The sequence below is a fragment of the Actinomadura pelletieri DSM 43383 genome (genome assembly GCF_003634705.1).
GTDB classification, from domain to species: Bacteria; Actinomycetota; Actinomycetes; order Streptosporangiales; family Streptosporangiaceae; genus Spirillospora; species Spirillospora pelletieri.
In genome coordinates this window covers 113202-226144 of sequence record NZ_RBWU01000004.1, presented here as the reverse complement: position 1 = coordinate 226144, position 112943 = coordinate 113202, and the positions used below count along the sequence as shown (strand labels likewise).

At 72.2% G+C, this 112943-nt stretch carries 100 protein-coding genes and 4 tRNA genes (2 of these 104 cut by a window edge); 28 read left to right on the top strand and 76 right to left on the bottom strand.

Annotated elements, in window-relative coordinates; all coding sequences use genetic code 11:
* Positions 1-276, top strand: the 3' end of a protein-coding gene (locus BZB76_RS18965) for an outer membrane protein assembly factor BamB family protein (protein WP_121435737.1). The gene continues 948 nt to the left of window position 1, outside the view; only the last 276 of its 1224 coding nucleotides appear in the window; its start codon lies off the left edge, out of view; the stop codon is at positions 274-276.
* A 298-nt stretch (positions 277-574) separates the two neighbouring features.
* Here BZB76_RS18965 and BZB76_RS18960 read toward each other — a convergent pair.
* Together BZB76_RS18960 and BZB76_RS18955 are read right to left on the bottom strand one after the other, a co-directional pair.
* Positions 575-646, bottom strand: a tRNA-Val gene (locus BZB76_RS18960).
* A 59-nt stretch (positions 647-705) separates the two neighbouring features.
* Positions 706-1131: a TIGR02611 family protein gene (locus BZB76_RS18955; protein WP_246007044.1), complete on the bottom strand. Its 426-nt coding sequence runs from the start codon at positions 1129-1131 to the stop codon at positions 706-708.
* 239 nt (positions 1132-1370) lie between these two features.
* Between BZB76_RS18955 and BZB76_RS18950 the strand changes: the two genes are divergently transcribed.
* The gene (locus tag BZB76_RS18950; RefSeq protein WP_121435736.1) at positions 1371-1778 is read left to right on the top strand and encodes an SsgA family sporulation/cell division regulator; all 408 of its coding nucleotides are present in this window, start codon (positions 1371-1373) and stop codon (positions 1776-1778) included.
* Here BZB76_RS18950 and sthA read toward each other — a convergent pair.
* Both sthA and BZB76_RS18940 read right to left on the bottom strand, forming a co-directional pair.
* Positions 1775-3178 carry a Si-specific NAD(P)(+) transhydrogenase gene (gene sthA, locus BZB76_RS18945; RefSeq protein WP_121435735.1) on the bottom strand — a complete coding sequence of 468 codons (1404 nt, stop codon included), beginning with the start codon at positions 3176-3178 and terminating at the stop codon, positions 1775-1777. The two genes, BZB76_RS18950 and sthA, sit on opposite strands and share 4 nt — an antisense overlap.
* A gap of 31 nt (positions 3179-3209) precedes the next feature.
* Positions 3210-3815, bottom strand: coding sequence for a TetR/AcrR family transcriptional regulator (locus BZB76_RS18940; RefSeq protein WP_246007043.1), 606 nt, complete (start codon positions 3813-3815; stop codon positions 3210-3212).
* 85 nt (positions 3816-3900) lie between these two features.
* Between BZB76_RS18940 and BZB76_RS18935 the strand changes: the two genes are divergently transcribed.
* The 3 genes from BZB76_RS18935 to ppgK are packed head-to-tail and all read left to right on the top strand — an operon-like array spanning position 3901 to position 5785.
* On the top strand, positions 3901-4644 hold the full coding sequence (locus BZB76_RS18935; protein WP_121435733.1) for an SDR family oxidoreductase: 744 nt from the start codon (positions 3901-3903) through the stop codon (positions 4642-4644).
* Positions 4644-4964, top strand: a complete 321-nt coding sequence (locus BZB76_RS18930; protein ID WP_121435732.1) for a DMT family transporter — start codon at positions 4644-4646, stop codon at positions 4962-4964. Before BZB76_RS18935 ends, BZB76_RS18930 begins: the two co-directional genes overlap by 1 nt.
* Before the next feature lie 29 nt (positions 4965-4993).
* A complete protein-coding gene (gene ppgK, locus BZB76_RS18925; RefSeq protein WP_211343076.1) occupies positions 4994-5785 on the top strand; it encodes a polyphosphate--glucose phosphotransferase in 792 nt (263 codons plus the stop codon).
* Here the strand turns inward: ppgK and BZB76_RS18920 are convergent.
* The 5 genes from BZB76_RS18920 to BZB76_RS18900 are packed head-to-tail and all read right to left on the bottom strand — an operon-like array spanning position 5772 to position 12329.
* A complete protein-coding gene (locus BZB76_RS18920) occupies positions 5772-8567 on the bottom strand; it encodes a glycoside hydrolase family 38 N-terminal domain-containing protein (RefSeq protein ID WP_211343075.1) in 2796 nt (931 codons plus the stop codon). The two genes, ppgK and BZB76_RS18920, sit on opposite strands and share 14 nt — an antisense overlap.
* A complete protein-coding gene (locus BZB76_RS18915) occupies positions 8558-9766 on the bottom strand; it encodes a CehA/McbA family metallohydrolase (RefSeq protein WP_121435730.1) in 1209 nt (402 codons plus the stop codon). The genes BZB76_RS18920 and BZB76_RS18915 overlap by 10 nt, the downstream gene beginning before the upstream one ends.
* Before the next feature lie 55 nt (positions 9767-9821).
* A complete protein-coding gene (locus BZB76_RS18910) occupies positions 9822-10658 on the bottom strand; it encodes an aminotransferase class IV (RefSeq protein WP_246007042.1) in 837 nt (278 codons plus the stop codon).
* The gene (locus BZB76_RS18905) at positions 10609-11580 is read right to left on the bottom strand and encodes a chorismate-binding protein (protein ID WP_121435729.1); all 972 of its coding nucleotides are present in this window, start codon (positions 11578-11580) and stop codon (positions 10609-10611) included. The genes BZB76_RS18910 and BZB76_RS18905 overlap by 50 nt, the downstream gene beginning before the upstream one ends.
* 44 nt (positions 11581-11624) lie before the next feature.
* Positions 11625-12329, bottom strand: a complete 705-nt coding sequence (locus tag BZB76_RS18900) for an ArsR/SmtB family transcription factor (protein WP_121435728.1) — start codon at positions 12327-12329, stop codon at positions 11625-11627.
* A 113-nt stretch (positions 12330-12442) separates the two neighbouring features.
* Here BZB76_RS18900 and BZB76_RS18895 point away from each other — a divergent pair.
* The 4 genes from BZB76_RS18895 (at position 12443) to BZB76_RS18880 (ending at position 14925) form a co-directional block, all read left to right on the top strand.
* A tRNA-Gly gene (locus BZB76_RS18895) sits at positions 12443-12514 on the top strand.
* 40 nt (positions 12515-12554) lie between these two features.
* A tRNA-Cys gene (locus BZB76_RS18890) sits at positions 12555-12625 on the top strand.
* A gap of 5 nt (positions 12626-12630) precedes the next feature.
* Positions 12631-12705: transfer RNA gene (locus tag BZB76_RS18885), tRNA-Val, on the top strand.
* Between the two features lie 330 nt (positions 12706-13035).
* Positions 13036-14925: an ATP-binding protein gene (locus BZB76_RS18880; protein WP_121435727.1), complete on the top strand. Its 1890-nt coding sequence runs from the start codon at positions 13036-13038 to the stop codon at positions 14923-14925.
* Here the strand turns inward: BZB76_RS18880 and BZB76_RS18875 are convergent.
* Complete coding sequence (locus tag BZB76_RS18875; RefSeq protein WP_121435726.1) at positions 14912-15397, bottom strand: hypothetical protein; 486 nt, start codon at positions 15395-15397, stop codon at positions 14912-14914. The two genes, BZB76_RS18880 and BZB76_RS18875, sit on opposite strands and share 14 nt — an antisense overlap.
* A 153-nt stretch (positions 15398-15550) precedes the next feature.
* Here BZB76_RS18875 and BZB76_RS18870 point away from each other — a divergent pair, with 153 nt between their 5' ends.
* Together BZB76_RS18870 and BZB76_RS35925 are read left to right on the top strand one after the other, a co-directional pair.
* Positions 15551-17014: an ATP-binding protein gene (locus BZB76_RS18870; protein WP_121435725.1), complete on the top strand. Its 1464-nt coding sequence runs from the start codon at positions 15551-15553 to the stop codon at positions 17012-17014.
* Positions 17015-17188: 174 nt separating this feature from the next.
* Entirely contained in the window at positions 17189-19771 is a 2583-nt protein-coding gene (locus BZB76_RS35925) for an FxsB family cyclophane-forming radical SAM/SPASM peptide maturase (protein ID WP_121435724.1), read from the top strand.
* Between the two features lie 96 nt (positions 19772-19867).
* On the opposite strand, the gene fxsT is transcribed toward BZB76_RS35925, so the two are convergent.
* The 15 genes from fxsT to BZB76_RS18790 all read right to left on the bottom strand — a co-directional run bounded on the left by fxsT (position 19868) and on the right by BZB76_RS18790 (position 33564).
* Entirely contained in the window at positions 19868-22384 is a 2517-nt protein-coding gene (fxsT, locus tag BZB76_RS18860; protein WP_246007041.1) for an FxSxx-COOH system tetratricopeptide repeat protein, read from the bottom strand.
* A 113-nt stretch (positions 22385-22497) separates the two neighbouring features.
* Entirely contained in the window at positions 22498-22683 is a 186-nt protein-coding gene (fxsA, locus tag BZB76_RS18855; RefSeq protein WP_121435722.1) for an FxSxx-COOH cyclophane-containing RiPP peptide, read from the bottom strand.
* A gap of 286 nt (positions 22684-22969) precedes the next feature.
* Entirely contained in the window at positions 22970-23812 is an 843-nt protein-coding gene (locus tag BZB76_RS18850) for a 3-hydroxyacyl-CoA dehydrogenase family protein (RefSeq protein ID WP_121435721.1), read from the bottom strand.
* Positions 23809-24552, bottom strand: a complete 744-nt coding sequence (locus tag BZB76_RS18845; protein WP_121435720.1) for an enoyl-CoA hydratase/isomerase family protein — start codon at positions 24550-24552, stop codon at positions 23809-23811. The genes BZB76_RS18850 and BZB76_RS18845 overlap by 4 nt, the downstream gene beginning before the upstream one ends.
* Positions 24549-25727, bottom strand: a complete 1179-nt coding sequence (locus tag BZB76_RS18840) for a thiolase family protein (RefSeq protein ID WP_121435719.1) — start codon at positions 25725-25727, stop codon at positions 24549-24551. Before BZB76_RS18840 ends, BZB76_RS18845 begins: the two co-directional genes overlap by 4 nt.
* Positions 25728-25742: 15 nt before the next feature.
* Positions 25743-26825, bottom strand: a complete 1083-nt coding sequence (gene paaE, locus BZB76_RS18835; protein WP_121435718.1) for a 1,2-phenylacetyl-CoA epoxidase subunit PaaE — start codon at positions 26823-26825, stop codon at positions 25743-25745.
* A gap of 1 nt (position 26826) precedes the next feature.
* The gene (gene paaD / locus BZB76_RS18830; RefSeq protein ID WP_121436200.1) at positions 26827-27327 is read right to left on the bottom strand and encodes a 1,2-phenylacetyl-CoA epoxidase subunit PaaD; all 501 of its coding nucleotides are present in this window, start codon (positions 27325-27327) and stop codon (positions 26827-26829) included.
* Positions 27324-28238: a 1,2-phenylacetyl-CoA epoxidase subunit PaaC gene (paaC, locus tag BZB76_RS18825; RefSeq protein WP_121435717.1), complete on the bottom strand. Its 915-nt coding sequence runs from the start codon at positions 28236-28238 to the stop codon at positions 27324-27326. The genes paaD and paaC (BZB76_RS18825) overlap by 4 nt, the downstream gene beginning before the upstream one ends.
* Positions 28239-28248: 10 nt before the next feature.
* Entirely contained in the window at positions 28249-28533 is a 285-nt protein-coding gene (gene paaB / locus BZB76_RS18820) for a 1,2-phenylacetyl-CoA epoxidase subunit PaaB (protein ID WP_121435716.1), read from the bottom strand.
* An 8-nt stretch (positions 28534-28541) separates the two neighbouring features.
* Positions 28542-29486 carry a 1,2-phenylacetyl-CoA epoxidase subunit PaaA gene (paaA, locus tag BZB76_RS18815; RefSeq protein WP_121435715.1) on the bottom strand — a complete coding sequence of 315 codons (945 nt, stop codon included), beginning with the start codon at positions 29484-29486 and terminating at the stop codon, positions 28542-28544.
* A 173-nt stretch (positions 29487-29659) separates the two neighbouring features.
* Positions 29660-30418: an ABC transporter permease gene (locus tag BZB76_RS18810; RefSeq protein WP_121435714.1), complete on the bottom strand. Its 759-nt coding sequence runs from the start codon at positions 30416-30418 to the stop codon at positions 29660-29662.
* Positions 30415-31191 carry an ABC transporter permease gene (locus BZB76_RS18805; protein WP_121435713.1) on the bottom strand — a complete coding sequence of 259 codons (777 nt, stop codon included), beginning with the start codon at positions 31189-31191 and terminating at the stop codon, positions 30415-30417. Before BZB76_RS18805 ends, BZB76_RS18810 begins: the two co-directional genes overlap by 4 nt.
* Positions 31188-32207 (bottom strand): ABC transporter substrate-binding protein, encoded by a 1020-nt coding sequence (locus BZB76_RS18800; RefSeq protein ID WP_121435712.1) that lies wholly within the window; start codon positions 32205-32207, stop codon positions 31188-31190. The genes BZB76_RS18805 and BZB76_RS18800 overlap by 4 nt, the downstream gene beginning before the upstream one ends.
* Entirely contained in the window at positions 32204-33067 is an 864-nt protein-coding gene (locus tag BZB76_RS18795; protein WP_121435711.1) for an ABC transporter ATP-binding protein, read from the bottom strand. Before BZB76_RS18795 ends, BZB76_RS18800 begins: the two co-directional genes overlap by 4 nt.
* A complete protein-coding gene (locus tag BZB76_RS18790) occupies positions 33067-33564 on the bottom strand; it encodes a nuclear transport factor 2 family protein (RefSeq protein ID WP_121435710.1) in 498 nt (165 codons plus the stop codon). Before BZB76_RS18790 ends, BZB76_RS18795 begins: the two co-directional genes overlap by 1 nt.
* Before the next feature lie 130 nt (positions 33565-33694).
* Here BZB76_RS18790 and BZB76_RS18785 point away from each other — a divergent pair, with 130 nt between their 5' ends.
* On the top strand, positions 33695-34372 hold the full coding sequence (locus BZB76_RS18785) for a GntR family transcriptional regulator (protein WP_121435709.1): 678 nt from the start codon (positions 33695-33697) through the stop codon (positions 34370-34372).
* Positions 34373-34412: 40 nt separating this feature from the next.
* On the opposite strand, the gene BZB76_RS18780 is transcribed toward BZB76_RS18785, so the two are convergent.
* The 11 genes from BZB76_RS18780 to pdhA all read right to left on the bottom strand — a co-directional run bounded on the left by BZB76_RS18780 (position 34413) and on the right by pdhA (position 47052).
* Positions 34413-35297 carry an isocitrate lyase/PEP mutase family protein gene (locus tag BZB76_RS18780; RefSeq protein WP_121435708.1) on the bottom strand — a complete coding sequence of 295 codons (885 nt, stop codon included), beginning with the start codon at positions 35295-35297 and terminating at the stop codon, positions 34413-34415.
* Entirely contained in the window at positions 35294-35794 is a 501-nt protein-coding gene (locus tag BZB76_RS18775) for a LeuD/DmdB family oxidoreductase small subunit (protein ID WP_121435707.1), read from the bottom strand. The genes BZB76_RS18780 and BZB76_RS18775 overlap by 4 nt, the downstream gene beginning before the upstream one ends.
* On the bottom strand, positions 35791-37056 hold the full coding sequence (locus tag BZB76_RS18770) for a 3-isopropylmalate dehydratase large subunit (protein ID WP_246007101.1): 1266 nt from the start codon (positions 37054-37056) through the stop codon (positions 35791-35793). Before BZB76_RS18770 ends, BZB76_RS18775 begins: the two co-directional genes overlap by 4 nt.
* Before the next feature lie 11 nt (positions 37057-37067).
* Positions 37068-38744, bottom strand: a complete 1677-nt coding sequence (locus BZB76_RS18765) for a hydantoinase B/oxoprolinase family protein (protein WP_121435706.1) — start codon at positions 38742-38744, stop codon at positions 37068-37070.
* Positions 38741-40795 (bottom strand): hydantoinase/oxoprolinase family protein, encoded by a 2055-nt coding sequence (locus tag BZB76_RS18760; RefSeq protein ID WP_121435705.1) that lies wholly within the window; start codon positions 40793-40795, stop codon positions 38741-38743. Before BZB76_RS18760 ends, BZB76_RS18765 begins: the two co-directional genes overlap by 4 nt.
* Positions 40792-41457, bottom strand: coding sequence for an isochorismatase family protein (locus BZB76_RS18755; RefSeq protein ID WP_121435704.1), 666 nt, complete (start codon positions 41455-41457; stop codon positions 40792-40794). The genes BZB76_RS18760 and BZB76_RS18755 overlap by 4 nt, the downstream gene beginning before the upstream one ends.
* Before the next feature lie 99 nt (positions 41458-41556).
* Complete coding sequence (paaK, locus tag BZB76_RS18750) at positions 41557-42849, bottom strand: phenylacetate--CoA ligase PaaK (protein ID WP_121436198.1); 1293 nt, start codon at positions 42847-42849, stop codon at positions 41557-41559.
* A gap of 29 nt (positions 42850-42878) precedes the next feature.
* A complete protein-coding gene (locus tag BZB76_RS18745) occupies positions 42879-43685 on the bottom strand; it encodes an enoyl-CoA hydratase/isomerase family protein (protein WP_121435703.1) in 807 nt (268 codons plus the stop codon).
* Between the two features lie 9 nt (positions 43686-43694).
* On the bottom strand, positions 43695-44981 hold the full coding sequence (locus tag BZB76_RS18740) for a dihydrolipoamide acetyltransferase family protein (RefSeq protein WP_121435702.1): 1287 nt from the start codon (positions 44979-44981) through the stop codon (positions 43695-43697).
* Entirely contained in the window at positions 44978-45967 is a 990-nt protein-coding gene (locus BZB76_RS18735; protein ID WP_121435701.1) for an alpha-ketoacid dehydrogenase subunit beta, read from the bottom strand. The genes BZB76_RS18740 and BZB76_RS18735 overlap by 4 nt, the downstream gene beginning before the upstream one ends.
* The gene (gene pdhA, locus BZB76_RS18730; protein ID WP_121435700.1) at positions 45967-47052 is read right to left on the bottom strand and encodes a pyruvate dehydrogenase (acetyl-transferring) E1 component subunit alpha; all 1086 of its coding nucleotides are present in this window, start codon (positions 47050-47052) and stop codon (positions 45967-45969) included. Before pdhA ends, BZB76_RS18735 begins: the two co-directional genes overlap by 1 nt.
* A gap of 344 nt (positions 47053-47396) precedes the next feature.
* On the opposite strand from pdhA, the gene BZB76_RS18725 reads away from it, so the two are divergent.
* The 6 genes from BZB76_RS18725 to BZB76_RS18700 all read left to right on the top strand — a co-directional run bounded on the left by BZB76_RS18725 (position 47397) and on the right by BZB76_RS18700 (position 53631).
* Positions 47397-48626, top strand: coding sequence for a Rieske 2Fe-2S domain-containing protein (locus tag BZB76_RS18725; protein ID WP_121435699.1), 1230 nt, complete (start codon positions 47397-47399; stop codon positions 48624-48626).
* Positions 48626-49573 (top strand): DODA-type extradiol aromatic ring-opening family dioxygenase, encoded by a 948-nt coding sequence (locus tag BZB76_RS18720; RefSeq protein WP_121435698.1) that lies wholly within the window; start codon positions 48626-48628, stop codon positions 49571-49573. The genes BZB76_RS18725 and BZB76_RS18720 overlap by 1 nt, the downstream gene beginning before the upstream one ends.
* On the top strand, positions 49566-50888 hold the full coding sequence (locus BZB76_RS18715) for a M20 family metallopeptidase (RefSeq protein ID WP_121435697.1): 1323 nt from the start codon (positions 49566-49568) through the stop codon (positions 50886-50888). The genes BZB76_RS18720 and BZB76_RS18715 overlap by 8 nt, the downstream gene beginning before the upstream one ends.
* A complete protein-coding gene (locus BZB76_RS18710; protein WP_121435696.1) occupies positions 50885-51754 on the top strand; it encodes an alpha/beta fold hydrolase in 870 nt (289 codons plus the stop codon). The genes BZB76_RS18715 and BZB76_RS18710 overlap by 4 nt, the downstream gene beginning before the upstream one ends.
* A gap of 148 nt (positions 51755-51902) precedes the next feature.
* The gene (locus tag BZB76_RS18705; RefSeq protein ID WP_121435695.1) at positions 51903-52754 is read left to right on the top strand and encodes an alpha/beta fold hydrolase; all 852 of its coding nucleotides are present in this window, start codon (positions 51903-51905) and stop codon (positions 52752-52754) included.
* A 100-nt stretch (positions 52755-52854) separates the two neighbouring features.
* A complete protein-coding gene (locus BZB76_RS18700; protein WP_121435694.1) occupies positions 52855-53631 on the top strand; it encodes an IclR family transcriptional regulator in 777 nt (258 codons plus the stop codon).
* Between the two features lie 79 nt (positions 53632-53710).
* On the opposite strand, the gene BZB76_RS18695 is transcribed toward BZB76_RS18700, so the two are convergent.
* The 5 genes from BZB76_RS18695 to BZB76_RS18675 form a co-directional block, all read right to left on the bottom strand.
* Entirely contained in the window at positions 53711-54199 is a 489-nt protein-coding gene (locus BZB76_RS18695) for a flavin reductase family protein (RefSeq protein ID WP_121436197.1), read from the bottom strand.
* A 17-nt stretch (positions 54200-54216) separates the two neighbouring features.
* Positions 54217-55455: an acyl-CoA dehydrogenase family protein gene (locus BZB76_RS18690; protein ID WP_121435693.1), complete on the bottom strand. Its 1239-nt coding sequence runs from the start codon at positions 55453-55455 to the stop codon at positions 54217-54219.
* Positions 55456-55480: 25 nt separating this feature from the next.
* Positions 55481-56977, bottom strand: a complete 1497-nt coding sequence (locus BZB76_RS18685; RefSeq protein WP_121435692.1) for an aldehyde dehydrogenase family protein — start codon at positions 56975-56977, stop codon at positions 55481-55483.
* Complete coding sequence (locus BZB76_RS18680) at positions 56974-57372, bottom strand: YybH family protein (RefSeq protein WP_121435691.1); 399 nt, start codon at positions 57370-57372, stop codon at positions 56974-56976. The genes BZB76_RS18685 and BZB76_RS18680 overlap by 4 nt, the downstream gene beginning before the upstream one ends.
* A 77-nt stretch (positions 57373-57449) precedes the next feature.
* Positions 57450-58517, bottom strand: coding sequence for a LuxR C-terminal-related transcriptional regulator (locus BZB76_RS18675; protein WP_121435690.1), 1068 nt, complete (start codon positions 58515-58517; stop codon positions 57450-57452).
* A 275-nt stretch (positions 58518-58792) separates the two neighbouring features.
* Here BZB76_RS18675 and BZB76_RS18670 point away from each other — a divergent pair, with 275 nt between their 5' ends.
* Positions 58793-60028 carry a 3-deoxy-7-phosphoheptulonate synthase gene (locus tag BZB76_RS18670; RefSeq protein ID WP_121435689.1) on the top strand — a complete coding sequence of 412 codons (1236 nt, stop codon included), beginning with the start codon at positions 58793-58795 and terminating at the stop codon, positions 60026-60028.
* Between the two features lie 37 nt (positions 60029-60065).
* Here the strand turns inward: BZB76_RS18670 and BZB76_RS18665 are convergent, their stop codons facing one another.
* From BZB76_RS18665 to BZB76_RS18630, 8 genes are all read right to left on the bottom strand, one after another.
* On the bottom strand, positions 60066-60728 hold the full coding sequence (locus BZB76_RS18665) for a response regulator (RefSeq protein WP_121435688.1): 663 nt from the start codon (positions 60726-60728) through the stop codon (positions 60066-60068).
* A complete protein-coding gene (locus tag BZB76_RS18660) occupies positions 60725-61855 on the bottom strand; it encodes a sensor histidine kinase (RefSeq protein ID WP_121435687.1) in 1131 nt (376 codons plus the stop codon). Before BZB76_RS18660 ends, BZB76_RS18665 begins: the two co-directional genes overlap by 4 nt.
* Positions 61856-61947: 92 nt before the next feature.
* Positions 61948-62556 carry a response regulator transcription factor gene (locus BZB76_RS18655; RefSeq protein WP_121435686.1) on the bottom strand — a complete coding sequence of 203 codons (609 nt, stop codon included), beginning with the start codon at positions 62554-62556 and terminating at the stop codon, positions 61948-61950.
* A gap of 18 nt (positions 62557-62574) precedes the next feature.
* Positions 62575-63579, bottom strand: coding sequence for a histidine kinase (locus BZB76_RS18650; RefSeq protein ID WP_170180676.1), 1005 nt, complete (start codon positions 63577-63579; stop codon positions 62575-62577).
* 756 nt (positions 63580-64335) lie between these two features.
* Positions 64336-65826: a DUF6851 domain-containing protein gene (locus tag BZB76_RS18645; RefSeq protein ID WP_211343072.1), complete on the bottom strand. Its 1491-nt coding sequence runs from the start codon at positions 65824-65826 to the stop codon at positions 64336-64338.
* A gap of 78 nt (positions 65827-65904) precedes the next feature.
* Complete coding sequence (locus BZB76_RS18640) at positions 65905-67509, bottom strand: FAD-dependent monooxygenase (RefSeq protein WP_211343071.1); 1605 nt, start codon at positions 67507-67509, stop codon at positions 65905-65907.
* A 20-nt stretch (positions 67510-67529) separates the two neighbouring features.
* Positions 67530-69200 (bottom strand): solute symporter family protein, encoded by a 1671-nt coding sequence (locus BZB76_RS18635; RefSeq protein ID WP_121435684.1) that lies wholly within the window; start codon positions 69198-69200, stop codon positions 67530-67532.
* On the bottom strand, positions 69197-69556 hold the full coding sequence (locus BZB76_RS18630) for a DUF485 domain-containing protein (protein WP_121435683.1): 360 nt from the start codon (positions 69554-69556) through the stop codon (positions 69197-69199). The genes BZB76_RS18635 and BZB76_RS18630 overlap by 4 nt, the downstream gene beginning before the upstream one ends.
* Before the next feature lie 210 nt (positions 69557-69766).
* Between BZB76_RS18630 and BZB76_RS18625 the strand changes: the two genes are divergently transcribed.
* Positions 69767-70522 carry a DUF6081 family protein gene (locus tag BZB76_RS18625; protein WP_121436194.1) on the top strand — a complete coding sequence of 252 codons (756 nt, stop codon included), beginning with the start codon at positions 69767-69769 and terminating at the stop codon, positions 70520-70522.
* Positions 70523-70553: 31 nt separating this feature from the next.
* On the opposite strand, the gene BZB76_RS18620 is transcribed toward BZB76_RS18625, so the two are convergent.
* The 10 genes from BZB76_RS18620 to BZB76_RS18575 are packed head-to-tail and all read right to left on the bottom strand — an operon-like array spanning position 70554 to position 80550.
* Positions 70554-71255 (bottom strand): SDR family NAD(P)-dependent oxidoreductase, encoded by a 702-nt coding sequence (locus tag BZB76_RS18620; protein WP_121435682.1) that lies wholly within the window; start codon positions 71253-71255, stop codon positions 70554-70556.
* Positions 71242-72474 (bottom strand): MFS transporter, encoded by a 1233-nt coding sequence (locus BZB76_RS18615; RefSeq protein WP_211343070.1) that lies wholly within the window; start codon positions 72472-72474, stop codon positions 71242-71244. Before BZB76_RS18615 ends, BZB76_RS18620 begins: the two co-directional genes overlap by 14 nt.
* Positions 72464-73114 (bottom strand): isochorismatase family protein, encoded by a 651-nt coding sequence (locus tag BZB76_RS18610; RefSeq protein ID WP_121435681.1) that lies wholly within the window; start codon positions 73112-73114, stop codon positions 72464-72466. Before BZB76_RS18610 ends, BZB76_RS18615 begins: the two co-directional genes overlap by 11 nt.
* Before the next feature lie 29 nt (positions 73115-73143).
* Positions 73144-73929 carry a 2,3-dihydro-2,3-dihydroxybenzoate dehydrogenase gene (locus BZB76_RS18605; RefSeq protein ID WP_121435680.1) on the bottom strand — a complete coding sequence of 262 codons (786 nt, stop codon included), beginning with the start codon at positions 73927-73929 and terminating at the stop codon, positions 73144-73146.
* A gap of 2 nt (positions 73930-73931) precedes the next feature.
* Positions 73932-75128 carry an FAD-dependent monooxygenase gene (locus BZB76_RS18600; protein WP_121435679.1) on the bottom strand — a complete coding sequence of 399 codons (1197 nt, stop codon included), beginning with the start codon at positions 75126-75128 and terminating at the stop codon, positions 73932-73934.
* A gap of 31 nt (positions 75129-75159) precedes the next feature.
* Positions 75160-76476: a phenylacetate--CoA ligase family protein gene (locus BZB76_RS18595; RefSeq protein WP_121435678.1), complete on the bottom strand. Its 1317-nt coding sequence runs from the start codon at positions 76474-76476 to the stop codon at positions 75160-75162.
* A complete protein-coding gene (locus BZB76_RS18590) occupies positions 76473-77279 on the bottom strand; it encodes an amidohydrolase family protein (RefSeq protein ID WP_246007040.1) in 807 nt (268 codons plus the stop codon). Before BZB76_RS18590 ends, BZB76_RS18595 begins: the two co-directional genes overlap by 4 nt.
* Before the next feature lie 10 nt (positions 77280-77289).
* Positions 77290-78393, bottom strand: coding sequence for a 3-dehydroquinate synthase II (locus BZB76_RS18585; protein WP_121435677.1), 1104 nt, complete (start codon positions 78391-78393; stop codon positions 77290-77292).
* Positions 78394-78432: 39 nt separating this feature from the next.
* On the bottom strand, positions 78433-79257 hold the full coding sequence (locus BZB76_RS18580; RefSeq protein ID WP_121435676.1) for a 2-amino-3,7-dideoxy-D-threo-hept-6-ulosonate synthase: 825 nt from the start codon (positions 79255-79257) through the stop codon (positions 78433-78435).
* A 15-nt stretch (positions 79258-79272) separates the two neighbouring features.
* On the bottom strand, positions 79273-80550 hold the full coding sequence (locus BZB76_RS18575; protein WP_211343069.1) for an aspartate kinase: 1278 nt from the start codon (positions 80548-80550) through the stop codon (positions 79273-79275).
* 230 nt (positions 80551-80780) lie between these two features.
* On the opposite strand from BZB76_RS18575, the gene BZB76_RS18570 reads away from it, so the two are divergent.
* The gene (locus BZB76_RS18570; protein WP_121436190.1) at positions 80781-82736 is read left to right on the top strand and encodes an anthranilate synthase family protein; all 1956 of its coding nucleotides are present in this window, start codon (positions 80781-80783) and stop codon (positions 82734-82736) included.
* On the opposite strand, the gene BZB76_RS18565 is transcribed toward BZB76_RS18570, so the two are convergent.
* From BZB76_RS18565 to BZB76_RS18535, 7 genes are read right to left on the bottom strand one after another with little or no spacing between them, the layout of a single operon-like run.
* Entirely contained in the window at positions 82700-83590 is an 891-nt protein-coding gene (locus BZB76_RS18565) for an aromatic prenyltransferase (RefSeq protein ID WP_121435675.1), read from the bottom strand. The genes BZB76_RS18570 and BZB76_RS18565 overlap by 37 nt on opposite strands.
* Before the next feature lie 6 nt (positions 83591-83596).
* Positions 83597-84658 (bottom strand): hydroxymethylglutaryl-CoA reductase, encoded by a 1062-nt coding sequence (locus tag BZB76_RS18560; RefSeq protein WP_121435674.1) that lies wholly within the window; start codon positions 84656-84658, stop codon positions 83597-83599.
* A complete protein-coding gene (gene fni / locus BZB76_RS18555; RefSeq protein ID WP_121435673.1) occupies positions 84655-85785 on the bottom strand; it encodes a type 2 isopentenyl-diphosphate Delta-isomerase in 1131 nt (376 codons plus the stop codon). The genes BZB76_RS18560 and fni overlap by 4 nt, the downstream gene beginning before the upstream one ends.
* Complete coding sequence (locus BZB76_RS18550) at positions 85782-86900, bottom strand: phosphomevalonate kinase (protein ID WP_211343067.1); 1119 nt, start codon at positions 86898-86900, stop codon at positions 85782-85784. Before BZB76_RS18550 ends, fni begins: the two co-directional genes overlap by 4 nt.
* Positions 86897-87916 carry a diphosphomevalonate decarboxylase gene (gene mvaD / locus BZB76_RS18545; protein WP_121435671.1) on the bottom strand — a complete coding sequence of 340 codons (1020 nt, stop codon included), beginning with the start codon at positions 87914-87916 and terminating at the stop codon, positions 86897-86899. The genes BZB76_RS18550 and mvaD overlap by 4 nt, the downstream gene beginning before the upstream one ends.
* Positions 87906-88895, bottom strand: coding sequence for a mevalonate kinase (mvk, locus tag BZB76_RS18540; protein ID WP_121435670.1), 990 nt, complete (start codon positions 88893-88895; stop codon positions 87906-87908). Before mvk ends, mvaD begins: the two co-directional genes overlap by 11 nt.
* Entirely contained in the window at positions 88895-89983 is a 1089-nt protein-coding gene (locus tag BZB76_RS18535; protein ID WP_121435669.1) for a polyprenyl synthetase family protein, read from the bottom strand. The genes mvk and BZB76_RS18535 overlap by 1 nt, the downstream gene beginning before the upstream one ends.
* A gap of 294 nt (positions 89984-90277) precedes the next feature.
* Between BZB76_RS18535 and BZB76_RS18530 the strand changes: the two genes are divergently transcribed.
* Positions 90278-92956 (top strand): helix-turn-helix transcriptional regulator, encoded by a 2679-nt coding sequence (locus tag BZB76_RS18530; RefSeq protein WP_121435668.1) that lies wholly within the window; start codon positions 90278-90280, stop codon positions 92954-92956.
* On the opposite strand, the gene BZB76_RS18525 is transcribed toward BZB76_RS18530, so the two are convergent.
* From BZB76_RS18525 to BZB76_RS18515, 3 genes are all read right to left on the bottom strand, one after another.
* Positions 92932-95124, bottom strand: a complete 2193-nt coding sequence (locus BZB76_RS18525) for a helix-turn-helix transcriptional regulator (protein ID WP_170180675.1) — start codon at positions 95122-95124, stop codon at positions 92932-92934. The genes BZB76_RS18530 and BZB76_RS18525 overlap by 25 nt on opposite strands.
* Before the next feature lie 618 nt (positions 95125-95742).
* Complete coding sequence (locus tag BZB76_RS18520; RefSeq protein WP_121436189.1) at positions 95743-97920, bottom strand: MMPL family transporter; 2178 nt, start codon at positions 97918-97920, stop codon at positions 95743-95745.
* Positions 97921-98072: 152 nt separating this feature from the next.
* Positions 98073-98468, bottom strand: coding sequence for a DUF6223 family protein (locus tag BZB76_RS18515; RefSeq protein WP_121435666.1), 396 nt, complete (start codon positions 98466-98468; stop codon positions 98073-98075).
* Between the two features lie 199 nt (positions 98469-98667).
* Between BZB76_RS18515 and paaZ the strand changes: the two genes are divergently transcribed.
* Genes paaZ through paaC (BZB76_RS18495) form a run of 4 tightly spaced genes read left to right on the top strand, consistent with a single transcriptional unit; the run spans position 98668 to position 102816 of the window.
* Positions 98668-100704: a phenylacetic acid degradation bifunctional protein PaaZ gene (gene paaZ / locus BZB76_RS18510; protein ID WP_121435665.1), complete on the top strand. Its 2037-nt coding sequence runs from the start codon at positions 98668-98670 to the stop codon at positions 100702-100704.
* Between the two features lies 1 nt (position 100705).
* Positions 100706-101671, top strand: coding sequence for a 1,2-phenylacetyl-CoA epoxidase subunit PaaA (gene paaA / locus BZB76_RS18505; RefSeq protein ID WP_121435664.1), 966 nt, complete (start codon positions 100706-100708; stop codon positions 101669-101671).
* A complete protein-coding gene (gene paaB / locus BZB76_RS18500) occupies positions 101646-101930 on the top strand; it encodes a 1,2-phenylacetyl-CoA epoxidase subunit PaaB (protein WP_117400913.1) in 285 nt (94 codons plus the stop codon). The genes paaA (BZB76_RS18505) and paaB (BZB76_RS18500) overlap by 26 nt, the downstream gene beginning before the upstream one ends.
* Positions 101931-101937: 7 nt before the next feature.
* On the top strand, positions 101938-102816 hold the full coding sequence (gene paaC, locus BZB76_RS18495) for a 1,2-phenylacetyl-CoA epoxidase subunit PaaC (RefSeq protein ID WP_121435663.1): 879 nt from the start codon (positions 101938-101940) through the stop codon (positions 102814-102816).
* 34 nt (positions 102817-102850) lie between these two features.
* Here the strand turns inward: paaC (BZB76_RS18495) and BZB76_RS18490 are convergent, their stop codons facing one another.
* Entirely contained in the window at positions 102851-103564 is a 714-nt protein-coding gene (locus BZB76_RS18490; protein WP_121435662.1) for a polysaccharide deacetylase family protein, read from the bottom strand.
* A gap of 35 nt (positions 103565-103599) precedes the next feature.
* Between BZB76_RS18490 and BZB76_RS18485 the strand changes: the two genes are divergently transcribed.
* Positions 103600-104721: a UDP-N-acetylglucosamine 2-epimerase gene (locus BZB76_RS18485; RefSeq protein ID WP_121435661.1), complete on the top strand. Its 1122-nt coding sequence runs from the start codon at positions 103600-103602 to the stop codon at positions 104719-104721.
* On the opposite strand, the gene BZB76_RS18480 is transcribed toward BZB76_RS18485, so the two are convergent.
* From BZB76_RS18480 to BZB76_RS18455, 6 genes are read right to left on the bottom strand one after another with little or no spacing between them, the layout of a single operon-like run.
* Complete coding sequence (locus BZB76_RS18480; protein WP_121435660.1) at positions 104698-107634, bottom strand: SUMF1/EgtB/PvdO family nonheme iron enzyme; 2937 nt, start codon at positions 107632-107634, stop codon at positions 104698-104700. The two genes, BZB76_RS18485 and BZB76_RS18480, sit on opposite strands and share 24 nt — an antisense overlap.
* Before the next feature lie 12 nt (positions 107635-107646).
* Complete coding sequence (locus BZB76_RS18475; RefSeq protein ID WP_147449466.1) at positions 107647-108591, bottom strand: ATP-grasp domain-containing protein; 945 nt, start codon at positions 108589-108591, stop codon at positions 107647-107649.
* Positions 108592-108607: 16 nt separating this feature from the next.
* Positions 108608-109606: a trypsin-like peptidase domain-containing protein gene (locus BZB76_RS18470; protein WP_121435658.1), complete on the bottom strand. Its 999-nt coding sequence runs from the start codon at positions 109604-109606 to the stop codon at positions 108608-108610.
* A gap of 14 nt (positions 109607-109620) precedes the next feature.
* Positions 109621-110526 (bottom strand): polysaccharide deacetylase family protein, encoded by a 906-nt coding sequence (locus BZB76_RS18465; protein ID WP_147449465.1) that lies wholly within the window; start codon positions 110524-110526, stop codon positions 109621-109623.
* Complete coding sequence (locus tag BZB76_RS18460; protein WP_121435656.1) at positions 110523-111491, bottom strand: class I SAM-dependent methyltransferase; 969 nt, start codon at positions 111489-111491, stop codon at positions 110523-110525. The genes BZB76_RS18465 and BZB76_RS18460 overlap by 4 nt, the downstream gene beginning before the upstream one ends.
* A gap of 43 nt (positions 111492-111534) precedes the next feature.
* Entirely contained in the window at positions 111535-111945 is a 411-nt protein-coding gene (locus tag BZB76_RS18455; RefSeq protein WP_147449464.1) for a peptidylprolyl isomerase, read from the bottom strand.
* Positions 111946-112454: 509 nt separating this feature from the next.
* Between BZB76_RS18455 and BZB76_RS18450 the strand changes: the two genes are divergently transcribed.
* Positions 112455-112943, top strand: the 5' portion of a protein-coding gene (locus BZB76_RS18450) for an aldo/keto reductase (RefSeq protein WP_170180674.1). It continues 471 nt past the right edge of the window; the window shows 489 of its 960 coding nt (coding positions 1-489); the start codon lies at positions 112455-112457; its stop codon lies off the right edge, out of view.

Below are 112943 nucleotides of genomic sequence, written 5' to 3'. Positions count from 1 at the left end.
CGGGTGACCGCCTACCGGATGGCCGACGGAACGGTGGACTGGACCGAACCGACCCCGAACCCGCCCATTCTCTCAGCCTCGGCCGCCTCCGGTGGACTGCTCTTCGCCCCGATCTCCCAGCGGCCCGGGCTGGCCGTGATCGACCTGCGCCGTGGCCGCACCGCCGCGACGCTCACCGGCGCTGTCAGCGACTCCTGGGGCCGTGACGTGACCATCGGTGACGGCGTCCTGGTGGTCCAGGATCGCAACCGGACCATGGCCTTCGACCTTCGTTGAGGCCACGCGCGTTCCGCCTGCGTTGGCCAGGCCGGTTCCGAGCCCCAGCCACCGCCGCCGGAACGTCCGGAGCCTCCACCTCGGGGTCCAGGGGTCGCCCCTCGGAGGACGGGGAAAGCGACCAAACCGCCGTACCCAAGCCCCAAGGCGGGCACCACAGCTGATCAACCACCCGCACCCGCAGGGGCGTGGGGCGGAGCCCCCCACTTCGGGAGTCCGGGTCGTCTCCGGGGGAAATGACGAAGGACCGGCGGGGAAAGCGACGGAGTCGCTGACCATGCCGGTCCCAGGTCCAGAGTGGGCGATACTGGGTTCGAACCAGTGACCTCTTCGGTGTGAACGAAGCGCTCTCCCACTGAGCTAATCGCCCTGGACGTCGCAAACTCTAGCGCATTTCCGGGGTGGGGCGTGCATCGTTATCCGGGGGGGTCAGGTCCAGAAGGTGGGGTCGTCGATGGCCCAGGGGACGACGAAGCCGTAGATGGACAGGTAGGCGGTGATGGCGCCGGCGGCGAGGGCGGTGGCCAGGGCGCCGAGGATGAGGTTGCGGCGGCGGGTGCGGGGGTCGAGGGCCTTTTCCTTGGCGCGGTCGGCGGCGGCTCGGGCGCGGTGGAGGGCGCGTTGGGCCCAGGCGAACTCGGTGGCGAGGATGGCGAGGCCGACGATGATGCCGAGGAGGCCGGGGCCGGGGGTGACCATCATGACGAGGCCGCCGAGCATGACGGTGGTGCCGACGACGAAGACGCCGAGGCGCCAGACGGTGTTGAGGAGCCTGTTGCGGCGGATGCGTGCGCGGAACCGGTGGACGCGGCGCGGCGCGGGTGGCGGGGCCGCCTCTTCGTTCTTGATTGCCACGGCTTTACTGTACGGCAGGACGGTGGTCAGGAGGCGCGTGCCACGGGTGGGGACGGAGGGTGGAAGATCCGTCTTTGCGCAGGTCAGGGCGGTGATATGGGTCACAGAAGACCGGGTCGGTGGAATGTTCGGAGGAGATCAGGCAGTTAGGCGTCATAGTTCGCGGGGATGTCGGTGAGAAGGGGAAGCACTCACCGGGGAGCCCCGAACGCGGGACCGACGTCAGAGGGATTGGGCCTATGAACACCACCGTCTCAGCGCAGCTGGGCCTTCGACTCGTCGTCCCCGACCGCACGACCGTTCCCCTGCTCGCCGGGTTGGAGTACGCGGCCGACGACCCGTACGCGATCCGGATGGCCTTCTATGTGGGTGATGACGAGCCGGTGGAGTGGATCTTCGCGAGGGAGCTGCTCACGGTCGGCATCGTGCGGAGGGTCGGGGACGGGGACGTCGAGGTCTGGCCGGGATCCGATGACGGCACGCTTCACATCGCGCTGTCGTCCCCGTTCGGGGACGCGTTGTTCGACGTGCCGCTGTCGCCGCTGGCCGACTTTCTGCACCGGACGTACCAGGCCGTTCCGGCGGGCGAGGAGAGCGAGTTCATCGACATCGACGCGGAGCTGGAGAACCTGCTCTGGCCGTCCTAGGACGACAGGCGTGCGATGTGGCGCATCTTGTTCATGGCGTCCAAGGCGGCGACTTTGTAGGACTCGGCGAGTGTCGGGTAGTTGAAGACCGCGTTGACCAGGTAGTCGACGGTTCCTCCGCAGCCCATGACGGTTTGGCCGATGTGGACGAGTTCGGTGGCTCCGGTGCCGAAGACGTGGACGCCGAGCAGGCGCCGGTCGTCGGGTGAGACGAGGAGTTTCAGCATCCCGTAGGAGTCGCCGATGATCTGGCCGCGGGCCAGTTCGCGGTAGCGGGACACGCCTACTTCGAAGGGGGTCTTCGCCTCGGTGAGGGCGTCCTCGGTGCGGCCGACGAAGCTGATCTCGGGGATGGTGTAGATGCCGATGGGCTGGGTCTCGTGGATCTCCGAGACGGGCTCGCCGCAGGCGTGGTGGGCGGCGAGACGGCCCTGTTCCATGGACGTGGCGGCGAGGGACGGGAAGCCGATCACATCGCCGACGGCGTAGATGTGCGGGACGTCGGTGCGGTAGTTCTCGTCGACCTTGATCCGGCCGCGGTGGTCGGCGGTGAGGCCGGCGGCGTCCAGGGCGAGTTCGTCGGTCATGCCGTGCCGTCCGGCGGAGTACATGACGGTGTCGGCGGGGATGCGCTTGCCGCTTTCCAGGACGGTGATCGCCCCCTGCGGCATCCGTTCGACGGACGCGACGCTCTCCCGGAACCGGAACGTGACGGCCAGATCGCGCAGGTGGTACTTGAGCGCCTCGACGATCTCCAGGTCGCAGAAGTCGAGCATCCGCTCGCGGCGCTCGACGACGGTGACCTTGGTGCCGAGGGCGGCGAACATCGAGGCGTACTCGATGCCGATCACGCCGGCGCCGACGACGACCATGGTCTCGGGGATGCGCTCCATGTTGATGATGCCGTCGGAGTCGATGATCGTCCGGTCGTCGAAGGCGACGGTGTCGGGGCGGGCGGGACGGGTGCCGGTGGCGATGACGACGCGGTCGGCGGTGACCTTGTGCTCGCGGTCGCCGGGGCTGCTGATCCCGATGGTGTTCGGTTCGAGGAACCGGCCGTGGCCGGGCAGGACGGTGACGCGGTTGCGGGCGAGCTGGTTGCGGACGACGTCGGTCTCCTTGCCGATGACGTGCTGGGTCCGCATGCCGAGGTCGGCGACCGTGATGTCGTCCTTGACCCGGTAGCTCTGTCCGTAGAGTTCGCGCTGGTTGAGGCCGGTGAGGTACAGGACGGCCTCGCGGAGGGTCTTGGACGGGATCGTTCCGGTGTTGATGCAGACACCGCCGATCATTTCGCGGCGGTCGACGATGCCGACCTTGCGGCCCAGTTTCGCGGCGGCGATGGCGGCGCGCTGCCCGCCGGGGCCCGAGCCGAGGACGAGGAGATCGTAGTCGTTCACGTTCCCAGTCTGGCGGGCGGTGGGCGTCCCGTTAAAGGCCCCGGGTGAGGATGAGGCCTTCGATCAGTGCGTCCAGACCTGCCTTGATGCGGTCGAGGGACAGGCCGCGGGTGCGGCGCTGGTGGAGGAACAGGTTCGCGGCGAACGGGGCCAGGAGCGCGTCGGCGAGGTACACGGTGTCGTCGCCGGGGCCGAGGAGCATCGCGACGTGCCGGTGGTAGAGCGCGTAGGAGCCGTCCCGGAAACGGGCGTCGGCGGGGCCGGATTCGGCCATGAAGAGGAGGTCGGCCTGGGCGTCGGTGCGGTCGGCGAGGCCGTGCAGGAAGGCGCGCAGGCGGTCGGCCGGGGGCGCCCCGGGGCCGAGTGGTGGCGGGCCGGTGATGAAAGCGGACTGGAAGTCGCGCTCCAGGTCGTCGATCAGGGCGTGGACGAGGCGGGCGCGGTCGCCGAAGCGGCGGTAGACGGTGCCGACGCCGACCCCGGCGGCGCGGGCGACCTCGTCCATGGTGACGGCCTCGGGGCCGCCGGTGGCGAGCAGGTCGGCGGCCGCGCGCAGGATGCGGCGCCGGTTGGCCGCCGCGTCGGCGCGTTCGGCGGGCGGGTTGCCCACGACGTGCATCTCGGTTCCTCTCGGCACGGTACGGCAGCGTATCGGAGTTGTATCCGGAGACTTCTCCGGTTAACCTCTCTAACCGGAGAAACTTCCAGTTAAGGGGGATGCGATGACCGAGGACCTCGCCGGGAAGGCGGCCCTGGTCACCGGCGGCGGGCGCGGCATCGGCGCCGCGATCGCGCTGCGGCTGGCCCGGGGCGGCGCCGACGTCGCGGTGACCTACGTTCGTGCCGGGGAGCGGGCCGCCGAGGTCGTGCGCGAGATCGAGGCGGTCGGACGGCGCGGCCTGGCGATCGCGGCGGACGCGGCCGACCCGGTGGCAGTCGCCGGGGCCGTCGACCGGGCCGCGGCGGAGTTCGGGCGGCTCGACATCCTGGTCAACAACGCCGGGATCGCGCCGTACGGGCCGCTGGCGGACGTCACGACGGAGGAACTCGACCTGACCCTCGCCGTCCATGTGCGGGCGGCGTTCGTGGCGGCGCAGGCGGCGGCCCGGCACCTCGGTCCGGGCGGGCGGATCATCAACATCGGCAGCAGCCTCGCCGAACGCGTCCCCTACCCGGACTGGACGCTGTACGCGATGAGCAAGTCGGCGCTGACCGGCCTGACCCGGGGCCTCGCCCGCGACCTCGGCCCGCGCGGGATCACGGCGAACGTGGTCCAACCGGGATCGACCGACACCGAGATGAATCCGGCCGACTCGCCGGACGCCGAGTTCGAACGCGGCTTCACGGCGCTCGGCCGTTACGGTCGCCCGGAGGAGATCGCCGCGACGGTCGCGCACCTGGCCGGTCCCGGCGGCGACTTCGTGACGGGAGCGGCGATCGCCGTGGACGGGGGGTACGCGGCCTGATGGCCTGGGTGTTTCTGATCGTCGCCTCGCTCATGGAGTTGGTGTGGGCGACGGCGCTGAAGGAGTCGGACGGGCTGACCAGGCTCTGGCCGACGGTCATCGGCCTCTCGGTCGCCGTGCTCAGCGTGGTGGTGCTGTCCCTGTCGCTGCGGACGCTGCCGGTCGGCACGGCGTACGCGATCTTCGTCGGGCTCGGCGCGGTCGGCGTCGCGCTGGCCGGGATGATCGCGCTCGGCGAGAGCACGTCGCCCGCGCGGGTGCTGTTCCTCTCGGTCATCCTCGTCGGCGTCATCGGTCTGCAACTCGTGGAGGACTCGTAGGCCCGGCGCGGAACGGGCACAGTGATGTCATGGCGAGGATGATGCTGGGAATCGACATCGGCGGGTCGGGGATCAAGGGCGCGCCGGTCCACCTTTCGGACGGTTCGTTCGCTCGGGAACGGTTCCGGGTCCCCACACCACAACCGTCGAAGCCGAAGGCGGTGGTGAAGGTCCTCGCCGAGATCGTGGAGCATTTCGGGTGGGACGGGCCGGTCGGCGTCACCTATCCGGGCGTGGTGATCGACGGTGTGGCGCTGTCGGCGGCGAACGTGTCCAAGCGCTGGATCGGGCTGGACGCCGCGTCCATGATCGCGGAGGCGACCGGGCGGCAGGTGACGGTGCTCAACGACGCGGACGCCGCCGGAATCGCGGAGATGCGGCTCGGCGCCGGGCGCGGACGACGCGGGACGGTCGTGGTGCTCACGCTGGGAACGGGCATCGGCAGCGCCCTGTTCACGGACGGCGTCCTCGTGCCCAACACCGAGTTCGGGCATCTGGAGCTGAACGGGCGGGATGCGGAGGAGCGGGCGTCCGCCAAGGCCCGCGACGAAGAGGGGCTCGGCTGGACGAAGTGGGCCAAACGGCTGAGCGAGTACCTGCGGCATCTGGAGGCGCTGGTCTCCCCATCACTGATCATTCTGGGCGGCGGGGTGAGCAAGCGGTCCGCGCACTTCGTCCCGCTGATCGAGGGCGTCCGCGCGGAGATCGTCCCGGCGCGGTTGGTGAACAACGCGGGGATCGTGGGCGCCGCCATGGCCGCGGCCGCCGCGCATGAGGGCGCCGCTCGCCCGGGTGCCGGCGCCCGGATCAGGTCCGCCTGAGGCGCACGGTCGCAATCTCCCACGGGCGCAGCGCCAGCGTGGCCGTGCCGTCGTGGACGTCGACCGGCGGCCCCGGCCGTCCGCGCAGGCCGACACGGACGGCGGCGGTGAACGGGCCCCGCAGCACGGCCGTGACCGGCTCGGCGGTCTGGGCGACCAGCCGCGTCTCGATCCAGCCGTCGCGGTTGCGGAGCGAGGTCAGCACGACGCCGTCGCCGGAGATCTCGACCCCGGTCCGGGGCGGCGGGGGCGTCGCGGTCACGGGCCCGTATCCGGCGGCGGTGAGCAGGTCGTTGCGGTACGACTCGGCGGCCCGCAGGACGTCGGCGCCGGGCCGTTCCCCGTCGTAGGGCAGGACCGCGAAGGCGGCCGTCCGCTCGCCGGGGCACTGGGCGCCCGGGGTCGGGAGCTGCGGGCCGGCGGGCTGGTCGCGGTAGGCGTTGCGGTTCCGCGACAGGTGGCCGACCGAGCGCAGGAGGGTCAGCGCCAGCTCCCGTCCGGCGCCGGTGACCTCGTACTCGGTGGCGTGCTCCAGCAGGACGGCCAGGCCCCCGGCGGCGACGAACCCGGACGCGGGGAACGTCGGCACGGGACGCTCCCCGAAACCGCCCTCGGCCGTCAGCCCCCGCTCGGTGATCGCGAACTGGCCCTCGGCGAACGACGCGCGGGCCGTGCGCGGCAGCGACAGATGGAACCTGACCCGGTGGTCCTCGCAGCGGTTGTCGAACGTGACCCGCAACCGCAGGAACGGTTCGCCCGCGCGGAGTTCGGCCCGGGTCGTGACGGTCACGTCCTCCTCGGCCTCCGATCTCGCGTCACCGTCGACGTCCCCGGACGCGGGCCACCGGTAGGTCCTGACGATGTCGTACGCGGCGAGCAAAAGGCCCTTCCGGGGGGCGTGGGGGGTCGTCCCCCCACAGGAGGGCGGTCCGCTCCCCACGAGTTCGACGTGGACGCTCGACGGGTCACCGACGAGCCGGTCGTGAGCGGGTGGCGCGTGGTTGTAGGTGTCGCCGAGGTCGCCGCCGTCGACGACGCGTCCGACGCCCTCCACGACACGGCCGGACGGCGTGCGCAGCCCGAGCGTCCCGTCGGCGTGGATCTCGGCGCGCAGCAGGCCGTTGTCCAGGACGCTCTCCCGGGCCGTGACGGGCCCGCCCGCGTCGCCACCCGGTTCCCTGGACGACGGAACCGGGTTCAAGGTGGTCAGGCCCAGCGGCGGCACGTCGACGAGCGCGGCGACGGTGCGGCGCGGGTCGGCCAGGATCCGGACGCGCCACTCCCCCTCCGCCCCGCTCAGGGCCGCCCGGACGTCGCCGATGTCGAACGGCGTGCCGGCGCGGGCGGTGACGTGGAAGGTGAGCGTGCGGTCGTCCCGTGACACCGACCAGTCGCGGATCTCCTGCCCGAACAGCACCCGCCCGTACACGCGCTCCAGCACGATCGGCAGTTCGGACGCGGGATGGACGGCGTCGTCCAGGACGGTCGGCGCGATCTCCAGGGTCTGCACGGGCACGGCACGGCCGTCGCCGCCCGTGACCAGGCCGGGCTCCTCCCCGCCGGACGGGACGTCCACCGTGACCAGCCCGGTCCGCGGCGCGGGCGTCGGGTTGAACACCAGGTGCGAGCCGAGCGGCACGGACGCGGCGCGCTCGGCGGTGACGATGTCGCAGACGGCCCGGCCGAGCTGCTCGGCCTCCGCCATCCGCGCCGCGACCTGCTCGGCGGTCTCGTCGGAGCCGCAGCCGGTCACCGAGTCGTGGCAGCTCACCTCGATCAGCCTGCGCCACGCCAGGTCGAGGAACCTTTGCGCGTCGCCCGCGTGCCACAGCGCCGCCAGCGGCTCGGCGTACCGTTCGACGAGGCGTTCGGCGCGTCCCATCAGCTCCTTGAGCCGGACGCGCGCCGAGATCACGCCGGGCAGGATGTTGGCGCGGGCGTGCGACCGCAGCTCGCCCCGCACGCGCTGCAGCCCGTCCACGGACGGGTCCTGCGCCGCGAAGTAGCCCGCGAGGGTGTCGAGCCGCATGCCGGGACCGGCGTCGCGGACCCGGTCGGCGAGGTCGGCGGCGGGCGCGGTGTGGTCGGCGCCGTACATGGCCAGCAGCGGGCCGCCGTCCGGATACCAGCGGCGCATGGCGTCGACGAACCCGGCGGCGCGGTCGGACACCAGGGACGCTCCGTCCCCGAACTCCTCGAACATCGAGGCGGCGTTGCCGTAGCCGCCCTCGGGGAGGTACTGGGTGCGGACGGTCGTGCCGTCCGGCGCCTCCCACGCGAACGCCCGCGTCCTGACCGCGTCGGGGACGCCGCGCCACACGCAGGCGTGCTCGATTCCCGCGAGCCGCAGGATCTGCGGCATCTGCGCGCAGTGTCCGAACTGGTCGGGCAGGTAGCCGACCATCATCGCCGCGCCCAGTTCCTCCGCGCGCTCGATCCCGAGTTCGAGGTTCCGGACGATGTTCTCCCCCGAGCACAGGAACTCGTCGTGCAGGATCTGCCAGGGCCCGACGGCGAGGCGGCCGTCCGCGACCAGCGCCGCCACCCGGTCGCGCCGCTCGGGACGGATCTCCAGGTAGTCGTCGACCGCCGCCATCTGGCCGTCCAGCGTGAACCGCCAGCGCGGGTCGGCCTCCATCCGATCGACGACGGCGTCGAGCAGCGACACGAGCCGGAGCCGGAACCGCTGGAACGGCAGGTACCACTCGCGGTCCCAGTGGGTGTGGGGGACGACGACGATCTCCGGCGCCGCGGTCCGTCCCGGCGCGGTCTCTACCCGCACAGCGCGATCACCTCGTTCTCGTGGCTCTCCAGGCGGTGCATGCCCGGTTCGTCCGCCGGTATCCGGACATGGTCGCCGCGGATCGCGGTGCGGCGCCCGTCCGGCCGGATCAGCACGGTCCCGTCGGCGTCGACCGCGACCAGCTCGCCGTCGACGCGGAGCAGGACGGGCGCGTCCGGCCCGGCGGAGACCGAGGTACGGCCCGCCGCGAGCGCCGCCAGCACGCCGTCCGTTCCGCCGTCCTCGGCGAGGACCCAGGTGGTCGGCTCGCCGAGGTTCTTGAACTGCTCCGGGTCGTGGAAGTCGCTGCCGCCGAGGGGGACGATCCCGGCGGGCCGCCACAGGTCCGCCCAGGCCAGCGGGGCGCCCCAGCGCCGGTCCCACCAGGTCGGATGCCAGATCTCGACGAACGGCGGCCGGGACGCCTCCGGCAGCGGGTGCCGCCACGCGCAGTCGCCGCTCAGCGGATGGTTGACCGACATGAACCCGCCGCGGGCGTCCGCGAACGCGGCCCAGTCGGCGCTCGGCCGCCGGAAGTCGACCCAGCCGGTGGCGCCGAACACGTTCGCGTGGCCGCGGTCGGTGGTGACCTCCTGGCCGGGCAGCAGCGTGATCCCGGCGTGGGCCCCGGCGGCGGGCAGCTCGGGATGGTGGCTGACGGTGTTGTGGTCGGTGACGGCGAGGAAGTTCAGCCCACGGGACGCGGCCAGGCACGCCAGTTCGTGGACGGTGAGCGTCCCGTCGCTGTGGACGGTGTGGGAGTGCAGGTCACCGGCGAACCACCGCGTCCCGTCCGGCGCGGGGAGGTTCCGGCGCGGCGGACGGTCCGGCCGGGGCGGCGGCGCCGGGACCTCCGGCCGGGGCGGTCGGGAACCGGACGTGGTGATCGTGACCTCGTACGGGACGCCCTCGGGCGGAATCCGGTGCAGGCCGAGCCAGACGTGCCAGGTGCCCGGTTCGAGGTCGCCCGGCAGATATCCGGGCGTGGCCCGGTCGGCACCCACCGTGTACCGGGTGCGCGCCCCACCGGACCAGCCGCGGAACCCGCCCGGCCCGTGGCAACCCAGGTCGAGGACGCCGCCCTCGTGGGACAGCTCCACCGTGATCGACGCCGTGCCGGGCGGAACGTCGAAGGGCAGTTCCCGCAGGCCCCGCTCCAAGCGGTCCTCCAGGGTCCAACGGCCTCGATGCACGGTCATGCGCGTCCCCCGTCCTCGGCTCTCGCTTCGGGTTTAGGACGTGGAACGGCTCCGGTCAAGGGTCCAGGTGCTCGGCGGCGCGGGCCGCGAACGCCGCCATCACCTTCGCGGTGATCGGGCCCGGCGCGTTCGGCAGGACGGTCCCGTCGACGGCCCGGATCGGCTGGACGTCCCGGGTCGTGGACGTCAGGAACGCCTCGTCCGCGCGGTACAGGTCGTCCAGCGCGATGTCCTGCTCCTCGCCGCCGCACCACTCCAGCGTCAGCGCGCGCGTCACCCCGGCGAGGCAGCCCGACGACAGCGGCGGCGTGACGAGCCGCCCGCCGAGGACCACGAAGATGTTGCTGCCCGTCCCCTCGCAGAGGTTCCCCGCCGTGTTGCCGAAGATCGCCTCGCCGCCGCCGCGTTCCTTCGCGTAGGCGAGGGCCAGGACGTTCTCCGCGTACGACGTCGTCTTGAGGCCGGACAGGGCGCCGCGTTCGTTGCGCGGCCACGGCACGACGGTCACGTCCGCCGTCGCCGGGAACGGGTCCTGCGGCGCCACGACGATCGACACCGTGGGGCCCGCGTCGCCGCGCGCCGAACCGAGCGGGCCGGGGCCGCTGCTGTAGGTGATGCGGACGCGGGCCAGCGGCCGGCGCGGCGCCGCCGCCAGTGTCTCGAAGGTGCCGCGGGCGACGGCCTCCTCGTCGGGCGCGGGCAGGCCGAGCCCCATCGCCGACCGGGTCAGCCGCCGCAGGTGCCGGGTCAGCGCGAACGGCTCGCCGTCCACCGCCTTCACCGTCTCGAAGATCCCGTCGCCGACGAGCACACCGTGATCGAAGACCGACACCATCGCCCGCTCAGGGGCGACGAGCTCCCCGTTCAGCCAGACCCTGGCCTGCTCCGTCACCGGACGCCACCTCCAAAAGCCGAGCCGCCTTCAGCTCGGTCTCACGCCATTCCAGAAGCGGATCGGACCCCCAGGTGATGCCCGCGCCGGTGCCGAACCGGAGCAGGCCCTCCTCGGCCCAGAAACTCCGGATGCCCACCGCGAGCCCACCGCGCCGGGAGTCCGCGTCCACCCAGCCGACGGCCCCACAGTACGGGCCCCGCGGGACGGGTTCGAGCATTCCGAGCAGCTTCAGCGCGCTCGACTTCGGGGCGCCCGTGACCGACCCGGGCGGGAACGTCGCGGCGATCAGCTCCGGCCAGCCGTGGCCCCCGGCCAGCCGCGCCCGGACGGTCGACACCAGATGGACGAGCCCGGGATGTTCCTCCACCTCGCACAGGCCCGGCACCTCCACCGACCCGACCTCGGCGATCCGGCCCAGATCGTTCCGGACGAGATCGACGATCATGACATTCTCGGCGTGGTCCTTCGGGAGGAAACCGTCCGGGGTCCGGGCCGTCCCCTTGATCGGACGGGATTCGACCACGTCGCCGTCCCGCGCCAGATACAGCTCGGGCGATGCGCACGCGACCTCCAGCCCGGGTACCTTCACCGTCATCGCGTGCGGCGCCGGATTCCCCCGGGCGAGCCGCGCGCCGAGCCCCTCGATCGTCGACCCGGCGGGCAGCTCCGCCGACAGCACCCGGCACAGGTTGGCCTGGTAGACGACGCCGTCCGCGATCGCGTCGCGGATCTTCTCGACGCCCGCCACGTACGCGGCCTCGTCGAGCGAACTGCGCCACTCCCCCGGCCGGGCCCACGCGCCGTCCGGATGCGGGGCGCGGCGCACCCTCTCGAACCGGGCGCACGTGACCTTCCCCTCATAGGTCACCACCACGGCCCACCAGCCCCGCGAGTCCAGGGCGCCCAGGTCGCTCGTCACATCAGCGAGGTCCGTCGCGAACAGACCCCCCGCAAAAGCGAAATTCACATCAGTACACAACCAAACGAATCGGCGAGCCCTTCCAGCCCCACCTCCGTCACGACCAACGCCCGACGCGTCGTGCCCCGTTCGAACCAACCGAGGTCGATCATCCGCGCCGTCAGCGCCGCCCCCAGCGCCCCGTTCAGATGCGGCCGTCGCTCCGTCCAGTCGAGGCACTGCCACGCGAACGTCCGCCGCGCCCGCCGCAACGCCGCCACGTCCAGGCCCACCGCCGACAGCCGCTCCTCGCCCTTCACCGTCACGGCGAAACCGTCGTCACCGTCGGCCTCGATCAGCCCGCCGTCCACGAGCGCGGTGAACAGCGCCACCCCCGCCCTCCCTGCCAGATGGTCGTAGCACGTCCGCGCCTCACGCAGCCGCCGCGCGTCCCGCGACTGCCGCAGGCTCCGCGGCTCCACCGGCGCGCCGATCCGCGACAGCGCCTCGATCACCTGCGCGACCTCGCTCCCCCGCAACGTGTAGTAGCGATGCCGCCCCTGCTTCACCACGGTGACGAGGCCGCCGTCCAGCAACCGGGCCAGATGCGCGCTCGCGGTCGGCGCGCCGACCCCCGCGACCCGTGCCAGCTCCCCCGCCGCGAGCGGCCGTCCGTCCAGCAACGCCGTCAACATCGCCGCGCGTCCCCGGTCCGCCAGCAGCGCCGCGACCGGCGCGAAGTCCGCGCTCAGCACCAGATCCGAGCCCATGCCCCGACCCTAGGCGGCCCGTCCTTCGACCAGCGGCGAAGCGTCCCCGGACAAACCGGTTTGGGGAACGGCCTGGGACACGCTAAGGTTTTCCACGTCGCCGCAAGGCGCAAGCGGAAGTGGCTCAGGGGTAGAGCATCACCTTGCCAAGGTGAGGGTCGCGGGTTCAAATCCCGTCTTCCGCTCTGTGGGGCCTTTCAGGCTGAACCCCAGAAGGCTCTTTCTGGTGGAGTGGCCGAGAGGCGAGGCAGCGGCCTGCAAAGCCGCGCACACGGGTTCGAATCCCGTCTCCACCTCGCAGGGGCGATTAGCTCAGTGGGAGAGCGCTACCTTGACACGGTAGAGGCCACTGGTTCAATCCCAGTATCGCCCACCACTCGCGCGTACAGGGCAGAGGCCTTGTACGCGCTTTTTTTCGCGCGAAGTGTCCGGGGACCACGACGGGGCGTCCATGCCGGTTCCCTCATGACCGATCGTGGCAAGGCTCCGCGACGGGCGCTAAGGGTCGGCCATAATCGCTACGGGTCGTCTGCCCGGGGCCTTGATGCCGGGGTGTCGCGAGGGGAACGTGCTTGTTACCGGATGCGTCCCGGGGTGGTGGGTCACCGACGCAGCGTGGTAAGCAACTCCCGGTCGAGTCGGCCGTCGACCGCTCTCCGCTCGGCATCGGGGTGGTTCCGCCGGCCTGCCATGAGAGGGAGTGGCCATGAACCGGGTCAGCCCGTGGGTGGGGGTCAGGGCGTTCGAGGAAGAGGACCGGGGACGCTTCCACGGGCGACAGGCGGAGATCCGCCAGGTCGCGGACCTCTGGCGGCTGGGCCGTCTCACGATCGTCGCCGGGGACCCCGGAATCGGGAAGACGTCTCTGTTACGGGCCGGAGTGGTCCGACGGTTGAAGGACGACGGCGCTCGGGTCCTCCCGATCGGCGACGTGGGATGCGCCGGAGTGACCGGGCCTCCGGCGCCCGCGGCGGCGGTACGCAACCCCTACGTCATGGCCCTGCTGTCGTCCTGGCAGGGAGGCGAGGCCCCACACGATTCGAGGTTGGTCGAGTTCTTACGCGGCCGGCAACGGTACGGCCAGGGCGGCCTGCCCCAGACCACGCTGGTGGCGGTCGATCATCTGCATCATGTCCTGCCCGAAGCGGAGCGCCGTGGATTTCTCGAGGAGCTCGCGCAGGCCATGGCGGTGGTGCAGAACGTCCATCTGCTCATGTCGGTGCGGACCTCGGAACTCGATGAGCTCGGTCCGCTGCGGGACGTTCTCGGAGACACCGACCCTTTCGTGCTCGGACCGCTCGACCGGGACGGCGCGCTCGACGCCGTGGTCAGGCCGACCGACGGGTCCGGTCTGGACTTGGGCCTCGGGGTGGCGGGGCGGCTGGTCGACATCCTGGGCGGATCCGCGGTGGAGCCCCTGTTGTTGCAGATCACCCTCGGGGCGGTGTGGGACGAGTTGTCCCCCGAAGAGGTGACGGTTTCCGCCCGGCATGTCCCGGAGCCGGAGCTGGCCCTGGCGGCGTACTGCGTTCCGGTCCTGGACCGCATCACCGGCGAACACGGCATGCAGACCTGCGAGGTCGGTACGTGGATACGCCGAATCCTGGTCGACCCGGAAGGGAGACCGCGCACGGTCACGGAGACGGTCGCGCGCAGGGAGATGCCCGGGTCGGTGCTCCAGGGGCTGGAGAACCAGTACCTGATCCGTAGAAGCCGGGCAGGGGTCGATCTGCGTTTCCCGCAGATCGCCGAAGCGCTGCGCCGGATCCCGGCCGTCCGTGTCCCCACGGAGACGACCGACCCGCAGCACAGCCTGATCGCCGCCCGGCTGGCGATGTCCGCGAACGACCTTCCCAGCGCGACCTGGCACGCCCAGGCGGCGCTGCGGAACGCCGGTCCGGACCGGCGGATCGTGGCCGAGACACGGTCGCTGCTGGGCGACACCGCCTTCCACCGGCGGCGGCTGGAAGACGCCGAGGAACACTACCGGGTGGCGGCCGAGGAGTACGTGTACGTCGGTGACCTGCCCCAGGCCGGACGGTTGCTCGCCACCATCGGGCAGTTGCGGCTGGAGCAAGGCGACCACCAGGGGGCGATGGAGAAGTTGAGCACCGCGGCCTACAGGGCACCCGGCGATCCGCTGGTGCAGATGGGGCTGGCCAGGGCGTTCTGGGTGACCGGCTCCACACACTCGGCGCTCACGGCCCTGGACAACGTGCTGAGAGAGAGCGGTCTGGGCAACGTCGAGGCGCGTCGGCTGCGCGGAGAGTTCCGGGCGGACCTCGGCCAGGCCCAGCAGGCTCTGATGGACCTGGCGCACGTCGACCGGCACGCGCCGGCCTCACAGCGGGCCGCGCGGCTGCTCGCTCTGGCCACGCACATGGAGGGGGCAGACCATCTGCTGGACGAACTCGACGAGATCATCGACATGGCGCCCCGGAGTGGTCCGGTGCTGCTCCGCGCGGCCCGGACCTGTGCGCTCTCGGGTGACGCCACCCGCGCGGCCCACCTGGCCGCCAGGGCCCGGACGGCGGCGGATCCCCCACTGCCCGGGCACCAGTACGGGCTCGTCCAACAGTTGCTCACCGCTTCTTGAGGGCGCGGCGGTCGCGGGCCTCACGGACCTCCCGGAGCGTGGTGAGCGTGGCGATGTACACGGTCGCGAGCGCGGCCACCGCCCCGGCGACCGGGGGACGCTGGCTGAGCAGAATCAGGCCCGTGGGGGCGAGACCGCCCGCCGCTCCGGCGCCGAGCAACCAGAGTCGCCCCGCGCGGAACCGGTGCCGGGTGGTGTCCCGTCTCGAAGATCGCGGCCGTTGCTCGGCACGGACGTCCGCCGCCGGCTCGGCGCGGACGTCCGCCGCGGGCTCGGCGGACGCCGGACGAGCGTCGACGTGGTCGACACGGCCGGGTCGGGAGCGTTCCGCGCGGCCCGCGGTGGGCTCGGTGGGACGCACCGAACGGATGCCCCGGGCCATGTCGTCGGCGTGCGACAACGGGCCGGCCTCCGGGCGGGGGGCGGGGGTGGAACCGGTCGGCCGCTGCGGATCGGGGGTTTGTCGCGCCATGTGTGTCTCCTGACATGGTGATCTGGCTCGGTTTCACCCTTGATCTGGAGAAAAGGTGTCCTGCGCGGTCGGGCACACCGATCCCAGGTCAGCGCGCCTGCACATCAGGACGAACGGCGGACGTCCGGTGTCCGGGTCTTGGACGGAGGCGGGATGGCGAGATGGGCCGATCTCCGGGGGGAGCATGTCGAGCCCCGGGAGCTCGCGCGGTTTCTGCGAAAGGTCGTCGACGACCATCGGTTGTCGATGCGCCTGCTCGAGGAACGGATGCCGTATTCGAAGTCCGTCATCTCCGAGCGGCTGTCCGGAAAGACGCGTCCCGAATGGGTCTTCGTCGAGGCCCTGATCGACGCCTGCGCCAGGACCGACATGCAGGCCAGGGCCCGGTTGAAGGTCGAGGCGCAGAGGAAGTGGAACGCGGCCGACCCGACCCGGCTGACCCCCGTGGACGACCAGGCCGGAACGCTCGGGCCCCTGGACCTGCTGGTGGATCGAATCGTCGAACGACTCCAGGAACCGTCGCCTCGCGCGGAACCGACCGAGCCACGGACGTCCTTCGGTGGAGCCGATCCCTTCCAGGGACCGGTCCCGGAAAGGAATCGGTACTTCACCGGCAGGACCGGGCTGTCGGAGCGCCTCGCCGCAGGCTTCTCCAGAGGCCGTGTCCAGGTGCTGCACGGGTTGCTCGGCGTCGGCAAGACCCAGTTGGCGGTGGAGTACGCGCGACGGCCCGACTCCGGCCGCGAACTGGTGGTCTGGATCCCGGCCGGCGAACCGTCCCATGCGGGCTCGGCGCTGGCCGCGCTGGCGCCCCGGCTCGGCCTGGACTTCACCGGTCCGATCCCCATCATGGACGCGGCGCGGGCGGTGATGGCCGCGCTGCGGGACGGTGCGTTCGGCGACCGCTGGCTGCTGGTCTTCGACAACGCCGGCCATGTCACCGACGATCTCCTCGAACTGATCCCGGGCGGCGGCGGCCAGGTGCTCATCACCTCACGCGACCCCGCGTGGGCGTCCGTCGACCAGGTCGGCGAGGCCATCGAGGTCGACGGCTTCAGCCGCGCCGAGAGCGTCGAGTTCTTCGCCCGCAGGCTGCGCCGGGGGCTGGAGCGGGAGCGGTACGACCTCGCCGACGCGGAGCGCTTCGCCGAGGCGCTGGGAGACCTGCCGCTCGGCATGGAACAGGCGGCCACGCTCCTCGACCGGTTCCCCCGGCTGAGCGTCGTCGGCTGCCTGGCGCGGCTGGCGCGCGAACCCGGCGGCGCGCTGAACGTGGCCGCTCCGACCGCGTATCCGGTGACCCTGAAGATCGCGTGGAGCCTGGCGGCGAACAAGCTCGGCACCCGCTCACCGGAGGCGCTGACCCTGTTGAGGCACTGCGCACGACGCTCGTCCGCCCCGATTCCGCTTCCGGCGCCGGAACCGGGCGAGCCGTCCGCGCCCGTCGTGACGGGGCTGGACGGGGAGTTCGCCGCCCTGCTGGCCGACCGGTTCGGGGCCGTCGAGGAGCTGCGGCGGTCCGGGCTCGCCCACGTCGACGACCACGAGATCCGGGTGCACCGGTTGATCCGCGCGCTCGTATTGGAGGAAATGTCAGGCCCTGAGACCGGCGCGTGAAGCGGCCCACAAGACATGCCGCAAGCACACCCAAATTGGGGGTGCGGGCGTGCCGCCCGAAAATCGTGTCATCATCTGCGCTGACTGGACCACGGGGGAGAATCCCGCTGCCCAGCGCCGCATGCGGATTCCACCGTGGAGGTTGGTGTGGCTCTGGAGCCTGGAGCTGAGACTGTGCCGAAGGGGCCCGACTGGCCGGCCCGCCTGGATGTGCGCGCGCTGCTGAAGGACGGCTGGCGGCCGACGCCTTTCCGGGAGTTCGTCGTCAAGATCCACAGCAGATGCAATTTGGCATGTTCGTACTGCTACATGTACGAAATGGCCGACCAAAGCTGGCGTACCCAGCCACGGCGCATGGCGGACGCCACCATCGACGCGGTCGCGCGACGCATCGCCGAACATGTCGAGTCGAACGGCCTGTCCCGCATCGAGTTGATCCTCCACGGCGGCGAACCACTGCTCGCCGGGCCTGCGAGTCTGCGACACGCCGTGACCGCCGTCCGGAAGGCGGTGGGTGGCGGCGTGACCGTCGGCGCCAGCCTCCAGACGAACGGGATTCTGCTCGACTCGGAGTTCCTCGAGCTGTTCGCCGAACTCGGCGTGCGCGTGAGCGTCAGCCTGGACGGTGACGAGGAAGGCCACGACCGCCACCGCAGGGCACCCAACGGGAGTGGCAGTCACCGGCGGGTGGTGACAGGTCTGGAACGGCTCCTCGAACCGCGGTACCGGCATCTGTTCGCCGGGTTTCTGAGCACGATCGACCTGCGCAACGATCCGGTGACCACCTACGAGGCGCTGCTGGACTTCGGGCCGCCGTCACTGGACTTCCTCCTCCCCCACGGCACGTGGGACAGCCCTCCCCCGAGAGCCGTCGCCGCCGCCTCGACTGCCTCGTCCGACGCGCCGTACGGCGACTGGCTCGTCCGCGTCTTCGACCGGTGGTACAAGGCTCCGGAGAGCGAGACCCGTGTCCGGCTCTTCAACGAGATCATCCGGATGGTGTTCGGCCGCCCGTCCCGGATGGAGTCGGTCGGGCTCTCCCCTTTCGCCGCCGCCGTCATCGAGACCAACGGGGCCATCGAGCAGGTGGACACGCTCAAGGCCGCCTACGAAGGCGCGCCCCGGACGCCGCTGCACGTCTCCCGCGACAGCCTGGACGAGGCCCTCATGCTGCCGTCGTTCGCGGCCCGCCAGATCGGCCTGCGCGCGCTCTCGGACGAATGCCTGGACTGCGACCTGGTCCGGATCTGCGGCGGCGGGCTCTATCCGCATCGATACCGCGCCGGCAGCGGGTTCGCCAATCCGAGCGTCTACTGCCGGGACCTGTTCCGGCTCATCTCGCATATCGCCACGACCGTGCGCCGGGACTTTTCCGATCTGCGGAAGAGCGGGCGGCAACGAATCGAAATCAAAGGATCGGACGAGAGGAACCGAGTGATTAATCCGTCCCGCCACACCGTCCCCGAAAAGGTCTTCCTCGAAATGGCCGTGGGCGGTGGTGGCGCCGAAGCCGTCGGTGCGCTCCAGGCGGCCCAGCGGAGCAAGCGACTGCTGCTGTTGCGCGGCGCGCGGGATCACGCCATGCGGATCGATCCGGATCGCGCCGGACCGGTGCGCGAGGCGTACCGGCTGATCGCGGCGGTGCAGCGCGCCGATCCGGGGGCCGCCCGGGCCGTTCTCGACTATCCGACGGTCGCGGCCTCGGCCTTGCGGGCCTTGCAGAACCTCTCCGGCGAGTCACCTGACCTCCGGGCCTGCGCCGACCGGCTGGGGGCGATCGCCGCCGCCGCGGCGATCCGGGCCGGGTTCCCGGCCGCCGTCGAACTCCCGGCGACCGCGGGACGCGTCGTGCTGCCGTCTCTGGGCGCGGCGACCGTGGCGGGCGGCGACCGCGTCGTCGTCCGTTCGGGACCGGACGGCGCCGCGGTGGGCCCGGTGGAACTACCTGCGACTCTGGACGAGGACGGGCCGGGCTGGACCGCCCTGTACCGTCTCACCGCCGAACATGAGGGCGTACCGGTCGGCTTCGCGTTGGACGAACTGGACCCCGACCGGATGCCCGGCGCCGACCTCGCGTCCCGGCCGCTGACGGACGAGGAACTCGCGCGATGGCGGACCAGGCTGGACGCGGCATGGGCCCTGCTGGTCGACGGGCACCGCGCGGTCGCCGACGAGGTCCGGTCCCTCATCACGGTGCTGACGCCGCTGACCGCGCCGCCCGCGGGTGAGAGCAGCGCGACGTCGAAACAGGCCCTCGGGAACGTCGGGGTGTCGACTCCGCGCGACGTCCAAGGGCTGGCCGTGACGCTGGCCCATGAGGTCCAGCACGTCAAGCTCACGGCACTGATCGACCTCGTTCCCCTGACGCTGCCGGATGACGGCGGCCGGTACTACGCGCCCTGGCGGGAGGACCCGCGTCCACTCGCCGGATTGCTGCAGGGCGCCTACGCGCACCTCGGCGTCGTCGCCTTCTGGAGACGCGAGCGCGCCACCGGGAACGCCGGCGCCGCGGGGCGCGCGGACGTCGAGTTCGCCCGGTGGCGGACGGCCACGGCACAGGCGATCTCGACGCTGCTGGAAAGCGGGCGGCTCACCGACGCCGGCGAGGCGTTCGTCACCGTGATGGGCCGGACGCTCGAGGCCTGGTGCGCCGAGCCCGTCCCCGCGGACGCCGAGGAGCGGGCCGCCGCGGCGGCCGACCGGCACCTCGCACGCTGGCGGGAGCGGCCGGACGGCGAGACCGTCACCGTACGATGACCGGGATCGCCGTGCGCTGACCAGGCGAGGCGCATGACGGCGAACGCCGTGGTTCCGTGGACGTCCAGGCGGAACCTCGAACGGCGTCGAACGGCGTCAGATCGGTGGCGGGTCGAAGTCGAGGTCCAGGTGCCGATGCTCCTTGAAGGCGCGGACGTCCGGGTGGTCGTGCGGAAGCGTCCGGCCGTAGGCGGCCTCGGTCTCGGCGGCCAGTCGCTCCGCGTCCTCGGAGCGGCCGAGCATGCGAAGATCCGCGGACAGGTTGCCGGCGCAGGCCAGCGTCATCGGATGGTCGCCGCGGAGCAGGCGACGCAGCCGAGGCACCGTACTCTCGCCGATCGCGACGGCCCGCTCGAAGTCACGAAGCTCGGCGTGGTCGCTCGCGAGGTTGGTCGCCACGGTCAGGTAGTAGTGGTGGTCCTTGCCCACCACCGTCTCCAGGGCCGCGAGCGTGCACTCGTTGAGGTCACGTGCCTCCTGCGGAGAGGTGATCAGCCGCAGCAACAGCGCGTGGTTACCGGCACAGGCGAGCGTGTAGGGATGCTCGCGACCATAGATCCTCCGGTAACGCTGCACGGTGTCGGCCGCGAGCTCCAGCCCTTCCTGCGCACGTTTAGCGTTGCGTCGCACATTGGCCAGCGACATCGCCGACGCCAGCGTGTCCGGCTGGTCGAGTCCGAACAGGTCGACGCATCGGTTGTGGACGTCGTACGCCAGCTCCTCGGCGCGCTCCAGCTCACCGAACCGCCGCAACGCGATGGCGAGGTCCCGCTGGGTCCGCAGCGTCCAGGGGTGGTCGTGGCCCAGGTAGTCGATGCCATAGGCGAACGCCTCCTCACCGACGTCGCAGGCCTGGCCGTACTCGCCGTTGAGGCGGGTGGCCCGCGCGAGCCCGTTCCAGGTGGCCAGGAGGAACGCGGCTCCCATCGTCCGTCCCGCCTGGTCGGCCAGGCTGAACGCCTGCTCGTGCAGGCGGATCGAATCGGGGAAGCGGCTGTTGAGGCTGTTGTCCACGGCCAGGTTGTTGGTCGCGCGCAGGGTCCGTGGATCTTCGAGGCCGAAAGCCTCGACATGCGCCGTCCATGACTCCTCGTCGTGGGCGAGCGCCTCGCGGAACCGTCCGCTGGCCCGCAGGTCGGCGCCGATACTGTTGATCAGCGGGAAGGTGTCGTCCTTGGCCAGCCCGGCGGCGCGCATCTGCTCCAGAGTGCTCTGGTTGAGCGCGTACGCCTCACCGTAGTCGCCCAGCTCACGGAGGATGTTGCCCTTCTCCCGCAGGCAGCGCAGGGCGTAGGCGCCGGGCGCCTCGGGGCTCTCCGACCAGTGCTCGATGAAACGGTCGACGTAGCGGAGGGCCGATGAGAAGTCACCGGAGAGGAACAGATACCGGATCATGTCCAGGGCCATGGACCGCACGGTGTCGTTGGAGCTGGTCTCCAGCCTGGTCGGCTCGAGATGCGGGACCAGGTTGCGGAACGCCTCCCAGTAGGAGGCCTCGTCGGGGTTCTGCGGTAGCGCTCCGACCAGTAGCTGGTGCACGTCCGCCCGGATCTCCTCCTGCTCGGACGGTGGGAGCGCCTCCCGCACCAGCGCCTGGATCAGCCGATGGACCTGCACGGTGCGGCTGCCCAGGTCGACCTTGACCAGCGCGTACCTGCCCAGCTCGCCGATCGCCTGGCTGAGCTGGATCGGCCTCGACAACAACTCGGCAAGCTGCGGACGCCGCACCCCACCCGCCCGGAACACGTCGCGGGGAATCGGCTCCGGTCCGAAGAGCGCGCAACAGCGCAACAACTCGACCGCCTCGGGCATCCGCTGGTCGAGGTTGGTGACCGAGATGCTCCACGCGGCGGTCATCGACATCGGGTACTCGTTCGGCTTGCCGACCGAGAGGAGATTGGCGGTCTCGCGGGTCAGGGCCTCCAGGTAGTCGGACGGCGCCATGCCGGTCTGGGCCAGCAGCGCCCCGGCCTGCTCCAGCGCGAGCGGAAGGTCGCCCAGTTGCTCGGCGAGCCTGTCGGCGTGTTCCGGGCCGACCGAGGGCGAGACCCGCTTGTGCAGGAACTCGATGCTCTCCTCGCGGGTGAACACGTCGACGGAGAGCGTCTCGACGATGTCCGCCCAACGGTTGTTGCGCGAGGTGAGGAGCACGTGCCCCGGCCCGCGAGGCATCAGCTCGTTGATGTCCTCGGGCTGGTCGGCATTGTCGAAGATCAACAGCCAGCGGTCGTACGGCTCACCGCGACGCAGCGCCTCGAGCACGGCGGCGGCGGCGTCGCCGACACTGGTCGCGGCCGCCTGGGGAAGGTCGAGGAAGGGAGCGAGCTGCGCGAGGGCCGAACGGATCATCATGGGCTGGTCGGCCGGCACCCACCAGATCAGGTCGTACCAGTCCTGGTAGCGCCAGGCGTACTCGATCGCCATCTGGGTCTTGCCGACGCCGCCCATGCCGTGCAGGGCGTGCAACGCGACCGTGGTCGACGACTCCTCGATCTTCGAGCGTAATGACTCGAGCAGTTCCCCGCGTCCCGTGAAGTTCTTGTTGCGCAGCGGCACCTTGCCCCACACCGCCGGACCCCGTCGCTGGCCTTCCCCGGTCTGTAAACGGTCCACGAGTCGCCTCCGCGGGTCGGCTTCGCCTCACACAATAGCGGAGGAGCGACCGGCCCCACAGTATACTTTTACACTTTTAGTAGAAATCGGCTAATCCGTCGCCAATGTTCATGTCAGTCCACCGCATCGGTGTACGAAGTGAACCCTGCGACGGGTGGGCCGTCATGCCGGTCGGGGTCGAGAAGCTCCTGGACCGCCAGTCCGAGCACGGACCGATCCAGTTCCTCAAGATCGTCCAACGACAGCCCCGACACGTCGATCAAACCGCTCCGCACGTCTTTGTGCTGATGGGGCCGCATGGACCTCTCCTCGCGCCGATGCCTCCGGTGTCAACGGGACGAGCCTAACCTACGGTACCGTAAATGTGCTTCTCGGCACGTGGCCGACAGGGGCCTTCTCCTGCCCCCGGCCCGCACTCGGACGGCAACGCCGGTTGAACATCGGGCGTCCATTCGACCAATTCAGGATTACAGTCGCCGATTCTCGCCCGCGGACCACCACTTCTATTCTGTCCATCAATACATACTTGGCCACATTAGAGACATCCACCGACTTTCTTTCTGCGCCGGGCATCGCCGCGGTCTGTCACCAGGTGAAGAAACCCCTGCCGGTTTTTCGGCCCAGGTGGCCCGCCTCGACCTTTTCGCGGAGGATCGCGGGGGGTGCGAAGCGCGGGCCCAGTTCTCGTTCGAGGTGCTCGGCGATCGCGAGGCGGACGTCGAGTCCGACGAGGTCCGTGGTGCGCAGCGGGCCGGTGGGATGCCGGTAGCCGAGGGTCATCGCCGTGTCGATGTCCTCGGCGGAGGCGACGCCCTCCTCCAGCATGCGCATCGCCTCCAGGGCGAGCGCCACGCCGAGACGGCTGCTGGCGAAGCCCGGCGAGTCGGTCACGGTGATCGCGGTCTTGCCGAGCGCGGCGGCCCAGTCCCGGGCCTCGGTGACGAGCGCGGGCGAGGTCGCGGCGCCGACCACGATCTCGATCAGGTCGCTGGCAGGCACCGGGTTGAAGAAGTGCAGGCCGATCAGCCGGGACGGGTCGGGCAGGTCACGGGCCAGGTGGTCGATCGACAGTGAACTGGTGTTGGTCGCCAGGGCGGCCTTCGGCGCATGGGACGCCGCGACGCCGAGCACCGTGCCCTTCAGGGCGACGTCCTCGGGGACGGCCTCGATGACGAGGTCGGATTCGGCGAGGGCGGTCGGGTCGGTCGTTGTCGTGAGGCGGGCGAGAGCGGAGGGCGGGTCTTCGTGGAGCAGGCCGCGTTCCGCGGCGCGGTCCAGGCTCGTCGCGACACGGTCGCGGGCCGACTGCGAGGCGGCCTCGTCGGACTCGACGACGGTCACGGTGGATCCGGCCGTCAGGAACGCGTGTGCGATACCGGCCCCCATGCGTCCGCCGCCGTACACGCCGACGCGATCCGGAACATTCATGAGCGCCCCTTCTTCTTGCGTTCGAGGAACGCGGTCATGCGGCGGTGTTTTTCTTCGGTCTCGAACAGGACGGCCTGCGCGACGTCGTCGATGAACGGATGGGCGGCGCGGGGCGCGTGGAAGAGCTTCTTGGTCAGTCGGATCGCCAGCGGGGCCTGGGCGAGGATGCGGTCCGCCCAGCGGTGTCCGGCCGCCTCCAGTTCGTCGGCGGGGACGACCTCGTTGAGGAGGTGCAGCGCGAGGGCCTCGGCGGCGTCGAGGACGCGGCCCGCGAGCAGGATCTCCTTGGCGACGGGCTCGCCGACCAGTTCCGCCAGCCGCCAGCAGGCGCCCGCGGCGGCCAGGATGCCGAGACCCGGTTCGGGGTTGCCGATGCGCGTCGTGGGAGCGCCGACACGGAAGTCGCAGGCGTAGGCGAGTTCGGCGCCGCCGCCGAGCGCGTACCCGTCGACCAGGGCGATCGTGGGCATCGGCAGCCGGTGGATCCGGTCGAAGATTGCGGAGTTGACGCCGCGCAGGGCGTCGTCGCGGCGGCGCTCCCGCAGTTGGGCGATGTCGGCTCCGGCGGCGAAGGTGCCGCCCGTCCCGATGATCAGCGCGACGCGCGGGTCGGCTTCGAGGAGGGCGCACGCCGCGTGGAGTTCGTCCACCATCTGCTGGTCGATGGCGTTGCGGACGTGGGGACGGTCGAGGCGGAGCACGACCCGGTCGTCCGACTGCTCGACCCGGACCGCGGTCACGGGCGCTCCAGAAGAAGCGCGGAGCCCTGCCCGACACCCACGCACATGGTGGCGAGGCCGCGCCGGGCGCCCGCGCGTTCGAGGCGGCCGAGGAGCGTCACGACCAGGCGGGTGCCGGAGCAGCCGAGCGGGTGGCCGAGGGCGATGGCGCCGCCGTCGGCGTTGACGATGTCGAGGTCGAGTCCGAGGTCGCGCACGCAGGCGATGGACTGGGAGGCGAACGCCTCGTTGAGTTCGACCGCCTCGACGTCGTCCAGGGTCCAGCCCGCGCGGTCGAGGACCTTGCGTGTGGCGGGCACCGGGCCGATGCCCATGATCTCGGGTGGGACGCCCGCGTTCGCCGCCGCGACGACGCGGGCGCGGGGCCGCAGCCCGCGCCGTTCGGCGTATCTCTCGCTCACCACGACGACCGCCGCGGCGCCGTCGTTGAGGGAGCTGGCGTTGCCCGCGGTCACGAGCCCGCCGGGGCCGTTGACGGGACGCAGCCGGGCCAGCACCTCAGGCGTCGTCCCGGGTCGGGGACCCTCGTCGGTGTCGACGAGGTCGTCCCGGACGGGCACCGGGACGATCTCGTCCGCGAACCGGCCGTCCTTGATCGCGTCGAGGGCGCGTTCGTGCGAGCGCACCGCGAACGCGTCCAGCTCCTCGCGGGTCAGCCCCCACCGCTCGGCGACCCGCTCGGCGGTCTGCGGCATGGACAGCGTGGTGTCCGCGCCATGTCGCGGGTTGGTGAAGCGCCAGCCGATGGAGGTGTCGAACGCGGCGCCCGGCTTGGCGAACGCCTTGGCGGGCTTCTCCTGGACCCAGGGCGCGCGGGTCATCGACTCCACGCCGCCCGCGACGACCACGTCCGCGTCCCCGGCGGCGATCATCTGCCGGGCCGTGGCCACGGCGGTCAGGCCGGAGGCGCACAGCCGGTTGACGGTGAAGCCGGGAACGGCGTCCGGGAAACCGGCGAGCAGCGCGGCCATCCGGGCGACGTTGCGGTTGTCCTCCCCCGCCTGGTTGGCGGCTCCGAGCACGACCTCGTCCACCTCGGCGGGGTCGACGCCCGCGCGGCGGACGGCCTCGCCGACGACGAGGGCCGCGAGGTCGTCGGGCCGCGCGTGGGCGAGGGCCCCGCCGTACCGGCCGATGGGCGTGCGGGCGCCATCGACGATGAAGGCTTCCATCAAGGATCTCCCGGAGGGTCAGGCGTCGTAGTCGACGGTCACGGCGTCGCTGACGGCGAAGGACTGGCAGGTGAGGACGAAACCGGCGGCGACCTCGTCCGGTTCGAGGGCGTAGTTGCGGCGCATGTCGACCTCGCCGGCGCGGACCTTCGCGCGGCAGGTTCCGCACACGCCGCCCTTGCAGGCGAACGGCAGGTCGTTGCGGCCGGCGGTGGCGCCGTCGAGGAGGGTGCGGTCGCGGGGCAGGGCCGAGGTCGTGGCACGGCCGTCGAGCACGATGGTGACGTCGCTCGTCTCGCCGCTCACGGTCTCGTCCGCGCGCCGGACCTCGGGGGGCGGCTCGTCCACGTAGAACAGCTCGACATGGACGCGGGACGCGTCCACCCCGGCCTCGGCGAGCACCTCCCGGGCGCCCTCGATCATGCCGAGCGGGCCGCACAGCCAGACGTGGTCCAGGGCGGTGACGGGCACGAACGCGGCAAGGAGGCGGCGCAGCCGGTCGGCCTCCAGGCGGCCGGAGAGCAGGTCGACGGCGCGCGGCTCGCGCGACAGGACGTGCACGAGCTGGAACCGGGGGCCGTGCCGGTCCTTGAGGTCGGCGAGTTCCTCGGCGAACATGACGGTTCCGCTGGTCCGGTTGCCGTAGAGGAGCGTGACCTCCGCGTCGGGGTCGGCGAGGACGGTCGCCGCGATCGACAGCATCGGCGTGATCCCCGACCCCGCGGCCACGCACAGGTGGCGTCCGCCGGTGCCCGGGTCGGCGCGGAACCCGCCGCTCGGGCGCTGCACCTCGACGCCGTCGCCGGGCCGCACCTCCCGGACGAGCCACGAGGAGAACAGCCCGCCGGGGATCTCGCGGACGCCGATCCGCGGCCGTGCCCCGGTGGGCGCGCAGATCGAGTACGAGCGGCGGTGTTCCGCCCCGTCGATCGTCCGGCGCAGGGTGAGCGACTGGCCGGCGGCGAAGTCGAACGCGCCGCGCAGGTCGGACGGGACGTCGAAGGTGATGGCCGCGGAGTCGTCGGTGAGCCGTTCGACGTCCGCGACCGTCAGCCGGTGGAAGGCCGCGCGGGTGGTGGCCGCGGCGTGGTCGACCGTCATGTCAGATCTCCTTCACGTGCTCGAACGGCTCCAGGCACGCCGTGCACCGGTACAGGGCCTTGCAGGCGGTGGGCCCGAACTCCGAGGTCAGCTCGGTGTCGGACGAGCCGCAGCGGGGGCAGGTGAGCGCGCGGCGGCGCGGCAGCAGCGTCAGCGGAACCGGCCCGTTCCGCGCGGGCGCCGGGCCGGGGGGCGACAGTCCGTGCTCGGCCAGCGCGGCCCGGCCCCGGTCGGTGATCCAATCGCTGGACCAGGCCGGGTGCAGGCTGACGCGGACCTCGGCGTCCGCGAAACCGGCGCCGGCGAGGCGGTGCAGGAGGTCGTCGCGCATGGTGGCCATCGCGGGGCAGCCCGAGTAGGTCGGGGTGATCGTGACGATCACGCGTCCGTCCACGACCGCCACGTCCCGCAGGACGCCGAGGTCGTGGAGCGTGAGCATCGGCATCTCCGGGTCGGTGACCGAGGCCGCGACCCGCCAGGCGTCACGCGTCGCCGTGCTCACCACGCCCCCCTCGGGTGCTCCCTGGCCACCACCTGCATCTCGGCGAGCATGCGGCTCAGGGCCTCGGTGTGGAGACCGTCGCGTCCGGTCCGGCCGTTCACCCCGGCGAGCGGGCGCACGTCGGGACGGGCGACCCCGCCGACCGACAGCACCTGGTCGAGCAGGACGCCGACCTCGGCGGCCACGGTGTCGGGGGCGACGCCGACGCCCGCGCGGGCGGCCCGCAGTTCGACCGGATGGGTCGTGAGCAGCTCCGCGTGCAGCGGCCACACCGCCTCCAGCCCCGCGACGACGCGGCGGCGCGACTCCCCGGTGCCGCGGGCGAGCGTCAGGAACCAGCGTCCGGCGTAGTCGCGGTGATACGCCAGCTCCTTGACGCCCTTGGCCGCGATCGCGGCGAGGACCCGGTCCCGGCTCGACACGAGCCGCTGGAAGATCTCCAGCCGCCAGGTGGCGAACAGCAGGAGCCGGGCGATCGTGCGGCCGAAGTCGCCGTTCTCGGCCTCCACCAGCCGGACGTTGCGGAACTCGGCGGCCGCGCGGAAGTAGGCGAGGGCGTCCTCCGGCGGGACGGGCGACCCCGCGGGCAGCGCGGGGACGACCCCAGGGTCGGCCGCGGCGGCGCGCGCCAGCAGCAGCCGGGCCTGGCCGAGCAGGTCCAGCGCGATGTTGGCCAGGGCGATGTCGTCTTCGAGGTCGGGGGCGTTGCTGCACCACTCCGCGAGCCGGTGCGACAGCACCAGGGCGTCGTCGGCGAGCATCAGGCAGTACGTCGCCAGGTCGGTCCCGTCGACGCCGTCGGGCAGCGTGGTGTCGACGCCCGCGAGCGGGTCCTCGAAGTCGGTGCCGAAGGCCCACTGGGAGTCGTCCCCGCCGAGGAGCCCCGCGTAGGCGTTCGCATGGTCGGTCATCGGGGTCGCCTCACATGTGGGGGACGTCGTCGGACATGGCGGCGAAGGTGGGGTGCCGGTAGACCTTGTCGCCGCCCGGCGCGAACAGCGGGTCCTTCTCGTCGGGGCTGGACGCCACGACCGCGTCCGACCGCATGACCCAGATGCTCACGCCCTCGTTGCGCCGGGTGTACACGTCGCGGGCGTGCCGGACGGCCATCCGGTCGTCGGCGGCGTGCAGCGACCCGACGTGCACATGGTTCAGCCCGTGCCTGCCGCGCACGAACACCTCGTACAGCGGCCATTGGCGTCTCATCTCTCGACTCACTCGGCCCCCTCCGCGGCGGCGAAGGCCAGGGCGGCCTCGCGGACCCAGGCGCCTTCCTCCCAGGCCCTGCGGCGGTGGGCGAGGCGCTGGGCGTTGCACGGGCCGTCGCCCTTCACCACGGACCAGAACTCGTCCCAGTCCGGGCCGCCGAAGTCATAGGACCGCCGCTCCTCGTTCCACTTCAGCTCCGGGTCGGGCAGCGTCACGCCCAGCGCCTCCGCCTGCGGGACGGTCATGTCCACCATCCGCTGGCGCAGTTCGTCGTTGGTGTGCCGCTTGATGCCCCACGCCATCGACCGCGCCGTGTTCGGGGAGTCGTCGTCGGGCGGGCCGAACATCATCAGGGCGGGCCACCAGAACCGGTCGACCGACTCCTGCACCATCGCCCGCTGCTCGTCGGTGCCCCGCATCATCGCGGCGAGCAGTTCGTAGCCCTGCCGCTGGTGGAACGACTCCTCCTTGCAGATGCGGATCATCGCCCGGCCGTAGGGGCCGTAGGACGTCCGGCACAGCGGGACCTGGTTGCAGATCGCGGCGCCGTCCACGAGCCATCCGATGGCGCCCACGTCGGCGTAGGTCAGCGTCGGATAGTTGAAGATCGACGAGTACTTCTGGGCTCCGGAGAGCAGGCGCTCGGTCAGCTCCTCGCGGGTGACGCCGAGCGTCTCGCACGCGGAGTAGAGGTAGAGGCCGTGCCCGGCCTCGTCCTGCACCTTGGCGAGCAGAATCGCCTTGCGGCGCAGCGACGGGGCCCGGGTGATCCAGTTGCCCTCGGGCTGCATGCCGATGATCTCCGAGTGGGCGTGCTGGGCGATCTGGCGCACCAGCGTCGCGCGGTAGCCCGCCGGCATCCAGTCGCGCGGCTCGACGCGATCGTGGCCGGCGATCGTCGCCTCGAAGCGCGCCGCGAGCTCGCGCTCGGCGACGTCCTGGCCCGTCATGGTTCCTCCACCGAAGTTCCGGCCGATCGATTTACTGACCGATCGGTCTGTAAATAGGGTGACACGCGAACCCGCCCCGGCGCAACATGTGGGCACGTCAGGGGCCCATGTATTTACCGACCATTCGGTCTACACGGGCACCGATAAGAGGGCTCGTGACACGGTTCGTGCGCTCAGGCGGCCTGCCAGTGCTCGGTTCTGCGCTCGACGAGGGCGAGCGCGGCGTCCAAGGTCACCGCCACGACGACCATCACCACGATCGACGCCCAGACGACGTCGATGTCGAACAGGCTCTGCCCCTCGGCGGCGAGATGGCCGAGCCCGGCGGCCGTGCCGATCAGCTCGGCGACGATGACGCCCTGGAGCGCCAGCCCGACGCTGGTGCGGCTCGTCGCGAGCAGCCAGACCAGCAGCGAGGGGCCGTACAGGTGGACGGCGAGCTGGCGCCCGTCGGCGCCCAGCATCCGGACGTGGTCGGCGAGACCGCCGTCGAGCGCGGCGAGACCGGCCGCCGTGTTCGCCGCGACCAGGAACACCACGACGAACGCCACGTAGATGACCTTCGCCGACAGGCCGAAGCCGAGGACGATCGCGAACATCGGGTAGAAGACCAGGCGCGGGACGGCGTTGAAGAACGCGAAGTACGGCTCGAACGCGGCGCGCAGCGTCGGCCGCAGAGCCATGGCGGCGCCGACCGCGACGCCCGTGACGGTTCCGGCGAGGCAGCCGAGGAGGAGGACGAGGACCGTGGCGGTCGTGTCGCGCAGCAGCGTCCCGTCCTCCGCCCAGCCGCCGATGACGCGGGCGACCCGGCCCGGACTGCCGAAGTAGAACGGGTCGAGCAGGCCGGTCGACGTCGTCCACCACCAGGCCGCGACCAGCAGCCCGACCGCGGAGAGGGTCCCGAGCAGGTTCGCCGCGCGCGCCCTCACGCGGCCCTCCAGCGCAGCAGCCGGCGTTCCAGCCCCAGGATCGCCCGGTCGATGCCCAGGCCTAGGACGCCGACGAGGATCGACATCGCCATCACCGCCGACGCCGACTGCGCGGCCTGCGCCTGGCTGATCTGGTACCCGATGCCGGTCTCCGACCCGAGGTACTCCACGACGACGGCGGCCAGCAGCGCGAACGCGGCGCTCACCCGCAGGGACGCGATGAGCCAGCCCATGACCGCCGGGACGGTCACCTCGCCGAGGATCCAGCGCCGTCCCCCGCCCCAGGCCGTGACCTGGCGGCGCAGCAGCGGGTCGATGCTCCGCACCCCGGCGTTGAGGTTGTAGAAGACGATGAAGCCGACGAGCGTCGCCACGAACGCGACGGTGGTGACGCGGCCGATGCCGAACCACATGATGAACAGCGGGGCCAGCACGATCTTCGGCACGGCGTTCGCCGCCGCGACCAGCGGCATCGACAGCCGCGTCGTGTAGCGGTTCGTGGTCAGCAGCAACAGCGCGAGCGCGCCCGCGACACCGACGGCGAGTCCGGCGGCGGCCGACCACAGCGTGGACCCCACCGCCTCGGCCATCGCCGGGCCGTCGAACCAGCCGCGCACGACGTCCGTCAACTCGGAGGGACGCCCGGTGCCGAGCACCAGCACGTCGGAGTAGGACGCCGCCTGCCAGCACGCGACCAGCGCGGCCCCGGCGGCGACCCGCAGCAGCAGCACGCGCGTACCGGGGCCGCGCCATCGGACGGCGCCGCCGCTCATCGGCCGTCCCCGACGGCGACCGCCTTCGGGTCGGGGTTCGGCACCCCTTGGATCCGCGCGTACTCGACGGCGGCCTTGACCTGCGCGTCCACCGGGTTGGTGTCGGCGGCGCGGACGGCGGGCGCGAACAGCTCCCAGGCGCGGGGGAAGCCCTCGGCCGCGGACCTGCGGAAGTCGGGCGTCATGAGCTGGAGCAGCGCGCCGGATTCGGTGTTCAGCAGCTTGCGCCGCGCCTCCTCCTGCGCGCGGACGACGGCGTCGACGACCTTCGGGTGCTTCTTGGCGAACGCCGCCGTGGTCGCCACGCCGTTGCACGCCGCCGACTGCGCGAAGTACCTGCCGGATCCGTTGGTGTTGTGCACCACGTACCCGGCCTTCTGCTCCAGCGCGAGCGCCGCACCGGTCGCGTCGGTCATGATCATGTCGACCCGGCCGGTCTTCAGCGCGGGGACGTACGCGGTGACGGGGCCGAGCGCGATGCCCTTCTGGTTCTTCCAGCCGATCCCGACCTTGTCGGCGACGAGCCGTCCCAGGATCTCCGACTGCGAGCCGACCTTGGAGTAGCCCCAGTTGCCGCCGTCGTAGGCGGTGATGTCGTCGCCGCGCGACCTCTCGTACTTGGCGGCGCCGACGAACACGATCGCGGCGCCGTCGAAGGTGCACGACACCATCTTCAGGACGGGCGCGCCCCGCTTGGCGTTGACGGCCATGACCGTCGCGGCGGGCAGCACGCCGAAGTCGACGGCGCCGCTCATCATGCCCGCGACGAGGTCGGTGCCGTTGCCGACCGTCTTGCGCTGGGCGCTGAAGCCGCCGTCGCGGGCCGCCTTGTCCATCAGTCCCGTGCCGAACGCCGCGTAGGTGGGCGCGTCGAACAGCGAGAACCCGGCGTACTGCCCGATGCGGACGTCAGGGCCCGACTTACCGTCCCCGCCGCCCGAGCCGCACCCGGCGAGGCCGACGGCCACGACGGCGGCCACGGACGCGGTGAAGGCCGCGCGCATTGTTCTTTTCATGGTCGGTCCTCTCCCTGGGTGGGGTCGTTCTCGGCGCGGGCGACCTCGCGGCGCAGGTCGTGCCAGATGGTCTCGCTGGTTTCCCGGAAGGACGGCTCGAAGCGCAGCTCCAGCAGGTCGCGGGGACGTTCGATGGGGACGTCGTAGGTCGCCACGATCCGGCCCGGGGACGCCGACAGCAGCGCGACCCGGTCGGACAGCCCGACCGCCTCCTCCAGGTCGTGCGTCACGAAGACGACCGTGGAGCGCTGCTCGGCCCACAGGGTCAGCAGGTCGTTCTCCATCGCGAGGCGGGTCTGGACGTCCAGGGCGCTGAACGGCTCGTCCATGAGCAGCAGTTCGGGCCGGTAGGCGAGGGTGGCCGCGATCGCGACGCGTTTGCGCATACCGCCGGAGAGTTGCCGGGGGTACCTGGCACCGGCCCGGGGCAGACCGACCCGTTCGAGCCACTCGGCGGCCGTCGCGCGGGCCTCCCGTCGCGGTGTGCCGCGCAACCGCAGCGGCAGCGCCACGTTGTCGAGCGCGGTGCGCCACGGGAGGAGCGCGTCGCGCTGGAACACGAAGCCGATGCGGGGACGCGTCTGCTCGGGCGTCCCGCCCAGGGTGGTGACCGTTCCGGCGCTCGGCCGCGCGAGCCCGGCGATGAACGACAGCAGCGTCGACTTGCCACAGCCGGACGGTCCGACGATCGAGAGGAACTCGCCACGCCGCACGTCCAGGTCGACGCCGTCCAGCGCCCGGTGGCCGCCGGAGAAGTCGTGCAGCAGCCCGGTCACCGACACCGCAGCCTCGTCGCCGGGGGCGGCGGCCGGGGTAGAGGTCGTCGTGTCCGGCGCCTTCGCCGTGTCGGAGGCCGTCATCACGATCCCCCCGCGGCCGCCGGTTCCGGGGCCGTCATCCGCTCGCCGCGTGGCGGGAAGGAACGCAGGTCGTCCCGGTACGGGTCGACGAAAACGGGGTCGTAGACGAGCCGGGAGAACCTCCAGCCGTCCGCCGCCCGGACCAGGTCGCCGTACCAGCGGCCGCCGATCGTGACGACGCGGCGCGGCCCGTCGCCGTCCTCCGGCATCACGACGTAGCCGATGTGGTTCGTCATGGCCGTCGCGGTGTCGCCGTCGACGTCCACGAGCAGGTTGGCGCAGACGTGCTGCGCGGCGACCACGGCGCCGACCACGGCGAAGCAGCGGGCCAGCATCTCCGACCGGCCGTAGATCCAGGTCAGCTCCGAGCCGTCCTCCTGGGTGATCCCGTAGGTGAAGTCCTCGGTCAGGAGGTCGGCGAGTTCGTCGGGGCGGTTGCGGTCGATGGCGTAGATCACGCGGGCCAGTTGGTCGCGGATCTCGTCGCGATCGTTCATCGGCCTGCCCTCCAAGCACAGTCGATGATATTCTTGTAGGACAAGAGTGTCATCGAAATCATGTTTGTCAACAGTTCTTGTCGGACACTTTTGTCCCTATCTACTGCCGGTCCTGTGGGATGATGGCGGCATGGCGACATCACGAAAGCCCCGGGGGACGACGGTCGAACGCGTCGTCGACGAACTGCGCGAGCGCATCCAGCGCGGCGAGTTCGCGGCCGGTCAGCGGCTCATCGAGACGGACCTGACCACGGAGCTGAACGTCAGCCGGGGACCGCTCCGCGAGGCGTTCGGACGGCTCGCGGCCGAGGGGCTCGTCACGATGGAGCCGAACCGGGGCGCGCTGGTGCGGCGGCTGACCCGGCGTGACATCGAAGAGCTGTACGACGTGCGCCGGGTCCTGGAGGGCGAGGCGGCGGCGGTCGCCGCGCGGCGCATCGACGAGGGCGACCACCGGGCGCGCCTGGAGGCCGCCCTGGAGGAGAACGCCCGCTTCCGCGAGACGGTGGACCTCACCTCGTACCTGGAGCACAACGAGGAGTTCCACAACCTGATCATGCGGATCGCGGGGAACGAGCTGCTCACCGACCTGGTCGGGCGGTTCCGCCGCCAGGCGCTGGGCATCCAGCTCCGCAACCTCGTCACCGCCGCCTCGTCCAAGGCCCGGGTCTCGGTCAGCGACTCCGTGGACGAGCACGAACAGGTCGCGAAGGCGATCCTGGCGGGCGACGCCGAGCTGGCCGAGCGGCTGATGCGCGAGCACGTCCGGCACACCGGCGCGTCCCTCGCCGAGACGCAGAAGCCGTGAGGTCCCGGCCGGAGAACCCGGCCGGGACCCCTGCGGGGCCTCAGCCCGCGAAGCGGGCGTCGAGGTCGAGCCAGCGTTCGAGGCCGACCGCGCCGTAGAAGTCCGTCACCGTCAGGCCCAGGTCCGCGACGGGGGTGTCGTCCCCCGCCGCCAGCACGGCCCCCGCGACCCGCCGCATCGACTCCAGGGCGGCGAACATCGCGACCGCCGGAAGGACGACCAGGTCGAAGCCGCGTTCGCCGAGTTCCCTGACCGTGAGCGACGGGCTGCGCCCGCCGGTCGCGAGGTTGTACAGCTTCGGCCCTGGCACCCGTTCGGCGATCGCGTCGAGGTCGGCGAGGGTGCGGGGCGCCTCCACGAACGTCACGTCGGCGCCCGCGTCCAGGCAGCGGTTCGCGCGATCCACCGCGCTGTCGAGGCCCTCGACGGCGAGCGCGTCCGTGCGCGCGATCAGCAGGGTGTCGCGGCCGGCTCGGGCGTGGTCGGCGGCGGCGATCTTCGCGACGAACTCCTCGGCGCCGACCACCGCCTTGCCGTCGAGATGCCCGCATCTCTTCGGCGACACCTGGTCCTCGAGCTGGATCGCGGCCACGCCCACGGCCGTCAGCTCCTCGACGGTGCGGGCCACGTTGAGCTGGTTGCCGAAACCCGTGTCGGCGTCCACCACGACGGGCACCGCAGAGCGCGCGGCGATGTGCCGGACGGCCCCGACGAGTTCGGTGAGCGTGAGCAGCCCGAGGTCGGGGACGCCGAGCAGGCTCGCCGAGACGCCCGCGCCCGAGACGGCCAGGGCGCGGAACCCCGCCTCCTGAAGCGCCGCCGCGGAGAGGCCGTCGTAGCAGCCGGCGAGCATCACCGGGCCCTGGCGCGCCAGGTCGAGCAACGCCGCTCCCCCGGTTCGGGAGGGGGACGTGGCGGGCGTCATGGGGACTCCATCAGCAGGCCCTCGGCCTCCAACTGGCGGATGAGGCCGCCCGCGTCGAGGATCTCGATCAGTTCGGGCGCCCAGGGCCGGCCGCGCAACGTCGCGCCCGTCGTGTCGTTGCGGACCGAGCCGTCCGCCGGGTCGAAGGTGACGACGTCGCCCTCCGTCACGGCGCCGGTGATGCCGGGGCACGACAGCGCCGGGACGGCGAAGTTCACGCAGTTGCGGAAGAACAGGCCGTTCACCGACTCCGCGATGATCCCGGCGATGCCCGCCGCGCGCAGGGTGAGGGCCGCCGGGCGGCTGGACCCGGTCCCGAAGTTGCGGCCCGCGACCACGAGGTCGCCCGGTTCGACCAGGTCGACCCAGCCCGGCCGGTTCGCCTCGAAGCAGTGCCGGGCCTTCTCCGCCGTCGACAGCAGCACCACCGACGACGGCTCGATCAGGTCGGTGTTGATGTCGTCGCCGAAGCACCACACCCGTCCGGTGGTCCTCATGCCGGCGTCACCTCCGCGTCCTCCGGTCGCCGCGTCCCGGCGGTGATGTGGCCCGCCAGCGCGGACAGGGCGACGGTCCGGGACGAGGCGAGATGGATCCGCGCGTCGGGATGGCCCATGCGCCCCTTGAAGTTGCGGGTGCTCGACGCGATGCACACGTCCTTGGCCGACAGCGCGTTGACGAACCCGGCGCACATGCCGCAGGACGACGTCGTGACGAGCGCGCCCGCGTCGATGAGCGTGGCGAGGGTGCCCTCTTCGAGCGCCCGCCGGTGGATCTCCTGCGAGCCCGGCGTGACGAGGAGCTGGACGCCGGGGTGGACGCGGTTTCCCGCCAGGACGGCGGCGACCTGGCGCAGGTCCTCCAGCGTCCCGTTGGAGCAGGAGCCGACGAACGCCCGGGTGATCGGCACCCCCTCGACCGACGCGACCGGCGCGGTGTTGCCCACGACCGAGTCCGGCAGGCCGACCATCGGTTCGATGGCGCCGAGGTCGATCGCGCGCCGGTCCTGGTAGACGGCGTCGGCGTCTGGCCACACCGCGTCGTCCATGCCGACGCCGCGCTCGGCCATGTAGGCGGCGAGGACGTCGTCAGGCTCCATGATGGCGAACTCGGCGCTGATCTCGGCGCACATCGTGCACAGCGTCCGGCGCTGGTCGATGGTGAGCGCGGCGAGCCCGGGGCCGCCGAACTCGACGTTGCAGCCGACGTGGTCGCCGTAGACGCCGGCGATGTGCAGGAAGAGGTCCTTGGTGGTGACCCCGTCCCGCAGCCCGCCCAGCAGGTCGTACCGGATGGTGGGCCCGACCTGGAACCACGTCCTGCCCTTGGCGAGCACGTAGATCAGTTCCGGGGTGCCGATGCCGCGGGCGGCGCAGTTGAACGCGCCGCTGGAGCAGGTGTGGCTGTCGCAGCAGACGAGAATCTCCCCCGGCCGCGCGTACGGCACGTCCGCGATCACCTGGTGGCAGATGCCCTGCCGGGCGCCGACGTCGTGGAAGCGCGTGATGCCGAGCCGCTCCACGAAGGCGCGGCCCCGCTCCAACGACTGGGCGACCCGGTGGTTAGGCGCGGGCACAATGTGGTCGAAGATCACGACGACCTTGTCGGGGTCGAACACCGACACCGGCTCGGACCACGCCTCCGGGTAGAAGTTCAGGTCGAGCGGCACGGCGGTGTCGACCTCGACGACGGCGAGGTCGCCGGGGGCGAGCGTGTCGTGGGCGCTGTGCCGGGCGAGGATCTTCTCCGCGATGGTCATCCCCACGCCGGTCACGCTCCCCGGGGCGCGCCGTACAGGTCGGCCGCCTCCCGCTCGGAGACGAACCCGTCGCGCACGTCGGCGGCGAGGTCGCCGGCGGCGCGCGACGCGGGGTCGCCCCAGCCGCCGCCGGTGCCGGTCACGATCCGCGCGAGGTCGCCGCGGTGCAGGTGGACCTTCGTGCTCTCGAAGTGGGTCTCGACGGTGCCGTCGAGCCGCAGCACCTCGCAGCGGGAGCGGGTTCCGTCCGCGCCGCCGCGCAGGCCCCACGGAGCGCCGTCCCGGTTGTTGCCCAGGGACGCGATCATGGCCCAGTCGGTGAGCACCTCGTACTCCCGGACGACGCCCTCGCCGCCGCGCCACTGCCCGGCGCCCGCCTCGCACGTGTCGAGCGCGTACCGTCCGATGCGCACCGGATACCGCTGCTCGACCACCTCCACGGGGATGTTCAGCGAGTCGCCGCCGTGGATGGCGACGAGGCCGCGCTGCCCGTCGGCGCCCTGGCCCGCGCCCCAGCCGCCGGGGTTCGGCTCGTTCATGATGAACATGCCGCCGGGGCCGTCGGCGGGGCCGGCGATGATGACGATGCCCGCGTCGAGGTAGTGCCCGGCGGGCAGCCGCTCCGGGACGACCGGCGCCAGCGCCCGCCAGATCAGGTCGGCGGCGAGGGCGACGCCCTGGAAGTAGATCGACAGGGCGTGCGGCGGTGTCGTGGTGAACACGGTCCCGGACGGGCACCGCACGTCGAGCCGCTGGAAGATGCCCTCGTTGACCTTCGCGTCCGCGCCGGCCAGCGCCTTGAACACGACGCTCGCGGCGGCCAGCAGCCCGGCGGGCCCGCAGTTCACCGGGGTGCCGTCGATCTGCGGGTCGGTGCCCGCGAAGTCGCACACCAGCCGTTCGCCGTCGAGCGTGACGGCGACCTTGACGACCGCCTCCCGGCCGGCGAACACGAGCTTGTCCTCCGCCCGGTAGGTTCCGGCGGGAATCGCGGCCAGCGCCGCCCCGACCTGCGCGTCGGTGGTCTCGATCCCCCGCGCGACGGCCGCCCGGAAGGCCTCGACGCCGTGCCGCGCGCAGATCTCCTTGATCCGCTGTGCGCCGACCTTCACCGAGGCGGCCTGCGCGTGCAGGTCGCCGAGCGCCACCTGGGGAAGCCGGGAGTTGCTCTGCAGGATGCGGGCCAGCTCGTCGTCCAGCACCCCCGCCTTGAAGATCTTCACCCGGGGCAGTTGCAGGCCCTCCTGGAAGATGTCGGTGGCGTCGACGCTCACGCTGCCGGGGTCCTTGCCGCCGACGTCGGCCCAGTGCGCCTGGTTACAGGTGAAGGCGACGATCTCACCGTCCACGAACACCGGCATCACCAGCGTCATGTCGTTGAGGTGGCTGCCGCCGGGGCCGTAGGGGTCGTTGGTCATCACGATGTCGCCGTCGGTGAGCCCGTCCGCCCCGTACATCCGCAGCGTGTCCCTGACCTGCTCGCCGAAGATGCGCAGCAGGATCGTCAGGCCGTTGCCCTGGGTGACGAGCCGCCCGGTCGCGTCGGTGACGCCGACCGAGAAGTCGAGCACCTCGTAGATCATGGCGCTCTGCGCGGTGCGGGTCGTGGTGATGAACATCTCGTCGGCGGTCGCCGACACATGCTCGGAGATGATCTCCAGTTCGAACGGGTCGATGGAGGTGCTCATGCGCCGCTCCGCTCGTCGGGACGGGCGGACAGTGCGACGACGAGGTTGCCCTGGTCGTCGACGACCGCCGTCTGGCCGGGATGGACGACCGTCGAGGTGCCGGACTCCTCGATGATGGACGGCCCGCTCAGCGCGGCGCCGACCGGCAGCAGTTCACGGTCGTAGTAGGGGCAGTCCAGCGCGCCGCCGTCCTCGAACAGGACCCGCCGGACGCCCTTGCGGGCGGCGTCGACGCTCGCGTCCGGGTCGGGGCTCCAGGCCACGGCGGACGCGGGTTCGGCGGCGGCCGCGGCCAGGCGGAAGTTCACCACCTGGACCGGGACGTCCAGCCGGAACGTGTAGAGGCGCTCGTGCGCGTCGTGGAAGCCGCCGAGGATGGTCTCGATCGGCGCGGCCGTGTCGACGGGGATGGTGACGGTGTGCTCCTGGCCCAGGTAGCGGGCGTCGACCGAGCCGGTGAAGGTCAGCGCGCCCGCGTCGACCGACTCGGCGGCGAAGTAGCCGGCGGCCTGCCGTTTCAGCGACTCCCACACCGACGTCCACTCCGGGTCGGACGGCGCCGCGACCGGCAGCACGCGCGTGCGCACCCAGTCGGACTTGAGCCGGGTCATGAGCATTCCGACCGCCGAGAAGTTGGCCGGCATCCGCGGGATCACGACGTTCTTCGCCTTGAGTTCCGCGCCGAGCGCCAGCGCGTGGACGGCGCCGCCGCCCCCGAACGCCATAAGGGAGAAGTCGCGGGGGTCATGGCCCCGGCGCACCGACACCAGCTTGATCGCGTTCAGCATCTTGGCGTTCGCGAGCCGGATCACGCCGAGGGCCGTCGCCTCGGCGTCCAGCCCGAGCGCCGCGCCGACCTCGGCCAGCGCGGCACGGGCACGTTCGACCGACACCCGCATCTGGCCGCCGAGGAAGTTGTCGGGGTTGAGCCGCCCGGCGACGAGGTTCGCGTCGGTCAGCGTCGGCTCCGCGCCACCGTTGGGGTAACAGGCGGGGCCGGGTTCCGCGCCCGCGCTCCGCGGCCCGAGCCCGAGGCGTCCGCGCTCGTCGACCCAGGCTATGGAGCCACCGCCCGCGCCGATCTCGACGATGTCCACGACCGGCGCCTTGATCGGGTAGCCGGGCGAGCCGGGCGTCCAGTCGACGCGGTAGTCGGTGGTGACCCTGACCTCGCCGCCCTCGATGAGGGACGTCTTCGCGGTCGTGCCGCCGATGTCGAGCGTGATCACGTCGGTGGCGCCCATCGCCGTGCCGACCGCCGCCGCCGCGATCACCCCGGCGGCCGGTCCGGACTCCACCAGCGTGATCGGCAGGTGCTGCGCCCGCGCGAACGTCATCGCGCCGCCGTTGGACCGCATCACCCGGGAGTTGCCGGTGATGCCGTGCTTGCCGAGCCGCGCTTCGAGCCGGTCCAGGTAGGTCGAGGCGGTCTCCTGGACGTAGGCGTTGAACACGGCGGTGTTGGACCGCTCGTACTCGCGCCACTCGCGGGTGACCTCGTGGGACAGCGTCACGAACGCCTCCGGCCACAGTTCCGCGATCAGCTCCCCGCACCGCACCTCGTGCGCCGGGTCGGCGTAGGAGTGCAGGAACGCCACGGCCAGGGCGGTGGCGCCCGCCGCGCGAGCCGCCTCGACCGCCGCGCGGACGTCGTTCTCGGCCAGCGGCCTGACCTCGGCTCCGGTGGCGTCCCGCCGCTCGTCGATCTCGAAGCGCAGGTGCCGGGGCACGAACGGCTCCGGCGCCCGGTAGCGGAAGTTGTAGAGGTCGGGACGGCTGGCGCGGCCGATGTCGAGGACGTCCCGGAAACCCTTCGTGGTCAGCAGCGCGACCGTGGCGCCCCGGCGCTCCAGGAGCGCGTTGATCACGACGGTGGTGCCGTGGACGAACGTCTCGACGCCGCCGTCGATGCCCGCCAGGGTCAGCACGTCGCCGACGCCGCGGTCGAACCCGCCGGGCGTGCTGGGCGACTTGGCGACCCGCAGCCGTCCCCCGTCGTCGAGATAGGCGAGGTCGGTGAACGTCCCGCCGATGTCGGTTGCGACCCTCATGCTCGTTCCTTCAGGTAACGGATCACGACGTCGAGCGACTCGACATCGGCGTACTTGGCGTCCATCTCCGCGAGGCTCACCTCGTGCGCGACGGCCAGCCGGTCGCCCACGCACTCGGCCACCACGATCGGGCGGAACCCGTGCTGGATCGCGTCGACGGCGGTGGCGCGCACGCAGCCGCTCGTCGCCGAGCCGACGAGGACGACGGTGTCGACGCCGAGCCCGGCCAGCACCGCCGGGAGGGTCGTCTGGAAGAACGCGCTGGCGCCCGTCTTGACCAGCACGACGTCCCGGTCGTCGACGCCGAGGCGGGGGTCGAGCCGGGCCGGTTCGCCGCCCGGCCGCAGCCCGGCGAGGACCGGGTTCTTGCGCAGCATCACCGGCGCGGACCGCTCGTCGGCGAACTCGACCCGGAAGGCGATCACGGGGACCCCCGCGTCATGGGCGACCGCGATCAGCTCGGCACTGTGGCGAACGACGTCCTCAAGCGGCAGGGCCAGGTCCGAGGACGGGTCGGTGAAGGCGTTCACCAGGTCGATGACGAGCACGGCGGGCCTCGCGCCGAACCCCACACGGTGGGTGAACCCGGCCTTCTCGTAATGGGCGATCAGGTGCCGGACGCCGTCGTCGCGTGCGACGTCGCCGGATCGCGGAGTCTTCATAAGAAGACATTATTGTAGGACGATATTGCAAGTCAATACTTCGAATGGCCTATCGTCCCAGCTCCCCGCCGGGTTCGCGGCCCCGGCGGGGACCCCGCGTCAGCGCCGCGGGCGGTTGTCGACGATGCGGCGCATCTTCCCCACCGACCGCTCGATCGTGTCCGGCTCGACGACCTCGACGCCGACCGACACCCCGATCGTGCTCTTCACCAGGTGCCGTACCCGCTCACCGGCGGCCCGCGCCGCCGCCGCGTCCCCGCCTCCGCGCCGCTCGACGCGGACCGTCATGGTGTCGAGATGGCCGTCGCGGTCGAGCACGCACTGGAAGTGCGGGGTCAGCTCCGGGTCGGCGACGACCAGTTCCTCGATCTGCGTCGGGAACAGATTCACCCCGCGCAGGATGATCATGTCGTCGCTGCGGCCCGTGATCTTCTCGATGCGCCGCATCGGGCGCATCGTGCCCGGCAGCAGGCGGGTCAGGTCCCGCGTCCGGTACCGGATGACGGGCATCGCCTGTTTCGTCAGCGAGGTGAACACCAGCTCGCCGGGCTCCCCGTCCGGCAGCACCTCCCCGGTGACCGGATCGATCACCTCGGGGTAGAAGTGGTCCTCCCACACGTGCAGGCCGTCCTTGGTCTCCGCGAACTCCTGCGCGACCCCCGGCCCGATCACCTCCGACAGGCCGTAGATGTCGACCGCGTCGATGTCCAGGCGGGCCTCCACCTCCGTCCGCGTCCGGTCGGTCCACGGCTCGGCGCCGAAGATGCCCACCTTCAGCGACGTCGCCCGCGGGTCGATGCCCTGGCGTTCCATCTCGTCGACCAGCGCGAGCATGTACGACGGCGTCACCATGATGATCTCGGGGGCGAAGTCCCGGATGAGCGTCACCTGCCGCTCGGTCATGCCGCCCGAGACGGGAACGACCGTGCAGCCGAGCCGCTCCGCGCCCGCGTGCGCGCCGAGACCGCCGGTGAACAGCCCGTAGCCGTAGGCGTTGTGCAGCACCTGACCGGGCCGCCCGCCCGCGGCGCGGATGCTGCGGGCCATGACGGTGGCCCACATGTCGAGGTCGTCGCGGGTGTAGCCGACCACCGTCGGGCGGCCCGTGGTGCCGGACGAGGCGTGCACGCGCACCACCTGCTCGCGCGGCACGGCGAACATCCCGAACGGGTAGTTGTCGCGCAGGTCCGCCTTCGAGGTCAGCGGCAGCCGCGCCAGGTCGGCGAGTTCGCGGACGTCGTCGGGGTGGACGCCGGCGGCGTCGAACGAGCGCCGGTAGTGCGGGACGTTCTCGTACGCGTGCCGCACGCTCCACCGCAGCCGTTCCAGCTGCACCGCCCGCAGCTCGTCGACCGACGCCCGCTCGATCGGTTCCTCAAGGTCAGTGGTCATGTCGGTCTCCTCGGGCCGATGGGTCATGGTCAGTGCCCGGTGAACTCGGGCGAGCGCTTGGCGAGAAAGGCCTCCACGGCCCCCGCGTGGTCGTCGGTGGCCCCGGCCCGCCGCTGGGCGGCGGCCTCGGCGGCCAGCACCTCGGGAAGCGGCCTCGACCAGGCGTCGGCCAAGGCTCGCTTCGCCTCCGCGTACGCCGTCGTCGGCCCGGCGGCCAGTTCCCGGGCCAGCTTCGTCGCGTCCGGCACCACCCGGTCGGCCTCGACGACGTCACCGGCGATCCCCCACCGGACCGCCTCCGCCGAGGTGAACGGGCGGCCGAGCAGGACGAGTTCGCGGGCGCGCGACTCGCCCACCGACCGGGCGAGGCTCGCCGACAGTCCCGTGTCGCAGCTCAGCCCGATGCCGGTGAACGCGGCCGACCAGCGCGCCGTCGACGCCATCACCCGCAGGTCGCAGGCCAGGGCGAGCCCGACGCCGGCGCCCGCGCAGGTTCCGTTGACCGCGGCGACGACCGGTTTGGGCATCGTCATCAGGGCCAGCACGATCGGGTTGTAGTGCTCCTCGACCGTCGCGAAGGCGGACTCCGGATCTGAGCGGAGCGCCCGTGCGTGCTCGGCGAGGTCCTGCCCGACGCAGAACGAGCGGCCCGCGCCGGTCAGCACGAGCGCCCGCACGGACGGGTCGGCGCCGAGGTCGTCCAGCGCGTCGCGCAGAGCGTTCTTGACCTCGCCGGTAAGGGCGTTGTGGCGGTCCGGACGGTTGATCGTGACGATGGCGACGGCGCCGGAGCGCTCGGCAAGTACAGGAACGGGGACAGGGTCGGGGGAAGTCACCGGGGCCTCCTACAGATCGGTGAGCGCCGCGCCGGGGCACTCGATGGAATCGGCGACCATCCGCAGGAACGCGGCGGCGGTCCCGCCGTCGCACACCCGGTGGTCGAACACGAACGAGAGCTGGCCGATCTTGCGCACCGCCAGGTCGCCGCCGACCGCCCAGGGACGGTCGATGACGCGGCCGAGGCCGAGGATCGCCACCTGCGGGTGGTTGATGATGGCCGCGCTGCCGTCGACGTCGAACGAGCCATAGTTGTTGAGCGTGAACGTCCCGGCGGTCAGTTCCTCCCGCGTCGTCCGGCCCTCGCGCGCCGCCGTGGTCAACCGACGGATCTCGGTGTCCAGGTGCGCCGTCGTCATCTCCCGCGCACCCATCACGGCCGGGACGACCAGCCCCCGGTCGGTCTGCATCGCGAGGCCGAGGTTGACGTCCCGGTACTGGACCAACTCCTGACGTTCGTCATCGACGGCGCCGTTGAGTTCGGGATGGGCGCGCAGCGCGGCCACGGTGAACCGCGCGACGTACGCGAGCAGGCCCGGGACGGGTCGTCCCGCCGACTTCAACCGCGCACGCAGCGCGAACAGCTCCGTGAAGTCGACATCGACCCACACGGTCGCCTCGGGGATCAGGGCGCGGCTGCGGGTGAGGGTCTCCGCGACCGCCTTGCGGAATCCGGTCATCGGCGTCCGGGTCTCCGCCGGGCCCACGGGCAGGGCGGCGCGCGGCGCGGCGGCCGGAGCCGAGTGCCGCGCGGCGATCGCCGCCTCGACGTCGCGGCGGGTGATGAGACCGTCGTGGCCGGTGCCCACCAGGTCGCCGATGACCAGCCCGGCGTCCCTGGCGAGGCGCCGGACGAGCGGGGACGTCACACGCCGGACGTGACGCGCCCCCGATTCCGCGGGGCCGTCGACCGCACCGCCGTTCACTGCGACCGGCCGACGACGGCGGCGTCCGGAAGCGGGCTCGGCGGACGTGCCGTAGCCGATCAGGACGTTGCCGGAACCGGCGCGTTCCTCCTCGCGGTAGCGTTCGGCGTCCGCGTCGGCCGGGGCGGCGTTCCCCGCGATCGAGATGAGCGGCGCGCCCACGGCGACGACCTCCCCCGCCTCGCCGTGCAACCTGCTGACGGTCCCGGCGTACGGAGAGGGCACCTCGACCATCGCCTTCGCGGTCTCGACCTCGACGACCGGCTGGTCGACGGTGACGGTGTCGCCCGTCCCGACGAGCCAGCGGACGATCTCCGCCTCGGTCAGGCCCTCGCCCAGGTCGGGCAGCTCGAACGTCCGCGCGGTCACCGGTCCTCCCACTGCAAGGTGTCGACGGCGTCGAGGATTCGGTCCACGCTCGGCAGGTGGTAGCGCTCCAGCTTCGGCGGCGGGTAGGGGATGTCGAAGCCGGTCACGCGGCGGACGGGCGCGGCGAGGTGGTGGAAGCAGCGTTCGGTGACCCGCGCGGCGATCTCGGACGCCACCGACGCGAAGCCCGGCGCCTCGGCCACCACGACGGCGCGGCCGGTGGAGCGGACGGCGGCGCAGACCGTCTCGTCGTCGAACGGCACGAGTGAGCGCAGGTCGACCACACCGAGGCTGCGGCCCTCGGCCGCCGCCGCGTCCGCGGCCTCCAGCGCGACCGGCACGGTGGTGCCGTAGGCGATCAGGGTGGCGTCGGTCCCGCTCCGGCGGACGACCGCGCGCCCGATACCGGCCCGGTTCTCGGCCAGATCGACCTTCTCCCTGCCGAAGTACAGCCTCTTCGGTTCGAGCAGGACCACCGGGTCCGGCAGGTCGATGGCCTCCCGCAGCAGGGTGTACGCGTCCGCCGCCGTCGACGGCGCGAGGACCGTCAGGCCGGGCGTGTGGGCGTAGTACGCCTCGGACGAGTCGCTGTGGTGCTCGACGCCCCCGATGCCCCCGGCGTAGGGGACGCGGATCGTGATGGGCATCGGCAGGCGACCCCGCGTGCGGTTGCGCATCTTGGCGACATGGCTCACGATCTGCTCGAACGCCGGGTAGGCGAAGGCGTCGAACTGCATCTCCACGACCGGCCGCATCCCGTTCATCGCCAGCCCGACGGCCATGCCGACGATCCCGGACTCGGCCAGCGGCGTGTCGAAGCACCGCCGTTCGCCGAACGTCTCGGTGAGGCCGTCGGTGACGCGGAAGACGCCGCCGAGCGGGCCGACGTCCTCGCCGAACATCAGGACGGACTCGTCCGCGGCCATCGCGTCGCGCAACGCGCGGTTCAGCGCCTGCGCCATGGTGAGCTCCTCGACGGCGGACATCAGGAGACCTCCTCGCGGGTCAGTTCCTCGGCCAGGAACTCCGCCTGCTCGCGCAGCTGCGGCGTGGCGGTGGCGTACACATGGGCGAACAGGTCGGCCGGATCGGGGACGGACTCGTCCGCGACCGCCTCGCGCAGCGCCGCGGCCACCTCCTCGGCCGTCTCGACCATGCGCGCCTCGCGTTCCTCGTCCAGCAGGCCCGCGGAGGTGAGATGGGCGCGGCTCCGCAGAATCGGGTCCCTGGCCCGCCACGCCTCGACCTCGTCGTCGGCGCGGTAGCGGGTCGCGTCGTCGGCGTTGGTGTGCGCCTGCATACGGTAGGTGTGGGCCTCGACGAGCTGTGGGCCCTCGCCCGCCCGCGCCGCCTCGACCGCCTCGCCGAGGACGGCCAGCAGCGCGGCGACGTCGTTGCCGTCCACGCGCGTGCCGGGAACGCCGTAGCCGACGCCCTTGTGCGCCAGCGAGGGCGCCACGCTCTGGCGCGAGAGCGGGACGGAGATGGCGTACTCGTTGTTCTGCACGAAGAACACCACCGGCGCGCGGAAGACGGCGGCGAAGTTCAGCGCCTCGTGGAAGTCGCCCTCGCTGGTCGCTCCGTCCCCGCACATCGCCATCACGACGGTGTCCTCGTCCCGCAGCGTGGCGGCGTGGGCGACGCCGACCGCGTGGAGCAACTGCGTCGCCAGCGGCGTGGCGTGCGGCGCCACTCGGGCGGCGACCGGGTCGTACCCGCCGTGCCAGTCGCCGCGCAGGAGCACGAGGGCCGCGGCGGGGTCGACCCCGCGTCCCACGATCGACACCGTGTCGCGGTAGGTGGGGAACAGCCAGTCCCGCTCGCCCAGCACGAGCGCCGCGGCGACCTGGCACGCCTCCTGCCCGTGCGACGACGGGTAGACCGCGAGCCTTCCCTGCCTGACCAGCGCATGGGCCTGGTCGTTGATACGGCGCCCGACCAGGAGCGCCTCGTGCGCGCGCACCAGGATCTCGTCCGGGGGCAACGGGGCCGACGGCTCGTCCACGAGCCGCCCGGCCGGGTCCACCAGCTGTACCGGCTCGTCACCGGGGAGCAGGGAACGGCGAGTCATCTTCTCCGCCTCTCAGAACACCAATGTCCGTCATATCGTCGGCCCTCACGCCATCCGTGGTCTATATCCGGGCAAAACTCAAGAAGATGTCCACTCGGCGACCGAATCTGAGTGCCATTCGTCCAATCTGATGGGTGCCGAGCGGGGGCGGCGGGACAAGTTGTCGCACCGCGACTGCCCAGGTCAGCCGCTCAACCCGGGCCACGGACCGGTGGGCGGAACGTGTTCCGGTAGGCGGACTGAGGCGCTGTCCGCCGCCCCGGGCCGGGTGGTCTCCTCGCCTCACGAGCGTGCGGTGGTTCCGTCCACCGCGCCGGGTCGAGAGGGATCGAGAGGAGACGCCGATGGTGGCGGACACTCCCGCGCGGCCGCCGGGCACGAGGTCCCGGCGTTCCCGACGTGGACGGCTTCCGGGACGCCAGGACTGGTCGACCTGGCCGCACTACCAGGCGGCGGACGCGGGATTCCGCGGGTACTGGTACCCGGTCGCGTTCTCGTCGAGGATCACCGGCAAGCCCACGGCCGTGACGCTCCTCGGGGAGCGCATCATGCTCATGCGCGACGGCGGCGTGGTGCGCGCGCTCAAGGACCGCTGTCCCCACCGGGGGGTGCCGCTCAGCTACGGCGCACAGCAGTTCCCGGGGACGGTGTCGTGCGTCTACCACGGGTGGACGTTCGACCTGAGCAGCGGCGAACTGGTCGCGGCGATCACCGACGGGCCGGCCTCGCCGATCTGCGGCAAGGTCACCCAGCCGACGTTCGAGACCGCCGAGCGCCTCGGCATGGTCTGGATCTTCGTCGGGGACGGTGAGGACGCGCCGCCCATCGACGGGCAACTGCCCGAGGAACTGGTGAGCAACCCCGCCGTGGTCGGCGTGCGGATCCAGCGGCGCGTGGGCAACTGGCGGTTCGCGGTAGAGAACGGCTACGACGAGGGCCACGCGAAGTACCTGCACCGCACCTCGCTCTGGCGGCTGTTCAAGGCGATGCCGGTGTACAACGACACGCGCATCGTCAGGCGCGGGCGCTGGATCTACCGCGTCCAGGACGAGCAGTACTGGGAGGCCGACTTCCCCGGTCTGGGCAGGTGGAGCGGGCAGGCCTGGTACAAGCTGAAGCCGCCGAAGAAGGACGCGGGAAACAGGAACATCGGCAACACCGGCGGCTCCCAGAAGGTCAACGAGACGATCGAGGCTCAGGACTTCCCCGGGTTCGCGTCGGTGTCGATGCCCGGCGTACTGCGCATCGCCTACCCGCACTTCATCCACTACGAGTTCTACGTGCCCGTCGACGCCGACCACCACCTGTACGTCGGTGTGATGGCCGAGTTCCGGCGCGGGCTCCGGACGCTGCCGTTCTACGCCAAGTACCTCGGCGCGGTCCGGTGGCTGTTCCACGGCCAGTTCTCCGGCCAGGACAAGTGGATGGTCGAGGTGACCGACGCCCCGCCGGAGCGCCTCTACCGGCCCGACGAGTCGCTGCTGCAGTGGCGCAGGCTCGCCGAGGACGTCACCAAGGCCCGGACGGCGCGGCTGCGCGACGAGGGCCTCGACCTCGGGGACACCGAGGCGTAATGGCCCGCATCGTGCTCGGCGTCGGCGCCTCGCATTCGACGCTCATGAACACCCACTGGGACCAGGTCCGGCACGTCGACCGGGCGGAACGGTTCCGCGCCGCGCTCGCCGAGGCCCGGGACGCCGTCGCCGCCGCCCGTCCCGATGTCGCGATCATCGTGGGCTCCAACCATTTCCGCGGGTTCTGGCTCGATCTGATCCCGTCGTTCACCCTCGGCGTGGACGAGGTGATCGCGTCCGGCGAGTCCGGCACGCCGGCGGGCCCACAGCGCACCGACCCGGAGTTCGCGCAGGCCCTCGCCGAGGACCTGGTGGACCACGGGACGGAGGTCGCCGTCTCCGCCCGGCTGCAGATCGACCACGGCCAGTCGCACGCGGTGCAGTACGTGCTGCGCGACCTGGACGTCCCGATCGTCCCGCTGGTCATCAACGCGTTCGCGGCGCCGCTGCCGCGGATGAGCCGGTGCGCCGAACTCGGCGCGGGCATCGCGCGCGCCGTCGCGGCGATGCCCCGGGCGGCCCGCGTCGTGGTCATCGCCTCCGGCGGCCTGTCCCACCGGCTGCCGTGGCCCGCCCGCTGGCAGGACCCGGCGACCGAGGACGAGGAGTTCCTGGTCGAGGCGTGGCTGAACGGCCGCGCCGACTGGCACCGGTACGACGGGCGGCGCCGGGAGATCATCACCGCGGCGCGGGCGGCGATCAGCCCCGACTTCGACGCGGAGTTCCTCGACGCCCTCGAACACGGAGAACTCGCGCGATACGCAGACTGGAGCACCCAGCGGATCGAGGAGGCCGCCGGCAACGGCGGCCAGGAACTGCGCGCCTGGGTGACGATGGCCGCCGCGCTGGGCTTCGCGCCGGGCCGGACGCTCGCCTACGCCGAGATGCCCGAGTGGCTGACCGGGATGGCCGTGGCCGTGATCCCGCCGGAGGCCGGCCGTGACTGATCTGCTCGACGCCGTGCTGCGGCGCGTCACCCCGGAGCGGCTGCGGGCCGCGGCGGTCCGTGTCACCTCGATTCCGAGCCCCACCGGCCGGGAGGGCCCGCTGGCCGCCTGGCTGGCCGAGGAGCTGCGCGCGTCCGGGATCGACGGGCGGGTGCAGTCCATCGACGCCGAGCAGGCCAACGCGGTCGGCCGGGTCCGCGGTGCCCGCACCGGCCCGGACCTGATGCTCTACGCCCCGATCGACACGCTGACGACGGGCGACCCGGCGGAGGACGTCCCGTGGATCGGCCCGCGGCTGCGTCCGGACATGCTGCCGGACGGGCAGGCCGACGGCGACCTCGTGCGCGGTCTCGGCGCGGGCAACCCGAAGGGGCACGCGGCGTGCGTGCTGGTGACCGGGCAGGCGTACGCCGAGGCGGTCGCCGAACTCGGGATCGCGCCCGCCGGGGACCTGGTGCTGGCGTTCGGCGCGGGCGGCATGCCGACCAACGCGATCGGCGCGGGCCGGGCGAACACCGGGCACGGGGTCGGCGCGTCCTTCCTCCTCGAACGCGGCTGGTACACCGACCACGCGATCATCGCCAAGCCCGGTGACTTCGTCGCCCACGACGAGGTGGGGCTGTGCTGGTTCGAGATCGTCGTGCACGGCGTGCACACCTACGCGGGCAGCCGGCACCGGCTGCCGTACTCCAATCCGATCGTCTCGGCGGCGGAGGTGGCCGTCCGGCTGGAGCGGTGGCTCGCCGGGTTCCCGGCCCGGCACCGGACGGCGACCGCCGCGCCGCAGGGCGTCATCGGCGCCGTCGCCGGTGGCTGGGAGCGGATGCCCGCCGTCACCCCGGCGGCCTGCCGGCTGCGGCTGGACGTCCGACTCGCGCCCGGGCAACGGCCGCTCGACGTCCGCCGGGAGCTTTCGGCGTTCCTGGACGACGTCGCCGCCGCGACGGGCGCCGACCTCGACTGTGAGCTGGTCGCCCACATCCCGGGATCGACCACCGACCCCGGCTCGTGGGTGATCAGGGAGACCGTCCGGGCGTGGGAGGCCGCTTCGGGCCGTCCGCACCGGCCGATCCCGGACAACAGCGGCGCCACCGACGCCAACATCCTGCGCGGCCGCGGTGTGCCGACGGCCCGCGTCGGGATGCCGAAGGTCGTGCCCGCGGACGGGACGGCCGACTTCGCCCAAGGAATGAACACGGTCTCCGTGACGGCGATGCGCCGCCTGTGCGAGGTGCTCGCCCGGGTCGCGGTCGCCAACGCGCTCGGCGCGAGGAGAACGCACGGGCCGGGCCCGGAGGAGGGGGAGGAACGATGACACGAGCGCCCGAGGGAACGTACGTCGAGGCCGGCGGCGTCCGGTACCACTACCTGGACATGGGCTCGGGGCCCGCCACCGTCCTGCTGCACGGTGGCGGTCCCGGCTGCACCGGGTGGAGCGACTTCCGGCAGGTCGCGCCGCTGTTCGCCGCCGACCGCCGGGTCCTGATCCCCGACATCCTGCAGTACGGCAGGTCGGAGAAATGCCGGATCACCGGCCCGATGTGGGACTTCCACGCGGCGAAGACCGTCGCGCTGCTCGACGCGCTCGGCGTCGAGCGCGCCGACTTCGTGTGCAACTCGTGGGGCGGGACGATCGCGCTGAACCTCGCCGCCGGACATCCCGAGCGCGTCAGATCGCTCGTGATCACCGGCAGCATGCCGGTGTTCTACGGCCCGCTGGCGCCGCTCCCCGAGGGCGGTCGGCGCGGCCGTAACGCCCGGGACGTCTACTACGGCGGCGAGGGCCCCACCCGGGAGAAGATGCGGGACCTGATCACCCGTCTGGAGTGGTACGACGGGTCGCGGCTGCCCGAGGAGACCCTCGACCTGCGATACGAGCAGAGCCTCGACGCGGGGGAACGGGCGCTCGCGGCGATGTCGGACTCCCCGCGCGGCGACTGGCAGGACCTCACCGCCGAACTCGGCCGGATCCTGGCGCCGACGCTGTTCCTGTGGGGCCGGGAGGACGCCTTCCTCACCCCCGACTACCCGATGATGCTCGCCCGGATGGTGCCCTGGGGGAACCTGCACGTGATGGACCACCTCTCCCACCACCCGCAGGAAGAACGACCCGAGCGCTACCACGCCGTCGTCGCCGCCTTCCTCGCGGACGTCGCCCGCCAGGAAGCCGAACAGGAGTGACCATGAAACCCGTCCTCTTCACGCTCGTCGCGGTCTTGAGCGCGGGCCTCGTCGTGGGCCTCGCGTGGTGGGCCGTCCGCCGCGGCGGCACCCAGGTGCACCGCATCAACCAACCCTGACAACCGTCCCGCCGAAGATTGGTCGTGCCATGTCCATCTGGACCGAACTGTCGCCGATTCCGTTCACCGTCTCCTACGTCGACGCGGCGGGTGTCCGCACCCGGTCGTTGCAGGCCGGTTCCGGGGAACCGGTGGTGTTCCTGCACGGCACCAGCGGCCACCTGGAAGCGTTCACCCGCAACATCGCCGCGCACGCCGAGCGGTACCGCGTCCACGCCATCGACATGCTCGGGCACGGTTACACCGGCAAGCCCGACCACCCGTACGAGATCCCCCGGTACGTCGAGCATCTCCTCGGCTACCTCGACGCCGTCGGCGCCGACCGCGCGCACATCGTCGGGGAGTCGCTCGGCGGCTGGGTCGGCGCCCGCACGGCCGTCGAGCACCCGGACCGCGTCGCCAGCCTCCAACTGCTCTGCGCGGGCGGCACCGTCGCGAACCCCGAGGTGATGAAGCGGATCGACGGCAGCACCCGGCAGGCCGTGGCGGTCGACGACATCGAGCTGACACGCGCCCGCCTGCGGCTGCTCATGGCGTCCGCCGAGGACGCCACCGAGGAACTCGTCGACATCCGGCACCGGATCTACCACCGGCCCGACTTCGTCGAGAACATCGACAACCTGCTGTGCCTGCAGACGATGGAGGTCCGGCGGCGCAACCTGCTCACCCCCGAGCAGCTCGCGCGGATCACGGCGCCGACGCTGATCGTCTGGGGCCGGAAGAACCCCTTCGGCGACGTCCCGGAGGCGCAGGCCATGCACAAGGCGATTCCCGGTTCGCGGCTCGAGCTGTTCGACGACACCGGCCACTGGCCGCAGCACGAGCAGGCCGCCCGCTACAACCCGCTCAGCCTCGCGTTCCTCGCCGATGTCGCGGGCTGACCACCACCCCGCAGCCCACCTGTGACCGGGCGGCCACTATCGGTCCGCTGACCGGACTCCGCCCGTTGACAGGGTGTTTCACCAGGTGAACCATCGTTCAATGGACGCCGTGTTGGAGCCCACCACCGCCGCCGCCGAGAGCGGAAGCGTGCTGGGCAAGGTTCAGCTCATCCTCGAGGCCTTCGGGCTCGACGACGAGGACCTCGGCCTGTCGGAGCTGACGCGCCGGACGGGCCTGGCGAAGGCGTCCGTGCACCGGCTCAGCCAGGAGCTGGTGCGCTGGGGTCTCCTGGAGCGACGGCACGGCAAGTACCGGCTGGGCATGCGGCTGTTCGAGATCGGCCAGCGCGTCCCGCGGCAACGGATCCTGCGGGACGTCGCCCGGCCGTTCATGGAGGACCTGCTGCGGGCCACCGGCGAGACCGTCCATCTGGCCGTCGTCGACGGCCTGGAGGTCCTGTACCTGGAGAAGGTCTCCGGGCACCGGCAGGTCGGCCGCCCGTCCCGGGTCGCCGGGCGCATGCCGCTGCACTGCACCGCCACCGGCAAGGCCCTGCTGGCCTTCGGGCCGCGCAGCCTCCTCGACGACGTCGTGGCCGCGCCCCTCACCCGCACGACCCCGCGCACGACGGTCGCGCCCGGCCTGCTGGAGCAGGAGCTGAGGCGCGCCCGCGAACTCGGGTACGCGGTCGAGTACGAGCAGGCCCGCATCGGGTACATGAGCGTCGCCATCCCGCTCGCCGGCGCCACCGGCGCGACGGTCGCGGCCCTGTCGGTCACCGGCCCGGTGGCCCCCGGCAGGGCCGAGCGCTTCGCGAACCTGCTGAACACGGCGGGACGCGGGGTGACCAGGCTGCTCAGCGTCCGGGACGTATGACCTCAGCCCGGACAAGACGATCGGACATGACGAAACGGGCACCGGAGTCATCTCCGGTGCCCGTTTCGTCGTGCGTTTCTCAGACGGGCGCCAGCCGGCGGAACCGGCTGGTGTGGAACACCAGCGGAGGGGTCTCCGGCCTGGCGAGCAGGCCGAGGACCTCCAGCAGGACGATCAGGTGATCGCCCGCCGGGATCTCGTCGTGGCGGCGGCAGTCCAGCCAGGCGGCGGCGTCGAGGACGAAAACGCCGCCGTCCGGCCTGGGCTCCCAGTCGACCCCGTCGAACCGGTCGCCCTCCTTGCGGGACAGGCGCATGCAGACCTCGTTGTGGTTCTCGGCCAGCACGCTCAGCCCGAGGCGCGGCGCACGCCGCAGCCTCGGCCACGTCTCCGAGGTGTTCTGCACGCAGAGCGACACCAGCGGCGGGTCCAGGGACACCGACGTGAACGAGCTCGCCGCCATGCCCGCCGGTTCCCCGTCGACGAGGGCGCACACCGCCGTCACACCCGACGGAAAGCACCCGAAGGTCCGGCGGAGCGCGGCGACGTCCTCCGTGACCTGCTGCATCTCGGTCACCCCCGCCGTCAGGCCCGGTCCGGGGCCGGTGCGGGGGCGGCGAGAGGGGCCAGGGAGGGGGCCTGTGCCGGGTCCAGTCCCATGGTGATGAGGCCGGCCATCTCGGCGCAGGCGTAGGCGTTCGGCGGCATGATCGCGGCGGTGGTCACGTCGCGCAGCATCCGCTCGTAGCCCCGGGGCCGCATCAGCGCGGTGAGTCCGCCCGCGGTGGTGCCGAGTTCGATGACGCGTCCGATCGCGTCCGCGAGCATCAGCTTCGCCTGCAGGTAGGCGTGGCAGGTGCCGAGCCCCGGCCCCTCCGTGTCCGCCTTCCACGCGGCCCGGTACATCATCAGCCGCGCGGCCTCGACATGCGTGGACAGGCGCCCGACCGCCGAGCTGATCGTCGGGTGGTAGCCCATCGGCTGCGCGTAGCCCTTCGCCGTGCGCGTGCCGAGGGCCTCCGTCAACCAGCTCACCATCGCCTCGGCCAGGCCGAGGTAACAGGCCGTGTAGCCGCCCCACGTGACGGCCGCCCGCGCGACGATCCAGTTGGTGACGAAGTCGTCGATCGGCCCGAGGACGAGCTCGGCCGGGACGTGCGCGTCGGTGATGGTCACCTTGTTGCTGCGCGTCGCCCGCATCCCGAGCGTGTCCCAGACGTCCTCGACCACGATGTGCTCCGGTTGCGCGACCGGGAGCAGGAACGCGACGACGAGCGTCGGATCGTCGCTCCAGTCGGGGCGGGCGAGCATGAACGCGTAGTCGCTCGCCTCCCAGATCGAGGCGTACATCTTCGTCCCGCTCACGCGCAGGCCGCCGTCCGGGGTGCGGGTGGCCGTCACCGTCGGCAGGAACGAGCCCGGCAGCAGGCTCGACGACGACGGCTCCGACAGCGGCGCCGAGATCAGCGCGCCGTCGTCGATCACCAGCGACGCGACGTGCTTGCGCGCCGCGGCGTCGAAGGACGGCAGCTCACCCACCAGCCGGGTCGCCACGTAGTGCATGTTGAATCCGAGGGCGGTCGACGCGTCGCCCTGCGCGAGCTGCTCGACGGTCGCCAGCCAGGCGGTCGACCCCACGCCGAGCCCACCGAGGTCGGTGGGAAGACCCGCCCCGTACAGGCCCGCCGAGCGCAGCTCGGCGAAGCTCTCCGCGGGGATCAGCCGCCGTTCGTCGGCGTCGGCCGCGCCCGGCGCCAGCACGCCCGCGAGCCGTTTGCCGATATCCGCCATCCGCCGGCTCTGCTCGTCCAGCTGGAAGTCCATGGTTCCTCCACGTTCGTGCTGCGCGTCAGTCCCACATCGGGGGACGCGCGGTGTCGAGACTGACGTTGACGACCTTCGACGCCTGGTACTCGCGGACCGTCTCCGCGGCGCCCTCGCGGCCGAAGCCGCTGGCCTTGATCCCGCCCTGCGGCTGACCGAGGGGGGTCGCGAACCAGGTGTTGACCCAGACCATCCCGGTCTGGAGGCGGCGGGCGATGCGGTGCGCCCGCGCGAGGTCGGTCGTCCACACGCCACCGGCGAGGCCGTACGCCACCGCGTTGGCGCGTGCGACGGCGTCGTCCTCGTCCGTCCAGCGTTCGACGGTGAGGACGGGCCCGAAGAACTCGTCGCAGGACGCGCTCGTCCTGCCGTCGGGGTCGGCGAGGACCGTCGGCCGGTAGAACGCGCCGCCGCCGAGTTCGCCGTCCAGCTCCGGGACGCGGTGTCCCGCGCACACCGTCGCGCCCTCCGCGACGGCCCGGTCGACGGCCTCGGCGACCCGGTCCCGGTGCGCGACGCTGATGAGCGGGCCGAGCTGCGTCGCCGGGTCGAGCGGGTCGCCGACCCGGATCCGGTCGGCCCGCGCGGTGATCCGCTCCAGGAGCTCGTCGTGCACGTCGGCGTGCGCGAGCAGGCGGGACGCGGCGAAGCACACCTCGCCGTTGGCCGCGAACACGCCGGTCAGCACGTCCTCGGTCAACGTGTCGAGGTCGGCGTCCGGCCCGACGACGAGCGAGCCCTTCCCGCCCAGCTCCATCAGCGCGGGGGTCAGCCGGGCGCCCGCCCTGCCGAGGATCGTCCGCGCGCTCTCCGTTCCGCCGGTGAAGCTGATCTTGGCGATACGGGGGTCGGTGACCAGCGCGTCGCCTGCGGTCGCGCCGTAGCCGGTGACCACGTTGACGACGCCCGGCGGCAGCAGGTCCGCGATGGCCTCCACGAACCGGACGGTGCTCACCGACGCCAGCTCCGAGGGCTTCACCACGACCGTGTTGCCCGCCGCGAGCGCCGGCGCCAGCTTGTGGGCGACGGAGATGAGCGGCGAGTTCCACGGCACGATCGCCGCGATGACGCCGAGCGGCTCCCGTGTGGTGTACACGTGCGACGACTCCGGCGCTCCCTGGATCGTCTCGCCGTGGACGGCCCGCGCCATCCCCGCGAAATACCGGAAGATCTCCGCCGCGGTCGGCACGTCGATCAGCGCCGCCTCGCGGATCGCCCGCCCGTTCTCGGTGGCCAGCAGCGCCGGCCAGTCCGCCGCCGTCGCGGTCAGCCGGTCGGCGACCGCCCACAGCGCGGCCTGCCGCTCCGCCAGGGACGTCGACCGCCAGGTCTCGAACGCGGTGGCCGCGGCGGTGACCGCCTCGGCCACGACCGCGCCGTCGCAGTCGGCGACCTGCGCCCAGGTCCTCCCGGTGGCGGGTTCCACCGCCGGGAGGACCGTCGGCACCGGCCGCGCTTGTCCGCCGACGATCGCGGGCAGGGGCCGGTCGATGGTCAGCCGACCGGTGCCGACGGCCGTCATTTCTCCAGTCCGATGTGGACGGAGTGGAACGGGTTGTCGATCAGGATGCGCCAGGTGCCGTCCGGGCGCCGCCGGAAGACGTTGGAGTCGATCGCGCTCATCTCGACCGACTCCCCGTCCGGGGCGGTGCCCGTCAGGTGCCAGCGCAGCGCGACCAGGACGATGTCGTCCGCCTCGACCCGGTGCAGCTCCTCGATCGTCAGATGCGGCTTCAGCGCGAGGAACTCCGAGATCGCCGTGCGGAGCCGATCCATGCCCCGCGCGGGCTCCGTGCCCGGACCCGTCTGGAACACCGTGTGCTCGTCCCAACAGGACAGCGCGGCGTCCAGATCACCGGCGTTCATCGCCTCGACGAACAGTTCGTTCAGCTCGGTGACACTGTTGTGTGATCCCATGTTTGGGACGCTACGAGCCGGGCGTTCCCCGGCATATCGCCCGTTCAAGGGGAGGTGTGGACCACCCGAAAGGGGGATCACCGCAGCAGCAGGGCCGCCAGTTCGACCCGGGAGTGCACGCCGAGCTTCTGGTAGATCGACTTGAGATGGTGCTTCACGGTGTTCGGGCTGATGTGCAGGCTGCCGGCGATCTCGTGGTCACGTTTCCCTGCGGCGACGAGTTCGGCGATGGCCGCCTCGCGCTCGGTGAGCAGACGGCGCACCGCGGGGGCCGGCGCCGGCGTGCGGGACTCCGTCGACAGGATCGACACGATCAGCGAGGGCCGCTCGGGCAGGGGCGCCGAGGTCACGGTGATGTCGGTCGCGGGAACGTCCTTCGCGGCGTCGGTGGCGGGGGGTCGCACCGCCAGGCGCCGGGTGGCCTCACCGCCGTCGATGGCCGCGTCGAGGGAGGGCCACGCGCCGTCGGCGGCGTCCAGCAGCGCCCGCGCGGCCCGGTTGGCGTGCCGTTCGGCCCGGTCCAGGTCGGTGACCACGATCGCCTGCCCGCTCGCCTCCAGCGCGCCCCACCACGCCGCCCGCTCGGCGTCGATCGCCGTGACCAGGTCCGTCGCAGCGACCGCCGCCTGGAACATCCGCGCCGCCACGGTCGCCCGGCGCCGGTCGCCGTCGTCGAAGGCGGGCTCGGCCCCGTTGCGGGCGAAGTTGATCGTCCCGACGATCTCCCCGCCGCTGATCAGCGGCGCGCACATGACGTGCGCCATGTCGTAGTGCCGGAACAGTCCCTGGACGATCGGGGCCTCCCGCCACCGGTCGGGCGGTCTCACCAGGGAGTCGTCCCAGGCCCGCCGCGCCGCCATGGCCCCGCGCAGCACCGGGTCGAGCGCCCGGCCGAACTGCTCGTAGCGGTGCGCGTAGAACCGGCTGAGGCCGCGCACCGACGACGCCCGGGGACGTCCCGTCCGCCGGTCGAACAGGTAGAGACCGTAGGCGAAGGACGGCACATGACCGGCGACCCAGTCGAAGTAGCGCTCCTGCAACTCGTCCAGCCCGCCGGCGGTGACGAGCCGCTCCAGCCCGGAACTCAGGCACTCCTCCTCGGCGGCCATCGCGTCACCGCCGAGATCGCGGATGTCGTCGCCCATTATGCGAGTATGCGCCGCCGATAAGCCATGACGCTAGCCGCCACCGCCAGCGATTTGTCGTCGCTGGTCGTACACCACCTCCATATGACTTGCGGTTCGCTGAGCAGACCGCGCACTCGGCGATCTTGCCTTCGACGGTTCGGCCTTCGTCGGCGCCGCGGCCGGGAGTTCTCCGCCCGCCCGATGGCGCGAACGCGCGATGTGCGCGTGCCCGCCGCCGGGTCACGCTGTCCGCACACGCCTCGAAACCGGTGGGACGCGCGACGGGAGCACACATGCAGCCATCCACTTCCCCGGCGCGTTCTCCGCACCCGGAACCGTGGCGCGGCAGGCCGGCGGCCCAGCAGCCGGACTGGCACGACCACCCCGGCCGTCCCGAGGCCGTCCGGTGGCTGGCGTCCGCCCCGGCGCTGGTGACGGCCGCGGAGGTCCGGCGGTTGCGGCACGCCCTGGCGGGGCTGACCGCGACCGACGCGCTGCTGCTCCAACTCGGCGACTGCGCGGAGAGCTTCTACGAGTGCGCGCCCCGGCACGTGGCCGGGAAACTGCGTCTCATCGACGGGCTGGCGGACCGGCTCCGCGAACTCACCGGCCGGACCGTCGTCCGCGTCGGGCGCATGGGCGGGCAGTTCGCCAAACCGAGGTCGCGGGAGACCGAGGAGCACGGCGGGGTGACCGTTCCGGCCTTCCGCGGGCACATGATCAATTCGGAGCTGGTCGGTCCGGTGACGCGCCGGGCCGACCCGCGGCGCATGGTGTGGGCCTACGAGGCCAGCGCCGGCGTGCAGCACGCGATGCGGGAGTACCGCCGGACGCGCGGCTCCGGCACGGGTGGCACGACCACTGCGGACGGGCCATGGTCGAGCCACGAGGCCCTCGTCCTCGACTACGAGTCGAGGCTGATCCGGCGCGACCCGGAGACGGGCGACAGGTACCTCGCCTCGACGCATCTGCCGTGGATCGGGGAACGGACCCGCGACCCGGCCGGCGCCCATGTCACCCTGCTCTCCGGCGTCGTCAACCCGGTGGGCTGCAAGATCGGGCCGACCGCGGACCCCGACGACGTCCTACGGGTCTGCGAGGCGCTCGATCCGCGGCGCGAACCCGGCCGTCTCGTCCTGATACCCCGCATGGGCCACGACCGGATCGGGGAGGCCCTGCCGCCCATCGTCCGCCGGGTGGCCGACGCCGGGCATCCGGTCATCTGGCTGAGCGACCCCATGCACGGCAACACGGTGAGATCGTCCCTCGGCCTGAAGACCCGTCATCTCACCGCCGTGATCACCGAGGCGCTGCGGTTCCGCGACATCGTCGAGGAGCACGGGCAGCGGCCCTCCGGACTCCACCTGGAGGTCGCGGTGGACGACGTGACGGAATGCGTCGGCGGGCCGGTGCGCAACGAGGACGAGCTGCAGCGCCACTACACGTCGCTGTGCGACCCGAGACTGAACGCCGACCAGGCCACCGAACTCGTCGAGGCGTGGGCCAAGGGGACCGCGACGACCCGGTGACGGGCGCGAGCACCCTGTCGCCGAACGCCGCGCCGTGTCAGCGGCCGCCGGGGACCGGCAGGCCGGACTCGTAGGCGAGCACCACGAGCTGGGCCCGGTCCCGGGCCTGGAGCTTGGTCATGGCCCGGTTGATGTGCGTCTTCGCGGTCAGCGGGCTGATCACCATGCGGTCGGCGATCTCGTCGTTGGACAGCCCCTGCGCGACCAGGGCGACGGCCTCCCGTTCACGGTTGGTCAGGCCCTTCAGGTTCGCGTCGGCGCCGGTGTGCAGTGGCCGCGCCACATACCGGTCGATCAGCTTGCGCGTGATCGACGGGGAGAGCAGCGCGTCGCCGCGGGCGGCGACCCGGACGGCGTGCAGCAGGTCCTCCGGCTCGATGTCCTTGACGAGGAACCCCGCGGCGCCGGCGCGCAGCGCGTCGAAGACGTACTCGTCGAACCCGTAGTTGGTGAGGATCACCACGTGCAGGCCGGTGAGGGCGGGATCGGCGGCGATCTGCCGGGTCGCCTCGATGCCGTCCATGACGGGCATCTGGATGTCGATGAGGACGAGGTCGGGCAGGTGCCGCCGGGCGAGCGCCAGGCCCTCCCTGCCGTCGGCCGCCTCACCGACCACCTCGATGTCCTCCTCGCCGGCGAGGAGGGAGCGGAACCCGCTGCGCAGCAGCGGCTGGTCGTCGACCAGCAGGACCCGGATCACGACGGTCCCCCCACGGGGAGTTCGGCCTGGACGGTGAAGCCGCCCTCGTCGCGCGGTTCGGCGCGCAGCCGCCCGCCGAGGGCGGTGACACGTTCGCGCATGCCGAGCAGCCCGACACCGGGCACGGGAGCGGAGCCGGGGGTGGCCGTCCCGTCGTCGTCGACGCGGATGGCGAGGGCGTCGGAACGGTAGTCGATCCAGATCGAGGCGTTCGCGGCGGCGGCGTGGCGGGCGGTGTTGGTGAGCGACTCCTGGACGATCCGGTACGCGGTCTGGTCGACCACCTCCGGCACGGCGCGTTTCTGCCCGTCGATCCGGAGCGTCGTCTTCAGCCCTATCCCCCGGGCCCGTTCCATCAGGTCGGGGACGCGGTCGAGTCCGTGCGCGGGCGAGGTGGAGACGTCGCGGAGGGTCTCCAGGGTGGCCCGCAGTTCGCGGGTCGCCTCCCGTCCGGCCTCCTGGATCGCCAGCAGCGCCTCCGGCACCTCCTCGCCCCGCTTGCGCGCCAGATGGACGGCGACCCCGGCCTGCACCTTGATGATGGAGATCTGGTGCGTCAGCGAGTCGTGCAGTTCCCGCGCGATGTGCAGGCGCTCCTCGGTGGCGCGCAGCCGGGCGGCCTCCTCGCGGGTGCGTTCGGCCTCGTCCGCGCGCCGCTCGGCCTGCCGCAGGGCCTCCCCCGCGGCGGCCGCGGCGACCAGCCACGCGATCTCCAGAACGCCGCGGGCCTGCGCGAAAGCCTCACCCGCCGGCCCGTCCCCGGGCGACAGCATGATGGCGAGGGGCAGCGCCCCGAGCAGCGCCACCGACATCAACAGCGTGACCAGACGATGCCCGGCGCGCATGGTCGCGTACACCGCGAACAGGTACGCGACCGCGGGCACCTCGAACCCCAACGCGTTGTACCCGATCACGCACAGCCAGGTGACGGCCAGCACGGCGACCGGCGCGCGCCGGCCCGCCGCCAGCGCCAGACCGCCCACCATCAGCAACCCGTAGCCGAGCGCGTCGGGGTCCGCGGCGTGGTGGTCCCCGGACAGCCCGACGATCAGCAGGACCGCGGCGACGCCGACCGCGATCGTCCAGTCCTTGGCGGCGACCGGAACCCGGGACCGTTCTGTGCTCATGGGCGCACCCTAACCGGAGGTATGCGGCGGGTCACTCCTCCTTGTGGACGAGCGACCGGCTACCGCGCGCACGGTAGTCGCCCCGGACCGGCTCACAGCCAACCGGCCCGCGACGCCGCCTGCACGGCGCCGATCCTGTTCCCCGCCTCCAACTTGTTGATCGCCGAGTGGATGTGGTTGCGGACCGTCCCCGGGCTGAGATGTAACTGCGAGGCGATGACGCTGAGGGGACGGCCGTCCTCGGCCGCCTTCAGGATCTCCACCTCGCGGGCCGTCAGCGGGTTCTCGCCGACGGCGAACATCTCGGCGACCAGGTCGGGGGTGAAGTGCCGTCCGCCCGCGTACACCTCGCGGATCACGCCGATCAGCTCGTCGATCGAGGTGTCCTTGGTGAGGACGCCGCGGACTCCGGCCTTGAGGGCCCGCTGCAGGTGTCCGGGCCGGGCGTCGCAGGTGAGGATCACCACCGGAAAACCGGAACGTTCCCGGTTCAGCTGCTCGGCGACCTCGATGCCGTTCATTCCCGGCATGTGCACGTCGAGGACGGCGAGCCCCGCGCGGTGGGCGTCCACGAGCTCCAGGACCCGGTCGCCCCGGCCGGTGTGGGCGACGACCTCGATGCCGTCCGCCAGTTGGAGAAGTTCGGTGAGGGCCTCCCTGGTGAGCGCCTCGTCCTCGGCCAGGACAACCTTGATCGCCATCTTTCCTCCACGGCCGCTCTATCCGCCGAGCGGCGCCGTCGCCTCGACGCGGTAGGTGAGATCGGGGCCCGGTCCGTGGACGAGCGCGCCGCCGACGACGCGCAGCCGCGCCGCCAGCCCGGCGAGCCCGGTCCCCGCGGCGGTCGGTCCGGGCCGGTGGACGCCGTCGTTGGTGATCCGCAGGTGCGCGGTCCGGCCGCCGGTCCAGATCTCGATCCGGCAGTGACCGGCCTCGCTGTGCCGGATGACGTTGGCGGCGGCCTCCCGCGCGACCCAGCCGAACGCCTCCTGGATCGGGCGGGGCAGCGCCGGCGGAACGCGGGCCGTCTCCACCCGGACCCCCATGACCTCCAGGTCGGCGCGGACCTGTTCGAGTTCGGTGGCCAGGTCACCGAGACGGTATCCGGCGGCCAGCGCGCGGACCTCGGCGACGGACCGGCGGGCGAGCGCGAGCACGGTCTCCAGCTCGGCCCTGGCCCGCTCCGGTTGCGCGACGAGCAGCCGCGCGACCAGCTCGCCCTTGCGGTTGATCGCGGCGAGGGTGCGGCCGAGGACGTCGTGCAGGTCCCTGCCCGCGGCGCCCTCCATCAGCTGGCCGACGACGTCGGGGGCCATGACCACGTAACCGGCCGCGACGGCGGGAATCGCGCAGGCGAGCCGCTCGGGCGGCGAGTTCCGGGGAAGCAGGCAGGACGCGCCCGCCCGGAGGGCCTCGCGGCCGCGTTCGTGGTCGTCGGGCTCGGTCAGGACGACGATCTCGGGCGGGTCGGCGGCGGCGCGCAGGCGTCTGGTCGCGGTGGCGACGCTCGTCCCGGACGTCCCGGCGCCCAGCACCACCACGTCCGGACGGATCCGCGCCGCGCGGACCACCGCCTCGTCGGCGTCGGCCGCCTCGTCCACCACGTCCAGCCGGGGAGCCGCCCCGAGCACCGCGGCGAGCATGTCACGGGTCGACCTCTCGGGTTCGGCCACGAGCACGGAGTACGTCTTCGACGCCGCGGGACACGGCAGGACTTCGGTCATGGGAGCGTCCTCCTGGGGTCGGCCTGGGCGCGAGAGCGAGAGCCCCGGCCGCTCGTGGCGGGCGAGCGACTTCTCGTGGTCTGCCGCATGTATAAGCTCACGCCGGGCGGGCTCCGCCGAATACACGAGACCATTTCGCATCAGCGGGACGGAAACTGTCGTTCGCCCCCAAAACAGGTGGACGTGACCTTACCCGGAGTACGTGAAAGATCATCACCAGAATCCCCCACCTTGCGGACGAGCCCCTGATCGACTATAACTCGCCCGGATCCCGATCGACAGAAGTGCGACGGCGTCGATGTCCCAACGCATTCACTGACAGCATTCGTATGCTACTGTCAGGAAGAGTATCCGGAGCAAGTGACGGATTGCATCACCTGCGCGACCGAAAGTGACAGACTTTCGATCGCGCGACGTCACAGGCCTGGAGATCTCCATTCTCGACACATCGGAACCGCGCGGCCCGGCGGGAACAGATCACCGCCCGGGTCCGTCGCCGTCCACGACAAGACTCGGGCGGTGATCCCCGACGGCGGCCCACACACTTCGCGACCTTGCGAGACCGGTGGTGCGTGCGTTAAATGCCGCGTCGAGAAATCTGGCCGGAACTGGTTAGGGACGCCCACGGCGTTCAGGTGACCTCGGACCGCCCGCCCGAATTTCGGACGGGCGACCAAGTCGACGGCGACCAAGGTTCCTAAGGCCGCACTTTCTGTGACCGGGCGGTCACGTTGTCGCCGGGCCGCCCGCCGCGTATCAGCGACCGTTCAGTTTGCGCTGGACGAACTCGTAGCTCGACGCGCCGATCGCCGGGGCGTACCGGGACGCCGCGTCGATCGCCGACGGGAAATTCTCCCCCGCCCAGACCCGGCTCTCGCCGCAGTCGTCGGCGAAGTCGGTCCAGTTGCTCCAGCGCAGTGTGAGGTCGGTGGCCGGGGTGACGCCGGGTTCGACCAGAGAGGAGCCCTTCGGAGTGGGCACGGAGATGTTGATGTCGTTGGTGCCGGTGAACCGGCGGACCTGCGCGGCGAAGGCCTGGCAGAGGGACGCCGTGGCCGAGGGGTACTCGGGATGGTCGGCCGACTGCGCGTGCAGGTAGCTCTGCCACTCGTTCCCCGTGATGTCGCCGACGGTCCCCTTCCCCGGCCCGCCCCAGGCCGTGACCTTCTCGTCCCCGTACAGGTGACGGATCGCGCTGAACGGCCGCACCGAGTCGAACCTGCGCTTGAAGTGCCATGTGGCGATGGTGACGTCGACGAACGCGACGTCGGACGTGACGATGTAGTGCACCATCTTCTCGGTGTCGTACTTGCCGGTGATGACGACCGGGGTCCCCGCGACGGCCCCGAACGTCAGGACCTTGTCGTTGAAGAGCTCGGCGATCATCTTCTTCCGGTCGTCCAGTTTCGCCGACGCCTCCAGGACCTTGTCGGCCTGGCGCCTGTACGCCCGGCGGTTGCGATGGTCGCTGTTCTTCGGCGGCGGGACCTCGAACCGGTCGGGGTCGTCGTAGGAGAACGGCTTCAACCGCCCGAAGTAGGGCGTCGCGAACTGCTGGGTTCGGTAGACGTTGCGCGTCGAGGTCACGTCCGGCTGCCAGCGCGACGGGTTGCGGAGCTTGTAGGGGCCGTTCACCGGCCTGTAGCCCGTGTAGTCGGCGTAGGGCCGCCTGTTGTACTTGCGTCCGCCCTCCGCGCCGTCCCGGTTGGAACCGTCGCCCCTTCTCGCGGCGATGGCGTTCTTGGCGGCGAGGATGCCGATGCCGCTCGCCGTGGTCGGGTCCTCCTTGGTGTCGTTCGGGTCGAGGCCCGCCGACTCCATCATCTCGATCCATCGGGTCCGGTACTCCGGAAGGATCGCGTTGAGGGAGGTGAAGGCGGAGTAGATGACGGCGATGTTCTTGTTGCGGGTCGTGTGCTCCTTGCTCGGGCGGCGGCCGATGTTCGAGAAGATGCCCACGGCCTTCGGGTGGTACGGGGCCAGGGCGTCGAACCACGGCATCTCGATCAGCATGGCGTGGTCCACGGTCAGTGACACGGCACGGCCCGAACTCTGCTCGCGGGACACGCGCTGGAACTTCGGATAGACCACCTCGATCAGGGCGTTCCCATGGTCGAGGTCGAAGGCCGCCGCGTCCCGGGGGGCCGCGGCCACGGCGCCGGTGAGCGATCCGGCCACGGCGGTCGCGGTCGCGATGGTCACCGCGTATCCCAGCCGCCGGCCGCGCGGTCGCCTCATGGACGTCATCGGGGACTCTCCTTTCGGCCGGCCCGCCGCGCCGGAACGCGCGGGCCGGCAAGCTTGTTGACCGGGCGTTCGTTCATGTCAGCGTCCGGCGCCTCGGACGCGCCGGACCACCGCGGCCGGGTCGGCGCCGGTTACGTTCCCGCGCCAGGCCACGTGGTGGTCGGGCCGGAGCAGGACGAGGTCGCGCTCCCATATCTCGCGGACGCGGTCGTCCCGCACCACGGTGTGCCGGACCGGCACTCCCTGGGCGGCGGCCGCCGCCAGGAGCGGGACGGCACGGCCGTCGTCCGCGAAGTCGACGAGCGTGAAGGACTCCGCGAACCGGTCGAAGATCGGTGTCCCGTCGTCCAGGAGCAGGCTGGGCGGACGGCCTCCGGGCCAGGTCGTCGGCGTGTACGCGCGGGGGCTCCACGGCGGTTCGGGCCCCTCCTCATGGCAGACGACCGGGGAGTCGCCGTAGCGGTAGCCCAGCTCGACGCCCGTGTACTCGTTCTCACCCCGCTCGGTCTGGAGCATCGACGCGATGGCGGGGAGCGGGACGCCGTCGCGCAGCAGCGCCCCCGCCCTGAGGTGGACGCCGAGGTGCCGGTGGGACGTGTGCATGTTGCGCAGGCCCACCGGGCGGCGTTCGGCGTCGTAGGCGTCGAGCAGTGCGGGCCCGCCGAACCCCCGGACGAGCGCGGCGACCTTCCAGGCGGCGGCGACCGCGTCACCGACGCCGGTGTTCATGCCGTAGGCGCCGGTCGGGAACATCCGGTGGGCGGCGTCCCCGGCGATGAGGACCCGTCCCGCGCGGTACCGGTCCGCGATCATGAAGTCGGGGCGCCAGCGGGAGGTCAACAGCACCTTGTCGATCTTCAGTTCCGTCCGCATCGTGTCGCGCAGGAACGCCGCGGGGTCGGCGGGCGGTGTGTCGAACTCGTTCGGGTCCATGCCGTTGACGTGCGCGGTCCAGGTGTCCGCCTCGTCCTGGGCGAGGACGACGTACCGGAAGGCGAAGTAGTGCCAGAACCGGCCGTGCCGGTGCAGGGTGTCCAGGTCGCGGCTCTTGAAGTGCACCATGAAGGCGCTCGGCAGCCCGGGGACGTCGAACCCCTCCAGTCTGATGCCCGCCGCCTCGCGGACGCGGCTCGACGCGCCGTCGCACCCGATCACGTAACGGGACCGCACCCGGACGCCTTCGTCGCTCATCACGTCCACGAGATGGCTGGTCACGCCGTCGGAATCCTGGGTGAGCGCGTCGAACCGCAGGCCGGGACGCAGGTCGACGAGCGGTTCGCGCCGGCAGTGCGCGCGCAGGACCGGCTCCAGCTCGATCTGGGAGATCCGCTGGCCGGGCTCGGCGGGGCGCGTACCGTCGTCCTGCTCGGCGATGCGGCGGCGTTCCTCCGCCACCGACGGAAGCTCCCATGTGGTGATCGGCTCCCCGGCGTGGCCGGTCGACCAGATCACGTTCGCCGGATGCTCGGGCCCGACGCCCGCGGCGCGGACGTCCCCGGCGACGCCGAGCCGCCGGAAGAACTCCATGCTGCGGGCGTTGACATAGTCCAGCTTCGGATGGTCGGACGTCTCGAAGCCCTGGTCGGCGAGGACGCAGGGAACACCGTGGCGGGCGAGGACCAGGGCGGCGACCATGCCGACCGGGCCCGCGCCCACCACGAGAACCGGTACCGGATGCACCATGCCTCCGAACATGCGGGCGCTCAGTGCGCTTCGCTGGTGGTCCGGTTCGCCCGGCCGTCGTCGACGGCGGCTGCGACGGTCGCCTCGCGGTGTGCCGGGACGGCGGCGCCCGTCAGCGACCGGACCTGTGTCTCGGCGAACGCGCGGTCGTCGCGTTCGCCGCTCAGGACCGTGCCGAGGAACCCGAGGAGGAAGGCGAGCGGCACCGAGATCAGCCCCGGCTCGATGTCGATGAACTTGAAGTTCGATCCGGCGAAGATCGCGTCCTCGGCACCCGACATCCCGTTGGAGAACACGACCATGAACATGGTCGAGACGAGCCCGCCGTAGACCGCCCACTTCAGACCCGCGGTGTTGAAGCGCCGCCAGAACAGCGTGTAGACGACCACCGGCAGGATCGTGGCGCCCGCCACGTCGATCGACGTCGGGATGAAGATGTGGGTCCGTACCGGCAGCATCGCGACGCCGCCGACCACCGAGACGATTCCGATGATCTTGACGTTGCGGCGCACGTCCGCCAGCTCCCGCTCCGGGGCGGGCCGCCGTCCGCGCAGCACATTGATGTCCCGGGTGACGCAGGTCACCGCGTTGATCAGCAGGGCGGCGAAGACCCCGGCCACCGTCAGCACGGCGACCGCGCCGAGCGCGCCGACCATCAGCGGCCCGCCGAGCTCGTCGGCGAGCTTGGGCAGGCTGATGTCGCGGTGCGCCTTGATCACACCGATGTTCTCCCGGCCGAGGACGGCGACCGAGCCCAGCCCGACGACGGCCATGCACGCATAGACCGCCACGACGATCATCGCGGCCCATCCGGCCGACCGGCGCGCGTCGGGTCCGTTGGTCACCGCGAAGTTGCGCATGAACAGGAACGGGATCGCGGCCACGCCGACGACGACGCAGAAGAGCTTGGACAGATGCACCCACCGGTCGGCTCCCTCGCCGAACAGGCGCCCCGGGCCGAGCAGGTCGTAGTCGCCCTGCGGCGCCGACCTGGCCTCGGCCGTGTCGAGCAGCTTGACGAGGTCGAAGTCGAACTTGACCAGCACCAGCGTGGTCAGCATCGCCACGACGCCGAGCGCCACGACCGCCTTGAACGTCAGCACCCGGGTGACCCCGGGCATCCCGCCCATGTACACGTACAGGACGGTGACCAGGCCGACGACGAGAACCGATCCGGCCAGTCCGACGAGGGAGTCCAGGCCGAACCACCGGTTGAGGATGAACGCGATCGCCGCCAGCGTGATGACCGTGAACATGGCGTAGATCGTCAGGGTGACGACCGACGCGGCGATGCGCGCGGGCCGTTCCCTCGCGCGCATGGCGAACACGTCCCCGAGCGTGGTCGCGCCCAGGTTCCGCATGTGCGAGGCGAACAGCAGCACCCCGAGCATCATCGACATCGTGAACGACGTCAGGAGGAGGACCGCGTCGTAACCGCTCAACGCGACATGACCGGTGATGATGAACAGGGTCGAGTACATGAGGGGTGCGGCGGCCAGCGCGAGGGCGTTCTGGCCGGGGCCGATCCGGTGGCCCGCGAGCAGGAAGTCGTCCTGGTCGCGGACGCCGCCGCGCACGGACCGCACGAGGAAGAACACGACCACCGCGATGGCGAGGGTCGCGGGAACGGCGACCCCGGGCGCGGCCCACGTGTTGTCGACCGGGGGCGGTGGATCGGCGAGAACGGTCATCGGGTTGCTCCCTTCGGACCCACTTCCGGACCCGCTTCCAGATCCGCCCGGACCCGTTCACCGAGCGGGTCCAGCCGGGTGCGGGCGTACCGCAGGTACAGCCCGGAGATCGTGACCACGAGGACGAACGAGAGAAGGACGAACAACAGGCCGACGTTCACGGGCCCGCCGACCTCGCGGCGGAAGAAGTCCGGCGCGAACGTGGCGAGCGCGCTTCCGGTGAACCACCACCCGAAGAACACGACGCTCGCCCAGAGGAGGAAGGCCTGTGATCGGCGGCGCAGGGTCTGGAACTCGGCGCTGGAATGGGCAGCGACATAGCGGTCACCGTCCGCCGGCGGACTCTGCGTGACCATGACACCTCCTGCGTGACGAGGACGCCGGTACGCCGACGCGCAGGCCGACGTCGTGGCGTGGCGGTCAGTAGGCAGTCTCGGCGAGCGCCGCCGCGCGGGCATGGCCCATTCACGGGATCTTCGGCGTGCCCCGCAGATTGGCGTGCCGTCCCGGCCGAACCGCGTGAACGTGTGATGGCCGCGAACGGCGGCCCGGCGGATCGTGGCGGCATGACCTCGGCACCGGAGATCAGCACCTGGACGTACGACGACTTCACCGGCGACGAGCTCGACCCCGCCCGCTGGCGGATCATGGAGATGCGGGGCGCGGACGGCGAACGGCACGAGTACCGGGACCGCAACGCGCGGGTCCGCACGGGCGACGGGCGCTTCGAACTGACCGTCGACCCGTTCAGCCGCTTCCACGACACCGACCCGAAGCAGAACAACGCCAAGCAGATGTACCGGTCCGTGCGGCGCTTCCCCGCCCCGGCGACGGGACGGCTGACGTTCGAGGTCGACATGGCGGTGCGGACCTACGGGCAGATCCCCTACGACCTGCTCGACGCGTACGGCACGGTGAACGTCTTCGACCTGGAGAGCGGTGTCGTGCTCAACGCCGCCGCGACCAACGACACGGTTTTCGCGGTGCTCGAACGCCTGGTGATCCCCGGGGTGACCCGTCCGCACGAGCACTTCGTCAACCGGGTGGACCTGGAGGTGTCGACGGAGCCGGGCCTCGGGCACCGCTACGCCATCACCTACCTGCCCGAGGAGGCGGAGGTCCGGTGGCACGTCGACGGCCGCCTGGCGCACCGGGCGCGGCTTCCGGTGCCGGTGACGGGCTTCCATGTGGGCATGGCACTGTTCTCGTCCCGCGACCTGACCCGTTACTCCCGCGCGGAGCGGGAGCACGGGCAGGGCGCGACCGGACGGTGGGGCCCGTGGCGGGTCACCGGCACCACCGACCACGAGGAGCGGAGCTAGACCGGCGTCAGAGCAGGACTCGCATCAGGACTCAGAGCAGGACGTCGCCGCCGTCGATGTTCAGGTTCACGCCGTTGATCGCGCGGTTGCGCAACAGGAACGTGATCGCGTCGGTGCAGTCCTCCATGGTCACCGCGCGCCGGGTGAGCGCGTTGGTGCGGGCGGCCTCGCGTGCGCCGGGCTTGTCGCTCCAGAACGGCGTGTCGGCGACGATGCTCGGGTGCAGCGCGTTCACCCGGATCGGGGACAGTTCCACCGCCAACGTCCGGACCAGCGCGGTGACGCCGCCGTTGGCCGTCGTCACGGTCGTGGACCCCGGATAGGGCCGGTGGCTGGCGAGCCCGCCGAGCAGGACGGCCGCGCTCTCGTCGGTCATCCGCGGCGCGAGGGCGTGGAGGACGGCGGTGTAGCCGGTGAGCTTCACCGTCAGCAGGCGCGTCGCGTCGGCCGGACGGTAGTCGCGGACCGTGTTGTGGTCGCGGTCGAGCGCCGCGAGGACCAGCCAGTCGACGCGTTCCACACCGGCGAGCGCGTCGCCGACCCGTTCGGGGGCGGCGAGGTCCAGCGCGAGACCGCGGGTGTTCCCGCCGATCTCGTCGGCGATCCCCTTCGTCCGGTCCTCGGCGCGGCCGGTGATGACCACGTCGTCACCGTGCTCGGCCCGGGTGCGGGCGAAATGGCGCCCGATCCCGGACGTTCCACCGATGACCACGACATGTCTACGCTCGGACATGGGCGTTTCCCTTCCTGCCTGTCGACGTTCGACGTTCGTCCCGGACGGGGAAGCGGCGGACGGACACGGCCAGCACCAGGTAGGCGACCGCACCGACCGCGGTGGCGGCGACGGCGACCCCCGTGCCGTCGTAGGAGGCCAGGACGGCGCCGCCCACCGCACCCGCCATCGCGATCCCCACGTACAGACCGCTGGTGTTCAGGGCGACGGCCTCGGTGCCCGCCTCCCCCGCCAGTCGCATGATCCGGGTGTTCATCGGCGGGGTGAAACTCCACGCCGCGAACCCCCAGAGGGCGAGCGTGAGGGCAACCGGCCACACCGGCGCCGCCTCCCGTCCGCCCGTCCCCAGGGCGGCCAGCACCGCCGTGGCGGTCACCACGCCCGCGACCGAGGCCAGCAGCGTGCGGTCGGGGCCCCAGCGGTCGGTGAGCAGGCCGCCGGCGACGGTGCCTACCGCGCCGGACACGCCGACCACGGCGATGAACAGGGCCAGGATCCCGCCGCCCCGCCCGGTGAGGTCCTCGGTCAGGGGGGCGATGTAGGTGTAGGTCATCAGGCCGCTCGCGGCGGCGACCACGGTGCCCGCCGCGCACAGCAGCACCGCGGGACGGCCAAGGGTCCGCACCTGCCCGCCCACTCCGAGGGGGGCGGCGCCGGGCACTCGGGGCAACAGCCTGGAGCCGGCCGCGACCACCAGGCAGGTGAACACGCCCACCGCCACGAACGTCGAGCGCCAGCCGAGGTTCTCGCCCAGCAGTGTGCCGACCGGCACGCCCACGAAGAGCGACAGGGTCAGCCCGGCGGCGACCATGCCGATGGCGCGTCCGGCCCGCTCGGGCGCCGACAGCCGCTCGGCCATGGCGAAGGCCGCCGGGGTGAGGGTGGCGCCGATCAGCGCGGTCAGCACCCGCGCTCCCATGAGCGTCGCGTAGTTCGGGGCCAGCGCGGTCACCAGGTTCGCCGCCGCGAAGGCCGCCAGGCCGCCGACGAGGAGCGCCTTGCGGGGCATCCGCGCGGTGAGCACGGCCATGGCGGGGGCGGCCACCGCGTAGGTGACGGAGAACGCGGTGACGAGCTGGCCCGCGGCCGCCTCGCTCACCCGGAGGTCCGCGGCGATGACCGGGAGGACGCCGGCGATGACGAAGTCGTCCGTCCCGATGACGAAGGTGGCCAGCAGCAGGCACGGTAACCATGCCGCGTCCCGCCGGCTAGGCGCCATCACCGGTCTCCAGTGCGGCCAGTGTGTCGGCGGTGGACAGCGGGACGCCGCAGCGTTCCGCGGCGTAGCGGAGCGCCGACAGATGGTCGTCGAGGGTGAGGTCGGCCAGCGCGTCCGCCACGAGGAACGGCTGGATGTCGCGGTTGTAGGCGTCGCAGGCGGTGAGGAGGCATCCCATGTACGCGTAGACGCCGCAGACGACCAGTTGGTCGCGGCCCGACCGCCGCATCCGTTCTTCCAGGTCGCTGCGGACGAACGCGCTGTAACGCCACTTCGTCAGCACCGTCTCCCCCGGTTCGGGGACGACGTCGTCGACGATGGCGCGGTCGGTCTCCTCCCTGCCCATGCCCGGTCCCCAGAAGTCGTGCAGGAGCCCGCGTTCCTCGCGGGTCATCCCGCCCGGCTGCGCCGTGTACATCACGGGCACTCCCGCCGCGCGCGCCGCCGCGAGCAGCTTCGCGGTGTTGGCGAGCAGCCCGGTCAGCGGCGACCGCCCGGCCGGGAAGGGACGCAGGAAGTACCGCTGCATGTCGTGCACCAGCACGACGGCCCGGTCCGGGCGCGGGCGCCAGGGCACCGCGGCGGGCGGCAGGTCGTCCTCGCCCGGCATGCGGTACGGCGCGATCGGGGGGATGGCCATGGTCAGCCTCCTGGTCTCGTCGGGGCCGGTCAGACGTGCAGCGCGGCGCCGCCGTCCACGTAGAGGTCGTGCATGGTGACGTGGCCCGCCTGGTCGGACACGAGATACGCGACCGCCTCGGCCACGTCCCGCGGGCTGGCCAGCTTCCGCAGCGGGATGCCGACCCGGTACGCGGCCGGCGAACCCTCGACGACCTGCCGCGGATCGCCCTCCTCGCCGAGCATCGAGCGCAGCATGGGCGTGTCGGTCGACCCGGGCGAGACGACGTTGCAGCGGATGCCGTAGCCGGACAGCTCCAGCCCCAGGCACCGGGTGAACTGCGCGGACGCGGCCTTCGACGCGGCGTAGGCGGCCATCTCCATGCGCGGCACCCCGGCGGCGTTGGACGCGACGGTCACGACCGCGCCCCGCCGACGGTCGATCATGCGCCGGGCCACCGCGCGGGACACGTTGAACACGCCGCCCGCGTTGACGGAGAACGTCTCGTCCCACTGCCGGTCCGGCAGCTCGACCACCCGGCCGGTGTGCAGGACGCCTGCGGCGTTGACGAGGATGCCGATGGGTCCGAGTTCGTCCTCGACCCGCCGCACGAGCGCGTCCACCGCCGCGCTGTCGCACACGTCGACGGGGTAGCCGCGGGCGGTCCCGCCCTCGGCCTCCAGTTTGGCGACGGCGATGGTGAGCCGGTCGGCGTTGCGGTCGACGGCCGCGACGTGCGCCCCGGCGCCCGCCAGGGTGGCGGCGACGGCGGCGCCGATGCCCTGCGCCGCGCCGGTGACCAGGGCGACCGTCGATTCGATTCCGGTTAACTCCATCATCAGCTCCCGCTGGTCATGGCGGCCTGCTCGGCGTCGTACTCGAACAACCACCGGTAGTCCTCCAGCACCGAGGGGTTCCGTGCGGCGGTGTCATGGTTCTGCGCGTCGTCGTGGGTTCGGTGGAAGGTCTTCACGCTGTCGCGTGACCGGCGCTGGATCCGTGTGGTCCGGGGCAGGCGGATCTCCTCGTAGCGGCGCAGGGCCGCGCTCAGCGCATCGGGGCCGTCTGCCGGGTTCACGCCGGACAGGCAGACGGCGAGCACGACGGCGTCCTCGACGGCCTGGTTCGCGCCCTGCGCCTGGAACGGCAGCATCGGGTGAGCGGCGTCGCCGATGACGGCGATCCGTCCCGCGGCCAGCCGGTCGATGCCCTCGCGGTCGTGCAGCGCCCACCTGCCGACCGTCTCCGCCGCGCCGACCAGCTCGGCGACGTCGGCGTGCCAGCCCCGGTACGCGGCCGCGAGGTCGGCGACGTCGCCGCGCGCCGACCAGGACTCCTCCCGCCAGTCCGGCGCGGGGACGGTCGCCCCGAAGCTCACCTGCCGACCGGACGACACCGGGTAGCACACGCAGTGCTGCTCCGGCCCGAACCACAACCGGACGCGCGGTTCGTCGAGCAGGTGGGGCACCTTCTCGGCGGGGACCAGACCCCGGTAGATCGTGTGCCCGGAGTAGTGGGGCCGGTCGGTGACGAGGTGTTCCCGCACGACCGAGTGGATGCCGTCGGCGCCCACGACGAGGTCCGCCGTGATCGCCGTCCCGTCGGCCAGGCGCAGCCGCGCGGCCCCGGCGTCCCGGGTCACGGCGACGCACCGGGCGCCGAGGTGCACCCGGTCGGGCGGGACGAGCGAGAGCAGCGCGTCGTGCAGGTCCGCGCGGTGCAGGGTGTAGTAGGGCGCTCCGAACCGGCGGCGGCACAGGTCGCCGAGCGGGGTGCGCCGCAGCAGCGCGCCGTCGTCCCAGCGCCGCGCCTCGATCGCCTCCGGCGCGACCGCGACGGCGCTCAGGCGGTCGCCCAGGCCGAGGCGGCGCAGCAGCCGGGTGGCGTTGGGCGCCACCTGCACTCCCGCCCCCACCTCGGCGAGCCGCTCGGCCTGCTCGTAGACGTGGCAGTCGATTCCGTGCCGGTCGAGGGCGGCGGCGAGCGTGAGTCCCGCGATTCCGGCTCCGGCCACCGCCACCGTCAACTGCGCCATGTCGTTCCCCCCGGGGGTAGTCGTCGGCTCCTCAGTAGTAGAGGAGCGCTTTGCCCCAATCCTCGTCGGGTCCGAAGAGGCTTCGCGGTTTCACCACGTCGGGCATGGTGGTCAGCGCCTTGTGCGGCACGAGGCTTCCCGGAGCCAGCCCGGTGACCTCGCAGCCGACGCCGAACGCGGACCGCACCGAGGCGGCGAGCTGCGCGCGGGCGGCCTCCCGGTGTTCTTCCGGCACCTCGATCTCGACGCGCAGCGCGTCCGGTTCCGCCCGTGCCCGCCAGAAGACGACCTGGTAGGCGTCCGGAAGGGAGAAGACGAGTTCCTCCAGCCGGTGCTGGGTGACCGTCGCGTTCCCGACCCGGTGGCCGAACGCCGCCCGGCCGAGGACCTGGACGGTCGGCAGGTCCCAGCCGCAGTCGCAGCCGTCGAACGAGACCGAGACGTCGTCCTCCAGGTTGTAGCGCAGCAGCGGCATCGCCTCGCGGAACAGCGGCGTGACCACGAGCTGGCCCTCGCCGTCCGCGGAGACGGCGCCGGTCCGCGGGTCGTACACCTCGAACAGCGCGCGGTCGGCCCACAGGTGCATCCGGCCGTGCTCGCACTCCCCGGCGAGGCTGCCGGTCTCGGTGGAGCCGTACTCCTCGATCACCGGCACGCCCCACATCCGGCTGATGCGGGCGCGGCGGGCGGACGTGAGCGGCTCACCGCCGACGAACAGCGCGCGCAGCGCCGGGAAGTCGTCGCCCGGACGGTGTCCGGCCGCGGTCGCCGCGGCGCCCCAGATGAGGCACTCGGTCGGCACCGACCAGGTCAGCGTGACACTCAGGTCGTGCATGACGCGGACCACGCGGGCGTACGGCATCGCCAGGGACCGGTTGTCGCCGGGCACCACGGTCGCCCCGCGGAGCCGACCGGCGGCCTGCGCGAGATGCCCGGTCAGCAGCAGCGCGTACGGCGTGCGGACGAGGAAGACGTCCGCGCCGGAGATCCCGATCCACTTGCGGGCGAAGCGTTCGGCCAGGTCGGTCCAGTCCTCCGCCGTGTAGTAGGACGGTGTGGGCCGTCCGGCGGTACCGCTCGACTCGTGGTAGGTGGCGAGCCGTTCACGCGGGACCGCGAGCATCCCGAAGGGGTAGTTGTCCCGCAGGTCCTGCTTGGTGGTCAGCGGGAGGTCGGCGAGGTCGGCGGCCGTCGTGGGGAGGGCCGCCGCGTCCAGCCGGTCGCGGTAGAACGGCGACCGGGACGCCCACACGACGGTCTGCGCGAGCTGTTTCTCCTGCAGGCGCTGCAGATCCTCCGGCCCGTTCCACTGGCCGAGCTGGGGCAGGCCCGAGCTGCTCTCGGTCACGGCTTCTCCTCTCCTAACAGACGATGCGCGTTGTCCCAGGCGACTTGGCGCCACCGCTCCGGCGGCAGGTCGAGCACCCGGAACTTGGCCAGCTCCACGGCGGGGTGCTGGAGCGGGTACTCGGAGCCGAACAGCACCCGGTCGGCGCCGAGACGGCTCAGCGCCGCCTCGGCCACGCACGTGTAGCCGCCGGAGGTCTCCAGTAGAATGTTGGGCTCGTCCCGGATCAGGGTGAGGGCGTGGAGGTCGATGTTGCCGACGCCGCCGTGCCCGAGCACGAAGGCCACGTCCGGGAACCGGCGGGCCAGGACGACCAGGTCGGCGACGCCCGCGCCGGGCCGCGCCAGGCACACCGTGTACACCGGGTGGCCGACCTCGGCGGCCACGCCGACGAGCGCCTGGACGCGCGGATCGGTGAGGGCGACGCCGTGCACGGCGGGCGAGACCTCCAACCCTCGGAACTCGGCGGCCCTTTCCCGGTAGTCCGCGGCCGGACGGTACGGGTTGGCGAAGAAGAACGGCACCAGACGCCCGTCGGTGCCCGCGCACGCCGCCAGCACCGCGTCGTTGCCCGCGTCGGTCTCGACATGCCCGCCCTCGACGAGCTGGCGGGACAGCCGGTCGAGGTCGATGGTGCCGCCCGCGCACACCACCGCCCGGTCGATGCCGCACCCGTCCAGCGTCGCCAGGAGCCGCTCGGCGGCCCCCGGGCGGGGAGCCAGGCGCACATGGAAGTCCAGGACGGGACCCGCCGGCGTCCCGGTCATGTCGGCGGTCATGTCGGCGGTCATGTCGTCCGTCATGTCGGCGCCGTCACTTCTCGATGCAGAACTCGTCGATCGGGTAGCCGACGTGCCGCTGTTCGACCGGGAGGTGACCGAGCACCTTCGTGCCCGCGGTCAGGTCCGTGACGTTCAGCACCGTGCCACCCGGCCCGAGCACCCGCACATGCCAGTCGTCCTGGACGATGAGGTTGACGTTCACCCCGGACGCCGCGACCGCGTCGATCGCCAGCAACGGCCGGGTCTCCATCTTGACCCGGCCCACCGTGACGACGCGGGCCCGGCCCGAGGCGTCCACGGCGAGGACCTTGCCTCCGGACGACAGCTCGCTGAGGTAGTTGGTGCGGCCGTTGTCCGACAGCGTGTACGAGTGCAGCGCGCCCGCGTTGACACGGAACGGCCGGGTCGGCATGTACGGCAGCGGGTGGGTCTCGCTACAGCACAGGATCATGCCGGTGGAGTGGGAGCCGACGAGGATGCCCTCGTCCAGCCGGAAGTTCGTGCAGGTGTCGACGCAGACCCGTTCGCCCATCCCCACCCGCCGGATCCCGGTGACCTCCAGCTCCACGAGCGACAGGTCGGCGGCCCCGCCGACCGCGGCGGACCGCAGGGCGGTGGCCTCGCCCGGCGCGTGCGGGGCGAGCAGCACGCCGTCGGAGCCGTGTTCGAGCACCCCGAAGACGATCTTCGCCTCCTGGACGTCGGCGACCTCGGTGATGATGCTGCCGTCCGCTCCGGCCGCGGCGGCCAGCACGATCTCCAGCGGGATCTTGGTGGGGTCGCGGAACCGCAGCAGGCTCCACTGTTCGTGGCGCGCCGAGCGGCAGGCGTCGTCGAGGCTGTCGGCGTCGGTGATCTCCACGAACCGGCCGAACTCGACGCCGGGATGCCGGTGCGCCAGCTCGGCGGGCTCCCCGTGCCGGGCCGGGTCGACGATGACCAGGTCGGCGGGTTCCAGTTTCTCCGGCAGCGCCCGGTCGTGCGGGAAGAGCACCCTTCGCACCGTCGGGGGCAGCGGTTCCAGGTCGGCCGGGTCGGCGGCCACGATGGCGTCCACCCGCTGATGGACGGCCTCCTCGACGATCGCCTCCTTGGCCCCGTCGGCGTTGCGGATGTCCAGCCAGCACAGTTTCACAGGTGTCTCCTCAGCGGAACGTCGAGGTCTCGGCGGGCGTCAGGGCGTCAGGGCGAGGCGGTCGTCGACCGTGTCGTGGCCCGGGGGACGCGGCGACTCGTGCACCAGCCGCGCGATTTTGGCCGCCATCCGGCCGGGCCGCTCGGCCTGGAACACGTTGCGGCCGACAGCCACCCCGGCGGCGCCGCCGTCCAGCGCGTCGGACACGTTGGCCAGCACCGCGTCGGGTTCGGTCAGCCGTGGACCGCCCGCCACGACGACCGGGATCGGGCAGGCGCGCACCACGTCGGTCATCCGTTCGGGCGTGCCGGCGTAATCGGTCTTGACGATGTCCGCGCCGAGGTCGGCGGCCAGCGACGCGGCGTGCGCGACCAGCTCCGGCGCCCGCGGGTCGCTGATCCGCGGGCCGCGGGCGTACATCATGGCGAGCAGCGGGACGTTCCACCGCTCGCACTCCCCCGCCACGGTCGCCAGGTCGCGGACCTGCCGGGCCTCCTCCCGCGACCCGAGGTTGACGTGCACGCTGACCGCGTCGGCGCCCAGCCGCAGCGCCTCCTCGACATGGGTGACCAGGTACTTGGCGTCCGGGTCCGGGGCGAGGCGGGTGCTGGCGTTCAGATGCACGATCAGCGACATGTCACCGAACCAGGCGTGGTCGACGTGCCGGAGCCTGCCCTTGTGCAGGACGACGGCGTCCACGCCCGTCCCGGCGAGTTCGCCGAGCAGGACGTCCAGATCGCCGCGGCGGAGCGGCCCGTCGGAGACGGAGTGGTCGAGCGGCACGACGAGCAGGCGCCCGTCACCGTGCCGGAACAGGCGGCGCAGCCGGAGACCGCGAGCGAACGAAGCGTTGTGCACAGCCACTGGGCCCTGCCTCTCTCAGACGGTGACGGAACGGCCGGTGTCCGCGGGCGCGACGTCCGGCGGCTCGTTCCGGTCAAGGCGGAACTCCCGGTGCAGGGTCTCGACGGCCTCGACGGTGCGCTCCCGCGGCACGATCACCGACAGCCGAAGCTGGGAGGTGGAGATCCAGCTCGTCGGGATCCCGGCGGCGGCCAGCGCCGACATGAGCGTGGCCGTGTACTCGGGGCGGCTGAGCAGCCCCATCCCGACGACGGAGACCTTGCCGACGTTCTCGTCGACGTGGACGCCGCCGCCGAACGCGACCGCGACCTCGTGCAGCGCTGCCCGGACCGTGTCGGCCTCGGTGCGGCGGATCGTGAAGCCCATGCGGAACTCGTGCTCGTGGGGCCCGGACCTCGCCACCAGGTCCACGACCGTCCCGTGGGCGGCGAGCGCCTCGAACACGTCGGGGGCGAGGTCGCGGCGGCCGTCCCGGCAGTGCACCAGGACGCGGGCGACATCGGTGTCGTGCGTCACCGCCGTGACGGCTCTGCGGGTCTCCAGCGGCCGGTCGTCCCACCGCTCGGTGATGGTCGTCCCGGGCGCCCGGGACGCGGCGTTGCGGACGCGCACCTCGACTCCTTCCATCGCGGCCAGCTCGACGCAGCGGGTGTGCAGGACCCGCGCCCCGGCGAACGCCATCTCCGCCATCACGTCGGGCCGGACCCACGGCAGCCGCCGCGCCGCGGGCAGCACGCGGGGGTCGGCGGTGAACACGCCGTCCACGTCGGTGTTGATCTCGCAGGCCGACGCGCGCAGCCGCGCGGCCAGCGCCACGGCCGTCGTGTCGGAGCCGCCGCGGCCGAGCGTGGCGACGTCCCCGGCGCGGTCCGTCCCCTGGAAGCCGGTGACGACGGCGACCTCGCCGCCGTCCAGCGCGGCCCGCACGCGGGAGGCGCCGATCTCGGAGATGAGCGCGTCGCCGTGCCGGCCGGTGGCGCGGATCCCGGCCTGGTGGCCGGTCAGCGAGATCGCCGGTACGCCCAGCGCGTCGAGGGCGAGGGCCATCAGCGCCGCCGACTCGCACTCGCCGGTGGCGAGGAGCTGGTCGAGTTCGCGGCCCGGACGGGCCGGGCCGATGTCGGCGGCCAGCCGCAGCAGATCGTCGGTCCGGGCGCCGCGCGCGGAGACGACCACGACCACGGACACGCCGGTCCGCCGGGTCTCGGCGACGCGGTGGGCGGCGTGCCGGACGCGGTCGAGCGTCCGCAGCGAACTGCCGCCGTATTTCTGGACCAGCAGATCCTCAGTCATTTTCCATCGCTCTCATCGAACGGGTGTGTCACGATGCTAAATGCGCGGTGCCCGGCCGCCCACTACCCGCGTGAGTAGTGCCGCCGATTAAGGTGTTCACGCCAATACCGGTGATCCGTTACCGGGAACACGCCCAACGCGTGTTCCGGCGGCTTCACGTCATTGTGCGACCCGTTCCGATCCCCGCAGTATCGAAAGGCGTGTTCCGGTCGCAGGCGAAGGGGATCGATATGTTCGGGACGGATTCGCATGCCTTCGCGCTGCTGTACCGGCCCGGCGCGCTGCGCGACGCCCCGGTGGAGGTCCTGACCGGCGAGGTCGTGCCCGTGGACGGCCTCGCCGGTCTTCCGCTGCCGGACGGCACGGCGGCCGGCAGGGCGGACGGCAGGGCGGACGGCGCGCGGCACGACCTGCTCGTGGCGGTGCCGTACCGGCAGATCACCGAGCGCGGGTTCGCCTGCCGCGACGACCACGCTCCGCTGCTGGCCATGCGGGTTCACGAGCAGGCCGAACTGAGCCGCGACGCGGCACTGGCGGCGCTGCCCGACCGGGACGTGCGCGTGTCGGACGCGGGTTTCGACCTTGACGACGACGCGTACGCGGCGATCGTCAGGCGCGTGCTGGCCGAGGAGATCGGGCAGGGCGCCGGGTCGAACTTCGTCATCAGGCGCACGTTCGTCGCGCGGTTGGAGGAGTGTTCCGTCCAGACGGAACTCGCCGTCTTCCGGCGGCTGCTGGCCGGCGAGTCCGGGGCGTACTGGACGTTCCTGTTCCACACCGGCGCGCAGACGTTCGTCGGCGCGTCCCCGGAACTGCATGTCGGCATGGCCGGCGGCACCGTATCGATGAACCCGATCAGCGGAACCTACCGGCATCCTCCGTCCGGCCCGGACATTTCCGGGTTGTTGAGGTTCCTGCACGACCCGAAAGAGGCAAACGAACTCTATATGGTGGTCGACGAGGAACTGAAAATGATGGCCCGGATGTGCGGCGACGGCGGTCGGGTGCACGGCCCTTATCTCAAGGAAATGGCGCGGCTGACCCACTCCGAATATGTGCTGACCGGACGCGGCGACCTCGACGTCCGCGACGTGCTGCGGGAGACGCTGCTCGCGCCGACCGTCACCGGCAGCCCCATCGAGAACGCCTTCCGGGTGATCGCCCGGCACGAGACGGCGGGCCGGGGCCACTATGGCGGCGTCCTCGCGCTGGTCGGACGCGACCCGGCGGGCGGCCGTACGCTCGACTCGGCGATCATGATCCGGACGGCCGAGGTGGCGGCCGACGGGCGGCTGCGGCTCGGTGTCGGCGCGACCCTCGTCCGCGACTCCGACCCCGCCTCCGAGGTGGCCGAGACCCGGGCCAAGGCCGCGGGCATGCTCGCGGCGCTCGGCCTCACGCCGGACGGCGCCACCGCGAACGGCACCGGAGCGCAGGGCGGGCCCACGCGGGCGGCGGACGCGTCACCGGCCGCCGATCCGCGGGTGCGCCGGGCGCTGCGCGGCCGGAACGCCACCCTGTCGCGGTTCTGGCTCGACGGGGCCCGCCGCGCAGGACCGCACCCGGCGCTCGACGGGCGGCACGCGCTGGTCGTCGACAACGAGGACGCCTTCATGGGGATGCTCGGCCACCAGTTGCGGGCCCTCGGCCTGCGGACCACGATCAGGCGGTTCGACGAGCCGCTCCCCCAGGACGGATTCGACCTCGTCATCGTCGGCCCCGGCCCCGGCGACCCCCGCGACACCGTGGACCCGCGCATGGGCATGTTGCGGGCGCTGACCCGCGAGCTGCTCGGCGGTGACGTCCCGTTCCTGTCCATCTGCCTGGGCCATCAGATCCTCGCGGCCGAGCTGGGCTTGGAGATCGTGCGGCGCGCGGTGCCCAACCAGGGGGTGCAGAAGCCGATCGATCTGTTCGGCCGGTCGGAGCTCGTGGGCTTCTACAACACCTACGCCGCGCGAGCCGACGACGACGTCGTCCTCTGGGAGGGGCGGCCCGTCGAGGTCAGCCGGAGCCGCCGGACGGGCGAGGTGCACGCGCTGCGCGGCGCGGGGTTCCGATCCGTGCAGTTCCACCTCGAGTCGATCCTCACCCAGCACGGCCCGCGGATCCTCGGTGAACTGCTCGGCTCGTTGCTCGCGGACGCGGATCAGATGAAGTCCATGGCCCCGGGCTTCCACCGGTAGTGGGACTCGAGTTTGTAGTACTCCCCTTCGGGGGCCAGGGCGACGCCGTAGACGAACTTGCGGTCGTCGCCACCGAACGGGACGCTCTTCACGAACCTCTCGATCTCGGGTTCGATCCGGACGGGAAGCGTCGCCAGATCGGTGGTCGTCACGGCGAAGCAGATCCGCTCGATCTTCGGTGCGTCCCAGCTCAGGGTCACGTACAGCCCGAACGACTCCCGTCCGAGCCGTAGCATCCGTTCGCTGGGCTCGGCCGTCCCGATCTCGCGGAGCATCGACCGGATGGCGTCCGGCTCGAAGCACGCGTCCGGCACCTCGTTGAAGTACACGTTCACGGTCCGGTTCTGGTAGTCGATCCCGATCACGCCGATGCGGTCGTCCAGGCCGTGCCGGGCGAAGAAGTCGGCGTTGTCGGCGAGGCCGCGCGGCATCGCGGGCATGGCGGTGAACGTCGACAGTTCCTGGAGGTCGTCGGGGGTGAAGAACGCGTAGACCTTCTTGAAGCCGCCGACGACACCGAAGTCGATGCCGTGACTGTCGATGGGGCATCGGGCGTGGACGTCCGACAGCAGGTTCCCGACGGGGTGGTCGGTCACCGGCGTGAGGCCCTTCGCCAACGCGGAGGCGTAGGGGTCCCGGTCGTCCGGGTGGGTGGTGAAGCGGCAGTCGAGTTCCCCGACGTGCCGGACGCCGGTCGCCACCCGGAAGGCGACCACGGTCGCGTCATGCCCGAACGCGTCCTCGTAGGCGCCCAGAACGGACGACACTTTTTCGCCGGCGAAGGGCACGTCCAGCATCCGGGCGGACTCCTCGATGACGGCGCGGAGTTCCCGCACCTCAGCGGTTTCGGACATGGGATGTCAGCCTCCGATCCTCGTGGTCGCGTTCTCGCGCTCCAGCCGGACGTGCGCCCGCATCAGCTCGCCGGGGTTCGTCTGCGCCGCCATGAGCGACAATTCGCCGCACAGCACCGTCGCCGCCGCGATGACCGCGAGGCGGCGCGCGTTCTCGCCGGGTTCGCGTTCGGCCCGGCAGCCGAGCCGGGTCAGGTTCTCCTCGACGAAGTCGAGGCCCTTGCCGTTGCCGACCGTCCCGACGATGAGGTTCGGCAGCGTGCAGGAGAAGTACAGGTCGCCGTCCCGGTCCTCGGCGACGGTCACGCCCTGGGAGCCCTCGACGATGTTGGCCGCGTCCTGGCCCGTCGCCAGGTAGAACGCGAGCAGCATGTTCGCGTAGTGCGCGTTGGCCGAGCGGATCCCCCCGGCGAGCAGCGTGCCGACCATGTTCTTGCGCACGTTGAGTTCGGCGACGGCGGTCGCCGACGTGCGCAGGACGTCCCGGACGACGTCGCGCGGCACGAGCAGTTCGGTGACCACGTTCTTGCCGCGACCGAGGATCCCGTTGATCGCGGTCGCCTTCTTGTCGGTGCAGTAGTTCCCCGAGATCGAGCCGTAGGAGATCCCGGGAATGGCCTTCAGCAGGTGCGCGAGGATCGCGTCGGCAGCCAGCGTCGCCATGTTGTGCCCGGACGCGTCGCCGGTGGTGAACTCGAACCGGAGGAACAGCAGGTCGGCGGTGATCTCGTGGCGGAACCCGACCAGCTCGGTGAACCGGCCGCAGCCGCGCACCACCTCGCGCAGCTCGTCGAACCGCGCGTCCACCTCCAGCGCGGCCATGTACGCGGTCTGCGCGTCCCTGGCCTTGACGAACACCGACCGCGTCATCCGCTCGTCGACGAGGGTGGCGACGATGCCGCCCTCCACCAGCCGGGAGACCTTCGCGCCGCGCCGGACGGACGGCCAGAGCGGCGACTCGAAGGTGGCGAGCGGCACCTCCGTCTCGGTCGTCGCCACGTTGCCCGAGATCCTGACCGGGCCGACCCATCTCATGGGAACACCGGCGGTCGTGTGGGTGTCGGTCATCGGATACCGCCAATCGTGTCGGGTGCGGTGCCTAGGGATCGGGAGCGGGTGGCCAGACGGCGGGTGTCGACGCCGCGGTCCGCGCAGAACTCGCGCAGTCCGCCACGGACGAGCAGGTCGCGTCGGGCGAGGTCGGCGGGGGTCCGCGCGCCGAGCATGGTCATCAGCGCGGTGAGCTGGTCGAGCCACGCGGTGACGCGCGCGACCAGGGCGGCGGCGCCGCCGTCCAGGACGGTGGTGAGGAACCGGCCGGAGACTCCGGCGGCGGACGCGCCGAGTGCCAGGCCGCGCGCCACGTCCAGCGGATGGCGCACCCCGCCGGACGCCAGTACGGGGACGCCGGCGCCCGCGGCGTCCAGCAGGCAGGCGGCGGCGGACTGCCCCCACCCGTTCAGGTAGGAGTAGTCGGCCCGCTCGCGCCCGCCGTGCTCGCCGGGATCGCGCCCGCCGTTCAGGCGCCGGTCGTTCTCGATGCGGGCGAAGTCGGTGCCGCCCCGGCCGGCGACGTCGACCGCCCGGACGCCGAGGTCCCGCAGCAGCTCCACGGTCTCGCGGCTCAGCCCGAAACCGACCTCCTTCACGATCACCGGAACGTCGACGCCGGACGCGATCTCCTCGATGCGGGGAGCCCAGTGGGCGAACGACCGGTCGCCCTCCGGCATCACCGTCTCCTGGACGGCGTTGACGTGGATCTGCAGGGCGTCCGCCCGGAGCAGGTCGACGGCCCGGCGCGCGTTCTCCACGGAGGCGTTCGCGTTGACGTTCGCCATGACGAAGCCGTCCGGGTTCTCCCGGCGCATCACGGCGAACGTGTCCGCCGTCGACGGGTCCTTGAAGTAGGCGCTCATGGATCCCGTCGCGATCGGGACACCGGTCTCGCGCGCCGCGATCGCCAGCTCCCGGTTGACGGCGCCGGTCTTGGCGCTGCCGCCGGTCATCGCGTTGACGAACAGCGGGACGGGCCACGCGATCCCGGCGAACCGCGTGGCGAGCGACACCTCGGTCCGGTCGATCCCGGCGAGGGCGTGGTGGACGAAGGACACGTCGTCGAACTGGTTGTGCCCGCCGGACCGGCGCTGCTGCTCGGCGGCGAGCCGGACATGGTCGTCCTTACGGTCGGCGATCATTCGGTGTTCCCTTCCGGTGGCCGGACGCCGATCGGCAGGGGGTGCACGCCCGCGGCGGTCCACCCGTCCCGTAGCCGGGCGATCTCCTGGTCCGCGCCGGCGTCCAGCAGCGCGATGCCGCAGTCACCGCCCCCGGCGCCCGAGGGCTTGGCCGCGCCGCCCACGCTCTCGGCGGCGTCGCACAGCGCGGTCAGCTCGGGGGTGAAGATGCCCAGGCGGGCCTTGTCGTCCAGGTCGGCGAGGATCTTTCGGGCGTCCCGGACGCGGCGCAGGAGTTCGTGGTCGTCCCCGCGTTCGAGCGCGCGGATCGAGGCCCGGACGCACGCGTCGCTGCGCGTCAGGAAGTCGTGCCATGCCCCGGGCGGCGAGTCGGCGCCGTCCCGCCGTGCCCGCGCGCCCAGGCGTCCGGCGAGGGCGGCGGTGTCGGCCGGTCGCCCGGTCCATCCCACCTCCAGGGCGAGTCCCCGGGGCGGCGGAAGCCGGCACAGCCCGAGGCCCGGCCACGGGGCGCGGAGGGCCTCCTCGACGCCCCGGCGCCGGGCCAGGTCGAGGACGACGTCCCGGTCGGGCGCGCGGTAGGCGATCCACCCGCCCCACACGGCGGCGGCGAGGTCGCCGCCGGAGCCGCCGGGATCGCGGCGGGCCGACGCGAGCAGCGCGAGCCGGAACCGGTCGGCGGTCGACAGGTCCAACCCCTGGTGGGCGGCCACGGCGGAAACGGTGGCGACCGTCACGGCGCCGCTCGATCCGAGGCCGAGTTTCGTCCCGGCGCGGTGCAGGTCGCTCCGGATCGAGACGCGCATCGGGGACGGACGCGGCCCGCGTTCGGCGAGCAACGCGTCGACCACCTCGATCGCCGACACCACATGGGTGAGTCCGTCCGGCGTCCGCCCCTCCATGGGGCCGAGGCCGTCGCCGCCTCGCCGCCACCGGGCCGGCTCGGGGCGCAGGTCGGAGTCGATCACGACGTCCTCACCGCCGGACCCGGTGACGGTGACGGCGACGTGCCGGTCGACCGCCACCAGGATCGCCGGGTGGCCGGGCTCCATGACCGCGTACTCCCCGGCGACGAACAGCTTGCCGGGCGCCCGCCGGGTGACCGTCCGCGCGGTCACGGGTCGGCCCTCACCGCGACGGCCCCGGTGGTGAGGCGGGCGCCGGGGCCGCGCCGGGCGGTGACGGTCGCGCATCCCGGGGCGGCCTCGCGCACCGCCGCGCCCACCCGGGCGGCGTCCCGGGGGTGGCAGAGCACCTTGACGTTCGGTCCGGCGTCCATGGTCGCGTAGGCGGGCACGCCGTCCTCCCGAAGTCGCAGGACGCCGTCGAGCACGGCCAGCGTGGCGGGCGACAGGTAGCGGACCGCCGGGCGCGCGGCCAGCATCGTCGCGTGCATGCCGAGGGCGTTGCGTTCGGCGATCTCCCCCACCGCAGCGAGGTCGCCGCGCCGCAGGGCCGTCCGCATGCCGGTCAGGTCGGCCCCGGCGGACGCCGCCCACGCCCGGTAGAGCGGGGAGGTCGCGACGGTCCGCCGCATGGCCGCGCGGCTGGACACGGCCTTCGGACCGGTGTCCACGAGCGCGATCACCAGCGCCGGGTCGAACTCCTGGACGTCGAGTGGCTCGGCGTAGGAGCCGAGGTCGGCGGCCGGACCGGAGCCGCGTCCGGCATGGCAGACCGCGAAGCCGGCGAAGATCGACCGGGCGGCCGAGACGGACCCTCGCCGGGCCAGCCGGGACAGCGCGGTGGGATCGAGGTCGAGGCCGTAGGCGGCGGCTCCGGCGACGGCGAGGGCGGCGAACCCGCTCGCCGAGGAGGCCAGTCCCGCCCCGGTGGGGACGGTGTTGCGCGTGTCCACGACGGCCGGTTCGGCGCGTCCGGACAACTCCCGGAGCAGGTCCAGGAAGGCGATGACGCGGCGTCGCGGTTCGCCCCCCACGGGCATGCCGTCGAGTGTCACGCCGTCCATCCCGGCGGCGGGGTCGAGCCGGACGGTGGTGGTCGTCGGGAAGACGTCCAGGGTCATCGACAGGCTGTCGACGTAGGGGACGGCGAGCCGCTCGTCGCGCTTGCCCCAGTACTTGATCAGGGCGATGTTCGGGTGGGCGACGGCGGTCCGGTGGTCAGTCGGCATGTGCGGCGTACCTCCCCGCGGGCACGATCCAGGTCCTGGCCGCTCCGGCGTCGTGGAGGCCGTGTTCGACCGTGCGGGCGCGGTCCGGGTCGGCGGCCAGCGCCACCGCGCAGCCGCCCAGCCCCCCGCCGCTGATCTTGGCGCCCAGCGCGCCCGCCGCGAGCGCGGCGTCCACCAGCGCGTCGATGCGGTCCGTGCTGACGCCCACGTCGCGGAGGAGCGCGTGGTTGTCGGTCAGCCGCGCGCCGAAGTCGGCGGCCCGGCCGTCCTCGAGGTCGCGCGCCGCCGCGTCGGTCAGGTCCGCCACCCGGTCGACGAACACCGCCCGCGTCTCGGGGGCGCGCTCGAACTTCCCGCGCACCAGTTCGACCGCGTCCCGGGTGCTGCCCGCGGTGCCGCTGTCGGCGATGACGAACATTCCGTCGAATCCGATGCGCAGTTCCCGGGCGGTGCCGGAGCGGAACAGGAGGGGAGCCGTGGCCCCGGTGGCGAGCGCGTCGATGCCGCTGGCCCTGCCGTGCGCCACCCGCTCCGAGATCTGCACGAGGTCGAACACGTCCCCGGCGCCGAGCCGCCGGTCGAAGAGATCCGCGAACGCCAGGACGGCCGCGCGGGCGCACGCCGCGCTGGAGCCGAGCCCACGGCCGTGCGGGACGGCGCAGTCGATGAGCACCTCGACGCTCGGCCGTTCCCCGACGCCGGTCGTCGCGGCGAACTCCGCCACCAGCCGCCGCAGGCCGTCCGCCCCGCGAAGCCGCACCGGCGCGGACGCCGGTCTCGCCATCACGAAGGAGACCCCGTCGTCGGGGGACGGCAGCCGGGTGGCGCGCGCCGTGACCGTCAGCCGCGGAAGCGGGATGGCCAGTGCCGGAGCGCCGTACACGACGGCGTGCTCCCCGAGCAGGATGGCCTTGCCGTGGGCGCGTCCGACGCCGGTGCGACCGGCCCGGTCGAGGGTGCGTGTGTCCGGGCGCGCCATCACCGCTCCCGCCGCGTCGCCCTGATCGCCATCGCGGCGAGCCGCTCCTTGGCGCCGCCGGTGGCCTCGCTCGCCTCCAGCACGGCCATGGCCCTGTCGGTGCGCAGCGCGATCTGCCGTTCGACATGGTCGACGGCGCCGACGTCGACGATCACGGCACGGACGGCGGCGAGGTCGTCGTCGGACAGGTCGGTGCCGATCCTCGCGCGGAGGAACCGCGCGGCGGCCGGATCCCGTTCGTCGGCGAGTTCGAGGGCGGTCGCGAGCAGGACCGTGCGTTTGGCGTGGCGCAGGTCGTCGCCGGACGGTTTGCCGGTCACAGCCGGGTCGCCGAACACGCCCAGCAGGTCGTCGCGCAACTGGAACGCGATGCCGATGTCGGCGCCGAACTCGCGGTAGGCCGAGACGAGGCCCGGGGGCGCGTCGGCGATCGCGGCGCCGAACTGGAGCGGACGTTCCACCGTGTACGAGGCCGTCTTGTACCGGTCGACGCGCAGGGCCGACTCGACGCCCTCGTCGCCGTTCGCCTGGTTGTACGAGTCGAGGAGCTGGCCGTACAGGACCTCCGACCGCACCGCGGACCACACCGGCCCGACACGGGCCTGGGCGTCCGGCGGCAGCCCGGACGCGCGGACCATCACGTCCGCCCAGACCAGGGCGAGGTCACCGAGAAGGATCGCGACGCCCGCGCCGAAGGCGTCGGGATCACCCGAGAGGCCCCGGGCCCGGTGCGGCCCGGCGAGGGTGACGTGCACGGCGGGACGGCCGCGGCGGGTCGGGGACGCGTCGATGATGTCGTCGTGGATCAAGGCCGACGCGTGCAGCAGTTCCAGTCCCGCGCAGGCGGTGAGCACCGCCGCGGCGTCCGGACCGCGCTCGTCGCCGCCCGCGCCGATCCAACCCAGCCAGGCGAAGGACGGCCGGAGCCGCTTGCCGCCGCGCAGCACGAAGCCCGCCAGCTCGTCCAGCACCGCGGCGACGTCCGGGCCGAGCGGACCGGTCTCGGCCCGGCGGTCGGCGAGGAAGTCGCCGATCGCGGCGTCGATGGCGGCCGTGTCCGCGGCCGCGGCGAGATCGCTGACGGTCATGCTCTCATCTCCCGGCTGCCGGAAATGCGCTGCGGGTGTCGCCTCCACGGGTTTTCCGGAAGGCGACATCAAATCGGCATGGCCTCGACGTTAATCGCGATGTGCGGCGCTGCCCACTACTCGCATGAGTAGTGACAAGTCATACGGGCATTGGCCGCCGAATACTAGTCGAATGTGTCAATGGTCGGCTCTTGAGATAACGCGGGCACGCCATCACGCTGGTACTCGATGACAATCCTTTGTCACGACCATGACGGGCGCCGGACGATTCTCCAGAGCAACATGAGGCCAATCATGAATCCTTTGGTGGGGCGTGCGCGGACACTGTCGGCGTTACACGGCCATGTGGACGCGGTCGCGCGGGGTTCCGGTGGCTGCGTCGCCGTCGAGGGGCCGTTCGGCATCGGCCGGACGAGCCTGCTGAAGGCCGCGGCCCTCGCGGGCGCCGAACGCGGCCTGACCGTCGTCGCGGGCCGTGCCGACGGGTCGGGCAGGCCGGTCCCCCTCCAACTGCTGACCAACTTCCTGCGGCAGGTGACGTCCGGCGAGAGCGACCTCGACGAGCTGGCCCGCCCCGACAGCAACCCGTTCTGGTTGATGGACCGCATCGGGGAGCTGGTCGAGGACGCGGCGCGGCGGCGGCCCCTCCTGATCGTCCTGGACGACGCGCACCGGGTGGACGACGTCAGCGGGCTCGCCCTGCGGGGGCTCGTGCGATCGCTGGCGTCCTCACCGGTGCTGTGGCTGCTCGCGCGGCGGCCCGTCCCCACCCGGACCCTCGCTCAGCACGCCGTCGGCTGGCTCATCGACCACGTCGCCGCACGGCTCCCCCTGGAGGCGTTGGACGACGACGCGGTGGCCGAGCTGTGCACCGGCCTCCTCGGCGCCGAACCGGGCCCGTCCGCGCTCGGGTGGGCGGCCCGTTGCGGCGGCAACCCGTGGCTGCTGAAGACCCTGTTCGGCGCGTTCGTCGAGGCGGGCGAGGTGGTCATCGTCGACGGCACGGCGTCGGTGGTCGCCGAGCGACCGCCCGAAGACGTCCTCGGCGCCGTCGGCCGGCTGCTGCACGACCTGTCCCCCTCGGTCCGGCGCCTGCTCGTGTCCGGGAGGCGGATCGGTCGGACGTTCGCGGTCGAGGAGACGGCCGACCTTCTGAACGAGCCGACCGACGTGCTGTCGTCCCTGGTCGACGAGGCGGCGCACGTCGGCCTGGTGCGGCGCGACGGCACGAAGGTGGAGTTCGTCCACGAGATCGTCGCAGACGCGCTTCGGCACACGGCGACACGGGGAGGCGCCGAGCGGCCGCGGCCCGTTCCGTCCGCCGTCCCACCGTCCGCTCCCCCGCGGGCGCCCGGATGCGGGTGCGACGAGATGGCGGCTCGTGCCGTCGCGGCCCTGGGCGACCTGTCCGACGAGACACCGCGAACGCTGGCCCGCGCGCTGCGCCTGCTCGCCGGCGCCGGGCGCGACGCCGAGGCCGCGCGTCTCGCCGGCGCCGCCGTCCGCCCCGGCGCGGGGCCGGGGACCGGCGCGGCGACCGAGGCTCGACTCGTGCTCGAGCTGAGCCGCGGGCTGCGCGACACCGGCTCCCACGCCCTGTCCGGCGAGCTTCTCCGGCGGACGCTCGCGCGGCCCGACGTCTGCGAACTCGACCGCGCCAAGTTGAAGGGCGCGCTCGCGGAGACCGCGAGACACGGAGGCGGCATGCCCGGCGCGGTCGTCACCCCGTGGCGCGGACGGCCGCCGCTGGCGGCGCCCTCGGCGTCCTGTGGCACCTGCGCGCGGCCCCTGTGGACCTGGCTGCTGCGCGCCCTCACCGCCACCGACCGGTTCGCGGAGGCGACCGCCGTCGGCGACGCCGTCAGGCGGGAGGCCGAGGCGCTCGGCGAACCGTGGCCGGCGGGACTGTGGCACGGCCACCGCGCCGGGCTCCTGGTGGCGGCCGGACGGCTCGACGAGGCGCACGCCGAAGCCGAGGAGGCGCTCCGCCGCACGGACCCGCGGGCACCGGACGAGTCCCTTCCCGCCCGGCTCGCGCTGGCCCTGGTCAGCATGCACCGCGGCGACCTCGCCACCGCCAGCGAACAGCTGCGCGCCGCCGAACGGTCCACCCCCGCCGACGCCAACGCCAACGCCACCGCCGACAGGTCCGCCCTGGACCGGACGCTCGCGCGGTTCCACGCGGTGAGCGGGCGCCCGGCGATGGCCGTCCAGACGCTGATCAACGTCGAGGCCGGGGTGACCCCGGATCCGCTGCTGTTCGCCGAGGCCCCGGCGGCGGCCGCGATGCTCGTACGGCTGGCCGGGCAGGTCGGACTCGACGCGGAGGCGGCGCGGGCGGCCGAGCTCGCCCGGCGCGTCGCCGGGCGCAACCCGGCCGTGGCGTCGCTGGAGGGCGGCGCCGAGCACGCCGAGGGTCTGCTGCGCCACGACCCGGCGGCCCTGCACCGCGCCGTCGAGCTGTACCGGCTCGCGGCGCGTCCGCTGGCGGCGGGCGCCGCGCTCGAGGACGCGGCACGCGAGGAGCAGGGCACCCGGAACAGGTCCGGGACGGTCCGGCTCCTCGAGTCGGCCATGGACCAGTACCTGGAGTGCGGCGCGCAGCGTGACGTGGGCCGGGTGCAGCGGAAGCTGCGCCGCCTAGGCGTCTCCAACGTGCGCGGTCTCGGCGCCGACCGGCCCAAGTCCGGCTGGGAGAGCCTGACGGACGCGGAACTGCGCGTCGTGCGGGCGATCGTCGACGGCAAGACGAACCGGGAGGCGGCGAGCGCGCTGTTCCTGTCGCCGCACACCGTCGACAGCCACCTGCGACGTGTGTTCACCAAACTCAACATCAACAGCCGGGTCGAGCTGACCAGGCTCTTCATCGCCCACGAAACCGCCGCGCCCGACCCGGCCGCCTCGCCCGCCACGCCCGGTCGGGCCGTGGCCGACCGGGCCGGCGCGCCTCAGTGGGCGGCGTCCCCGGCGTGACCCGCGTGCCCGGCGTGCCCGGCGTGCCCGGCGTGACCCGCGTGACCGGCGTGACCGAAGATCCACTTCTCCGCGTCCTCGGTGGTGCGGCCGGCCGCGCGGGCCCGTTCGGCGTAGAGCGTGGCCACGCGCGCCAGCTCGGCGCGGGTGTTGATGCCGATCTTCCGGTAGATCTTGCGCAGATGGTAGTTCACGGTATGCGCCGACAAATGGACGCGTTTGGCGATCTGCCGGTTCGTCAGCCCCACGCTCACCAGGTACGTGATCTGCCGTTCCATGTCGGTCAGCGGGCAGTCGCAGTCGTCGGCTCCGCCGTGGAACGGTGACGCGGCGCCGTTCTCGTGCCCGTGGCGCGCACCCGGTGCGGCATTATGGTGCGGGTCCCGATTCGTTGATCCCGCGAATGGCATGCCCGGATAAATCGGCGGCCTCGATTCCTCCGCCGGGATTTCCGTGGCGTGGTGCCTGGCGAGTTCCGCCGTCGCCAGGGCCACCGAGTAGGGATCCGGCGACTGCGTGACGATGCGCTCCAGGGCGGCGGAGTCGCCGTTCGCCGACGCGTTCGCCTGCAGCGCGGCCAGGCCGATGACCGAGATACCGGGGTTGTCCTCCGCGAGGGCGTCCACGGTCCGCAGGACGTCGTGCCGAAGGTCGGCGTCGTCGACGTCGAGCGCGAGGCGGACGAGGAACGCGGCGGCGCCCGGGTTCTCGATGTAGAGACTCCGCCGCGTCGCGAGCCCGCCGTACTCCTCGGACAGCAGCGCGAAGGCCGCCCGCGCCCCGTCCCTCGTGGCGGTGAGGCGGAGGGCCGTCCACGCGTGCTGCGCGGGGTAGAGCACCGCCCGGTCGCTTCCGGGTTCGTCCCGCACCCGCTTCAGGTGTTCGGCGGCGGCGGGCAGGTCTCCCCGGTAGAGCGCGACGGTGCCGAGGACGGAGTAAGCGAGGGGCCTCAGCACCGGCACGGCGTCGCGCCCGGTCGCGGCGGTCGCCAGCTCCGCCTGCCGGTGGGCGTCCCTCATCCGTCCGGCCTGGAGGAACAGGCTTGACCGCACCGCCGCGGGCGCGGCCGTCCACACCGGCTCGGACGCCGCGCGCAGCCCGGCCTCCGCGTCGTCGACCAGCGATTGGGCCATGTCGAACTCGCGGAGGTCGGTGAGCTTCCGGGCCAGGGCGAGCTGGAAGTGCATCCGCCATACGGGGTCGGCTCTGGTGCCGTGCCGGACCGCGGCACGCCCGAGACTGAGCCCCAACGCCAGTTCGCCGGCGTTCCACCGGGCGCTGGAGAGCGCCGTCAGGGCCATCAGCGCGGCGACGTCGTCCCGGCCGGGCCCGCGCTCCCGCAGGATCCGTTGGGCGTGGTTCTCGGCCTCCTCGTGGCCCAGGACGAGATGTCCCAGGATCACGGACGCCTCCGCGTCGCCCCGAATGGACGCCGGGACGCTCGGGCTCGCGAGGATCCGTTCGGCGACCCGGATCCCGGCCGTCGCCCGCCCGCTCATGATCAGTTCATGCGCCCTGGACGACGCCGTGCCGGGGTCCGGACCGGCGCCCGGTCCGGCGTCCGGGCCGGTCTCGGCGGCGGACGAGGAAGGCTCGGTCGCCCACGTCGAACGCCCGGTCACCCAGAACTCGTGGTCGAACGGCCGCGCGCGGTCACCGGGCCGTCCGAAGGCCTCCCGTTGCAGCGCGCCGAGCGCCGGAGCGGGAATCGACTCGATGATCCCCTGCCAGACGAAGTCGCTCTGGAACGCGAACCGGTGCCCGGCGGCGACGACGAATCCGGCGGCGATCGCCTCGTCCAGGGGTGACAGCAGCGCGGCCGAGGAACGTTCGAGCATGCTGGACGCGTCCTCCAGCATGAACGACCGGCCCAGGACCGCCGCGACCTTCAGGAACTGGCGGCAGGGCGTGCTCAGCTCGCCCATCCTGCGCGTCACGAACCGTGTGACGCGATGCGGAAGGCGCCGTTCGACGAGTTGAAACGTTCCGTTGACGTTCGTGACGAGCCCTTCCTCGAGGAGCCCGTGAGCGAGTTCGGCGAGGAGCCCGGGGTCGCCTCCGGCGCCCGCCGCGAATTCCAGCAGCTCCCGGTCCGCGCCGCCACCGAGCACTTCCCGTAGAACCCTTTCGGAGCCGGACGCGACCGTGGGCGTCCGGCTTTCTAACATCGGCCTGGTCATAGCGATCCAACCCACTTCGTGCTCATGCGACCGGGGGAGAGCACGGAACGATCCGTTCGAACGCCTCTCGACCCCTGTCGCTCCCCGTGTGTGAAACCTGTCCTGGGATGGACTTACCGCACCGAAGTCCGCTACCTCGGTGAACGGCGTGTGATCGGCTGCCCCCTCAGCCGCCGGAGACGGCGCCGGCCGCCCGGCGGCCGACGGGAGCGGCCCGCGGTGCGCCGCGACGGGTGCATGCCGCCTGGTGTCTCCGGATCGGTGCCATGCGGGTCATCATCACTCCGGCCTTCGAGGGTTACCAGAGAAGATTTGTCACGGCCTACGAGTGCGTTCTTCACACGCCCCCGCATGACGGACGCTTGGTGCGAGGCCTGACACATGTCATGGTCCATGTCGCCGCGAGACCACCTCCACAAGAGCCGGGTGTTTCCGTATGCCCAGGTCGGATGGGACGACTGAGAGCCCCCGGCCGGTGCGGCACGGGGGCTGGCCGCGCCGACTCGGGGGCTCTCGGGATGCCGGACGGCGATCCCGCCCGGCGGGCATGGGCGAGCCGCGCGGGAGGGCCCGGCGAGGGCCCGCCGCACTCCGGCTCGTGGACGGTCAGATCCTGGCCTCCTCCCCCACCCCGGGCCGCGCCGCCGGGGCCGTCCCGGACGCCCGGCGGCCGGGCATCCACCAGTTGGCCCCGCCGCACAGCTCCATCACGGCCGGCACGAGGATCATCCGGATGACGGTGGCGTCGATGAGGACCGCGACGGCCATCCCCAGCCCGATCTGCTTGATGGAGACGTCCGGGCCGAGCAGGGAGGTGGTGAACACGGCGATCATGATGGCGGCGGCGGCCGTGATGACTCTGGCCGTCCGCGCCAGCCCTTGGGTGACCGCCGCCCGGGTGTCGCCGGTGCGCTCGTACTCCTCCCGGATCCGCGAGATCAGGAAGACCTCGTAGTCCATGGACAGGCCGAACAGGACCGGGAACATCATCATCGGCACCCAGGTCGTGACCGGCATCTCCGTGGGGAACCCGAGGGCGGAGCCGAACCACCCCCACTGCACGATCGCGACGAGGACACCGTAGGCCGCGCCGATCGACAGCAGGTTCATCACGGCGGCCTGCAACGCGATCGTGACGGACCGGACCAGCGCGACCAGCAGCAGCAGCGACATCGTGATGACGACCGCGATCATCAGCGGCAGCCGCGAGCCGGTCTCGTCGGCGAAGTCGATCGCCCCGGCGTTCGGCCCGCCGACATGCACCGCGGCGCCGCCCGCCGCGCCGGGCAGCACGTCGTCGCGGAGGTGGTGCACCAGGTCGACGGTCGCCTCGTCCTGGTATCCGGTCTCGGGGAAGGCCATGAAGGTGGCGGCCCGCCCGTCCTTGCTGAGCTGCGGCGGGGTGGCGTAGGCGATGCCGTCCGTCCGGCCCACCGCCGCGACGACGGGACGCAGGTCCGCCGTTCCGGAGCGGGCCTCCGTCGCGAAGATCAGCGGCGCGCCGTAGCCGGGACCGAAGCCCTCCGACAGAATCCGGTACGAGGTGTGGCTGCTCCGGTCGTGGGGCTGGACGCTGGCGTCGGGCAGGCTCAGCCGCATCGACAGCGCGGGCGCGGCCAGGACCAGCAGACCCGCGCCGGCCAGCGCCACCGCGACCAACGGCCTGCGCTGCACCGCGCGCGCCCAGCGTTCGGCGGGGCTGCGGCGCGGCGGGGACGCGGCGTCGGCCCGCCCGCTCCGGCGGAGCGCGCGGCGCGGCAGCCGGGCCGAGGCGATCCGGCGGCCGGTGAAGCCGAGGAACGCCGGCACCAGGGTCACCGCGGCGATCATCGTCACCAGCACGGTCACGGACGCGCCGATGGCCACGCCGGTCATCAGCCGCTGCCCCATGAACACCAGGCCCAGCAACGCGATGACGACGGTCGTCCCGGCGAACAGGACCGCGTGGCCCGCGGTCGCGATCGACTTGACCGTGGCGGCCTCCGGTTCGTCGCCGTCCTGCAGGCACTCCTTGAAGCGGGTGACGATGAACAGCGCGTAGTCGATGCCGACCCCGAGCCCGATCAGCGCCGCCACCAGAACGGTGAAGTCCGGTGCGGGGAACACATGCCCCACCAGCTTGATCAGGGCGATGCCGCCGAGGATCGCCATCAGCGCCGTCACGATGGGCAGGCCCATCGCCACCAGCGACCCGAACGCGATGAAGAGGATCACCGCCGCCGCCACGACCCCCACGCTCTCGGCGGGACCCTGCGGGGGCGTCTCGGCCTTCTCCGCCTTGTCGCCGCCGAGCCCGAGGGTCAGTCCGCCGCCCGAGGCGTCCTTGACCGTGGTCACCAGCGGCTTGACCTCGGCCTTCTTGACGGTCTTGTCGGTCAGCGGAATCGTGGTGCGGGCGATGCGGCGGTCCTGCGTGACCAGCGTCCGGTCCTGGTACGGCGAGACCACCGGCCCGGTGATCGACGCGGCGTCCAGCTCGGCGATGACCTTCTCGACGCGCTGCCGGACGGCCGGGTCGTCGATGCCCCGCTCCGCCCTGATCGCCAACGTCAGCGTGTCCCCCTGTCGCTCGGGGAAGTGCCGCTCGATCACGTCCTGCGCCTTGGCCGACCCGGAGTCCCCACCGGAGAAGTCGTTGTCGGGGGCGGCGCCGAAGCCGAAGCCGACGACCGCCATGGCGATCACACCGACGATCCAGGCCGGCAGGACGAGGCGGCGGCGCCGGTAACAGAACCGGGCGAGCCTCGCCAGAGCTCCGTCCGAAGGCGGAGTCTCGGTTGGCATCTTCTCCTCCTCGCGTCGTTGGGCGTTGCCTCCCAATCCTCGGGATCGGGCGTCCCGCCGTCGTCCTACGTAGGCAGGCACTCCACCCCCGTCGCTACCGCGGACGCGGTACCGCGTTCGCGGTAGGGCGCGGCCGGCGACGGAGAGGGCCGTCAGCCGGCGCGGTGGGAGCGGCGCGAGCGCGCCAGCGCCAGGCCGCCGACCACCAGGGCGATCAGTCCGATCACCAGGGCCAGGACGGCGCCGCCGCTTCCGGAGCCGCTGCCGACGCCACCGTCGGCCCGAGCCAGATGGACGCCGGCGAGGATCATGCCGAGCACCGCCACCACGGGCGCCGCGACGGCCATGCCCCGCGCGGCGCCGCCGGCGCGGGCCAGGGCCAGCCCGCCGAGGACCAGACCGACCAGCGCGACCAGCAGGGCCAGGAGGGCGCCGCCCCGTCCGGGGCCTTCGTCGGCGGCCGAGACCTGCGCGGCCGCGGGCGCGGCGAGCACACCCACCCCGAGCAGCGCGGCTCCGGCGGTGGTGAGCAGGGAGCGGACGGACATGGCATTTCCTTCGGTCGCCTGACGGGTACAGCCGGAAGCGTACGGAGCGGTGTCGCCGCCGTCGTCCTACGGAGGTTGCCAATCGGGCTACTGCGGGCGCGGTAGGGAACGGGCATGTCACGGGCCCTCGTCTTCTCCGGCGGGCGCCCACCGGGTACTGTACTTACTGAATGAACGGTCGGTAATTCAAGGAGGCCCGATGGCGCCGCTGCCCAGCTACGTGTCCGGTTCTTGGCACGTCCCCACCGATGAGGGCGCACCGCTCACCGACGCGGTGACCGGCGCCGAGATCGGCCGGATCTCCGCGTCCGGCGTCGACCGGGGCGCGGCCCTGGAGTACGGACGCCGGGTGGGCGGCCCGGTCCTGCGGGAGCTGACCTTCCACCAGCGCGCGGTCCTGCTGAAACAGCTCGGCCTTCACCTGCGCGAGCACCGCGACGAGCTGTACGCGCTGTCCGCGCGCACCGGCGCGACCCGCACCGACTCGATGATCGACGTGGACGGCGGCATCGGCGTGGTGCTGTCGTACGCGAGCAAGGCGAAACGGGAGCTGCCCAACGACACCGTCCTGGTCGAGGGGAACGTGGAGCCCCTGAGCAAGGGCGGCACGTTCGTCGGGCAGCACCTGTGCACGCCGCTGCACGGCGTCGCGGTGCAGATCAACGCGTTCAACTTCCCGGTGTGGGGGCCGCTGGAGAAGTTCGCGCCCGCTTTCCTGGCCGGGGTGCCGAGCCTGATCAAGCCCGCTAGCCAGACCGCGTACCTGACGGCCCGGCTGGTCGAGCTGATCGTCGAGTCCGGCATCCTGCCGGAGGGCACGGTCCAGTTGCTCTGCGGCGGCGCGGGCGACCTGCTCGACCATCTCACCGAGCAGGACCTGGTCGCGTTCACCGGGTCCGCGAGCACCGCCCACAAACTGCGCACCCACCCGGTGGTGACCGGACGTTCGGTGCGGTTCAACGCCGAGGCCGACTCGCTGAACTGCTCGATCCTCGGCCCGGACGCCGCCCCCGGCACCCCGGAGTTCGACCTGTTCGTCAAGCAGCTCGTCACCGAGATGACCGTGAAGGCCGGGCAGAAGTGCACCGCGATCCGCCGCGCGATCGTCCCCGCCGCGCTGCTGGACGACGTCGCCGACGCCGCGCGGGAGCGCCTCGCCCGAGTCAAGGTCGGGAACCCCGCCGACCCGGACGTGCGGATGGGCGCGCTCGCCGGGCTCGAACAGCGCGAGGAGGTCAGGCGCTCGCTGAAGGCGCTGCTGGACGCGGGCCGGACCGTGTTCGGCGACCCCGACCACGTCGAGGTCATCGGCGCCGACGCCGAACGCGGCGCGTTCCTGTCCCCGGTCCTGCTGCGCGCCGACGACCCCGACCGCGCCGAACCGCACGAGGTCGAGGCGTTCGGGCCGGTCAGCACCCTGCTGCCCTACCAGGACGCCGGGCACGCCGTCGCCCTGGCCGCCCGCGGCCGCGGCAGCCTGGTCGGCTCCATCGTCACCGCCGACCCCGACTTCGCCCGGCGCGTCGTGGTGGGCACCGCGCCCTGGCACGGACGTCTCCTCGTCCTCAACGAGGAGAACGCCAAGGAGTCCACCGGGCACGGTTCGCCGCTTCCCCCGCTGGTGCACGGCGGTCCGGGACGCGCGGGCGGCGGCGAGGAGATGGGCGGGGTGCGCGGCATCGTCCACCACATGCAGCGCACCGCCGTCCAGGCCGGACCCGCGATGCTCACCGCGATCACCGGTCGCTGGACGCCCAGGGCGCCGCGCGCCCAGAGCACGCCGCATCCGTTCCGCAGACATCTCGAAGAGCTCGCGGTGGGCGACACGGTCGTCGGCGGGCCGCGCGTCGTCACCCTCGACGACATCGAGCACTTCGCCGAGTTCACCGGCGACACCTTCTACGCGCACATGGACGAGGACGCCGCCCGCGCCAACCCGTTCTTCGGTGGCCGTGTCGCGCACGGCTACCTGATCGTGTCGTTCGCGGCCGGGCTGTTCGTCGACCCCGCGCCAGGCCCCGTCCTGGCCAACTACGGGCTGGAGAACCTGCGGTTCCTCGCCCCGGTCAAGCCCGGCGACGAACTGACCGTCACCCTCACCGCCAAGCAGATCACCCCCCGCGAGGGGGCCGACTACGGCGAGGTCCGCTGGGACACCGACGTCACCAACCAGGAGGGCGCCTCGGTCGCGAAGTACGACGTTCTCACGCTGGTCGCCAAGCGCCCCGAGGAGTGACATGACACAGGAGCATTTCGAGCGGACGATCGACCGCGACCAGCGCGTCGAACCCCGCGACTGGATGCCGGACGGCTACCGCGCGACCATGATCCGGCAGATCGCGCAACATGCCCACTCCGAGATCATCGGGATGCAGCCGGAGGGCCTGTGGATCACGCGGGCGCCGTCGCTGCGGCGCCGGGCGATCCTGCTGGCCAAGGTGCAGGACGAGGCGGGCCACGGCCTGTACCTGTACTCGGCGGCCGAGACGCTCGGCGCCGACCGGACCGAGCTGACCGAGAAGCTGATCTCCGGCCGGCAGAAGTACTCGTCGATCTTCAACTATCCGACGTTGACGTTCGCCGACGTCGGTGTGATCGGCTGGCTGGTGGACGGCGCCGCGATCTGCAACCAGGTGCCGCTGTGCCGCAGCTCCTACGGCCCCTACGCGCGGGCGATGATCCGGATCTGCAAGGAGGAGTCGTTCCACCAGCGGCAGGGGTACGAGCTGCTGATGACGCTGATGCGGGGCACGCCCGCGCAGCGGGAGATGGTCCAGGACGCCGTGAACCGCTGGTGGTGGCCGTCGCTGATGATGTTCGGGCCGCCCGACGCGGACTCGACGCACACCGCGCAGTCCATGGCGTGGAAGATCAAACGGCACACCAACGACGAGCTGCGGCAGCGGTTCGTCGACATGACCGTCCCGCAGGCGGACGCCCTCGGCGTCACCCTCCCCGATCCGGAGCTGCGCTGGAACGCCGAGCGCGGCCACCACGACTTCGGCCCGATCGACTGGTCGGAGCTGAAGCGGGTCATCAGCGGGGACGGACCGTGCAACGCCGAGCGGATCGCGGTGCGGCGCGCCGCCCACGAGGACGGCGCCTGGGTGCGGGAGGCCGCCGCCGCGTACGCGGCCAAACAGGCGGAGCGGGAAGCGGAGAGGGAGAGGAGACGTGATGGAGAAGGACTGGCCGCTGTATGAGGTGTTCGTCCGGGGCAAGCGCGGCCTGAACCACGTGCACGTCGGGTCGCTGCGCGCCGCCGACGCCACGATGGCCCTCCACAACGCCCGCGACCTCTACACGAGGCGGAACGAGGGCGTGAGCATCTGGGTCGTGAAGGCGAAGGACATCACCGCGTCCAGCCCGGACGAGAAGGACCCCTTCTTCGCCCCCAGCGGCGACAAGGTCTACCGGCACCCGACGTTCTACGACATCCCCGAGAACGTCCCGCACATGTGAGGCCGCCATGGCATTCGACAACGCGCTCGGGGCGATCACCGAGGACAACGACGAGACACGCTGGGCGTTCGGCACCGGGTTCCACGACCCGCTCGCCGGGATCGACACGTCCGTTCCGGACGGGATCGACCGGCGCGCCCTGTTCGCCTACTGCCTGATGCTCGGCGACGACGCGCTGGTCATGTCGCACCGGTTGCAGGAGTGGTGCACGCACGCGCCCGAACTGGAGGAGGAGGTCGCGCTCGCCAACATCGCGCTGGACCTGCTGGGGCAGGCGCGGCTGCTGCTGTCGCGCGGCGGCGCCGCCGAGGGCGCGGGCCGCGACGAGGACGCGCTCGCCTACTTCCGCGACGCGCCCGGGTTCCGCAACGTCACGCTGGCCGAGCTGCCGAACGGCGACTTCGCGCACGCGACGGTCCGGTCGCTGATGTTCGCGACATGGCGGCTGGCGCTGCTGGACCGTCTCACCGCGTCCCGTGACCCGGTGCTGGCCGCGATCGCCGCGAAGGGCGTCAAGGAGGTCGCCTACCACCGCGACCACGCCGCGCTGTGGACGATCCGGCTCGGCGACGGCACCGACCTGTCCCATGACCGCGCGCAGCGGGCCCTGGACGCGCTGTGGCCGTACACCGGTGAGCTGTTCACCGCGCACGACGTCGAACGCGACCTGGCCGCGGCGGGTGTCGGCGTCGACCCGTCCACCGTCCGCGCGGAGTTCGACGCGGTCCTGGACGAGGTGTTGACGACGGCGACGCTGCGGCGTCCCGCCGACGTCCCACCGCCGCCGCGGCCGACCGGCCGGGACGGGACGCACCTGGCCGCGCTGACCGACCTGCTGGCCGAGTCGCAGAGCGTGGCCCGCGCCCACCCGGGGGCGACATGGTGAAGACCCGCGACGCCTGACGGGTCCGCCGGTTCGTTCACGGCTCCTCGTTGTACTGCGGCAGGAAGTCCAGGGCCACCGGTCGGGGGTGCCGGATCGGACGTCCGAACCACCAGAACGGATGGGTCAGCACGTACAGCGGGGAGCCGCCGGGGACGAGATGCTCCAGCGGATGGCCCCAGCGCCAGTGGCCGGTGGAATCCGACAGGTACCGCCATCCGCCGGAGACGTAACAGGTGTAGAGGTGGGGCGTCGGGCAGCGTCGCGCCACCTCCGCCGCGTCCCTCATCCGGGGGGCGTGCAGGGAGACCGGGCGGCCCGCGGCGAGCCCCAGCCTCCCGGCCCACTGGTCGGCCAGGTCGCGGAGCCCCTCGCGCCCGTGTTCCGCGTCGTGAACCAGGTGCAGGCCCACCTCGTGACCGAGCTCCACGAGCCGCGCCGCCAGACCGCGCAGGGCGGGCGGCGGGATGAAGGGACTCTGCGGGCAGAGCAGGTAGGACGCGGAGATGCCGAGGGAGTGCTCCACGCGGGCCATCTCGACCGCCGCGTCCGCGGACAGTTCGACGTCGTGACGCAGCCAGACCAGCCGCCTGCGGTCGGGTGGCGTCGACCGCCCGGCAGTCGACCGCCCGGAAAGGGCGCCGGAGAGGACGAACGCGTAGCGGGCGCGACGGCAGCTCTCCAGCAGCTCCTGATACTCGCCGGGGGTGAATCTGCTCGCCAGCTCGATACTGTCAGACGTCTCCGTCATCACCCGTGATCCTCCATCCGACAAGGGCGGCGCCGATGGACGAGAAGTGGACCATCGTGGCGGTGGTCGGTACGCGCCCACAGATCATCAAGTGCGCGGCCATGCAGGAGGACCTGCGGGGTAACGCGTCGCGGGTCGACCGGCTCGTTCTGCTCGACACAGGGCAGCATTATGATCCCGAACTCGCCGCCCTGCCCCGCACCGATCTGGGCGTCGACGTCGATGTCGTACCCCGTTCCGGAGGCTCCGGCGGGGACCCCACCGTCGAGGAGGTCCACGACGCGGTGGTCACCCGGTCGGCCGCCTCGGGCGGCCCCCGCGCGGTCCTGGTCATGGGCGACACGCGCAGCACGCTCCTCGGCGCGCGGGCCGCCGTCCGGGCGGGACTGCCGTTGGTCTACGCCGAGGCCGGTCTCGGCTCCCGGACGCCGGGCCATCGGGAGTCGGAGATCCGGCGGGCCGTGGTAAAGCACGCGGACGTCCTGGTCTGCTGGAGCGAGTCCGCCGCCGCCGGCCTGCACGTGGCCCGGCCCGGCGCGCCGGTGCTGGTCTTCGACGATCCGCACCTCGGGTTCGTCCGACGCCAGGTGGCCATGGCGGGCCCGGCCGCCGGCGTCCCCACTCCCGGCGTCCGCGACGCGCCCGCGGTGCTGACGCTGCACAAGAGCTGGACGCTGCGGCCGGAGGTCGTCACCGCCGTCTTCGAGGCCCTGGCCGAGCAGCGGCAACGCGCGGTGCTTCTGTTGACGCCGCAGCTCAGGCGGCTGCTGGAGACCATGGGACCGGTTCCCGGGCACGTCGAACCGCGCGACGGCCGCACGCCACGGGAGACCTGGCGGCTCGTCGCCGCGGCCCCGTTCCTCGTCACCGACTCCGGGACGATGCCGCGGGAGGCCGCGATACTCGGGAGGCGTTCGGTCCTGGTCCGCGCCTTCTCCGGGAACGGCGACCTCATCGACCGGGGCATCGCCGTCGTGGCCGGCACCGACTCCGCCGGGATCGCCGCCGCCATCGCCCGGGTCCGGCGCGCCGGGCCGTTCGACCTTCCCTACCGCGCGACCGGGTGGCACGAGATCCTCGACCGCGCGTTGGACGTGTTGCGCGAGACGCGCCCGCCGAACGCCGAACCGGCGTCAGGTCGGCGTTCCATCGACTGAACCCGTCGTCTCGGCCGCGAGGGAGCACACCAGCCGGAATCCCTGCCGTCGGGCACGGAAGTCCGGCCGGTCGTGGCCGCGCACGGTCGGGCGGAGCATGAAGTCGACGTTGGTGTAGGAACCACCGCGGACGACCCGGTAGCACGTGTCCGAAAGCGAGAGGGACTCCCGGCCGTCGTCCGGGTCGTACGGGTACCCGAACACGCGGCCGGAGTCGTCGGTGTACGCCGACGTGCACCACTCCCACACGTTGCCGATCATGTCGGCGGCGCCCAGCCCGTTCTCCCCGAAGATCCCCACCGCGTTCGGCCTGCCCAGCCCGGTCGCGTGGCCGTTGCACCACAGGGCGTCGCCCGGCGGCACGTTCGCGGCCGGCCCGCCCCAGCGCGCCGCGTACTCCCACTGCGCCTCCGTCGGCAGGGAGACCTGAAGCCCCAGCCGGTCCGAGAGCCATCTGGCGAACGCCATCGCCTCGTACCAGGAGACCTCGGTCGCCGGATGGTTGCGTTCGGCCGGTGGCACGACGGGCGGCCCGGACGAGATCGGCCACCCTCCCGCCTCCCACCAGCGTTCGTCGGACGCGCCGCCCTCGTCCGCCCAGAAGGCCGCGTACTGGGCCGCCGTGACGGGGTGCTTGGAGATACGGAAACCGTCCAGCGAGATCTCGTAGGAGGGTGTCTCCGGAGCGAGGAACTCGCGGCTGCCACCGAGCCGCAGCGCCTCGGCGAACGCCTCCTCCTCAAGGCCCAGCCGGACGCGCCCGCCGGGCACGTCGACCCATTCCAAATCCGGCACGCCCGCCCGCACACCGACCCCGGGCCGCCGGTCACCGACGATGGACAGCGCCCGTCCGACGTCGTCGCGCTGGTCGGCGTTGAGCGCCGGGGAGACCAGCACCCCGGTCAGCATCTCCCGGACCGTGCCGGCGTACTCCGCCGACATGCGCGCGCTCTTCTCGTCGCGCAACAACCGGCCGAGGACCCAGGCGGCACTGTCGGCGTGGTCGGGTTTCTCCCGCACCGTGGTCACGGCGGCGTCGATCAGCTTGTTCACCCAGGAACGGTCGTCGTCGGAACTCAACATCTCGGCCAGAAGCGAGAGCGTCTCGGCCCACGGGCCGGTCTGTTCGGCGGCGAGGCCCAGCAGCTCGGTGAAGCGGCCGGTGTCCGCCACATGTGTGGCGGCGAGGAACTCCTGGATGATCCGGAAGCTGAACCGCAGCGACTTGGGGCCGACGACCCGGAGGAGCCCGGAGTCCTCGATGAGGAACTCCAGGACCTCGAACATCTGCTCGCGGAAGACGTCCAGCTCCCGGTAGAACCGGCCCTTGTCGATGTCGTCCTCGGTGTCGGAGCCGGTGTCCCACGACGGTTCGTGGGCGAGCGTCTCGAAGGCCACCACCTCCAGCGCGGAGTTCAGCCGGGCGTCGTTCACCGAGTACGGCAGCTCCTTCCCGGTGCCGCCGACCGAGCGTTTGTTGTCGGGCCAGCGCCAGACCATGAGTTCGTACGCCTGTCTCAACAGGTCGACGCGGCTTGCGGTGAGGTTGGCGACCCCGTGGCGGTACTCGACCAGGCACAGGAGCGTGACGAACAGGGCCCGCCGTTTGAAGTCGGCGTCCACGCGGTCGATCCACCGGCGTAGCTGCGTCCAGTGCCGGTCCACGTCGGCGGGACGGCAGCCGATGGCGGACAGGGTGCGGCGGCAGTAGAACTCGATCTCGTGGTCCGCCATGCCGCACAGGTCGACCGAGACGAAGCCCGCGGCGAACAGGGGTTGGCCGTACTCGCCGGTGGCGAAGGGACGGGAGGTCAGCAGCACGCGCGAACCCCGCGCCGCCACCAGGTTCACCAGCCGGGTCATCCGGCGGTAGCGCTCCTCCAGGTTCGCGTTCAGGGCGGCCGAGCCGCGGGACTCGTCCAGCCCGTCGAAGATGAGCCACGCCTCACCGGCGTTCAGCGCGCCCTCCAACGCGTCGCGGATCGCGTCGTCCCCGGCGAACTGTTCCGCGACGTAGTCGAGCAGGTGGTCGGTGCCGATGTCGCGGGTGATGTTCTGCTTGACGGCCCAGTGCGTGAAGTCGGCGATCCGGATGTAGATCGGCACGAGCGTCCGGTCGACGGACAGCAGTTCCCGTGTCGCGACCGGCCGGCCGAGAGCCCGCTGGGCGAGGGTGTAGGCCAGGTACCTGGTGACCGTGCTCTTCCCGCTGCCCGCCTCGCCCACGATGATCAGATGGTCGACGAGGGAGGCCGCCTCCAACGGCGACAGGGGATAGTAGTGGTGCAGGACCCCGTCGGCGGACAGCGGACGCGCCACCACCGGCAACCGCTCCGTGGGACGCTGGAACCGCCGGTGGAAGATCTCGTCCCGGATCCGGTCCAGGAGCCGGGACAGTGCCGGTTCCCGCAGGGTCGGCGCGGCCCATTCCTCGGTGCTCCCCGACGCGGTCCTCTTCCGGATCCGCCATTCCGCTATGTCGCCGTCCCGGACGCGGACGCTGATCGCCGCGTCGCAGCTCAGTCGGCAGTAGACGGTGGCGAGCTGCACCTCGACCAGCCCCTGCGCGAGGATGTGCGACAGCTCCACGTGGTGCAGTTCGTCGGCGAGCGTCGACAGGTATCGCGACATCGGGGCGGAGAGGGAGGAGGGCCGGGCCGACGTCTCCTCCGGTGCTCCGCTCAGGTCATGGCACGCGGCCTCGAGCGCGCGGACGTTCTCGCCGTGGCGCCAGCGGTCGGCCTCGACGACCGCCTGCGCCAGCTTCTCGGCGAAGACACGCGCGGTCTCCGCCAGCGGCACCCGCTCGGCGAGCCGGCGCGGAAGGCGCAGCAGCAGCGCCTCGCGCGTGGTGGTGCGCGAGATGTGCGGAACGTTGAGGATCCGCTCCCGCAGATCGTCCTCGAGGACCACGGATCGCCCTCCTCACGGGTAGTGGAACACTTCGGTCTCGTACCGGTACATCTCCACCCCGGCCCGCGGGTCCGGCACGGTGACGGACGCGCTCATGACCAGGCGGGTGGCCAGCAGCGGCAGGTTCACCCCGGCCGCGGCCGACAGCATCAGCCCGCCGGCGGCGAACCGCGGATTGACATCGGTGACGACGGGCCCCTCGGGGGACGTGAAGGCCTGGATGTTCCCGGCCCCGCGCAGCCCGAGCGCCGTGATCACGGCGGTGACCAGGTCACGGAAGTCGCGCGCCGGAAGGGTCCGGCCGACGACCGTCTTGCCCGCCGCGACGCGCAGCCGCGCCCGCGGCATGAACGCGACCAGGTCTCCGTCATGACCGGCGAGGTAGTCCACGGTGACCTCAGTGCCGCGCAGCAGCGGCTGGACGACCATCGCGGCGCCGCCACGGGCCAGGACCGGCAGATCGGCACGGTCCCACACGACCGCGGCGCCCACCGAGCCCGTCCCGTACCGCGGCTTGACGAAGGCCGGGACCGGGATGCCGGTGCCGTCGACCTCGGCGGCGTCGAGTGGACGCGTCGCGACGGCGCCGATCCCGTGGCCGGTCAGCGCCTCGCCCAACCGGAGCTTGTCGCCGCACAGCTCCACGACCTCGGGCGGTGGCAGCAGCGTCCGCGTCCGGACGCCGTGTTCCCGGCGGGCCAGTTCGGACAACGCGAGCAGGTCCGTCGAGTGCCCGGGGTGCACGACGTCGACGCGACCGGCCCGGCACTCGTCCCGGATGTGGGCCATGCGCTCCCGCCCGTCGGGAACGACGACCAACCGGTCGCAGAAGGCGCGGGCCGCGTGGCGCCCGGTCCGGGACAGGCCCGTCACGTGGACGTCGTGGGCGGCACGGAGACCGCGCACGACGTTGAGCCCCGACGACGTGTCCACCGGACTGACCAGTACACGGGCCAACGGTCACCCTCCACCGCTAGGGCAGCAGTTTCGCCAGAGCGGACGACAGCGTCCCCTCGTTGGTGAAGACCACCTCTTGCCGACTTCCCCGCTGGAGGTGGCCGCCGCGGCAATGCACCGCCGCAACGTTCCAGTCGTCGTCGAAGACGGGGGAACCGGACGACCCGGGCATGGTCGTCGTCCGGTACTGCACGCGCACGGCGTCGACATAGGTCACCTGGTTGTTCTGCAGGGACACCTGTTTGAAGCCGCCCTGGGGATGCTGGACGATGTTGACCCGGTCCCCCACGGTGAGCGGTCGCGTCGACAGTCGTGTCGCGATCTCACGGTTCGCCGCGTCCACGATGGCCACCACGCTGAGATCGAACCGCGTGTCGGTGACGAAGTACCGGTCGGGGTCCAGCCGGTAGGACCAGACGCCGTCGCCGTTCACCTCCGTCTCCTCCAGCAGGTTGAACTCCGCGCGTGCGTGACGGCACGCCTCCGCGTCCGCCAGCACATGGTTGTTCGTGACGATGACACCGCCGTCGAGCAGGAAACAGGTGCCGTAACGGACGCGACCGCCGACTCGCACGCTGAGGCGGGCCACCGACTCGGCCGCCCGCGCGCCGAGCCGGAGGAACTCGACCGGCCGTAGCGTGTTCGTGCCGATGATCTTCTCTTCCGGCGGCTGCGGCGGCAGGTCGGCACCGGGAACCGTGATCGGCGTGGGCTCGCCCACGTCCTCGACGATCGCCACCAGCTCGTCGGCGACCGCCCCCTCCATCATCTCGGCGAGGGCGGTGAGGAACGCCGCGAACGCGGTCCGCCCGTCCGGGAGGCGACCCCGCCGCCGGAGCGCGTCGAGCAGCATCGTGCTCGCGCTGATCGGCGACCCGGAGATGTCGATGACCGGGAGCAGCGACCGGAAGCCGGTCGCGATGACGATCGCCTGCCGGTCACGCTCGGTCGCGAGCATCGGAAGTCTCGCGATGACGCGCACGGCGCGGCCGAACTGTTCGTCGGTCGGCGGCAATGCTCCTCCTCGGGTCACGGGCGGGTGGGGGTCGTTCGGCGACGCGCGGAATGCTCCGCGCCCGCCCGGTAGGACGTGAAGGTCACGGGGACCGGACCGTCGACTCCGCCGGGCCCGACGAGCCGGTCGAGTACCCGGCAGTCGGGGTCGTACCAGGCGATGCTCGACGGGTGCAGCACGAGGCCGACGTAGACCGGCTCGGCGCGCCGGGCCGCGAGCGCCGCCGCGTCCTCGATCAGCCGCCGGTAGTGCTCGTACGCCTGGCGGTGGACGTCGGCGCGGTCGGGGGCGGCGCGGGCGACGCGTTCGAAGTGGGAGTCGTGGTGGCCGTGGGACGGCATCTCCAGGAGGCCGTTGCGGTAACGGTAGGGCTGCCGGGCGGCGCCGGAGTCGTCAATCAGCGCCGCGTGCGGCCGCGAGTCGGGATCGCGCAGGTCGGACGAGACGTAACGGACGCCCTGCCGTTTCAGGATCTCCGTGATCGCTTCGTGGTCGCGCAGCCCGCCGGGGTGCCCGAGGGGGGTGCGCACCCCGACCACCGGACGCGAGCACACCCGTTCCAGAAGCCGGCGGGTCAGTTGGAGCTCCAGTTCGATCTCGGGCTCGTCCAGCGGACGGTACTCCGAACGCCCGGCGACCGGGATGTACGGCCGGTGGGAGTAGCCGTGGTCGCCCACCTCCACCGGGTCCGCGTCGAGCACCGCCGCCAGCCGCGCCTCGCTGCCGAGGTGCCGGGCGAGTTCGAGGAAACCCCCGTTGAGGAAGTACGTGTGACCCGCCCCCGCCCGCAGCAGAAGGCCGGTGAGCCGCTCCATGACGCCGAGCACGGTGTGGTGGAGGTGCTCCTGGCCGCCGGAGACGCCGTACTGGACGCGCGGGCAGTCGCAGTCGAACCCGACCAGGACGACGACCTCGCTCACGACGCCCGCCGGGCGGCGACGCACAGCACGGGCAGCACTTCCAGGCTCAGTTCGGCGGGCCGCCCGCCCGCCGCGAGTTCCGCCGCCGCCACGCGGCCGCGGGCCGTCTGGACCGCGTCGAACGTTCCGTCCTCCACGCCCGCGTGCCGGTAGGCGTTCCGCACCGCGACGGGTGCCCGGTCCGGCCCGTGCCGGAGCGGCGCCGCGCCTCCCTCGTGGCGCCCGAACCGGCCGAGGGTCGTGCTCGCGTTGGGCCTGTCGAACGCTTCGTGGCGGCGGGTCAGCCAGGGCTCGAACTCCGGGTCCTCGCGTGTCCGCTGATCGGGGAGGACGCTCCACCAGGTTCCGGCCAGCAACTCACAGTGCGCCACGTCGTAGCCGAGACCGTTCAGGAGCCCGGGCAGCCGGAGCGGGAGGTTCTCGTCGATGTCGTTGACGCCGCGTTCGACGGCCGCCTTCGCACGGCGGACGCGTTCGAGGGCCCGGCTCGCCTCGCCGTCGCCGGCGAAGTGCACGGACGTGAGCCCGAGGCAGGGTTCCACGAAGATCAGTCGGCCGCCCGGATCCGTCACCCGCGCCATCTCCCGGAGGACCTCGGAGACCTTGCGCGCGCTGATCCGCGACAGCAGGAAGTGGCAGCTCGTCGTGTCGAACGTCCCGTCGCGAAAGGGCAGCCGCCCTCCGTCGGCCCGGAGATAGGCGGGCCGGAGAGGGGCGGGCCGGAGAGGGGCGTCCACCGACCTCGCCGCATGGGCGAGGACGGGCCCGTCGAGGTCGACGCCGTACCACCGGCCCTCCGGGCACAGGGCGGCGACGATCCTGGTGAAGTGTCCCGTGCCGCAGCCGACGTCGAGCCCCCGGCGGGTCTCTCCCGCGCCGAGCCGTTCGTAGACTCCGCGCAACTGCCCGTCGTCGAACAGGTAGCGGCGGCTGTCCTCCAGGAATCCCGCAGTGTGTACGACCATGTGCACCTCACCGTCACGCGTTTCGCAGGGCAGCCGTATTTCTTTACAGGGGATCCTCAAGAGGAGCGAACATCGTATGGGACTCGTCCGCGGTGACGTTCCAGGATTTGGTCGAGATGTTCACATCGAGCCAGACGTCCGCACCGTCGGGAAGCTTTTCCCGGACGAATGAGTCACGCATCGCGTCACCGGGCAGCCGGATTCGCAGTGAATCGCCGATCGAAGCGCCTAGAAGAGCCGTTTCCAGGACGGAATTGAGCTGGCGCGCACCGACCGTGAAAGCGAGCATCCGGGGAAACTCGTCCGACCGTTCGAAGAGATCTCCCGCGTCCAGTTCGGCCTCGGAGAACGCGGCCTGGTACGTGAGCACGATCGTCCGGCCCAACTCCACCTCTCCGCCGAGGCCGGGTTTCATCACCCGGACCTCGGGGCGGAAGTGCTCGCCCTCGGGCATGCTGGACACTCCCTCGGATGTGGTCACGGCCGCCCCGTTCCGTCGCGGTCGAACCCGGCACCGGCCCGGTCATGATACGACCATTCTCGTCCGCATCACCATCTAAACCACGTTTCCCTCGAATCACCGGCCCTCGATGCGGCCGGGTTCCGTCCGGGGCGACGATCGCCGCCACGAATCCGGACATCGCACCCAACCAGGTCGACGATGCCCGGCATGCCGCGTCATCGGAACCCGCGCCGCGCCGGCCCGGCGGGAGGCCCACGGCGGACGGGATCGAGCGCCGGCCCACCGCCCTCGGGCCCGCCATTCCGTCCCCTTCCTTACCTCGCGGCCGCCACATCCATCGATCCCTTCCGCGACCGGGGAGCAGCTGGCAAACTATCCCTGTCTCCGCGAAACATGACGCACCCGGATGGCCTGCGGGGCCGCCGAGTACGGTCGGAGCGAGGAGATTCCGGAACGGATTCCGGCACGGTCAACGAGTTCGCGACTGCGGGGAGAGCCACATGATCGCTGAAGGTATCGGCCTGGGGACCTTCCCATTCAGCAACGTGTTCAGCCGCGTTTCGGCCGAGGAGGCGGAAAGGATCGTCCACGCATTTCTCGACGGCGGTGGACGCTACATCCAGACGGCGCCTTATTACGAGGGCGTCGACTCTCTGGTCGGCTCGATCCTGCGGTCGGTCGACCGTGACCGCTTCGCGCTGGGCACGCTCTGCGTCAAGGACCGGGAGTCCAGGCGCGAGGGAAGTCGGGCCGCGGTGACGGCCCAGTGCGAGGACTCCCTGCGTCACCTTGGGCTGGACTACATCGACCTTTATCTGACGTCCACGACGAAGGCGACCGACGCCTCGTTCGCCGAGACCATCCAGGCGATGCTCGACCTCCGTGACCAGGGCAAGGTCCGGGAGATCGGCGTCTGCAACGTGACGTTGCCGCAATTGGAGGAATACAACCACGACGGCGCCGTCAGCCATGTGCAGAACCGTCTCAGC

What these genes read in the sequence shown, in the direction of transcription:
- BZB76_RS18670 (WP_121435689.1), top strand. Translation starts at nt 58,793, where the DNA reads ATGCAGCCATCCACTTCCCCGGCGCGTTCTCCGCACCCGGAACCGTGG.
- BZB76_RS18725 (WP_121435699.1), top strand. Translation starts at nt 47,397, where the DNA reads ATGGTGGCGGACACTCCCGCGCGGCCGCCGGGCACGAGGTCCCGGCGT.
- BZB76_RS18680 (WP_121435691.1), bottom strand. Translation starts at nt 57,372, where the DNA reads ATGGGATCACACAACAGTGTCACCGAGCTGAACGAACTGTTCGTCGAG.
- BZB76_RS18795 (WP_121435711.1), bottom strand. Translation starts at nt 33,067, where the DNA reads ATGACGGCCTCCGACACGGCGAAGGCGCCGGACACGACGACCTCTACC.
- BZB76_RS18770 (WP_246007101.1), bottom strand. Translation starts at nt 37,056, where the DNA reads ATGACCATCGCGGAGAAGATCCTCGCCCGGCACAGCGCCCACGACACG.
- paaE (WP_121435718.1), bottom strand. Translation starts at nt 26,825, where the DNA reads ATGACGGTCGACCACGCCGCGGCCACCACCCGCGCGGCCTTCCACCGG.
- BZB76_RS18530 (WP_121435668.1), top strand. Translation starts at nt 90,278, where the DNA reads ATGAATCCTTTGGTGGGGCGTGCGCGGACACTGTCGGCGTTACACGGC.
- paaB (WP_121435716.1), bottom strand. Translation starts at nt 28,533, where the DNA reads ATGAGACGCCAATGGCCGCTGTACGAGGTGTTCGTGCGCGGCAGGCAC.
- paaC (WP_121435663.1), top strand. Translation starts at nt 101,938, where the DNA reads ATGGCATTCGACAACGCGCTCGGGGCGATCACCGAGGACAACGACGAG.
- paaA (WP_121435664.1), top strand. Translation starts at nt 100,706, where the DNA reads ATGACACAGGAGCATTTCGAGCGGACGATCGACCGCGACCAGCGCGTC.
- BZB76_RS18800 (WP_121435712.1), bottom strand. Translation starts at nt 32,207, where the DNA reads ATGAAAAGAACAATGCGCGCGGCCTTCACCGCGTCCGTGGCCGCCGTC.
- paaB (WP_117400913.1), top strand. Translation starts at nt 101,646, where the DNA reads ATGGAGAAGGACTGGCCGCTGTATGAGGTGTTCGTCCGGGGCAAGCGC.
- BZB76_RS18535 (WP_121435669.1), bottom strand. Translation starts at nt 89,983, where the DNA reads ATGACCGTCAGCGATCTCGCCGCGGCCGCGGACACGGCCGCCATCGAC.
- BZB76_RS18705 (WP_121435695.1), top strand. Translation starts at nt 51,903, where the DNA reads ATGTCCATCTGGACCGAACTGTCGCCGATTCCGTTCACCGTCTCCTAC.
- BZB76_RS18645 (WP_211343072.1), bottom strand. Translation starts at nt 65,826, where the DNA reads ATGACGTCCATGAGGCGACCGCGCGGCCGGCGGCTGGGATACGCGGTG.
- BZB76_RS18615 (WP_211343070.1), bottom strand. Translation starts at nt 72,474, where the DNA reads ATGGCGCCTAGCCGGCGGGACGCGGCATGGTTACCGTGCCTGCTGCTG.
- BZB76_RS18915 (WP_121435730.1), bottom strand. Translation starts at nt 9,766, where the DNA reads ATGACCGTGCATCGAGGCCGTTGGACCCTGGAGGACCGCTTGGAGCGG.
- BZB76_RS18935 (WP_121435733.1), top strand. Translation starts at nt 3,901, where the DNA reads ATGACCGAGGACCTCGCCGGGAAGGCGGCCCTGGTCACCGGCGGCGGG.
- BZB76_RS18735 (WP_121435701.1), bottom strand. Translation starts at nt 45,967, where the DNA reads ATGTCCGCCGTCGAGGAGCTCACCATGGCGCAGGCGCTGAACCGCGCG.
- paaZ (WP_121435665.1), top strand. Translation starts at nt 98,668, where the DNA reads ATGGCGCCGCTGCCCAGCTACGTGTCCGGTTCTTGGCACGTCCCCACC.
- BZB76_RS18850 (WP_121435721.1), bottom strand. Translation starts at nt 23,812, where the DNA reads ATGAATGTTCCGGATCGCGTCGGCGTGTACGGCGGCGGACGCATGGGG.
- BZB76_RS18610 (WP_121435681.1), bottom strand. Translation starts at nt 73,114, where the DNA reads ATGGCCATCCCCCCGATCGCGCCGTACCGCATGCCGGGCGAGGACGAC.
- BZB76_RS18620 (WP_121435682.1), bottom strand. Translation starts at nt 71,255, where the DNA reads ATGTCCGAGCGTAGACATGTCGTGGTCATCGGTGGAACGTCCGGGATC.
- BZB76_RS18790 (WP_121435710.1), bottom strand. Translation starts at nt 33,564, where the DNA reads ATGAACGATCGCGACGAGATCCGCGACCAACTGGCCCGCGTGATCTAC.
- paaC (WP_121435717.1), bottom strand. Translation starts at nt 28,238, where the DNA reads ATGACCGACCATGCGAACGCCTACGCGGGGCTCCTCGGCGGGGACGAC.
- BZB76_RS18630 (WP_121435683.1), bottom strand. Translation starts at nt 69,556, where the DNA reads ATGGTCACGCAGAGTCCGCCGGCGGACGGTGACCGCTATGTCGCTGCC.
- BZB76_RS18660 (WP_121435687.1), bottom strand. Translation starts at nt 61,855, where the DNA reads ATGAGCACAGAACGGTCCCGGGTTCCGGTCGCCGCCAAGGACTGGACG.
- BZB76_RS18775 (WP_121435707.1), bottom strand. Translation starts at nt 35,794, where the DNA reads ATGAGGACCACCGGACGGGTGTGGTGCTTCGGCGACGACATCAACACC.
- BZB76_RS18490 (WP_121435662.1), bottom strand. Translation starts at nt 103,564, where the DNA reads ATGACGGAGACGTCTGACAGTATCGAGCTGGCGAGCAGATTCACCCCC.
- BZB76_RS18560 (WP_121435674.1), bottom strand. Translation starts at nt 84,658, where the DNA reads ATGACCGACACCCACACGACCGCCGGTGTTCCCATGAGATGGGTCGGC.
- fxsA (WP_121435722.1), bottom strand. Translation starts at nt 22,683, where the DNA reads ATGCGGCCCCATCAGCACAAAGACGTGCGGAGCGGTTTGATCGACGTG.
- paaK (WP_121436198.1), bottom strand. Translation starts at nt 42,849, where the DNA reads ATGACCACTGACCTTGAGGAACCGATCGAGCGGGCGTCGGTCGACGAG.
- mvk (WP_121435670.1), bottom strand. Translation starts at nt 88,895, where the DNA reads ATGGCGCGCCCGGACACACGCACCCTCGACCGGGCCGGTCGCACCGGC.
- BZB76_RS18570 (WP_121436190.1), top strand. Translation starts at nt 80,781, where the DNA reads ATGTTCGGGACGGATTCGCATGCCTTCGCGCTGCTGTACCGGCCCGGC.
- BZB76_RS18455 (WP_147449464.1), bottom strand. Translation starts at nt 111,945, where the DNA reads ATGCCCGAGGGCGAGCACTTCCGCCCCGAGGTCCGGGTGATGAAACCC.
- paaA (WP_121435715.1), bottom strand. Translation starts at nt 29,486, where the DNA reads ATGACGGGCCAGGACGTCGCCGAGCGCGAGCTCGCGGCGCGCTTCGAG.
- BZB76_RS18675 (WP_121435690.1), bottom strand. Translation starts at nt 58,517, where the DNA reads ATGGGCGACGACATCCGCGATCTCGGCGGTGACGCGATGGCCGCCGAG.
- BZB76_RS18760 (WP_121435705.1), bottom strand. Translation starts at nt 40,795, where the DNA reads ATGAGGGTCGCAACCGACATCGGCGGGACGTTCACCGACCTCGCCTAT.
- BZB76_RS18565 (WP_121435675.1), bottom strand. Translation starts at nt 83,590, where the DNA reads ATGTCCGAAACCGCTGAGGTGCGGGAACTCCGCGCCGTCATCGAGGAG.
- BZB76_RS18695 (WP_121436197.1), bottom strand. Translation starts at nt 54,199, where the DNA reads ATGCAGCAGGTCACGGAGGACGTCGCCGCGCTCCGCCGGACCTTCGGG.
- BZB76_RS18755 (WP_121435704.1), bottom strand. Translation starts at nt 41,457, where the DNA reads ATGAAGACTCCGCGATCCGGCGACGTCGCACGCGACGACGGCGTCCGG.
- BZB76_RS18525 (WP_170180675.1), bottom strand. Translation starts at nt 95,124, where the DNA reads ATGTTAGAAAGCCGGACGCCCACGGTCGCGTCCGGCTCCGAAAGGGTT.
- BZB76_RS18700 (WP_121435694.1), top strand. Translation starts at nt 52,855, where the DNA reads ATGGACGCCGTGTTGGAGCCCACCACCGCCGCCGCCGAGAGCGGAAGC.
- mvaD (WP_121435671.1), bottom strand. Translation starts at nt 87,916, where the DNA reads ATGCCGACTGACCACCGGACCGCCGTCGCCCACCCGAACATCGCCCTG.
- BZB76_RS18950 (WP_121435736.1), top strand. Translation starts at nt 1,371, where the DNA reads ATGAACACCACCGTCTCAGCGCAGCTGGGCCTTCGACTCGTCGTCCCC.
- BZB76_RS18710 (WP_121435696.1), top strand. Translation starts at nt 50,885, where the DNA reads ATGACACGAGCGCCCGAGGGAACGTACGTCGAGGCCGGCGGCGTCCGG.
- BZB76_RS18900 (WP_121435728.1), bottom strand. Translation starts at nt 12,329, where the DNA reads ATGGGCTCGGATCTGGTGCTGAGCGCGGACTTCGCGCCGGTCGCGGCG.
- BZB76_RS18605 (WP_121435680.1), bottom strand. Translation starts at nt 73,929, where the DNA reads ATGGAGTTAACCGGAATCGAATCGACGGTCGCCCTGGTCACCGGCGCG.
- BZB76_RS18720 (WP_121435698.1), top strand. Translation starts at nt 48,626, where the DNA reads ATGGCCCGCATCGTGCTCGGCGTCGGCGCCTCGCATTCGACGCTCATG.
- ppgK (WP_211343076.1), top strand. Translation starts at nt 4,994, where the DNA reads ATGGCGAGGATGATGCTGGGAATCGACATCGGCGGGTCGGGGATCAAG.
- BZB76_RS18655 (WP_121435686.1), bottom strand. Translation starts at nt 62,556, where the DNA reads ATGGCGATCAAGGTTGTCCTGGCCGAGGACGAGGCGCTCACCAGGGAG.
- BZB76_RS18765 (WP_121435706.1), bottom strand. Translation starts at nt 38,744, where the DNA reads ATGAGCACCTCCATCGACCCGTTCGAACTGGAGATCATCTCCGAGCAT.
- BZB76_RS18805 (WP_121435713.1), bottom strand. Translation starts at nt 31,191, where the DNA reads ATGAGCGGCGGCGCCGTCCGATGGCGCGGCCCCGGTACGCGCGTGCTG.
- BZB76_RS18590 (WP_246007040.1), bottom strand. Translation starts at nt 77,279, where the DNA reads ATGACGGACGACATGACCGCCGACATGACCGCCGACATGACCGGGACG.
- BZB76_RS18515 (WP_121435666.1), bottom strand. Translation starts at nt 98,468, where the DNA reads ATGTCCGTCCGCTCCCTGCTCACCACCGCCGGAGCCGCGCTGCTCGGG.
- BZB76_RS18460 (WP_121435656.1), bottom strand. Translation starts at nt 111,491, where the DNA reads ATGGTCGTACACACTGCGGGATTCCTGGAGGACAGCCGCCGCTACCTG.
- BZB76_RS18785 (WP_121435709.1), top strand. Translation starts at nt 33,695, where the DNA reads ATGGCGACATCACGAAAGCCCCGGGGGACGACGGTCGAACGCGTCGTC.
- BZB76_RS18875 (WP_121435726.1), bottom strand. Translation starts at nt 15,397, where the DNA reads ATGGCGCGACAAACCCCCGATCCGCAGCGGCCGACCGGTTCCACCCCC.
- BZB76_RS18635 (WP_121435684.1), bottom strand. Translation starts at nt 69,200, where the DNA reads ATGACCGTTCTCGCCGATCCACCGCCCCCGGTCGACAACACGTGGGCC.
- BZB76_RS18520 (WP_121436189.1), bottom strand. Translation starts at nt 97,920, where the DNA reads ATGCCAACCGAGACTCCGCCTTCGGACGGAGCTCTGGCGAGGCTCGCC.
- BZB76_RS18690 (WP_121435693.1), bottom strand. Translation starts at nt 55,455, where the DNA reads ATGGACTTCCAGCTGGACGAGCAGAGCCGGCGGATGGCGGATATCGGC.
- BZB76_RS18600 (WP_121435679.1), bottom strand. Translation starts at nt 75,128, where the DNA reads ATGGCGCAGTTGACGGTGGCGGTGGCCGGAGCCGGAATCGCGGGACTC.
- BZB76_RS18650 (WP_170180676.1), bottom strand. Translation starts at nt 63,579, where the DNA reads ATGACCGAAGTCCTGCCGTGTCCCGCGGCGTCGAAGACGTACTCCGTG.
- BZB76_RS18575 (WP_211343069.1), bottom strand. Translation starts at nt 80,550, where the DNA reads ATGACTGAGGATCTGCTGGTCCAGAAATACGGCGGCAGTTCGCTGCGG.
- BZB76_RS18640 (WP_211343071.1), bottom strand. Translation starts at nt 67,509, where the DNA reads ATGGTGCATCCGGTACCGGTTCTCGTGGTGGGCGCGGGCCCGGTCGGC.
- BZB76_RS18685 (WP_121435692.1), bottom strand. Translation starts at nt 56,977, where the DNA reads ATGACGGCCGTCGGCACCGGTCGGCTGACCATCGACCGGCCCCTGCCC.
- BZB76_RS18880 (WP_121435727.1), top strand. Translation starts at nt 13,036, where the DNA reads ATGAACCGGGTCAGCCCGTGGGTGGGGGTCAGGGCGTTCGAGGAAGAG.
- BZB76_RS18625 (WP_121436194.1), top strand. Translation starts at nt 69,767, where the DNA reads ATGACCTCGGCACCGGAGATCAGCACCTGGACGTACGACGACTTCACC.
- fni (WP_121435673.1), bottom strand. Translation starts at nt 85,785, where the DNA reads ATGATCGCCGACCGTAAGGACGACCATGTCCGGCTCGCCGCCGAGCAG.
- BZB76_RS18930 (WP_121435732.1), top strand. Translation starts at nt 4,644, where the DNA reads ATGGCCTGGGTGTTTCTGATCGTCGCCTCGCTCATGGAGTTGGTGTGG.
- BZB76_RS18780 (WP_121435708.1), bottom strand. Translation starts at nt 35,297, where the DNA reads ATGACGCCCGCCACGTCCCCCTCCCGAACCGGGGGAGCGGCGTTGCTC.
- BZB76_RS18485 (WP_121435661.1), top strand. Translation starts at nt 103,600, where the DNA reads ATGGACGAGAAGTGGACCATCGTGGCGGTGGTCGGTACGCGCCCACAG.
- pdhA (WP_121435700.1), bottom strand. Translation starts at nt 47,052, where the DNA reads ATGACTCGCCGTTCCCTGCTCCCCGGTGACGAGCCGGTACAGCTGGTG.
- BZB76_RS18870 (WP_121435725.1), top strand. Translation starts at nt 15,551, where the DNA reads ATGGCGAGATGGGCCGATCTCCGGGGGGAGCATGTCGAGCCCCGGGAG.